The organism is Mariprofundus aestuarium, from assembly GCF_002795805.1.
GTDB lineage: Bacteria > Pseudomonadota > Zetaproteobacteria > Mariprofundales > Mariprofundaceae > Mariprofundus > Mariprofundus aestuarium.
The window spans coordinates 1,976,495-2,091,837 of the sequence record NZ_CP018799.1; the positions used below are offsets into that span (position 1 = coordinate 1,976,495).

At 53.3% G+C, this 115,343-nt stretch carries 111 protein-coding genes, 1 other RNA gene and 1 riboswitch (2 of these 113 running past the window's edge); of the genes, 47 read left to right on the plus strand and 65 right to left on the minus strand.

What is annotated here, in order from left to right:
• From ychF to Ga0123461_RS09585, 4 genes are all read left to right on the plus strand, one after another.
• Positions 1-63, plus strand: the end of a protein-coding gene (gene ychF / locus Ga0123461_RS09570; RefSeq protein ID WP_100278127.1) for a redox-regulated ATPase YchF. The gene continues 1,032 nt to the left of window position 1, outside the view; the window shows 63 of its 1,095 coding nt (coding positions 1,033-1,095); its start codon lies beyond the left edge, outside the window; it ends in the stop codon at positions 61-63.
• Positions 64-131: 68 nt separating this feature from the next.
• A complete protein-coding gene (gene ppa, locus Ga0123461_RS09575; protein WP_100278128.1) occupies positions 132-665 on the plus strand; it encodes an inorganic diphosphatase in 534 nt (177 codons plus the stop codon).
• Positions 666-765: 100 nt separating this feature from the next.
• Positions 766-2,757 carry a sodium-translocating pyrophosphatase gene (locus Ga0123461_RS09580; protein WP_100278777.1) on the plus strand — a complete coding sequence of 664 codons (1,992 nt, stop codon included), beginning with the start codon at positions 766-768 and terminating at the stop codon, positions 2,755-2,757.
• 46 nt (positions 2,758-2,803) lie between these two features.
• Positions 2,804-3,310: a DUF4389 domain-containing protein gene (locus Ga0123461_RS09585; RefSeq protein WP_100278129.1), complete on the plus strand. Its 507-nt coding sequence runs from the start codon at positions 2,804-2,806 to the stop codon at positions 3,308-3,310.
• Between the two features lie 136 nt (positions 3,311-3,446).
• Here the strand turns inward: Ga0123461_RS09585 and Ga0123461_RS09590 are convergent, their stop codons facing one another.
• The 7 genes from Ga0123461_RS09590 to mgtE all read right to left on the minus strand — a co-directional run bounded on the left by Ga0123461_RS09590 (position 3,447) and on the right by mgtE (position 10,863).
• Positions 3,447-3,767, minus strand: a complete 321-nt coding sequence (locus Ga0123461_RS09590) for a hypothetical protein (protein ID WP_100278130.1) — start codon at positions 3,765-3,767, stop codon at positions 3,447-3,449.
• 123 nt (positions 3,768-3,890) lie between these two features.
• Entirely contained in the window at positions 3,891-4,607 is a 717-nt protein-coding gene (locus tag Ga0123461_RS09595; RefSeq protein ID WP_100278131.1) for a lysophospholipid acyltransferase family protein, read from the minus strand.
• Positions 4,608-4,609: 2 nt separating this feature from the next.
• The gene (locus Ga0123461_RS09600; RefSeq protein WP_232710126.1) at positions 4,610-5,188 is read right to left on the minus strand and encodes a D-glycero-alpha-D-manno-heptose-1,7-bisphosphate 7-phosphatase; all 579 of its coding nucleotides are present in this window, start codon (positions 5,186-5,188) and stop codon (positions 4,610-4,612) included.
• An 83-nt stretch (positions 5,189-5,271) separates the two neighbouring features.
• Positions 5,272-7,806: a hybrid sensor histidine kinase/response regulator gene (locus Ga0123461_RS09605; RefSeq protein WP_100278132.1), complete on the minus strand. Its 2,535-nt coding sequence runs from the start codon at positions 7,804-7,806 to the stop codon at positions 5,272-5,274.
• A gap of 242 nt (positions 7,807-8,048) precedes the next feature.
• The gene (locus Ga0123461_RS09610) at positions 8,049-8,276 is read right to left on the minus strand and encodes a hypothetical protein (protein ID WP_100278133.1); all 228 of its coding nucleotides are present in this window, start codon (positions 8,274-8,276) and stop codon (positions 8,049-8,051) included.
• Between the two features lie 225 nt (positions 8,277-8,501).
• Positions 8,502-9,443 (minus strand): thioredoxin-disulfide reductase, encoded by a 942-nt coding sequence (gene trxB / locus Ga0123461_RS09615; protein WP_100278134.1) that lies wholly within the window; start codon positions 9,441-9,443, stop codon positions 8,502-8,504.
• A gap of 58 nt (positions 9,444-9,501) precedes the next feature.
• The gene (gene mgtE / locus Ga0123461_RS09620) at positions 9,502-10,863 is read right to left on the minus strand and encodes a magnesium transporter (RefSeq protein ID WP_100278135.1); all 1,362 of its coding nucleotides are present in this window, start codon (positions 10,861-10,863) and stop codon (positions 9,502-9,504) included.
• A 257-nt stretch (positions 10,864-11,120) separates the two neighbouring features.
• On the opposite strand from mgtE, the gene mfd reads away from it, so the two are divergent.
• From mfd to Ga0123461_RS12615, 4 genes are all read left to right on the plus strand, one after another.
• Positions 11,121-14,486, plus strand: coding sequence for a transcription-repair coupling factor (gene mfd, locus Ga0123461_RS09625; protein WP_100278136.1), 3,366 nt, complete (start codon positions 11,121-11,123; stop codon positions 14,484-14,486).
• A gap of 33 nt (positions 14,487-14,519) precedes the next feature.
• Positions 14,520-15,608 (plus strand): phosphoserine phosphatase SerB, encoded by a 1,089-nt coding sequence (serB, locus tag Ga0123461_RS12605; protein WP_232710128.1) that lies wholly within the window; start codon positions 14,520-14,522, stop codon positions 15,606-15,608.
• 192 nt (positions 15,609-15,800) lie between these two features.
• Entirely contained in the window at positions 15,801-15,944 is a 144-nt protein-coding gene (locus Ga0123461_RS12610; protein WP_232710132.1) for a hypothetical protein, read from the plus strand.
• Positions 15,945-16,010: 66 nt separating this feature from the next.
• On the plus strand, positions 16,011-16,520 hold the full coding sequence (locus tag Ga0123461_RS12615) for an outer membrane protein (RefSeq protein WP_232710134.1): 510 nt from the start codon (positions 16,011-16,013) through the stop codon (positions 16,518-16,520).
• Positions 16,521-16,611: 91 nt separating this feature from the next.
• Here Ga0123461_RS12615 and Ga0123461_RS09640 read toward each other — a convergent pair whose 3' ends face one another.
• Both Ga0123461_RS09640 and Ga0123461_RS09645 read right to left on the minus strand, forming a co-directional pair.
• Positions 16,612-17,970 carry a YihY/virulence factor BrkB family protein gene (locus Ga0123461_RS09640; RefSeq protein ID WP_100278780.1) on the minus strand — a complete coding sequence of 453 codons (1,359 nt, stop codon included), beginning with the start codon at positions 17,968-17,970 and terminating at the stop codon, positions 16,612-16,614.
• Positions 17,971-18,063: 93 nt separating this feature from the next.
• Positions 18,064-19,305, minus strand: coding sequence for a DUF1015 domain-containing protein (locus Ga0123461_RS09645; RefSeq protein ID WP_100278137.1), 1,242 nt, complete (start codon positions 19,303-19,305; stop codon positions 18,064-18,066).
• Positions 19,306-19,486: 181 nt separating this feature from the next.
• Here Ga0123461_RS09645 and Ga0123461_RS09650 point away from each other — a divergent pair, with 181 nt between their 5' ends.
• The gene (locus Ga0123461_RS09650) at positions 19,487-22,492 is read left to right on the plus strand and encodes a PAS domain S-box protein (protein ID WP_100278138.1); all 3,006 of its coding nucleotides are present in this window, start codon (positions 19,487-19,489) and stop codon (positions 22,490-22,492) included.
• A 3-nt stretch (positions 22,493-22,495) separates the two neighbouring features.
• Here the strand turns inward: Ga0123461_RS09650 and Ga0123461_RS09655 are convergent, their stop codons facing one another.
• On the minus strand, positions 22,496-23,293 hold the full coding sequence (locus Ga0123461_RS09655; RefSeq protein ID WP_100278139.1) for a ferritin-like domain-containing protein: 798 nt from the start codon (positions 23,291-23,293) through the stop codon (positions 22,496-22,498).
• A gap of 40 nt (positions 23,294-23,333) precedes the next feature.
• On the opposite strand from Ga0123461_RS09655, the gene hflD reads away from it, so the two are divergent.
• The 4 genes from hflD to Ga0123461_RS09675 all read left to right on the plus strand — a co-directional run bounded on the left by hflD (position 23,334) and on the right by Ga0123461_RS09675 (position 26,619).
• A complete protein-coding gene (hflD, locus tag Ga0123461_RS09660) occupies positions 23,334-23,993 on the plus strand; it encodes a high frequency lysogenization protein HflD (protein WP_100278140.1) in 660 nt (219 codons plus the stop codon).
• Positions 23,994-24,078: 85 nt separating this feature from the next.
• The gene (locus Ga0123461_RS09665) at positions 24,079-24,330 is read left to right on the plus strand and encodes a hypothetical protein (RefSeq protein ID WP_100278141.1); all 252 of its coding nucleotides are present in this window, start codon (positions 24,079-24,081) and stop codon (positions 24,328-24,330) included.
• Positions 24,327-24,989: an OmpA family protein gene (locus Ga0123461_RS09670; protein WP_100278142.1), complete on the plus strand. Its 663-nt coding sequence runs from the start codon at positions 24,327-24,329 to the stop codon at positions 24,987-24,989. The genes Ga0123461_RS09665 and Ga0123461_RS09670 overlap by 4 nt, the downstream gene beginning before the upstream one ends.
• Positions 24,990-25,101: 112 nt before the next feature.
• Positions 25,102-26,619, plus strand: coding sequence for a SulP family inorganic anion transporter (locus tag Ga0123461_RS09675; RefSeq protein WP_100278143.1), 1,518 nt, complete (start codon positions 25,102-25,104; stop codon positions 26,617-26,619).
• Positions 26,620-26,732: 113 nt separating this feature from the next.
• Here the strand turns inward: Ga0123461_RS09675 and Ga0123461_RS09680 are convergent, their stop codons facing one another.
• Positions 26,733-28,661 carry a penicillin-binding protein activator gene (locus Ga0123461_RS09680; RefSeq protein ID WP_100278144.1) on the minus strand — a complete coding sequence of 643 codons (1,929 nt, stop codon included), beginning with the start codon at positions 28,659-28,661 and terminating at the stop codon, positions 26,733-26,735.
• Positions 28,662-28,698: 37 nt separating this feature from the next.
• Between Ga0123461_RS09680 and rsmI the strand changes: the two genes are divergently transcribed.
• From rsmI to Ga0123461_RS09730, 10 genes are all read left to right on the plus strand, one after another.
• Positions 28,699-29,556 carry a 16S rRNA (cytidine(1402)-2'-O)-methyltransferase gene (gene rsmI, locus Ga0123461_RS09685; protein WP_100278145.1) on the plus strand — a complete coding sequence of 286 codons (858 nt, stop codon included), beginning with the start codon at positions 28,699-28,701 and terminating at the stop codon, positions 29,554-29,556.
• Positions 29,553-29,915 (plus strand): YraN family protein, encoded by a 363-nt coding sequence (locus Ga0123461_RS09690; protein ID WP_100278146.1) that lies wholly within the window; start codon positions 29,553-29,555, stop codon positions 29,913-29,915. The genes rsmI and Ga0123461_RS09690 overlap by 4 nt, the downstream gene beginning before the upstream one ends.
• A 23-nt stretch (positions 29,916-29,938) precedes the next feature.
• The gene (locus Ga0123461_RS09695) at positions 29,939-30,499 is read left to right on the plus strand and encodes a D-sedoheptulose-7-phosphate isomerase (protein WP_100278781.1); all 561 of its coding nucleotides are present in this window, start codon (positions 29,939-29,941) and stop codon (positions 30,497-30,499) included.
• Entirely contained in the window at positions 30,496-31,449 is a 954-nt protein-coding gene (locus tag Ga0123461_RS09700) for a GSU2086 family protein (protein ID WP_100278147.1), read from the plus strand. Before Ga0123461_RS09695 ends, Ga0123461_RS09700 begins: the two co-directional genes overlap by 4 nt.
• 109 nt (positions 31,450-31,558) lie before the next feature.
• Positions 31,559-32,131, plus strand: a complete 573-nt coding sequence (locus tag Ga0123461_RS09705; protein WP_100278148.1) for a BON domain-containing protein — start codon at positions 31,559-31,561, stop codon at positions 32,129-32,131.
• Entirely contained in the window at positions 32,128-32,601 is a 474-nt protein-coding gene (rfaE2, locus tag Ga0123461_RS09710) for a D-glycero-beta-D-manno-heptose 1-phosphate adenylyltransferase (protein ID WP_100278149.1), read from the plus strand. Before Ga0123461_RS09705 ends, rfaE2 begins: the two co-directional genes overlap by 4 nt.
• 76 nt (positions 32,602-32,677) lie before the next feature.
• The gene (locus Ga0123461_RS09715) at positions 32,678-33,847 is read left to right on the plus strand and encodes a 4-phosphoerythronate dehydrogenase (RefSeq protein WP_100278150.1); all 1,170 of its coding nucleotides are present in this window, start codon (positions 32,678-32,680) and stop codon (positions 33,845-33,847) included.
• A gap of 12 nt (positions 33,848-33,859) precedes the next feature.
• Positions 33,860-34,399 (plus strand): oligoribonuclease, encoded by a 540-nt coding sequence (gene orn / locus Ga0123461_RS09720; RefSeq protein ID WP_100278151.1) that lies wholly within the window; start codon positions 33,860-33,862, stop codon positions 34,397-34,399.
• 92 nt (positions 34,400-34,491) lie between these two features.
• Positions 34,492-35,925 carry an OmpA family protein gene (locus Ga0123461_RS12735; protein ID WP_100278152.1) on the plus strand — a complete coding sequence of 478 codons (1,434 nt, stop codon included), beginning with the start codon at positions 34,492-34,494 and terminating at the stop codon, positions 35,923-35,925.
• A gap of 86 nt (positions 35,926-36,011) precedes the next feature.
• Positions 36,012-36,224: an acetyltransferase gene (locus Ga0123461_RS09730; protein ID WP_100278153.1), complete on the plus strand. Its 213-nt coding sequence runs from the start codon at positions 36,012-36,014 to the stop codon at positions 36,222-36,224.
• 116 nt (positions 36,225-36,340) lie between these two features.
• Here the strand turns inward: Ga0123461_RS09730 and cysS are convergent, their stop codons facing one another.
• The 7 genes from cysS to purL all read right to left on the minus strand — a co-directional run bounded on the left by cysS (position 36,341) and on the right by purL (position 47,229).
• Positions 36,341-37,708, minus strand: coding sequence for a cysteine--tRNA ligase (gene cysS / locus Ga0123461_RS09735; RefSeq protein WP_100278154.1), 1,368 nt, complete (start codon positions 37,706-37,708; stop codon positions 36,341-36,343).
• Complete coding sequence (gene gltX / locus Ga0123461_RS09740; RefSeq protein ID WP_100278155.1) at positions 37,705-39,090, minus strand: glutamate--tRNA ligase; 1,386 nt, start codon at positions 39,088-39,090, stop codon at positions 37,705-37,707. The genes cysS and gltX overlap by 4 nt, the downstream gene beginning before the upstream one ends.
• Positions 39,087-39,398, minus strand: coding sequence for an FtsB family cell division protein (locus Ga0123461_RS09745; RefSeq protein WP_232710141.1), 312 nt, complete (start codon positions 39,396-39,398; stop codon positions 39,087-39,089). The genes gltX and Ga0123461_RS09745 overlap by 4 nt, the downstream gene beginning before the upstream one ends.
• A gap of 49 nt (positions 39,399-39,447) precedes the next feature.
• Positions 39,448-40,731 (minus strand): phosphopyruvate hydratase, encoded by a 1,284-nt coding sequence (gene eno, locus Ga0123461_RS09750; RefSeq protein WP_100278157.1) that lies wholly within the window; start codon positions 40,729-40,731, stop codon positions 39,448-39,450.
• Between the two features lie 82 nt (positions 40,732-40,813).
• A complete protein-coding gene (kdsA, locus tag Ga0123461_RS09755; protein ID WP_198507054.1) occupies positions 40,814-41,638 on the minus strand; it encodes a 3-deoxy-8-phosphooctulonate synthase in 825 nt (274 codons plus the stop codon).
• A complete protein-coding gene (locus tag Ga0123461_RS09760; RefSeq protein WP_100278159.1) occupies positions 41,638-43,272 on the minus strand; it encodes a CTP synthase in 1,635 nt (544 codons plus the stop codon). Before Ga0123461_RS09760 ends, kdsA begins: the two co-directional genes overlap by 1 nt.
• A 66-nt stretch (positions 43,273-43,338) precedes the next feature.
• The gene (gene purL, locus Ga0123461_RS09765; RefSeq protein WP_100278782.1) at positions 43,339-47,229 is read right to left on the minus strand and encodes a phosphoribosylformylglycinamidine synthase; all 3,891 of its coding nucleotides are present in this window, start codon (positions 47,227-47,229) and stop codon (positions 43,339-43,341) included.
• A gap of 137 nt (positions 47,230-47,366) precedes the next feature.
• On the opposite strand from purL, the gene Ga0123461_RS09770 reads away from it, so the two are divergent.
• Positions 47,367-48,437, plus strand: a complete 1,071-nt coding sequence (locus Ga0123461_RS09770; protein WP_100278160.1) for a two-component system sensor histidine kinase NtrB — start codon at positions 47,367-47,369, stop codon at positions 48,435-48,437.
• 74 nt (positions 48,438-48,511) lie between these two features.
• Here the strand turns inward: Ga0123461_RS09770 and rplS are convergent, their stop codons facing one another.
• Both rplS and Ga0123461_RS09780 read right to left on the minus strand, forming a co-directional pair.
• Positions 48,512-48,880: a 50S ribosomal protein L19 gene (rplS, locus tag Ga0123461_RS09775; RefSeq protein ID WP_100278161.1), complete on the minus strand. Its 369-nt coding sequence runs from the start codon at positions 48,878-48,880 to the stop codon at positions 48,512-48,514.
• Between the two features lie 43 nt (positions 48,881-48,923).
• Positions 48,924-49,466, minus strand: a complete 543-nt coding sequence (locus tag Ga0123461_RS09780; RefSeq protein ID WP_100278162.1) for an RNA methyltransferase — start codon at positions 49,464-49,466, stop codon at positions 48,924-48,926.
• Positions 49,467-49,631: 165 nt separating this feature from the next.
• Here Ga0123461_RS09780 and Ga0123461_RS09785 point away from each other — a divergent pair, with 165 nt between their 5' ends.
• Together Ga0123461_RS09785 and Ga0123461_RS09790 are read left to right on the plus strand one after the other, a co-directional pair.
• Positions 49,632-50,489 (plus strand): CvfB family protein, encoded by an 858-nt coding sequence (locus Ga0123461_RS09785; RefSeq protein ID WP_100278783.1) that lies wholly within the window; start codon positions 49,632-49,634, stop codon positions 50,487-50,489.
• 93 nt (positions 50,490-50,582) lie between these two features.
• Positions 50,583-51,410, plus strand: a complete 828-nt coding sequence (locus Ga0123461_RS09790; protein WP_100278163.1) for an NYN domain-containing protein — start codon at positions 50,583-50,585, stop codon at positions 51,408-51,410.
• A 211-nt stretch (positions 51,411-51,621) separates the two neighbouring features.
• Here Ga0123461_RS09790 and Ga0123461_RS09795 read toward each other — a convergent pair whose 3' ends face one another.
• A complete protein-coding gene (locus Ga0123461_RS09795; protein ID WP_100278164.1) occupies positions 51,622-53,988 on the minus strand; it encodes a Tex family protein in 2,367 nt (788 codons plus the stop codon).
• 751 nt (positions 53,989-54,739) lie between these two features.
• Between Ga0123461_RS09795 and Ga0123461_RS09800 the strand changes: the two genes are divergently transcribed.
• Positions 54,740-55,633 carry a DMT family transporter gene (locus Ga0123461_RS09800; protein WP_100278165.1) on the plus strand — a complete coding sequence of 298 codons (894 nt, stop codon included), beginning with the start codon at positions 54,740-54,742 and terminating at the stop codon, positions 55,631-55,633.
• 38 nt (positions 55,634-55,671) lie between these two features.
• Here Ga0123461_RS09800 and Ga0123461_RS09805 read toward each other — a convergent pair whose 3' ends face one another.
• From Ga0123461_RS09805 to Ga0123461_RS09820, 4 genes are all read right to left on the minus strand, one after another.
• Complete coding sequence (locus Ga0123461_RS09805; protein WP_100278166.1) at positions 55,672-56,088, minus strand: hypothetical protein; 417 nt, start codon at positions 56,086-56,088, stop codon at positions 55,672-55,674.
• A gap of 5 nt (positions 56,089-56,093) precedes the next feature.
• A complete protein-coding gene (locus Ga0123461_RS09810; RefSeq protein WP_100278167.1) occupies positions 56,094-56,327 on the minus strand; it encodes a YgaP family membrane protein in 234 nt (77 codons plus the stop codon).
• A gap of 68 nt (positions 56,328-56,395) precedes the next feature.
• On the minus strand, positions 56,396-56,869 hold the full coding sequence (locus Ga0123461_RS09815; RefSeq protein ID WP_100278168.1) for a hypothetical protein: 474 nt from the start codon (positions 56,867-56,869) through the stop codon (positions 56,396-56,398).
• A gap of 11 nt (positions 56,870-56,880) precedes the next feature.
• The gene (locus tag Ga0123461_RS09820) at positions 56,881-57,336 is read right to left on the minus strand and encodes a MarR family winged helix-turn-helix transcriptional regulator (RefSeq protein WP_100278169.1); all 456 of its coding nucleotides are present in this window, start codon (positions 57,334-57,336) and stop codon (positions 56,881-56,883) included.
• Positions 57,337-57,455: 119 nt separating this feature from the next.
• On the opposite strand from Ga0123461_RS09820, the gene Ga0123461_RS09825 reads away from it, so the two are divergent.
• Positions 57,456-58,301, plus strand: a complete 846-nt coding sequence (locus Ga0123461_RS09825) for a 23S rRNA (adenine(2030)-N(6))-methyltransferase RlmJ (protein WP_100278170.1) — start codon at positions 57,456-57,458, stop codon at positions 58,299-58,301.
• A gap of 33 nt (positions 58,302-58,334) precedes the next feature.
• Here the strand turns inward: Ga0123461_RS09825 and ppnP are convergent, their stop codons facing one another.
• Together ppnP and speB are read right to left on the minus strand one after the other, a co-directional pair.
• Positions 58,335-58,616, minus strand: a complete 282-nt coding sequence (gene ppnP / locus Ga0123461_RS09830) for a pyrimidine/purine nucleoside phosphorylase (protein WP_100278171.1) — start codon at positions 58,614-58,616, stop codon at positions 58,335-58,337.
• A gap of 38 nt (positions 58,617-58,654) precedes the next feature.
• Complete coding sequence (gene speB, locus Ga0123461_RS09835; protein WP_100278172.1) at positions 58,655-59,488, minus strand: agmatinase; 834 nt, start codon at positions 59,486-59,488, stop codon at positions 58,655-58,657.
• A 167-nt stretch (positions 59,489-59,655) separates the two neighbouring features.
• Here speB and Ga0123461_RS09840 point away from each other — a divergent pair, with 167 nt between their 5' ends.
• From Ga0123461_RS09840 to pgl, 7 genes are all read left to right on the plus strand, one after another.
• Positions 59,656-60,870, plus strand: a complete 1,215-nt coding sequence (locus Ga0123461_RS09840) for a saccharopine dehydrogenase family protein (protein WP_100278173.1) — start codon at positions 59,656-59,658, stop codon at positions 60,868-60,870.
• 3 nt (positions 60,871-60,873) lie between these two features.
• Entirely contained in the window at positions 60,874-62,007 is a 1,134-nt protein-coding gene (gene nspC, locus Ga0123461_RS09845; RefSeq protein ID WP_100278174.1) for a carboxynorspermidine decarboxylase, read from the plus strand.
• An 81-nt stretch (positions 62,008-62,088) separates the two neighbouring features.
• Positions 62,089-63,126, plus strand: coding sequence for a coproporphyrinogen III oxidase (locus Ga0123461_RS09850; RefSeq protein WP_100278175.1), 1,038 nt, complete (start codon positions 62,089-62,091; stop codon positions 63,124-63,126).
• 103 nt (positions 63,127-63,229) lie between these two features.
• Positions 63,230-64,732, plus strand: coding sequence for a helicase HerA-like domain-containing protein (locus Ga0123461_RS09855; protein WP_100278176.1), 1,503 nt, complete (start codon positions 63,230-63,232; stop codon positions 64,730-64,732).
• A gap of 192 nt (positions 64,733-64,924) precedes the next feature.
• Entirely contained in the window at positions 64,925-65,845 is a 921-nt protein-coding gene (gene gnd, locus Ga0123461_RS09860) for a phosphogluconate dehydrogenase (NAD(+)-dependent, decarboxylating) (RefSeq protein WP_100278177.1), read from the plus strand.
• The gene (gene zwf / locus Ga0123461_RS09865) at positions 65,842-67,362 is read left to right on the plus strand and encodes a glucose-6-phosphate dehydrogenase (protein ID WP_100278178.1); all 1,521 of its coding nucleotides are present in this window, start codon (positions 65,842-65,844) and stop codon (positions 67,360-67,362) included. The genes gnd and zwf overlap by 4 nt, the downstream gene beginning before the upstream one ends.
• Positions 67,340-68,047, plus strand: a complete 708-nt coding sequence (gene pgl / locus Ga0123461_RS09870) for a 6-phosphogluconolactonase (protein ID WP_100278179.1) — start codon at positions 67,340-67,342, stop codon at positions 68,045-68,047. The genes zwf and pgl overlap by 23 nt, the downstream gene beginning before the upstream one ends.
• A gap of 507 nt (positions 68,048-68,554) precedes the next feature.
• Here the strand turns inward: pgl and tal are convergent.
• Positions 68,555-69,505, minus strand: a complete 951-nt coding sequence (tal, locus tag Ga0123461_RS09875) for a transaldolase (RefSeq protein ID WP_100278180.1) — start codon at positions 69,503-69,505, stop codon at positions 68,555-68,557.
• Between the two features lie 251 nt (positions 69,506-69,756).
• Here tal and Ga0123461_RS09880 point away from each other — a divergent pair, with 251 nt between their 5' ends.
• From Ga0123461_RS09880 to Ga0123461_RS09890, 3 genes are read left to right on the plus strand one after another with little or no spacing between them, the layout of a single operon-like run.
• On the plus strand, positions 69,757-71,475 hold the full coding sequence (locus tag Ga0123461_RS09880; protein ID WP_100278181.1) for a CHASE2 domain-containing protein: 1,719 nt from the start codon (positions 69,757-69,759) through the stop codon (positions 71,473-71,475).
• The gene (locus Ga0123461_RS09885; protein ID WP_198507055.1) at positions 71,472-72,149 is read left to right on the plus strand and encodes an SH3 domain-containing protein; all 678 of its coding nucleotides are present in this window, start codon (positions 71,472-71,474) and stop codon (positions 72,147-72,149) included. The genes Ga0123461_RS09880 and Ga0123461_RS09885 overlap by 4 nt, the downstream gene beginning before the upstream one ends.
• A gap of 11 nt (positions 72,150-72,160) precedes the next feature.
• A complete protein-coding gene (locus Ga0123461_RS09890; RefSeq protein ID WP_198507056.1) occupies positions 72,161-72,994 on the plus strand; it encodes a M48 family metalloprotease in 834 nt (277 codons plus the stop codon).
• 200 nt (positions 72,995-73,194) lie between these two features.
• Here the strand turns inward: Ga0123461_RS09890 and Ga0123461_RS12415 are convergent, their stop codons facing one another.
• Positions 73,195-73,341 carry a hypothetical protein gene (locus Ga0123461_RS12415; protein ID WP_157819308.1) on the minus strand — a complete coding sequence of 49 codons (147 nt, stop codon included), beginning with the start codon at positions 73,339-73,341 and terminating at the stop codon, positions 73,195-73,197.
• Between the two features lie 52 nt (positions 73,342-73,393).
• Between Ga0123461_RS12415 and ssrS the strand changes: the two genes are divergently transcribed.
• Positions 73,394-73,553, plus strand: a non-coding RNA gene (gene ssrS / locus Ga0123461_RS12825) — 6S RNA.
• A 206-nt stretch (positions 73,554-73,759) separates the two neighbouring features.
• On the opposite strand, the gene Ga0123461_RS09900 is transcribed toward ssrS, so the two are convergent.
• The 4 genes from Ga0123461_RS09900 to rsgA form a co-directional block, all read right to left on the minus strand.
• Positions 73,760-74,410, minus strand: coding sequence for a hypothetical protein (locus tag Ga0123461_RS09900; RefSeq protein WP_100278184.1), 651 nt, complete (start codon positions 74,408-74,410; stop codon positions 73,760-73,762).
• A gap of 173 nt (positions 74,411-74,583) precedes the next feature.
• On the minus strand, positions 74,584-74,739 hold the full coding sequence (locus Ga0123461_RS12420) for a hypothetical protein (RefSeq protein WP_157819309.1): 156 nt from the start codon (positions 74,737-74,739) through the stop codon (positions 74,584-74,586).
• Between the two features lie 102 nt (positions 74,740-74,841).
• Positions 74,842-75,723 carry a radical SAM protein gene (locus Ga0123461_RS09905; protein ID WP_100278185.1) on the minus strand — a complete coding sequence of 294 codons (882 nt, stop codon included), beginning with the start codon at positions 75,721-75,723 and terminating at the stop codon, positions 74,842-74,844.
• Between the two features lie 277 nt (positions 75,724-76,000).
• Positions 76,001-77,062, minus strand: coding sequence for a ribosome small subunit-dependent GTPase A (rsgA, locus tag Ga0123461_RS09910; protein ID WP_100278186.1), 1,062 nt, complete (start codon positions 77,060-77,062; stop codon positions 76,001-76,003).
• A 229-nt stretch (positions 77,063-77,291) separates the two neighbouring features.
• Here rsgA and Ga0123461_RS09915 point away from each other — a divergent pair, with 229 nt between their 5' ends.
• The 3 genes from Ga0123461_RS09915 (at position 77,292) to Ga0123461_RS09925 (ending at position 78,544) form a co-directional block, all read left to right on the plus strand.
• The gene (locus Ga0123461_RS09915) at positions 77,292-77,819 is read left to right on the plus strand and encodes a YgjP-like metallopeptidase domain-containing protein (RefSeq protein ID WP_100278187.1); all 528 of its coding nucleotides are present in this window, start codon (positions 77,292-77,294) and stop codon (positions 77,817-77,819) included.
• Between the two features lie 105 nt (positions 77,820-77,924).
• Positions 77,925-78,161 (plus strand): hypothetical protein, encoded by a 237-nt coding sequence (locus Ga0123461_RS09920; RefSeq protein WP_100278188.1) that lies wholly within the window; start codon positions 77,925-77,927, stop codon positions 78,159-78,161.
• 95 nt (positions 78,162-78,256) lie between these two features.
• Positions 78,257-78,544, plus strand: coding sequence for a DUF3817 domain-containing protein (locus Ga0123461_RS09925; RefSeq protein WP_100278189.1), 288 nt, complete (start codon positions 78,257-78,259; stop codon positions 78,542-78,544).
• A 113-nt stretch (positions 78,545-78,657) separates the two neighbouring features.
• Here Ga0123461_RS09925 and Ga0123461_RS09930 read toward each other — a convergent pair whose 3' ends face one another.
• The 6 genes from Ga0123461_RS09930 to Ga0123461_RS09955 all read right to left on the minus strand — a co-directional run bounded on the left by Ga0123461_RS09930 (position 78,658) and on the right by Ga0123461_RS09955 (position 83,136).
• The gene (locus Ga0123461_RS09930; protein WP_232710146.1) at positions 78,658-79,233 is read right to left on the minus strand and encodes a DinB family protein; all 576 of its coding nucleotides are present in this window, start codon (positions 79,231-79,233) and stop codon (positions 78,658-78,660) included.
• Positions 79,234-79,315: 82 nt separating this feature from the next.
• A complete protein-coding gene (locus Ga0123461_RS09935) occupies positions 79,316-79,930 on the minus strand; it encodes a hypothetical protein (RefSeq protein ID WP_100278190.1) in 615 nt (204 codons plus the stop codon).
• 17 nt (positions 79,931-79,947) lie between these two features.
• Entirely contained in the window at positions 79,948-80,538 is a 591-nt protein-coding gene (locus tag Ga0123461_RS09940) for a hypothetical protein (RefSeq protein WP_100278191.1), read from the minus strand.
• 124 nt (positions 80,539-80,662) lie between these two features.
• On the minus strand, positions 80,663-81,244 hold the full coding sequence (locus Ga0123461_RS09945; RefSeq protein ID WP_100278192.1) for a glycine zipper domain-containing protein: 582 nt from the start codon (positions 81,242-81,244) through the stop codon (positions 80,663-80,665).
• Between the two features lie 58 nt (positions 81,245-81,302).
• Positions 81,303-82,385, minus strand: coding sequence for an adenylate/guanylate cyclase domain-containing protein (locus tag Ga0123461_RS09950; RefSeq protein ID WP_100278193.1), 1,083 nt, complete (start codon positions 82,383-82,385; stop codon positions 81,303-81,305).
• Positions 82,386-82,551: 166 nt separating this feature from the next.
• Positions 82,552-83,136, minus strand: a complete 585-nt coding sequence (locus Ga0123461_RS09955) for a hypothetical protein (RefSeq protein ID WP_100278194.1) — start codon at positions 83,134-83,136, stop codon at positions 82,552-82,554.
• A gap of 428 nt (positions 83,137-83,564) precedes the next feature.
• Here Ga0123461_RS09955 and Ga0123461_RS09960 point away from each other — a divergent pair, with 428 nt between their 5' ends.
• A complete protein-coding gene (locus Ga0123461_RS09960; protein WP_157819310.1) occupies positions 83,565-84,095 on the plus strand; it encodes a hypothetical protein in 531 nt (176 codons plus the stop codon).
• A gap of 544 nt (positions 84,096-84,639) precedes the next feature.
• Here Ga0123461_RS09960 and Ga0123461_RS09965 read toward each other — a convergent pair.
• The 18 genes from Ga0123461_RS09965 to thrC all read right to left on the minus strand — a co-directional run bounded on the left by Ga0123461_RS09965 (position 84,640) and on the right by thrC (position 105,651).
• Positions 84,640-84,849, minus strand: a complete 210-nt coding sequence (locus tag Ga0123461_RS09965) for a thioredoxin domain-containing protein (protein ID WP_100278196.1) — start codon at positions 84,847-84,849, stop codon at positions 84,640-84,642.
• Positions 84,850-84,858: 9 nt separating this feature from the next.
• Positions 84,859-86,133: a DEAD/DEAH box helicase gene (locus tag Ga0123461_RS09970; protein ID WP_100278197.1), complete on the minus strand. Its 1,275-nt coding sequence runs from the start codon at positions 86,131-86,133 to the stop codon at positions 84,859-84,861.
• A 171-nt stretch (positions 86,134-86,304) separates the two neighbouring features.
• A complete protein-coding gene (locus Ga0123461_RS09975) occupies positions 86,305-88,224 on the minus strand; it encodes a putative bifunctional diguanylate cyclase/phosphodiesterase (protein ID WP_100278198.1) in 1,920 nt (639 codons plus the stop codon).
• Between the two features lie 149 nt (positions 88,225-88,373).
• Positions 88,374-90,362, minus strand: coding sequence for a biosynthetic arginine decarboxylase (gene speA, locus Ga0123461_RS09980; RefSeq protein ID WP_232710149.1), 1,989 nt, complete (start codon positions 90,360-90,362; stop codon positions 88,374-88,376).
• Positions 90,283-90,963, minus strand: a complete 681-nt coding sequence (gene trmD / locus Ga0123461_RS09985) for a tRNA (guanosine(37)-N1)-methyltransferase TrmD (RefSeq protein ID WP_100278200.1) — start codon at positions 90,961-90,963, stop codon at positions 90,283-90,285. The genes speA and trmD overlap by 80 nt, the downstream gene beginning before the upstream one ends.
• Positions 90,942-91,493, minus strand: coding sequence for a ribosome maturation factor RimM (rimM, locus tag Ga0123461_RS09990; RefSeq protein ID WP_100278201.1), 552 nt, complete (start codon positions 91,491-91,493; stop codon positions 90,942-90,944). Before rimM ends, trmD begins: the two co-directional genes overlap by 22 nt.
• Before the next feature lie 38 nt (positions 91,494-91,531).
• Positions 91,532-91,771 carry a 30S ribosomal protein S16 gene (gene rpsP, locus Ga0123461_RS09995; RefSeq protein WP_100278202.1) on the minus strand — a complete coding sequence of 80 codons (240 nt, stop codon included), beginning with the start codon at positions 91,769-91,771 and terminating at the stop codon, positions 91,532-91,534.
• A 206-nt stretch (positions 91,772-91,977) separates the two neighbouring features.
• A complete protein-coding gene (ffh, locus tag Ga0123461_RS10000; protein WP_100278203.1) occupies positions 91,978-93,348 on the minus strand; it encodes a signal recognition particle protein in 1,371 nt (456 codons plus the stop codon).
• A gap of 175 nt (positions 93,349-93,523) precedes the next feature.
• Positions 93,524-94,810, minus strand: a complete 1,287-nt coding sequence (locus Ga0123461_RS10005) for a sulfate adenylyltransferase subunit 1 (protein ID WP_100278204.1) — start codon at positions 94,808-94,810, stop codon at positions 93,524-93,526.
• A 164-nt stretch (positions 94,811-94,974) separates the two neighbouring features.
• Entirely contained in the window at positions 94,975-95,898 is a 924-nt protein-coding gene (cysD, locus tag Ga0123461_RS10010; protein WP_198507057.1) for a sulfate adenylyltransferase subunit CysD, read from the minus strand.
• Between the two features lie 24 nt (positions 95,899-95,922).
• Positions 95,923-96,645, minus strand: coding sequence for a phosphoadenylyl-sulfate reductase (locus Ga0123461_RS10015; RefSeq protein ID WP_100278205.1), 723 nt, complete (start codon positions 96,643-96,645; stop codon positions 95,923-95,925).
• Between the two features lie 3 nt (positions 96,646-96,648).
• Entirely contained in the window at positions 96,649-99,273 is a 2,625-nt protein-coding gene (locus Ga0123461_RS10020; RefSeq protein WP_100278787.1) for a DASS family sodium-coupled anion symporter, read from the minus strand.
• Between the two features lie 23 nt (positions 99,274-99,296).
• Positions 99,297-101,645: a sulfurtransferase TusA family protein gene (locus Ga0123461_RS10025; protein ID WP_100278206.1), complete on the minus strand. Its 2,349-nt coding sequence runs from the start codon at positions 101,643-101,645 to the stop codon at positions 99,297-99,299.
• 118 nt (positions 101,646-101,763) lie between these two features.
• Positions 101,764-102,585, minus strand: a complete 822-nt coding sequence (moeB, locus tag Ga0123461_RS10030; RefSeq protein ID WP_100278788.1) for a molybdopterin-synthase adenylyltransferase MoeB — start codon at positions 102,583-102,585, stop codon at positions 101,764-101,766.
• Positions 102,586-102,723: 138 nt separating this feature from the next.
• Positions 102,724-103,656, minus strand: coding sequence for a cysteine synthase A (cysK, locus tag Ga0123461_RS10035; protein WP_100278207.1), 933 nt, complete (start codon positions 103,654-103,656; stop codon positions 102,724-102,726).
• A gap of 190 nt (positions 103,657-103,846) precedes the next feature.
• Positions 103,847-104,086: an NIL domain-containing protein gene (locus Ga0123461_RS10040; protein WP_100278208.1), complete on the minus strand. Its 240-nt coding sequence runs from the start codon at positions 104,084-104,086 to the stop codon at positions 103,847-103,849.
• Positions 104,087-104,365, minus strand: a complete 279-nt coding sequence (locus Ga0123461_RS10045; RefSeq protein WP_100278209.1) for a ubiquitin-like small modifier protein 1 — start codon at positions 104,363-104,365, stop codon at positions 104,087-104,089.
• Positions 104,366-104,400: 35 nt separating this feature from the next.
• The gene (gene thrC, locus Ga0123461_RS10050; protein ID WP_100278210.1) at positions 104,401-105,651 is read right to left on the minus strand and encodes a threonine synthase; all 1,251 of its coding nucleotides are present in this window, start codon (positions 105,649-105,651) and stop codon (positions 104,401-104,403) included.
• A gap of 108 nt (positions 105,652-105,759) precedes the next feature.
• A riboswitch (SAM riboswitch) is annotated at positions 105,760-105,893 on the minus strand.
• A gap of 298 nt (positions 105,894-106,191) precedes the next feature.
• On the opposite strand from thrC, the gene apbC reads away from it, so the two are divergent.
• The 4 genes from apbC to Ga0123461_RS10070 all read left to right on the plus strand — a co-directional run bounded on the left by apbC (position 106,192) and on the right by Ga0123461_RS10070 (position 108,648).
• Positions 106,192-107,265, plus strand: a complete 1,074-nt coding sequence (gene apbC / locus Ga0123461_RS10055; protein WP_100278211.1) for an iron-sulfur cluster carrier protein ApbC — start codon at positions 106,192-106,194, stop codon at positions 107,263-107,265.
• A gap of 72 nt (positions 107,266-107,337) precedes the next feature.
• Positions 107,338-107,826 carry a DsrE/DsrF/DrsH-like family protein gene (locus Ga0123461_RS10060; RefSeq protein WP_100278212.1) on the plus strand — a complete coding sequence of 163 codons (489 nt, stop codon included), beginning with the start codon at positions 107,338-107,340 and terminating at the stop codon, positions 107,824-107,826.
• Between the two features lie 27 nt (positions 107,827-107,853).
• Positions 107,854-108,078, plus strand: coding sequence for a sulfurtransferase TusA family protein (locus Ga0123461_RS10065; RefSeq protein WP_100278213.1), 225 nt, complete (start codon positions 107,854-107,856; stop codon positions 108,076-108,078).
• Entirely contained in the window at positions 108,079-108,648 is a 570-nt protein-coding gene (locus Ga0123461_RS10070; RefSeq protein WP_100278214.1) for a methyltransferase domain-containing protein, read from the plus strand.
• 100 nt (positions 108,649-108,748) lie between these two features.
• Here the strand turns inward: Ga0123461_RS10070 and Ga0123461_RS12740 are convergent, their stop codons facing one another.
• From Ga0123461_RS12740 to mutS, 8 genes are all read right to left on the minus strand, one after another.
• Positions 108,749-109,462, minus strand: coding sequence for a response regulator (locus Ga0123461_RS12740; RefSeq protein ID WP_198507059.1), 714 nt, complete (start codon positions 109,460-109,462; stop codon positions 108,749-108,751).
• A 121-nt stretch (positions 109,463-109,583) separates the two neighbouring features.
• Entirely contained in the window at positions 109,584-109,982 is a 399-nt protein-coding gene (locus Ga0123461_RS10080; protein WP_100278216.1) for an HIT family protein, read from the minus strand.
• Positions 109,979-110,437: a YaiI/YqxD family protein gene (locus Ga0123461_RS10085; RefSeq protein WP_100278217.1), complete on the minus strand. Its 459-nt coding sequence runs from the start codon at positions 110,435-110,437 to the stop codon at positions 109,979-109,981. Before Ga0123461_RS10085 ends, Ga0123461_RS10080 begins: the two co-directional genes overlap by 4 nt.
• Entirely contained in the window at positions 110,437-111,114 is a 678-nt protein-coding gene (locus Ga0123461_RS10090) for a nucleotidyltransferase family protein (RefSeq protein WP_100278218.1), read from the minus strand. The genes Ga0123461_RS10085 and Ga0123461_RS10090 overlap by 1 nt, the downstream gene beginning before the upstream one ends.
• Positions 111,114-112,037 carry a patatin-like phospholipase family protein gene (locus tag Ga0123461_RS10095; protein ID WP_198507060.1) on the minus strand — a complete coding sequence of 308 codons (924 nt, stop codon included), beginning with the start codon at positions 112,035-112,037 and terminating at the stop codon, positions 111,114-111,116. Before Ga0123461_RS10095 ends, Ga0123461_RS10090 begins: the two co-directional genes overlap by 1 nt.
• A 119-nt stretch (positions 112,038-112,156) precedes the next feature.
• The gene (gene glnD, locus Ga0123461_RS10100) at positions 112,157-114,724 is read right to left on the minus strand and encodes a [protein-PII] uridylyltransferase (RefSeq protein ID WP_100278220.1); all 2,568 of its coding nucleotides are present in this window, start codon (positions 114,722-114,724) and stop codon (positions 112,157-112,159) included.
• A 2-nt stretch (positions 114,725-114,726) separates the two neighbouring features.
• Positions 114,727-115,050: a DUF4156 domain-containing protein gene (locus tag Ga0123461_RS10105; RefSeq protein WP_100278221.1), complete on the minus strand. Its 324-nt coding sequence runs from the start codon at positions 115,048-115,050 to the stop codon at positions 114,727-114,729.
• Positions 115,047-115,343, minus strand: the 3' portion of a protein-coding gene (gene mutS, locus Ga0123461_RS10110; RefSeq protein WP_232710153.1) for a DNA mismatch repair protein MutS. Its footprint extends 2,298 nt past the window's final position; the window shows 297 of its 2,595 coding nt (coding positions 2,299-2,595); its start codon lies beyond the right edge, outside the window; it ends in the stop codon at positions 115,047-115,049. Before mutS ends, Ga0123461_RS10105 begins: the two co-directional genes overlap by 4 nt.

Genomic DNA, 115,343 nt, shown 5'->3' on the forward strand with positions numbered 1-115,343 from the left:
CTGGAAGGCAAGGAGTACGTGGTCAAAGACGGCGATGTGATGCACTTCAGGTTTAATGTATAAAGAAAAAGTTACTGGAGAAAACCAGTCAAACACCTACACTAGCGAAAACAGATCAAGGGGAGAAAATTGTGGATATTACAAAAATTCCTGTAGGGGCTGATGCGCCCAATGATATCAATGTCGTGATCGAAGTACCGCAGCACGCCGATCCGATCAAGTACGAACTGGACAAAACCTCCGGTGCAGTTTTTGTGGACCGTTTTATGCACACCGCCATGCACTATCCGTGCAACTACGGCTTTGTGCCGAATACACTCTCTGATGATGGTGACCCGGTAGATGTGCTTGTCGTAAGTCAGTACCCGCTGATTCCAGGCTGTGTTATCCCCTGCCGTCCGGTTGGCGTTTTGCAGATGGAAGATGAAGCGGGCATGGATGCCAAGATTCTGGCTGTACCTGCTTCAAGGCTTAAACCTTACTACTGCGATGTGAAGGGCCCTGAAGATCTTCCTGCATTCCTTATCGACCAGATCAAACACTTCTTCGAGCACTACAAGGATCTCGAGAAGAACAAGTGGGTGAAAGTGACCGGTTGGGGTGATGCAGAAGAGGCCAAAAAAGAGATCATGGATTCAGCAGCGCGTTATCAGGCTGAAGCTTGACGACTCCGCTTTAAAACCTCATAAAGGTGGTTGAGCAATCAACCACCTTTTTTTATGGCTATTTTTTGTGCCGACTTGGGGAGGATATGTGATCACAAATATGATTCCGGTCATCTTGGGTATTCTGGGCCTGGCATGCGCCTGGTACATCTATCAAACCATAAAAAAATACCCTACTGGCAAAGGTAAAGTCACTGAAATCGCTGCAGCCATCCACCTTGGCGCCATGGTATTCATGCGTCGTGAATATACGATCCTCGCCCTCTTTGTAGCTATCGTTGCATTTGCCCTCGGCGTAAGTCTTGGCCTTAACACCACAATCTCATTTCTGGTCGGCGCCGTCTGCTCTGCCATGGCCGGTTACTTCGGCATGTTTGCTGCCACCAAAGCCAACGTAAGAACTGCGATAGCAGCTCAGAACGAAGGTGCATCTGCAGCTTTGACCATCGCTTTTTTCGGAGGCTCGGTCATGGGGCTGACTGTTGCAGCACTTGGCCTGCTGGGCCTAGGTACCCTCTACCTCTTTTTTGGCGGCGATCCGGAAACCGCCCACGCTATCCACGGCTTTGGCATGGGAGCCTCTTCGGTAGCCCTGTTCTCACGTGTTGGTGGCGGAATCTTTACCAAGAGTGCCGATGTAGGGGCCGATCTGGTTGGCAAAATTGAGGCGGGTATCCCAGAGGATGATCCACGCAACCCGGGTGTGATTGCCGATAATGTCGGTGACAATGTCGGTGATGTGGCAGGCATGGGATCTGATATCTTTGAATCCTACTGTGGCGCAATCATTGCAACGATCGCCATGGCATCAACACTTGCAGCAGATATCCTTGACCCGCTAGGAGCGCAGCAATCACTGATGTTCCTGCCGCTGGCGCTGGCCTCAACCGGCCTGGTCTGCTCCATTATCGGCATAGGGCTGGTTAAGATGCTCTCAGGCCGTCAGGCAGAGGCGGCACTGCGTACAGGTACCATCGGTGCTTCACTGCTGTTTATCGTCGCGGCCTATTTCGTTATTCAGCTTAGTGACATCTCAACCCATGTCTGGGGTGCAGTGCTAAGCGGCGCCATCGGCGGCATCATTATCGGACTTATTACAGAGTACTATACCGGCGACCAGCCTGTACGTGATATTGCCAAAGCAGGTGAAACAGGCCCTGCTACTGTGATCATTTCAGGACTCGCGATCGGCATGCAGTCGGTTATCATTCCCGTTCTCACCATTGCCGCCATCATCTTTATCTCCACCAAGCTGTGCGGGCTCTATGGGGTTGGCATTGCTGCGGTTGGAATGCTGGCTACCGTCGGCATGACCATGGCGATTGATGCCTATGGTCCAGTTGCGGATAATGCCGGCGGCATTGCCGAAATGGCCGGGCTGGGCAAGGAAACACGCACCATTACCGACAAGCTCGATGAGTTGGGTAACACCACTGCCGCAATCGGCAAAGGCTTTGCCATAGGTGCGGCCGCACTCGCTGCACTGGCCATCATCACCGCCTATGTGCAGACCGTTTCTGCCAATGTCCCCAACTTCAGCCTGGAACTGTCCCACCCCATCGTGCTTGTCGGCATGTTTATCGGTGCCCTCTTCCCCTTCTGGGTTGCATCACTGACCATGACGGCAGTTGGTGACGCTGCATTTGAGATGATCAAAGAGATTCGGCGCCAGTTCAAAGAGATCCCCGGCCTGATGGAAGGGACGGCCGAACCGGACCACGCCCGCTGCATCAGTATCGCCACCAACGCTGCCCTGAAAAAGATGGTTCTGCCCGGTATTCTGGCTGTTGCGGCACCTGTGCTTGTCGGTTTCGGTTTGGGTCCTGAAGCGCTTGGCGGCATGCTCGGCGGTGCGCTGGTCTGCTGTGTTCTGCTGGCGCTTACCATGGCCAATGCAGGCGGTGCATGGGACAATGCCAAGAAGTATGTTGAGAAAGGCAATCTGGGTGGTAAAGGCTCGGATGTGCATAAGGCGACGGTTGTCGGTGATACCGTGGGTGACCCATTCAAGGATACCTCCGGCCCATCAATGAATATCCTGATTAATGTGATGGCTATCGTTTCTCTGGTGATCGCCCCTCTGCTAGGATAGCCCCATACGGGCCTCTAACCAGGCCATAAAATATTAGGAGTTTATCATGAGTGATGATCTGAAAGAAAATGTCATGGATACTAATATCTGGATACGGCTGGTATTCATGCTGCTGTTCGCAGTTATTTTCGCCGCTACGCGCGTGATTCTGGTGGCTGTCATTGCCATTCAGTTTCTCTGGGTGCTTTTCACCAGTAATAAAAATGAGCAACTGCTCTCATTCGGCAGTCAACTGGCTACCTTTCTCTACCAGATCTACCGTTACCTGAGCTTCAATACCGAGAAACGCCCGTTTCCATTCGATGAGTTCCCATCCTCCGCTGCACTGCTTGATGATGCCGTAGCTGAAGATGAGGCTCCTGCCCCGGAAGAAACTTCGGTTCAGCCGACTGAAAAGGTCGAGCCTGAAGTGGCCGCAGAATCTCCAGCATCTCAATCTGAAGAGAGGAAGGAGCCCGAGATCGCCATGCCTGCGGAAGATGCGCCAGAAGCTGATGAGCCTGTTGATACGGCTTCAGAAAGCGGCATCGAAAGCGAAGTGAAAAAGGACTAAAATCTCCTTCGCTTAAAATAACAAGGGCGGCCCGGTTTCGGTGCCGCCCTTTTTTATATCTTCTTTCGGCCAAATAGCGGACATTCTGAATAACCAGCACTTAATGGCTAATTTATTTGTTAAATTGGAGTTTTAGTTATTTTATTCTTAACCACTGCATTGCCTCATCCTTTGAGTTAAATGCTTCGAGTTTTCTTGAAGTGCCAGGAGTCATCAATTTTGCTGACTTGTAAAATTCTGTTAATTCTCTTTGCTTGCCTTCCAATACCACCCAAGCCAACTTTGACTTAATATCAATAGTACGCAGTTGAGAGGCATTCTTTGCTACCTCAATCAGATATGAAAAATTAAACTCACTCCAATCAGCTTGTGTGACATCAAACAACTCATTGAAACCATAATATTTATCATGGCTCCATATCTCTTTCACATATTCAACAAAATCATCCTGTTTCATTATCCCTACACATGTGGAATAAATAATTCGCTCTTTCAGGTCTACAGAATTTCGTATTGGCATGATGAATACTTTATCGGAAATAAAACTGATTGCATGAATGTCTTCTTTTGCCGGAAACGATCATCCGCCCAGTTCACGGGTGGCTGACTCTATGTCCCGCTCCAGCCTTTTAAGCAGTTCAGTTCGGTGGACGGAATTAACCTCCTCCGCAGTGATATAGGGCAGGAAACGGAATGTGATCGTGCCGGGTTTCTTAATAAAACCGCGTTTTGGCCACAACGCACCGGCATTGTGTGCCATAGGCAGGATGCCGGACTCCGCCTTGTGGGCGAGGATCACGCCGCCGGGCTGGTATTTACCCGTACTGCCGGCTTCCGAACGCGTCCCTTCGGGGAAAATAACCACCCAGCGCCCCTTCTCCAGCATATCCCTGCCATCGTGAATCACCTGTTTAATCGCTTCACGCGGGGATCCGCGACGGATGCCGATAGTCCCCATCAGTGCCAGCGCCCAGCCGAAGAAGGGAATGTTGAACAGTTCACGCTTCAGGATCCAGGTATAGGGTGGCACAAGAATCGGCATCGCCACGGTTTCCGCAGCCGACTGATGTTTGGCCATCACCACGCAAGGCTCATCGGGCATAAACTCTTTACCCTCGATTATAATGCGAATGCCGCAAAGCAGCCTTAGCAGCAGGAATATGGTGTTCGACCACATTTTTGCCCACAGCCATGATGCTGAAAAGCCAAACGGACGAAACAGGATAACCAGCAGCGAGAAGAGCGGCGTAAGAATCATAAAACAGGCGTTAAACAGGGCTGATCGTATGGCCAGCATCACTATTCTCCCATGATGAAATCAACTGCAGCTGCAAGATCGGCAAAGGCCATGATATCCGGCATCAGAAGACGTGATTTCTGCAGAATCGCATCACTATCACCATAACCACTCTGCACCAACATCGCTGGCACACCGGCTGCAGATGCAGCCTCCACATCGCGAATGGAGTCACCGATAAACAGCGCCTGTTCAGGCGAGTCGGAAAGCTCCAGGGCAACAAGCGAATCATGCACCATACCAGGCAACGGTTTCCGGCAGAGGCAGGCATCCTCAGGCCCATGCGGACAGTAAGCGACATGCGTAATGAAACCGCCGGCCTGCTCAATAGCTAGCATCATCTTGGCATGGATCGCACTGAAGGTCTCCTGCCCCATCATGCCGCGCCCAAGCGCTGACTGATTACTGACAATGGTTACGCTGATGCCTGTCTGCGTTAACCGGGCAATAGCTTCAAGGCTACCGGGAATCGGAATCCACTGCTCAGGCGTAAGGATATAGTCGGGTGAATCGAAATTGATAACACCATCACGATCCAGAAGTACGGCTTTGGGTATAAAAAACACAGGCTGATTCGACATGGATGAACCATACGCAGCATGCATTACAATGAAAAGATGGAGCAGAATAAAATCTACGGGAGCGCTGGTATCTCAGCGCACCCTCACTCGATCAGCTTACGGATGGAGTGACTGAGGCCGTCAATATTAAAAGGCTTACTCAACAACATGCTCCTGTCAGAACCCTCGCTGTCGGCAGCAAGGGTCTGATGCCTGTCGTAACCGGTAATAAAGATGACCGGGATACCCCCGCGCAATTTGCGCACCTCTTCAGCCAGTTCGACCCCGCCCATCTTCGGCATCACGATATCGGTGATAAGTATCGATATCTCGTCCACATTCTCGCTGAACACCTGCAGCGCCTCTTGCCCATCAGCCGCCTCTAGCACCCTGTAACCAAGATTTTTCAACAACTCAGATGTTGTTTCTCGCAACATTTCTTCGTCATCAACGAGGAGAACTGTTTCATTTTGACCAATGGCGATATTACTGCTGTGCTCAGCAATATCTTCGGTAGCCTCAGTCACCAGCGGCAGATAAATCCTGAACTCGGTTCCAGAGTCCTTGCCACTTTCCAACTCAATGACACCGCCGTGCCTTTTGACAGCCCCGAACACCATGGCAAGCCCAAGTCCTGTCCCCTTGCCAACCCCTTTGGTGGTAAAGAATGGTTCAAATACCTTATCCTGGTTAGCTTCTGAGATACCGCAACCGTTATCAGCGATGGTTAATAGCGCCATGGTATCACTGGATATTTCAGGATGGTCACGCCTGAATTGTTCATTCAAAACAAACAGGCTGAGTTGAACCGTGATCTTCGGCTCAGCAACGCCCGAGAGTGCATCGCGTGCGTTGTTGAGTAGGTTCATCACCAACTGCTGAATCTGTGTGCTCTCCCCTTGGATATGAAGTTCATCGTCACAAAGGTCGGGGACAATCTCGATATTTTCCGGGATTGCACTTCTGGAAAGCTTAAGCGCCTCTTTCAGGTAAGGTTTAAGTGGCAAGTTAGTCATTGAGACTGAGTCCCTACGGGCAAAGGTGAGAAGCTGTTTCACCATCTCGGCCGCCGAGAGACTGATCTTCTCAATATTCTCAATTTTACTGAACACCTTATCTGGCTCATTCTTTGTCAATTTCATCTTGGCCAGATAGAGGTTCCCCTCGATAGCCGCCAGCATATTATTGAAATCGTGGGCAATGCCGCCAACCAGTGTACCAATCGATTCCATCTTTTGAGCCTGCAGGAACTGCTCCTCCATCCTTTTGTATTCAGTCATATCCTGCTGGAGGGATACGTAATGGGTGATTTCTCCGAGCTCGTCATGGATAGGAGAGATGGTCATCATGGCCGGGTAGTAACTACCATCCTTGCGCCGGTCGATGAGCGCTCCACTCCATACCTCGCCTCTGCTGATTGTACTCCAGAGATTCTCGTAATGTTTCGGGTCCTGCGCCTCGCTTTTAAGGATTGAGGGGTTTTTGCCGACCACCTCCTCCAGCGAATATCCTGTGTTTGTGCAGAAGGCCGGATTCACATACTCAATCACTGCATTGCAATCGGTGATCATAATAGCCTCACCCGCCTCCTCGACTGCCTTGGAAACCTTGCGCAACAGCTCCTGTGATTTCAGCTGCTCGGAGATATCACGAAAGATGATCGTCATTTCAACTGAATCTCCGAGTTTCTGGCTGGAAATTGATCCATCAATGGGGAATTCCTCACCATTTTTGCGCAGTCCAGTCAGTCCTCGACAAGACTTAATCATATGATCGGCTGAATTGCTCTGGAATCCTTCAACATGCTTATGGTGTCCAACCCGGAAGCGCTCCGGCAACAACAGCTCGAGCCGCTGCCCGATAACCTCTTGTTGAGAGTAACCAAAGGTCCTCTCAGCCGAGCTGTTGAAGAGCACAATCTTCTGATCACTGTTGATCGTAACAATGGCATCTTCGGCCTGGTCGATAATGCCGGAGAAGCGCGCATGACTCTCCTCAATCCCTTTCTGCACGCGTTTGAACTCAGTGATATCGTGCACGGTGCCAATGGATCGCAATGGCTTACCGTCTTCGCCATAATAGGTATTACAGCGTTCGCGCACCCACTTGATCGAGCCATCAGGCAGCAGCAGGCGGTGTTCTATATCGTAATTGGTTCTGTTTTCAACAGAGATCAGATACGAGCTGTTTACATACTCCAGGTCATCAGGATGTACTGTTTCCAGAAATGTGTCATAGGTATTAACACTGCCGGGTTCCACGCCGAATATGCGATGATTCTCATCCGACCACGTCAGTTCACTGGTGATAAGGTCAAGTTCCCAGTGGCCCAGGTGAGCCAACATCTGAACCTCGTCATATTTCGCCTGAGTATCCATAAGCCGCGCTTCCGATTGCTTCAAAACAACTCGAGCCTGCTCACTCTCCTGCCAGCGCCGCCAGGAGAGCCAGGATGCACCGATTGATAGAGATAGTATGGCCATCAGCAGCTCATCAAGCTGGAATTGCTCGAAGGCGTGAAGGTAGGTGTGAATGACCTCGAAGAGATCTAAATAGATGCCCGCCAGCCATACAGTAGCGATTGCAACAGCGACAGCGAGAAAATCGCTGCGATAGGCGCTATCCGTTATTCTATCCACACCGTCTCCCTGTCAAACCCTGCATACCCTCTCCAACTTCTGTCATTCCACTGTTGCAACGTATCGCCCAAGCAATAAAGAGGCCAGTGGTTTGCACCGCGGCCAAATTCGTCCTGCTGCGCGGAGGCATAAAAAAGGACACCCTTCAAAAAGTCGACATTTCTATAAGATTATTCTTGTTCGAGGCAAAGAAAAAGGCACCCCTGAACAGGGGCGCCCTTCTATCTCATCAACCCAATGAATCAGTGGCCATGCTTCTTAGAGTCACCATCGTCGTGCTTCTTAGAATCGTCATTATCGTGTTTTTTAGAGTCATCATCGTCATGTTTTTTCTTTTCGTGGTCATTTTTATCATGCTGTGATGATTTATGGTTACTCTCATGCTTGTCGGAACTGGCCATTGCCGGAGTCATGCTAAAGCCAAATAAAAAAGCCAGCGCCATCAGTTTAATCAGAAGGTTACGAAACATATTTATTCCCCTTATTTAAGTAATACGCTTGTTGCGCAGCTGAGACATTATCTTCATTACGGCAACAGGGCAGGTGAAATAATTGCCCCCTGGTCAATCGACCTGCGGATACAAGCCTGTAGATCAAATATTTAGCCTGCATACAATCGAAAACCATTAGATGGATATCCGATAAAAGGGCGCTCTATCAAGAACGCCCTTTTATATGCCTGATGCTACTGCTCTCTAAGGTTGTTTCTGCGAGGCATGCCAGCGTTCGACATCCAGTGCCGCTTTACACCCTTCGCCGGCACTGGTGACTGCCTGACGGTAAACCGGATCAGCCACATCACCTGCGGCAAATACGCCCTCGACCGAAGTGGCTGTACTCTTGCCCTTGGTAATCAGGTAACCGGTTTCATCCATCTCCAGTTGGCCGCCCAGGAAGCCGGTGTTCGGCTTGTGGCCAATAGCGATAAATACACCATGCACATCCAATTCGCGTGTAGAGCCATCAATAGTGGATTTCAAACGGATACCGGTCACGCCCATGTCATCACCGAGGATCTCGTCAGTAGTGCTGCACCAGGCCACATCAATGTTTTCAGTCGCCAGAAGCTTGTCCTGCATGATCTTCTCGGCACGCAGCTCATCGCGGCGGTGGATCAGGGTCACCTTGTTGCAGAGGTTGGCCAGATAGAGTGCCTCTTCCACGGCAGTATCACCACCGCCGACCACCGCCACATCCTTGCCGCGATAGAAGAAACCATCACAGGTTGCACAGGCGGAAACACCACGCCCTGAGAATGCCTCTTCACTTGGCAGACCCAGATATTGGGCGGAAGCACCTGTGGCGATAATCAGTGCATCACAGGTGTAGCTGCCATCGTCACCGAAGAGTTTGAACGGGCGGGAAGAGAGATCGGTCTCGTTGATATGGTCCCATATGATTTCGGTGCCGAAGCGCTCGGCCTGAGCTTTGAAATCTTCCATCATCTCAGGACCCTGCACACCATCCTTATAGCCCGGATAGTTATCAACATCGGTCGTGGTCGTCAGCTGGCCACCAGCCTGCTGACCCTGAATCACAACCGGATTGAGGTTGGCGCGGGCTGCATAAATCGCGGCGCTGTAACCGGCAGGTCCGGAACCGAGAATAATGAGAGGGTGATGAACAGCTTCAGACATTGAGAACTCCATAAGAAAAAAGTGATAGTAAACCTAGCGCCACGCCTTTGAATGGCAATCAGATGAGGAACAGTGTCGCCAGGCCAAGAAACGAGAAGAAACCGACCACATCAGTGACCGTAGTCAGAATCGTTCCGGATGCCAAAGCAGGGTCGATATTCAGCCGCTTCAGGGTTAGTGGAATCATGGCTCCGGCAAGGGCAGCCGCAAACAGGTTAAGCAGCATCGCTGCGGCAATAATCCAGCCCAACCGAATGCCCAGTTCAGGGAACCAGAATGATGCAATAGTACCAATCACCACTGCAAAACTGACCCCGGAAACCAAACCAACCGACACCTCCTTGATAAGCGTGCGGCGGGCATTGTCAAAGGTAACCCTGCCAAGTGCAATGCCGCGCACAATCACCGTCAGTGTCTGAGTACCTGCAATACCACCCATACTGGCGACAATCGGCATCAAAACCGCCAACGCCACCACCTGAGCAATCGTCGCCTCAAACTGGGCAATCACAACCGAAGCGGCAATGGCCGTTAGCAGATTCACAGCCAGCCATACGCCACGTCTGCGTGCAGTAACACCGACCGGTTCTGCCAGGTCGTCATCATCCGACAAAGCAGCCAGTCGGTACATATCCTCGGTTGCCTCTTCCTGAATCACATCGATCACGTCATCGGCGGTGATGCGCCCGATCAGTACGCCCTGCTCATCAACAACCGGCAGTGCCAACACATCGTACTTTTCAAAGATATGCGCAACATCCTCCTGATCCTGCCCGGCAAGAGCACGCGGAAAATCGGCTTTTGCAAGCTGGCTAACAACCACATCAGCCTCGGAAAACAGCAACGCATGCAGGGAGATAACGCCAACCAGAAGATCATCACTATCAACAACATAAACATAGTTGAGGTTTTCGATCTCTTTGCCGAAACGACGCAGCACCTGCAGCACCTTCTCAACACTCCAATCCTGACGCACCTTGAAGAGCTCCGCCTGCATCATGCCACCGGCAGACTCCTCATCATGATAGAGCAGCGACTCAATCTCGCGGCGCTCTGCAGGCTCCAGCCGCTCAATCACCTCATCGGCAACGCCCTTGTCGACAGCCTGAAGAATGTCGGCCGCATCGTCGGAATCAAGGTGCTCTACAACATCCTCGACCTCGCTGGAATTAAAGTCAGCCAGCATATCTTCCTGCATGCCTTCCGGCAGTTCCAGCAGGGCATCACCGAGCAACTCATCGGGAATATATTCAATCAGAGTCTGGCGCTCACTGTCCTTGCGGCAGGAGAGCAGCAGTTCACCCAGCTCCGAGCCGTGCATCTCTGACAGCAGTTCTTCAAGGCGTGCCTCGTCCCATTTGGCGAGATGGAGGGCCTCTTTGCTGCTTAGCAGTGCCTGGCTGTCATCGTGATTATGCACTGCACCCTCCTTTTAAAATATCGAACGCTGCAACTCTACACGACAGGCCACGGGCATGAAATGGTCAACCACTCCGGGTTAAATCCACGCCGCAGCAGAGGTATATTCAGATGAACAGCAGCACAAATTTGAACAGATTATTCTTGATATCGTAACATCCGACAGATACCACGCTGGTCAAGTAAAGCCGCTCCGGAATCTTATTCGGACCAAGCAAGTAGCTGCCTGAAGCGCTTTCCGGCAGGATGCGGCGCCCGATGAAAACGACCAGTACAATAGAGAAGCCAGACAACCCCTCTCCGATGACAGGCCTTGCCTGGCAACTGGCCGGGCTTGCCCGCACCGACAGACTCTCCGTATGGATCTGTCCCGATCTGCGCAGCTACCGTCAACTGATCGAGGAGCTCGCTTTTTTCCTGCAGGAGGAACCGGATATTCTTTGGCGATTCCCTGCCTGGGAGGTGCTTCCATATGACCGCGTATCACCGCATCACGGTATTGTCGGTCAACGATTCGCAACCCTCGGCCGTCTGCTGAATACACCCGCGCCCAAAGGCCTACTCCTTACCGCTCTTCCAGCCTGGCTGCAGCGTATCGCACCACCTGAAACGGTGGCCTCGCATGTATGGCAGCTTGAGCGCAATGCCACATTTGATATCAGCACGCTTAAATCGCGCCTGAGCGAGGCGGGTATGATCGCTTCCGAGCGCGTGCTCGCACCGGGTGAATTTGCTGCCCGTGGCGGCCTGTTCGATGTCTGGCCTGCCACCGAAGTCACCCCGCTGCGCATCGATCTGTTTGGTGATGAAATTGAATCAATCCGCCGCTTTGACCCTGAAACCCAGCGTAGTGGCGAAGAGCTTGATCGCTTCACCTCGGTGCCTGTTCGCGAAGTAATCCTCGATAAAGCAGGTCAGGAGACTTTTGCATCCGCCTTCCGAGCACGGTTCCCGCAACTGCGCAAGCATCCGATGCTAGCTGCTGCCATGGCCGGCCGTCCGCATCCCGGCATCGAGGCGCTGCTGCCTCTGGCCTATCAAAACACGGCTCGCCTGCTTGATTACCTTCCTGAAGAGACGGCCATCTATTCACTAAAGGGGCTGGCAGAACAGCAGTCTGTTTTTTCCGGGCAGGTACGCGCCCAGTTTGAAATGGTGAAGGCAAGTTCCGAGCCCAGCATCAGCCCGCAGGAGCTCTTTGCCGTTGATACCCCGAGCCCCTGCCAGTCACTAAGCGCCACCCCTGTCGAGTCAGCACCATCAATCACCGATTTCGGCAGCAGAAAGCCGCTGCACGCGCTGCAGGAAGCACTCCAGCAGCGGCTAGATGCGGGCTGGAGCATCAGCCTGATCGCCCACGGTCTTGGCCAGCAGGAGCGCATGCTTGAGGCCTGTGGCGGACTCGCTGACTCAATTCCGGAACTGCACCCGCAGAACATCGGCAGCGGCCAGAAACTGAGCAGCTGTATCGGATATCTTGATGCCGGCTTTGCCCTTCCAGAAGAGAAGCTGCTGCTACTCACTGGACGCGAACTGCTTGGTCAGCGACTGCCGCGCAAACGCAGCAGTCGCGGCACCACTGTATTGCATGCCGATATCTTCAACAGCCTTGCTGAACTGAAGGTGGGTGATCCCGTTGTGCATGAGGACCACGGCGTCGGTCGCTACCACGGCCTTGAAACGATGGGCGATGAAGAAGATCTGGCTGACTTCATCAAGATCGAATATGCCTCCGGTGCCCATGTCTTCGTACCGGTTGAAGAGTTAAGCCGACTGCATCGCTATACGGGCGATGATTCACCAAAACTCAACACTCTAGGCTCCGAAAAGTGGAAGCGCACCCGAGAACGTGTACAGCGCGATCTTCTGGCCATGGCGCATGAACTGATAGAGGTAGAGGCTGAACGCACCGGCGTACAACGCCAGCCATGCAAGCTTGAAGGGGAGCTTTTTGATGCCTACGAGGAGTTCGTGGCCCGCTTCCCGTTTGAGGAGACCGATGATCAAGCTGATGCGATTGATGCAGTCCTGGCTGACCTGACACGCGATCAGCCAATGGACCGTGTGATCTGCGGTGATGTCGGCTTTGGTAAAACAGAAGTGGCGATGCGTGCGGCATTTGTTGTTGCCCAGTCTGGGCGTCAGGTGGCGATCCTCGCCCCAACCACTGTGCTGGCCAACCAGCACTTTGCCAGCTTCTCCGAACGTTTTTCCGGTACCGGACTGAAGGTTGAGATGATCTCCAGACTACAAGGGGTAAAAGAGACCGCACGTATCGGGCGCGAACTTGCCGGTGGTGAAATCCGCCTGCTAGTCGGTACCCATCGCCTGCTTTCCGAACAGTTTGAATTTGCTGATCTCGGCATGGTGATCGTCGATGAGGAGCAGCGCTTTGGCGTAAAACACAAGCAGAAACTCAAGGCCTTGAATGTCGGTGTTGATCTACTCACACTCACCGCCACCCCGATTCCACGTACCCTGCACCAGACCCTTTCAGGCTTAAGGTCTGTATCGATTATCAGCACTCCGCCTGCTGAGCGTGAGGCGATTCGCACCATGGTATCAAGCTTTGATACCCATATCGCCAATGAAGCGATCCGGCGTGAGCTCTATCGCGGCGGTCAGGTCTACTACCTGCACAACCATGTTAAAAGTATCGAGCGCATTGCAGCCCGACTGAGGGAGGATCTGCCTGAGGCGGAAATTGGTATTGCCCATGGGCAGATGAGTCCGGCCGAACTGGACCGGCAGATGGTGGCATTCTATGAGGGGCGCCTGCACATCCTTGTCTGTACCACCATTGTCGAGTCGGGGCTGGACGTGCCCAATGCCAATACGCTGATTATTGAACGCGCCGACCTTCTGGGGCTCTCGCAGCTGCACCAGATTCGAGGACGTGTTGGCCGCAGCCATCGTCAGGCCTACGCCTACCTCTTCACCCCCGATGCACGTGCCATGACTGCAGATGCACGTGAGCGACTGCAGGCGATTGCCGAACATAGTGAGCTTGGTGCCGGATTCCTGCTGGCCCGCCAGGACATGGAAATTCGTGGCGCGGGCAACCTGCTGGGAGCGGAGCAAAGCGGCAAGATTGAGGAGATCGGACTGGACATGTACATGGAGATGCTGACTGAAGCGGTCTCCGAAGCACGTGGCCAGCCCAAGAAGCCTGTGCAGCAGACCGATATGCACCTCGCCATCAATGCCATTCTGCCACCGAATTATGTGCCGCAACCGGGTGAGCGACTGAATCTCTATCGGCGCATCTATCGTGCCAGTGATGACAGTCAGGTTACGCTGCTGTTTGAGGAGATGACCGATCGCTTCGGGCGCATGCCGGATGAGGCGAAATACTGCCTCGAATCGGCCCGTATCCGCTGGCGTGCCCAGGCTCTGGCACTGGCATCGGTTCGTGTCTCGACTCAGGGTGTACGCCTGAATTTCACCGCCGATTCTCCGATTGAACCGGTCAATCTACTGATGCGCGTACAGCGTGAACCGAACCGCTTCAGGCTTACGCCGGACGGCAACCTCACCCTGTTGCAAAGCGAAACCGATAGTCGCGAACGACTGAAAGGCTGCATTGCCTTTCTTGACTCGCTGTTGGATAGTTCTTCACTGTAAGCCCAGAGCTTTCACACCTTAGGAGCCGTAATAATGCTGAGTAACTTCCTGCTGCCGCCAAACTATGCGCTGCCGATTTCTGTTAACTCGCCGCTGTTCAATGTCCCCGGTGGCGGGCAACTGCTTCTCTGCAGCACGCATGATGCTTACCGGCTGCGCGAACATTATGGCTGCGCCACGCTGGAAGCGGTGCAGATGCAGATCAGCCTGCAGGAAGGAAAGCGTCTCGATATCTGGCAGTCTGAACTGGAAGCGGCACACATGAACGCCCATATCTTCGGCTGTGATGATTTCGACTCTTTCAAGGAGATCTGTGAATCGCTGATACTCGAGCGCATTGGCATCCTTCAGGTTAGTACGCAGCCCGGCCACTGCCGCATGCTTCTGGCAGGAAATTCTGATACCGCAACAATGACCATGCGCCTGCGTCCGCTATCTGAGCGACTTGGGGTGGATATCGCGGTCACCGCGCTTAAACCCTCTCCGAATCTTGCCGAACCCGGCCTGCTGCTGATGGATATGGACTCCACCCTGATCCAGTGCGAGTGCATCGATGAGATCGCCGACTTCATGGGCATCAAGGAGCAGGTAGCCGTCATCACCCAACTCTCCATGGAGGGGAAACTCGATTTCGCCGCCTCCTTTACCGAGCGCGTTAAGCTGCTCAAAGGGCTTGATGCCTCTGTGCTGCAGCGCGTACTTGATGAGCGCATAAGGCTCACCGATGGTGCCGAGGCCTTGATCCGAGGTTTGCAGGCGCACGGCTGGAAAACCGGGCTCGTCTCCGGGGGCTTCACCTTCTTCACCAGCCACTTCGAAAAGAAGCTGGGGCTGGATTTCTCCATGGGCAATGAACTGGAGATTGTCGATGGCAAACTGACTGGTGGCTTTATCGGCGATATCGTTGATGCCAACAGCAAACGCACAGCCCTGCTTTCCAAGGCCAAGGAGTGGGCCATCCCGATGTCACAGACCATCGCCATTGGTGACGGTGCCAACGACCTACCAATGATCGAAGTTGCAGGCATGGGCATCGCCTTCCACGCCAAACCGCGTGTGCGCGAACTGGCCCCCTACGCCCTCTCCTACGGCGGCCTGGATCGCGCCCTCGACCTTCTATGATTGCCTCCATCTTCAGGATCTGCTCATAAAGGAACCCTGTAATAGCCACTGAATTCGGATAACAGCACATAAGCCGAAGTTGCGCAGTGACGCAATTGCGCACACCCAGTCTATCAATTCAGAATCGTTTTGTACGTTGCCGCCATCAAAATCGCGGCGTCACTTCTCAGTCGTATCAAGGAGACAATTCAGATGAAAAAAATGATCGCAACTGCAGTAGTTGGCATGGGTATTGTCGGCGCTGTTACAACCGCGCAGGCAGAGAATCTTAACTTCTACACAGGCCTCGGACTTGGCGCCATCAGCGTCGACTACAAGGCTGTTGGCATTGACTAGAAAAAAGCCTCATTTGGTGGTTACGGTAAGTTTGGCGCGGACTTCAGTGAGTTCTTTGCTGCTGAAATGCGTATCGGCCTGACAGGCAAGGATAAGCAGACCTATGCAGGGGATACGGAACTCACATTTTCCAGCCCAACATTCGTCTCCTACCTAGCCAAGATCAAATACCCAGTTGCTTCCAACTTCGACGCTTTCATGCTTGTTGGCGGCACCACCGCCAAGATTAAAGGTAAATCAGTAAGTGCCGCCAGTTCGCTCACCCAGAGCAAGATAAAAACCGGAGCTAGCTTTGGCGCTGGCGTTGATTACAAGATCGATGACCAGATCTCCGTTGGTGCCGAATGGGTACAGGTGCAGGCAGCGTCTTCGCAGCCAACTCCGAGGCAAGAATGTGGGGGATTACTGGCACAGCGACCTACCACTTCTAAAAGAGGGGTAAAGCCACGAGCTGCTGCTCTAGAGACTCAGCGGCAAGAGCGCTGTTTAAAAGGTGCGGGGAGGCATAACGCCTCCCCGTTTTCATTTGCCCGTCGGTCGCCATCGCCCAGCTCGCCCTCCCTCAATTCTCTCTGATCACCTGGTTGCAAACATGAAAAAGGCAGCCGGATGGCTGCCTTTGCTAATTCACTGTTATCTTCTCGGAACGCCCGCTCCTGAGCAGAGGTTACAGTTCTGGATCAACCTTGCCGCTCTCAGCTGCTTCACCTTCAATACCGGCAAGCACCATCTGCTTTAGCGTCTGTTGATGCATGGCGCGATCAACGGCCTCATCCGCCCCCTGCACGATCCCTTCCACTACCGGCTCCAGCGGCAATCGCCAGGCGATCATGTCACTCACCTCATTACCTGCACGAACGGCATCGAGAATCTGTTTAACCTGCAGCGTCTCCATATCATGGGCAGGCACATAAGGTGCCGATGCTTCACTGGTGCTGAGAATGAGCTGACGATCATGCAGTTTACTCAACACCACTTCGAGCACATTCAAAGGCACACCCAGCCAGCGTGCCAGATCATCGAGATGCCAGCCTTTTTCGTTACGGTAGTAATGGCGGCCTATAAAGAACATCACCAGCAGAGAGAGCTTCTCTGTCACCTGAGCGCTTAACTCCAGCTGACCGCGGCGGCTTCCCAGATGTTCGGGATGCTGGCAGTAGAAGGCGATACTGGAGCCGAGCAGCAACACCAGCCAGCTGACAAACAGCCAGATCATAAACATGATCAGAATGGCAAAGCCGGAGTAGACAGCTGTGTAGTTGGCAGAATTAACAACAAAGCTTCCGAACACCCAGCCCGAAGCTTCCCAGGCAATACCTGCAACGGCTCCTCCAATCAGTGCAGGTCCCACCCGCACTTTGGTATTGGGCATAAAGATATAAACAAATGTAAAAGCAATGATCACCAGCACGAAGGGAACCAGGTTGCCGATGGTAGCCACAAACCAGCCGAGAACAGGTATCTCGGAGAGTCTCTGGATGATGGTGGAGCTCATCAGCGATGCCGTCATGCCGAGAGCGGAAAAAATAAGCAGTGGCCCGACCAGCACCACGCTCAGGTATTCACTGAAACGTTGCCCCATCGGTCTGGGCTGGGTTATATGCCATGTATAATTGAAGGATTTCTCGATCTTGTAGAGCAGTGACACAACGGTAAAAATCAGCATACCCAGCCCCAGAGATCCCAGCACGCCCACTTTGATATTTTCAACGAAACTGACAATCTGCCTGGCTATCTCAATACCCTTGTCACCGAGAGCCGACATGGTGTTCAGCAGAACCGGCTCAAGCTGGTTATGAACACCAAAACCTTTGAGTACGGAGAAAGTCAGTGCCAGAAGAGGCACCAGCGAGAGCAGTGTCGTGTAAACCAGACTCATCGCACGCAGGGTGAGCTGCCCATCGAGAAAGTCTCGCACTACGGCAAAGGTGACCTGCAGGGTACGGGCAAGCAGCACCTTCCAACCGGGGAACGACTCGATATCTTCCGGCCAGAGCATCTGCATGACGGCTGCTTTCAATTTCATCAGTTGATCGTAGATAACATCCACCTCGTTCTGTTTTCATCGTCTAAAATAATTATAGCCCATTATTGCATCAATTCCTGCCGACAGAGCTAATCAGTCGAGAAGATGAGAAACCACGCCATCGGCAAGCTTCGGCTCGAACCAAGTCGATTTCGGCGGCATCACTTCACCGGAGTCAGCTACGGCCATCAGATCATCCATTGAGGTCGGGAACATTGAAAAGGCAACGGCCATCTCGCCAGAGTCCACCCGCTTCTCAAGTTCTGAAAGACCACGAATACCACCAACAAAATCGATGCGCGGATCACGACGCGGATCGGAGATACCCAACAGAGGTTCGATCAGGTTGGCCGCCAGTAGCGATACATCCAGGCGTGCCACCGGATCATCCTGTGGAACCAGCTCTTCCCGGATGGTCAATGCATACCAAGAGCCATCCAGATACATGCCAAAACTAGCCGCACACTCAGGGTGAACCGGTTCATCGGCCATTTCGACATCGAAAGACTCCCCGATACGGGCGATCAGGCTGTTGGCATCCAGACCATTAAGGTCACGAACTACACGGTTGTAGTCTAGGATATACATCTGATCGTGCGGAAAAATAACACTGAGGAAGTAGTTGTACGCCTCATTCCCCGTGTGAGCAGGATTGGATGCTTTGCGGGCCGCGGCCACGCGTGAGGCAGCAGCTGAACGATGGTGACCATCAGCCACATAGAGTGCATCCATGGCTTCGAATGCGCTGGTGATGGCTGTAATCTGATCGGAATCGCGAATCACCCATAGGGTATGCTGAACGCCACTATCGGCAGTGACGTCCATGTCAGGGCTATTAGCCGCAACCTCGACAAGGATAGCGTCCACAACTGCATTGGCCCGGTAAACCAGAAACACAGGGCCGGTCTGCGCACTCAGGGCATCAATCTGGCGTACCCGGTCATCCTCTTTGACAGGACGGGTAAACTCATGCTTTTTGATGCGGCCTGCATCGTAAGCATCCACCGATGCGACGGCGGCAATGCCTGTCTGCACATGCTTACCCATTTTCAGCCGGTAGACGTAATAACACGGGGCTTCGCCCTGAACGAGCACATGCTCAGCCAGCATGCGGTTGAAGTTCTCGGCCGACTTCGTATAGACAGAAGCATCAAAGGGATCGGTATCCTCTGGCAGGTCGATCTCCGCCTTGGATACATGAAGAAAGCTCCAGGGTTTACCCACAGTTTGTGCCCTCGCCTCACTGCTGTTCAGTACATCATAGGGCGGCGCAATCACTGCATCGGCAAATTTGGCGGTAGGCCTCAGGCCTGCAAACGGGCGGATCAGGGACATGGGAAACTCCAGATTAATGTTGCAGGCATCAGCATAACGCCCGTACGGAAATCCTGATCCGAATGACCCGCAACGGCAAGCAGACAACCGCCACTCGTCTGGCTGTTGCAGTGAACGACTTCTGTTATCCATCGTGGAAAAACATTCCCCATATGGTATAAAACATGCTAATTTCTCAATCATGTCCGATTCACCGGTTGCCGCTCAGGAGAGCAACGCCTTTTCTACTCGCCATTGGGGAGTAACTTCCTATTTTCTCGCCACATTTCTGCCTGTTGCTCTGCTTATTACCGCCGCTGCTTACTCGATCTATACCATAGAGAAAAAGAGCCGCATTGATCTCCTGATAGAGCAGAACCAGAGCATGATTAAATTGCAGAAAGAGGTGATCGCTCAGGACTTTCGGCTGATCATTTCCGATATTCTCTTCCTCGCAAGCGAAACCGAGCTGCAGGAGGGGGTGAATGATTCTGACAACGAGCAGGTGCTCGACGCTACCCTCGAGCTACAGAGTTTCGTTCAGGCAAAAAAAATCTACGACCAGATCCGCCTGATCGACAACAACGGTATGGAGCGGATACGCATCAACTTTGATGGCACCAATGCGACCGTCGTACCGCAGGAGAAACTGCAATCAAAAGCGGACCGCTACTATTTCAGGGAAGCGTTAAAGCTGAAGAAGGGAGAGGTTTATATCTCTCCGCTTGATCTCAATATCGAGCTTGGAGAGATTGAGGTTCCCCATAAACCGATGATCCGTTTCGCAACACCACTGATGAATTCAGAAGGGCGGCGACTTGGTGTAATCATCGCCAACTATCTGGGACAGCAGATGCTCGACCACTTTATCAATATCCATGCCGAAAAGCCGGAGCTCTCCCATCTGCTCAACCGCGATGGATACTGGCTGCACAGCAACCCTCACGGACTTGAGTGGGGTTTCATGTTTGAAGGAAAAAAAGAGGTGCGTTTCCAGAGCAATCATGGCGAAGCTTGGCAGCAACTCGCTCTTAAGCAGAGCGGATATCTGAAGCTAGACAAAGGCATCTACTGTTTCACGAGCCTCAACCCTCTGCAGAAAATTATGCCGCATTACGATATCAGCAACAGTTTGGCGCTTGGTGAGTGGAAGATCGTCGCCTTTAATTCGGCCGCCGATCTCGACCTCATACTTGCCGAAACCAGATCCAAAATGCTTTTCTGGAGCCTGCTGTCATTGCCGTTCATCGCATTGATCTTCTGGTTTCTTGCCAGGGCTATCGTCAGCAAGAGAGTGGCTGAGGCATCTGCCCGCATGGCAGAGGCAAGGATGCACGAAGCGGTACGCATAGCGCTGGACAGCGTGATCACCATTGATCACCAAGGCCTTATCATTGAGTTCAACAAAATGGCGGAGCAGACCTTCGGCTACAGCGAAGCTGAGATCCTTGGCCAGTCCATTGCCGACACCATCATTCCGCTCCTACACCGTGAAGAACACCTGCGGGGCATGGAGAAACATCTACCAGGTGATCAGGCACCGATGCTTGGAAAACGGCTTGAAACTCTGGCTCTTCACAAGAATGGCCATGAGATCCCAATTGAACTCTCGATCACACCTGTTAAAACCGGCGAGAGCACCGTGTTCACTGCTTTCATTCGAGACCTGAGTGAGAGAAAGCAGAGTGAAGAGAAAATCCATAAGCTCTCACAGGCGATCGAACAGGCTGGGGAATCGATTATCATCACCGACCTAGAGGGAAGCATCGAGTATGTGAACCCTGCCTTCTGCTCCATTACCGGCTACAAACAGGAAGAGGTAGTTGGCAAGAACCCGAGAATCCTGAACAGCGGCCAACAGAACCTCCGCTTTTATCAGGAGATGTGGAAAACCATCAAAAATGGCGAGACATGGCAGGGAAGAATTATCGACAAACGCAAGGATGGCAGCCAGTTTCCTGCAATCCTGACTATCTCACCGATCACTTGCGAGTCCGGTGAAATCACCCATTTCATCGGCCTGCAGCAGAATCTTCAGGAGTACGAGGCGCTGGAGGAGCGCTTCCATCAGGCTCAGAAGATGGAGGCGCTCGGAACACTGGTGGGAGGCATCGCCCACGACTTCAACAATACGCTGGCAGGCATCACCGGCAACCTCTATCTCATCAAAAAACAGCTGGCCGACCGGCCGGAAATCCTTAAGAAATTAAACATAGTCGAAACTCTCTCTTTTCAGGCATCCGAGATGATCCGGCAGCTCATGGCATTCTCTCGCCGCAGCGTCATCAACATGGAGCAACTCTACCTCCCCTCTTTTCTCAAGGAGACAAGCAAAATTCACAAGGTATCCATTCCCGAGAACATCCATCTCAGCTACATTATCAGCAACGAATCGATGTATATCCAGGCCGATGTCAACCAGCTGCAACAGATGATGCTCAACCTCATCAATAATGCACGGGATGCCCTGGAAGGGGTTGAAAAGCCTGCAATCAGCATCGAACTGAAACGATTCACTGCTGACCCCTCATTCCTTGACCACCACCCGGGAACGGATGCAGTCGACTTTGCGCAGATATCTGTAAGCGACAACGGACATGGTATTGCCCAGGAGGATATCGACCACATATTCGAACCCTTTTTCACCACCAAGGAGGTGGGCAAAGGGACCGGACTTGGTCTCTCCATGGTCTATGGTTGCGTGCACTCCCATAAGGGCTTTATCGAAGCCAGCAGCAACAAACCCAATGGCACCCGTTTCGACATCTATATTCCACTGCTGGAGCCAGAAGTAGGTGCGCAGCATTTGCTGGGTGAACAAAGTATCTTGGTTGAAACCGGCGATGGCGAGACAGTCCTGCTGGTTGATGACGATCTGTCGCTGATCAGTACGGTGAGCGAGATTCTTGAAGGTCTTAACTACAATGTGCTCACGGCCAGCAACGGCCAGGAAGCCGTAGAAACCTTTATGATTCACCATCATGCGATAAAACTTCTTATTCTCGATGTCGTGATGCCAATCATGGGTGGCTACGATGCATTGCTGGAGATGCGCAAAATCAATCCTGCCATCAAATGCATATTCACGACCGGTTACGACAAAATGAAAGTGCTGCAAAGTCAGGATATGAGTGACAAGGAGACCGTGCTCGCCAAGCCTTATGAGGTGTCTGAACTAAGTCGCCTGATCCATGACAGGCTGAAGTAGTAACTAAAGCGTAGCTGTCAGTAGTTTTATCTCGCTCTCTGTAAAACCGGCCTGCTCTCTTGCATCGATATTAAACGGGCCGAACAGCCCCTTCGGATAGTGTTTATCGAGCAGCTCCAGAAAGAAAGGCACCGGCTCCAGCCCCCTCTGTTTGCAGAGGTAGTGGTACCAGCGATTGCCGATGGCCACATGACCAATTTCATCATGCAAAATGACATCAAGAATCGTGGCGGCATTCTCATCACCGGCCTGCCTGAGTTTCTCCTGAATACCCGGTGTGACATCGAGCCCCCGCGCTTCAAGCACACGCGGCACCAGCGCCATGCGAACCAGCACATCGTAGGCTGTTTTCTCGCACATCTCCCACAAACCACCGTGGGCAACATAATCACCGTAATCCGCCCCCAGATGGCGCAGGTGGGCGCGAATCAGATCGAAGTGATAAGCCTCTTCGGCGGCAACGCCAAGCCAGTCGGTGTAATACGCCTCAGGCATGCCGGAAAAGCGTTGCACGGCATCAAGCGCAAGATTAATCGCGTTGAACTCGATATGGGCGATCGCGTGCATCATGATCGCCCGCCCCTCTATAGTACCAAAACCGCGTCGCTTCACACGGCTTGCCTTTATTAGCTCGGGGTGCTCAGGCCTGCCCGGCTGGTCAACAGGTTCCGGATCACTCTCCCTGTCCAGTTTCAGGGCTCCTGCCTGCCACGAACGACTCAGATCCCGGACCCGAGCAAGCTTTTCATCCACATCGGCAAGCAGCAAACAGCAACGCGCACCATCCCTCAATTCATTCATCTCTTGAGCAACTCCGTTTCACACTCCAGCATATCGGCCTATGTCAGCATCATCACTCCACACAACGCCTCTGAACCGACGAGTCATCGCACTTGCTGCCCTGACGCAGGCGGTCTATCTGGTCGACTCTATTGCCCGCAAAGGACTGGCCGATGCCGAGGATAGCAGAGCATTAATCGAAAGTATTTTTATCGACAGCATGGAACATAAATCTCCGGCTGATCTGTACGGCGGCTTAAACCATCTGCGCACCGGCATCCGAATCAGCATTGAAGTCCTGCAGGGAAAACCCCTGCCTCAGGGTAAAGCGCTGTTGAGCTACAGTGCGGGCCTTCTCAGCATCGAACAGCGTCTGAGCAGAAATGCTGATATGCGCCGAAAACTGGCCGATGGCATGGCCCGCATCGATAAACAGAAACACTATTTCGGAAGCGCCACACATCCCAGCGTGATTGCTGCGATTGCCGATCTCTACGGGGAAACAATAAGCACCATGAAGCAACGGATCATCGTGCGCGGAAAATCGGAGTTTCTCAGCCAGAGCGATAATACGCATCGCGTACGAGTCCTTCTGATGGCTGGCCTGCGTGCAGCACATCTATGGCGCACCCATGGCGGTGGTCACATGACCCTGTTGTTCAGAAGAAAAGCCCTGCTGCGTGAACTGGAACTATTACAAAAGGCCATAACCCTGGATTAGCCCCTTTCGCATCCTGACTGCCCCCTTCCGATGGTAAGAATTCCTGCTATGATAGGACTTATAGATTCAAACAAGGGGGTCTTTTATGAAAAAAATACTTTTTTTATTTTCACTGCTTGCTTTCAGCCTGCCAGCCCATGCAGGACTTACAAGCGTTGAAGATAGAGCTCAGGAAGTCAGGGCACAGGTTGAAGGTAATAACAACTACCACGCAGAGCTTGCACGCCAGTTTGCAACTATCGCTGTGACAGAAAAAGGTGAACACGACACACAAACTGCACAGGAGTTCATTAAGATGGCTGAAGAGCATGCCGCTCAGGCTGGAGGTGCACAATGATGAAACGCGTTATGATTCTGACAGCATCTATGTCACTTGCTGCATGTGCATCCCATACCAATATCGAAATTGATCAGCTAACAGAGGCTCGAGCAGCCGTTGCTGCATCCAAGGCTGCAGGTGCCGAGCGCTGTGCACCCAAACTGCAGGCTGAGGCTGTAGCTTCACTCTACTGGGCAGCTCACGAATACTCAGAGCACGGCATTCATCCCGATGAGAACTCCTCACTGGCTGCAAAGGCAATTGCAAAAGCCAATGAAGCACGCACACAGGGTTCCAAAAACTGTGCGCCAGCTCCAAAACCAGCACCTAAAGTGGTTGAAGTCATTAAACTCGATGGCATCAACTTCGAGCTTAACAGCGCTGATTTGACTGCCACATCCACCGCCCGCCTTGATAAAGCCGTTGCCACACTAAACCGTCGCTCTGAGATCAATGTTGAAGTTGCCGCTCATACCGACAGCTCCGGCAGTGACAAGTACAATCAGGTACTCTCTGAGCGCCGTGCTGCCAGCGTGATGGACTATCTGGTATCTCATGGCATCAAGGCCGACAGGGTAAACTCTAAAGGCTATGGCGAATCGCAACCAATCGCTGACAACAGCAGCAGTGAAGGGCGCGCACAAAACCGTCGCGTTGAACTTCGCGTCATGAAATAAGCCACCCTTAACGGATCCGGTCTTTTAGTACGGGTCGCCATTGGCGGCCCGTATTTTTTTGCACTCCTATCATTACGGGCTAGAGTGCCACGCCCCAACAGGAGTCCCCCCAATGTTTCAGCTCTATTACGATCATGCCGCCAAAGCCAAGGACGATATTCTCTCCGGTCTTACCGTAGCCCTTGCGCTGGTTCCGGAAGCAGTTGCCTTTGCATTCGTTGCCGGCGTGCACCCGCTGGTTGGCCTTTATGCTGCATTCATGGTCGGCCTGATTACCTCATTGATCGGCGGACGCCCGGGCATGATCTCCGGTGCAACTGGAGCCCTTGCTGTGGTGATGGTGGCACTGGTTGCGCAGCACGGCATTGAATACCTTTTCGCCACCGTCGTGCTGATGGGTCTTATTCAGGTCGGTGCGGGACTGCTAAAGCTCGGAAAGTTCATCCGAATGGTGCCTTATCCGGTACTGCTCGGCTTCGTCAATGGCCTGGCCATCGTAATCTTCCTCGCCCAGCTCAAACAGTTCCAGTCTACTGACGGTTCATGGATGAGTGGCACCCCGCTTTATATTATGGGTGGCCTGATCCTGCTGACCATGCTGATCATGCACTTCCTGCCAAAACTCACCCGCGCCATTCCGTCAGGACTTGCCGCTATTATTGTCATTTCGATGATCGTGATCTTCATGGGGCTCGACACCAAATCTGTCGGTGACATTGCCAGCATCGGTGGCGGTTTCCCGCCATTCCATATCCCTGAGATTCCGTTTAACCTCGAAACCCTGCAGGTCATCCTCCCCTATGCCTTCATCCTCGCTGCCATCGGCCTGATCGAATCCCTGCTAACCATGAGTGTGATTGATGAGATGACCGACACCCGTGGCAAGGGCAACCGCGTCTGCATCGGTCAGGGCAGTGCCAACATCGTTACCGGTTTCTTCGGTGGCATGGGTGGCTGTGCGATGATCGGGCAGAGTATGATCAACATCTCCTCCGGTGGCCTGCGCAACCTCTCCGGCATTGCCGCAGCCCTCTTCCTGCTCAGCTTCATCCTCTTCGGCTCACCTCTGATTGAGATGATTCCTGTGGCAGCGCTTGTCGGCATCATGTTTATGGTGGTGATTGGAACATTTGAGTGGGGAACATTCAACATGCTCAACAAGGTCCCCCGCGAGGACTCCTTTATTACGATACTGGTTGCAGGTGTAACGGTGGCCACAGAGCTTGCGACTGCCGTGATCGTTGGTGTGATTGCCACCGCCCTGATCTTTGCCTGGAAGCAGGCGCGTCATGTTTACGCCGATGTAAAAATTGATGAACATGGCAGCAAGATCTATGTGATCCATGGCCCGCTCTTCTTCGCCTCGATTCATCGTTTCAATGAGCTCTTCGATATCAAAAATGACCCGGAAGATGTGATTGTCGATTTTGCCCACTCACGTGTGGCTGACCATTCTGCCATTGAGACAATTGATAACCTGGCTGAGAAATATATGAAAGAGGGTAAAACCCTGCATCTGCGTCACCTGAGTATCGAGTGTAAAGCACTGCTGGAAAATGCCGGTGATCTGGTTGAGATCAATATCAAGGAAGACCCGCACTACCACGTCGCCGACGATAAGCTGGCTTAGCCATAAGCTAAGGTGCTCAGACAATCATTGAGTGTCACTGTTCCTTTAGTCGTATATCTTCCTGATCAATCACGGATGCCTTACCGAAAAAGCACGATTAAAGACAAATCAGCTTAACCTGCAGGAACGATCTTCCCCTTTTTAATCCTGAAAATATCGAGCTGTTTCTGGCCAATGCCGGAATCATCAAAGCGCACATGCCCCGTGATGGCGGGAAACCCTTCGCTGTCGTGCAGCTCACGACTCAGCTCAGTATTTGAGAGCCCCAGACGACTGGTCATCACCGTGGCAATACGCATCGTATCATAGGCCAGCGCCATCAACTCCGATGTCCTGTCATTACCCCACACCTCACGATGCACAAAACGGAAACGGTGAAGCACCGCATCGTCCAGATCGCCCTGCAGATCAACGGATGTATTTGAAGCTGCAAAGCGAGCCCTTGAAAGGTAGCGGCCGCGGTCATCCATCAGGTGACCATCCTGCCAGCGACTACTGCCGTAAATCGGAATGTCGGAGATATCTGCATAAGCAAGCTGGCCTGCCAGCAGAGAGACCTGCTTTCCATCCAGTGCTAGATAGAGTGCATCAAAGCCGGCAGGCATGTGCATCTCCATATCCATTTTCGGCAGGAACAGGTGCAGGTCTTCATCCAGTTCGGCCAGAAGTTCTTCATCATCAGTCTCATGGCGAAGCTCTCTTAGCCTGCTGCGCTGATCCATCACGCGCCTATCTAGCTGCAGGGTATGCATCACCTCGCCACCAAGCGCCTCAAAGGATGAGGTAAACATCTCAGATTCCGTCTGATTTGCAGAGGTATCAGTAATCACCACCATGCGTCGGGCGTCATGCTGCCATGCGTAATCAGCCATCACATAAACCTGAGCCAATGGAGAAAGCGTATGTACAAAAAGCGCCTTCGACTGCTGCGCCAGGTCAATACGGCCGGTCAAACTAACCACGGGCAATCCCTGCTTAAGGTGCGGAATCAGTGCCTCGGTAGTTTCTGAGAGCAATGGTCCGATAATCAGATTTACCGACTCGTCAGCAAGCCGTTTATAGGCGATCACCGCCCTCTCACTGCTGGATTGCGTATCCTCCACGCGCAGGGTGATATAGGCGCCGCTGCCAACATCGGCAAGCGCAATACGAAGGCCATTAAGCGCCTCCTGCCCGTAACGTGCGTAACGGCCAGTCAGCGGCAACATGACACCGATCGTTGCAGCCCTTAACTCGCCGGATGCCCAAGCATTGAGTTGCGCTGCATTGGCATGATTTGGCATCGCCAGCGAAAGCAGTTCGGCAATACGACGCACTGCCTCGCGATCACCTGTCATAAGGCGGGCACGCCCAGCATGCAGGTCGAACAGCGGCATAAGCTCCGGTGATAGCGAACCATCGCGGTGAATCTGTTCGATTGTCTCCATTGAGGCACGACGGGCAGCCAATCGAAGCCAGCTGTCCCGACTGCCTGCATTGACCTCTGCCGCAACCAGGAACCAGCTCACTGCATCCCGCTCGGGAACATCCTGAGCTATCGGAGGTGCAAGATCGAAGATGGCATCAGCAAGCTCTCGGGTCAGGCGCTTGTCCTGCAGGGCCCACTTCATCCGTTCCAGTGCTCGTCCTGGCTCATCCTGAGCAAGCCACCATTTGGCTACCCAGTATGAGGCATAGGGAACCAGCGCATGGTTGGGATACTTATTCATCACCGCGTGCAGGGCCTCTGCAGAACCGGGCCGCTGGTTCTCAAGCATCAGCTGCACCTTGCGAAAGGATGCCTCTTCGCTAATCGGTGCTGCACCATCGCGGATCAGGCGGTCGAATTCGGCCAGTATGCGCTCAAGGTCTTCCCCGGCTCTAGCTTGCTGCATCAGCAGTTGGATTTCTGCAGCACTCTGAGGCGCATCAAGCAGCACCCTGGCAGAGAGTCTCTCCTTAACCAGGGATCCCGGCTGCTTCGGCTGACAACCACTCAGCAGCAGCAACGCACAGACCGTAGCCACTACTATTTTTATCCAACCAATAGGTGATGCCGCCATTGCAGCGTGAGGGTGAGAACGATAACGTATCCAATACATGGAATCGCAGCCTAAACATCAAACCCCCACTGGCCAACTTTTCGTCGTTGCCACACCGATCGGAAATCTTGGTGATATTACCTACCGTGCAGTAGAAACGCTGAAAAACGTTGATCTTATTGCCGCCGAGGACACCCGTACCAGCCGCAAACTGCTGCAACACTGCGGCATCAGCACACCGATGATAGCCGTTCACGAACACAACGAAGAGTACGCAGCCGGGAAATTGCTGCAGCGGCTGCAGCAGGGAGAGAGCATTGCACTGATCTCTGATGCAGGCACACCTCTGATCAGTGATCCGGGCTACCGACTGGTTCGCAAACTTCGCAGCGAAGGCATCCGCATCACCCCGATACCCGGGGCAAGTAGTGTTTTAACCGCACTATGCGCTGCGGGATTGCCTACCGACCACTTCCGTTTTGAAGGTTTTCTTCCCCGTAGTGGCGCATCCCGCTCAACAGCGATGCAGAGGGTGGCAGAATCTTCTGAAACCAATGTCATCCTCGAATCGCCACGTCGCCTGCTGAGTAGCCTGAAAAATCTTCAACCGTTGCTGGAAGAGGTGCGTGAGCTTGTTGTTGCACGCGAACTGACCAAGCTGCACGAGGAGTTTATATCTGGCACGGTGGCAGAACTGATTGCCCACTTCTCCGAGCATGCACCGCGTGGTGAGATCGTGCTGATTGTCGCCCCTTGCCTGCCGAAGGTGAGGGGGGAGATCCACGATGAGGATATCCATGCCCTGCTTGAAACTGCCGTGATGCAAGCCCTGCCACCCTCGGCCAGAGCCAAAAGTGTGGCCAAAGAGCTGGGCGTTTCCAAATCACGGGTTTATGACCTGATCACGGGGCAATGAGTACATCACAAGGGCGCAGCGGTGAAGAGATCGCAGCCCGATACCTCAGCCGCAGGGGCTTTAATATCATCGCTCGCAACATTCGCCTTGGTCGTGGAGAGCTCGATATCATCACCAGCTCCGATGAGCTCCTGCTGTTTGTCGAAGTCAAAGCGCACAAAACAAGAGGCTCGGGCCTGCTTGCTGTGAACGCGGATAAATGCGCCCGGCTCTACTCTGCTGCTGAAGCGTGGCTGGTCAAATACCCGCGATATGCAGGTTTGCAATGCCGCTTTGATTTAATCATCGTCACCCCTAGAATGGGCTTACCCAGCTGGGTGCCTGCGCGCATCGAGCATATGAAGGATATAATCAATTGAATAGAGATCTGATCAATCAGGCCATGACCGATGGCATCGAACTTCGCAAGCAGTGCATGGAAACATTGTCGCAGCCGCTGCTGGATGCGGCACAAGCGATTGTCGATTGCCTGCAGGGCGGCGGAAAAATTCTCGCCTGTGGCAATGGTGGTTCAGCGGCCGATGCCCAGCATTTTGCTGCCGAACTGGTCAACCGGTTTGAGATCAACCGGCGAGGGCTTGCAGCTATCGCTCTGACCCATGACGCCTCAGTGATCACCAGTATCGCCAATGACTTCTCGTTTGACCGTGTATTCTCCAGACAGGTGGAAGCACTGGGAAGACCCGGGGACCTTCTTCTTGCCATTTCCACCAGCGGCACCTCGAATAATGTCACAGCAGCAGCTGAAGCTGCCACCTCAGCCGGCATGCATACCATCGCCCTGACTGGTCGTGATGGCGGCGATCTGGGCCACAACAACAACATTAAAGTTCACATCAACATCCCTCACAACTCCACCCCTCGCATCCAGGAGATGCATATCACCTGCCTGCATATCATCTGCTCCCTTGTAGATCAGCACATGTTTGGAGAAACGCCATGACCATTAAACCTCTCTCATTCGCAAAAATGAAAACCACCCCCATCTCCAAGCGTGAAGTGGACAGTGAAGGTATGGATTTCGCAGCCCCTTATCAGGCTGGAAGCGGCTTTGAAAACTTTCTTTGCAGCCTTCCGAATCTGGGCTGTGCAGCAGACCTGTTTCACCTGCGTGATGCCATCGTCACCGCCTACCGCCACAAACATCAGGTCATCCTTGCATGCGGTGGCCATGTTCTTGATTCAGGCTTGGGGCCGCTGATCTGCCGACTGATTGAACAGCGTATTATCAGTGGGTTGGCGCTGACAGGCGCGGCACTGGAGCTCGATGTCGAGATAGCGATCATGGGGCAGACTGTGACTTCCAGAGAGCGTGAGTTGAACGACGGCCACTACTGCCTGACTGAGGAAACGGGTTGCCTGATCAACGATGCGATTAATTATGGTGCAACTGAAAACTGGGGTATCGGGAAAAGTGTCGGCAAGCGGCTCCTAGAGTCCGAATTCGAACACCTGAATCACTCTATTGTAGCTACGGCAGAGCGTTACGGTATACCTGTATCGGTGCATCCGGCAATCGGTGCCGATGCATTTGGCATGCACCCTGCTGCACACGGCGAGTCACTGGGCGCCTCCAGCTTTAGGGACTTCCGCTTGCTGGCTGGTATGCTGGCGGAATCCAGCCATGGTGTGATCCTCAATATTGCATCCAGTGTAATTATGCCACGCGTGCTACTGCAGGGACTCGATGCGGCACGTAATGTTGGCAAAACCATCGAGGGTCTTACAACAGCCGTAATCGATCCCGCCGCCTCGACTGCTGCGATTACCGATGTGGTAGAACGCCTGTCGCAACCGGATGGGCAGGGCTACTGGCTATCCGGTCCGGATGATATCCTTGTACCTCTTCTTTTCGCCTCCGTGATTGAAGCGCTGGGTGACGAGGTCATCTGACCAGACAACAACTCTCGCATGGACGAATCACCATGTTCCGGCAAGGTTACGCACATTAATTTGCATCCCTTCCAAGGCAGTGACTATCTTTTTCCAAGGAGTACTACTCATGTTCTACCTAAGATTTTTTATCATTATTTCGGCAATGCTTTCACTCTCAGGCTGTTTTGCAGCTGTTGTCGGTGGTACTGCGGCCGTTAGCAACTCAGCCCATGACGAGCGCAGCCTCGGCATCCAGATGGATGATGCCGCGCTGACAACCAAGATTGATGCGCGTTTGATTGCTGAGAAGGATATGCCATCACGATGGGTCAGCGTGCAGGTTATTGATGGAAATGCCACGCTGACCGGCCACCTTCCCAGCCAGCAGCATATTGACCGGGCTATCTATATTACTAGGTCAATCGAGGGGGTTCGCTCGGTGCATTCAGAATTACTGGAAGGTGAACCGGAGATCCGTTCTATCATGACAGACAGCTGGATCACCACCAAGGTGAAAACCAAATTGTGGAACGATGAAGATGTGTCCGGCTTTGCCATCAAGGTGGAAACCGTAAGTGGAAGAGTTTACCTGCAGGGCATTGTGGATACATTTGTTCAGCGCCAGCACGCCAAGGATTTGACCAAATCTGTTGAAGGTGTGACCGCCGTAATTGACCTGATGCGAATCGCACAGAAGTGAACCATTCTACCGAATGGGAGGCTGCCCGCAGGCAGGTTGAACAGTGGCGCGAAAGCGGCAAAAAAATTATATTCACCAACGGTTGTTTTGACCTTCTCCACCCGGGCCATATCGACTACCTGACAAAAGCGAGAGCGCTGGGTGATGTTCTTATCGTCGGCCTGAATGATGATGACTCAATCAGGCGCCTGAAAGGGCAGAGCCGCCCCATCACTCCGCTTCAGGACAGGCAGGTCATGCTTTCTGCACTGAAGTCAGTCACGCTGGTCGTGCCGTTTGAAGAGGATACGCCGCTTGGGCTGATCAAAACCCTGCTACCGGACATTCTGGTCAAAGGTGGCGATTATGAGCCGGACAATATCGTCGGGGCAGTGGAAGTCAGAGAAAATGGCGGCCACGTCTCTGTTATCACCTTCGTCGATGGCCACTCCACTACAGCGCTGATCAAACGCATTCAGGAGATCGGGTAACAGCCGGTCACATAATAATCACGAACATTCAGAACAAATGACTTGCTGTCGAAACTCGATTCGTCATCTTTAGGGGATGAGTCGCAATCTGACCATCGTAGCCGATGCACACATCTGGGGCGTGGAATCTGCCTTCTCCAGGCTCAAAGGGCTAAACACCAGGCTCCGGATTCTGGAAAACCGGGATATCAATCGCGAAATGCTGATGGATACCGACATTCTTCTTACCCGCTCATCCACCAAAGTGAATGCGGAACTTCTGCAGGGCACACCCGTTCGCTTTGCCGCGACCGCCACCATTGGTGACGATCATTATGATAAGGCATGGCTGGATGCCAATGGCATCGCTTGGGCCAATGCTGCCGGCTCCTCTACCGGCTCAGTCATCGAATACATGATTGCTTCGCTTCTCCAGCTGCATGCCAACGGAGTGATCTCCATTCCCGACACCGCCATCGGTATTATTGGTGTCGGACGGATCGGAAGCGCACTGGCACAGGTATGCAAAGCCGTTGGAATCAAGGTGCTTCTCAATGATCCTCCCCGACAGCGCCGCGAAGGAAGCGGTGCTTTTGTATCACTCGATGAGGTGCTGGAGCAGGCTGATATCATCACCCTGCATACGCCGATGATTCGCGACAAAGAAGATTGCACCCACCACCTGATCAACGAAGAGCGGTTGAGCCGATTCCAGGGAAGAGGTATTTTCAACGCTGCCCGTGGCGGCTGCCTGGATAATCTTGCACTGATTGACTGGCTGGAGGATGACCGTTCACGCTTTGCTGCTCTGGACTGCTGGGAGAATGAACCAGCACCGCTGCAAAAGTTGCTCCAGCACCCGCAAATGGTTATCGCCACACCCCATGTCGCTGGCCACTCCCTTGATGGCAAGGCCGCCAACACGCAATACGTCTACAATGCACTCTGCCAGTTTCTTGGAATTGAGCAGGAGTGGAACATGCAGCAGCATCTTCCGGCGCCACCAGCACCGATCATCATCGAGGATTCGGGTGATCCCTGGATCACAATTTATGCTGCGGCCAGGCAGCTCTACCCGATCGACAAAGACCATGCGACCATGAAATCGTGGGGGGGGATCTGCGAAAATGAACTGCCGACTGCCTTTGCCAGCTATCGCCGCCACTATCCTGCAAGACGAGCCTGGATGCACTCACCGGTCCACTTTAATTCGAAAGTTGCATCAGTGACGCAACTGGCACATGCTTTTGGCATAAAAGTTATTTAGGATCTAAGTATTATGACAGTGAATCGAAACAATTTAGTCTGGATGGATCTTGAGATGAGCGGTCTTGATCCGGAGCGTGAAACCATTCTTGAGATCGCTACCATCATTACCGATGGTGAACTGAATGTACTCGCCGAAGGCCCAAATATTGTCATCCACCAGCCGGATGAGGTGCTTGATAGCATGGATGAGTGGTGCACCCAGCATCACGCCCAGTCGGGGCTGACCGCCCGAGTGCGCAACTCATTGGTAAGCATGCGCAAAGCCGAAACTCAGACGCTCAATTTCATCAAAAAATATGTGCCGGAACGCTGCTCGCCACTTTGCGGCAACTCCATCCATCAGGATCGCATCTTCCTCTCCCGCTATATGCAGGAGCTTGAGGGCTATGTTCACTACCGTAATATTGATGTCAGCACGATCAAGGAGCTGGGGCGTCGCTGGTATCCGAATATGAAGGCCCCTATAAAACAGTCCGAGCACCTGGCACTATCAGATATCCGCGAATCCATTAATGAGCTGGCTTTCTACCGCAAAAACTTTTTTCGATAATTTGTGTGAGTGGTCACATTAAGTCAAAATGAGGTAAAGATAATCCCAGCTTCAATCCGGTATTATGATATACCGAAAGAGAGGAGTTTCAGATGTTCTTACGTACATGCCTTGTAGTTTTCCTATCACTTTCATTCCTAACACTGAGCAGCCCCGCACAGGCAGGGCCTATGGATGAGGCAAAAACCGCGATAACTGAGGCTGAAGCGTTACGTGCTTCGGAATTTGCGCCAGAACACTTCAGTGCCGCGACAAGCAAACTTGCCGAAGCAGAAAAACTACTGCGTTCCCAGAGTGATAGCAGCAGCGTAGTACGCCTTCTCAATGAAGCCACAATCGATGCCAGACAGGCATCGGAACTTTCACAGAAATTCACCCGCAACTTCTCCGGCCTCGTGGAATCCCGCGACCGCCTTAAAATGGCCGGTGCCGAATATGTTCGAGACGATCTTGGGGAACGTTCAGAGAAAGAGTTCAGCAACGTAGTTGCTGCTGCTGAAAGCGGCAATGAGAGCAAAGCCTTGCGTGAGCAGAAAACTGCACTGGTAACCTTACATGCAGCACAGGTCGTGGCAGCACGCGAACAGTTTGTACGTCCAATCTCGAAAAATGTTGCCACAGCACGCAAATTAAAGGCTCCTGATTACGCCCCAAACGCACTAAAGAACGCTATTAATACACAGAACCAGATTGACAAGCTGATTAAGGATAATCCAAATGCTCAGAGCGAAGCCTACAGTCTCTCTCAGAAAGGGCAGGCATCTGCATTACAAGCGATACGTGTGTCCGAGCTCGGTTCAAAGTTTGATCGCAATCCTGCCACTGTAGAGTCATGGGTGAATGCCAATGATGCCCGTATGGCAATCCTCGCAGAGGCTCTTGGCCTGCAGCTGGATCGTTCCCAGAGCCCTGAAGTTCAGCTGGCATTGCTCAAGCAGGCGATTGAAGATATGAAAGCGGAACACAGTGCTCAGATTGTGGATGCTGACAAACAGGTTCGTGAGCTGAGTGAAAAACTGGCCAAGTATGAAGGGGAACTTTCCGATATGGCTGATGTTCGACGCAAGCTACAACTCAAACGTGAAGCCGAAGCCAAAATCAAGCAGCTGACCAAGCTGTTTGATCCGGAGAAGGTGGAGATTCTTCTTACCCCGGATGCCGATGTGATTCTGCGCATGAAAAAGCTGAACTTCCTGAGTGGTAGTGCGGTCATTCCACCAGAGGGTTATGCCCTCTTGGACAGTGCAATCAAATCCATTGAGATATTCCCAAGCCGAAGTGTTCGCGTTGAGGGTCATACTGACTTCATGGGTGCCAACGAATACAACCAGGAGCTCTCCGAGCGGCGCGCCAATGCGGTTCGTGAGTACCTGCTGCTACAGATGCCAAATAGCGACTCCCGCTTCTCTGCTATCGGTCATGGCGAAGAGAAACCGATTGCCAACAATGAAACAGCTGCAGGACGCACCAAAAACCGTCGTATCGATATTATCCTGATCGCTCCGACCGCGACTGAGGTGAAATAGCCCGGAGGGGCTACTGGCAGAACGGATAAGCGTGGCCTATACTAGTAGTACAGTCAGGTGACTGAAGATATCCACAGGAGGCTGATATGTTTGTAAGGAATGTTAGCAATGGCGATCTGGCTCAGGTGGTAAAACAGGGCGAATTGACTGATCCCAACTCAACTTCAGTCACTGTTCGCTATCATGCCGGCGAAGAAGCTGGCGACCCTGTCAGTGTCGAAAAATCCGGATTGGTTTTTCCATCCGGTGAAGCACTGCCGAAATGCTGGCTCGACCCGCACTACAGGGTCAGCTTCTGAACAGCCGAGAAGGGTTCTCCAGATCAAAACAGCAGCCGTGTTAGCGGCTGCTGTTTTTTTATGTACTCTGGAGTGTCTGATTCTTCAGCCGGAGAGAAGGCTGGCCACCTCAGCAGCTAGCCTTTCTTCCATGTTGTGCCGGTGGCTGTGTCTTCAAGTACGATGCCCTGTGCAGCCAGATCATTACGGATCGCATCAGCACGCGAGAAATCACGGGCTTTCTTGGCCTCGGCACGCTCGGAGATCAGGGCATCAATCTGGTCGGTATCCGCATCACCACCCTGGAACCATTCGTTCACATCGTGCTGGGCAATACCGAGCAGCGCAGTCATCGCACTGAACTGGCCAGCCAGCAAAGTGAAGTCTTCACCATCATTAATCGCTTTATTCAGTGTGCGGCAAGCATCAAACAGGACAGCCAACGCTTCCGGTGTATTGAAGTCATCATTCATAACATCGACAAACTTCTCAGGCAGTGGCGTTGTCTCATCCCGTTTATCAGAGAGTCGTTTTTTCGTCTCATAAAGCCTATCGAGTGCCGACTTGGCCTCATCAAGTGCCTTATCCGAGAAATCCAGTGCCGAACGGTAGTGCGTGCCGAGCATAAACATACGCAGCACCTCGGGATGATAAGACTTCAAAACCTCACGGATGGTGAAGAAGTTACCCAGCGATTTGGACATCTTCTCTGCATTAATATTCACAAAGCCGTTATGCAGCCAGTAGCGGGCAAAGCCGCCATCGTTGGCAGCACGCGCCTGAGCAATCTCATTCTCATGGTGTGGAAACTTCAGATCCATACCGCCACCATGAATATCGAAGGTGGTTCCCAGATGTGAACAACTCATCGCCGAACACTCAATATGCCAGCCCGGACGCCCAGGACCCCACGGTGAATCCCAGCCGGGTTCATCCGCTTTGGCCATTTTCCAGAGTACAAAATCAAGCGGGTCGCGTTTGGTGTTATCAACATCGACGCGGCTTCCCGATTCCAGTTCATCAATATTCTTTCCCGAGAGCAGGCCATAATCAGGAAACTTACGCACAGCATAGAGCACATCACCGGAAGCGGAAACATAGGCATGCCCCTTTTCCACGAGTGCTGAGATCATCTCGATCATCTCATCCATATGAGCAGTAGCACGAGGTTCGTGTGTGGGCCTGTCACAACCCAAGATATCGGCATCCTCGTGAAAGGCTGCAATCATCTCGGTGGTGAGGTGGGATATCGAAATGCCGCGCTCATTGGCACGGTTTATGATTTTATCATCTACATCGGTGAAGTTACGCACATAATCCACATCATAGCCAAGCTGTTGCAGCCAACGGTTGATAATATCGAAGACCACCATTACACGTGCATGTCCGACGTGACAGTAGTCATAAACGGTTACACCGCAGACATACATCCCCACCTTGCCTTCAACCAGAGGCTTGAACAGCTCCTTCTTGCGGGTGATTGTATTATAAACGTGTAACGTCATGATTCTGCCTGCCTTTTTGCATACTCAAGTCTGGCTACAATCGCATCACTGCCAAGGAATGCCACAACTTCGGACATCTCAGGCCCGTGCAGTGCTCCGGAAAGTGCCACGCGTAGCGGCATAAACAGTGCTTTGCCCTTGCAATCGGTTTTTTCTTTGACGATAGCCGTCAGGTTTTGCCAGCTATGGTCTTCAAGGGCAAGCCAGGCATCAATTGCATGCTGGTAAAATTCTGCCCCCGCTTCTTTCACAACTGGCAGCGCTTCGGCCTCCAGAGGCGCATTCACATCCAGCAGCCGCTGGAATAGAGCCGCGTCACTGGCACGCTCAATATTCTTGCCAATCAGCGCTGCAAACGCAGTCAGCCGCTCTGTTTTCACATCCGGAACATAGGGCTGAATCAAGAGGGTTAAACAGTCATTATCGAGCTCATGCAACAGGCGGCTATGCCAGCGCCACATCTCCTGGTCCGACCAGCGAACTGAGCTGGTTGAAACGTGCTCTGCATCAAAGTGGGTCGCCAGCGCTGCATGGTCATGCAGTTCATCCGGCAGATTCGGATGCCCGAGCCGGGTCATTGCCTGCACCAGCGCTTCGGGAATCAACCCCTCATCGCGCAGCTCCGCCACAGAGTGGCTGCCTGCACGTTTGGAAAGTTTCGCACCATCCTGACCCAGCAGAAGGCCGTGATGAAGGTAAACCGGTGGTGTGAAGCCCAGGCCATTCAACAGCCACACCTGATAGGCTGAATTGGTCAGATGGTCATCACCACGCAGCACGTGGGTAATGCCATCAAGTGCATCATCAACAGCATTGGGCAGCAGGAAGGTAAAGGTGCCGTCGGAACGCACCACCACAGGATCATCAAGATCACGCAGCGCGAAGGTAACATCACCATGCAGTGCATCGGCAACAGTGACCTCACCCTGATGCGCATGTACGGCCAGGCGCCAGACAAACGGTTCCTGCTCTGCCCTCTCCGCTGCTTCATCGGCAGAGAGTGCTTTGCAGTGTCCCGCATAACGCGGCGGCAGGCCACGTGATGTGGCCAGTTTGCGATCCAGACTCAGCTTTGTTTCACTGCAGAAGCAGCGGTAGGCCAAACCACCCGCTGCCAGCTTTTCAAGTGCATCACCGTGATTGCCAGCATGCTCAGACTGGAAATGAGGTTCACCATCCCAGTTCAGCCCCAACCACTGCAGATCTGTCTGGATGGCATTGATATATTCCAGTTCAGAACGGCCCTGGTCTGTATCCTCGAAACGGAGCATGAATGAACCACCATGCTTACGGGCATAGAGCCAGTTAAGCAGCGCAGTACGTACATTGCCCAGGTGCAGCAGGCCGGTCGGTGATGGCGCGAATCGGGTAACAACACTCATGGACTACTCACCTTCTCTTCCTCTTCACCCGCATGCTCCGGCATGACCAGAATGATCTCATCAGGATAAACATATCCCAGTTCCCGGTGAACCAGCTCTTCCAACGCATCAGGATCGTTTCTCAGCCGAAGAACCTCTTGAGCCAATCGCTCCCGCTCCACCTGTAACTCTTTAAGCTCACCCCTGAGTTCCGCGGTCTGCATGGCTTCCTGGCGATAGACCAGATACCCATGATCTGAAAAGACCATGCTCCAGACCATGTAACAAAGGCCGACTGCCGAAAGTCCCCAGAAGAGCCAGCGACCCACTACCCTCACCACCTCAGATACCCATTAGGGCGCGGCGAACCCTTCCCGATCAGCGAGAAAGACCAAACGCAGCATGTCCGGCGTAACGTGCGGCACTGCCAAGCTCCTCTTCGATACGAAGCAGCTGGTTATATTTCGCCATACGGTCTGAACGCGATGCGGAACCCGTCTTGATCTGGCCAGTAGAGAGTGCCACAGCAAGATCGGCAATGGTTGCATCTTCGGTTTCACCTGAACGATGGCTCATCATGCAACGGTAACCGGCATCATGCGCCATATTCACAGCGGCAATGGTCTCAGTGAGCGTGCCGATCTGGTTGACCTTCACCAGCAGCGCATTGGCGACACCCTTATCAATTCCCTCTTTCAGAATCGCAGGATTGGTCACAAACAGGTCATCTCCAACCAGCTGAACGCGATCACCAACACGGTCGGTCAAAATCTTCCAGCCATCCCAGTCATTCTCATCAAGACCATCTTCAATCGAGACGATCGGATACTGCCTGCAAAGTGATTCAATCAGATCAACCATGCCAACTGAATCGAGCTTGCGATTGCCTTCACCAGCCAGCACATAGGAACCGCCACGATAGAATTCAGATGCAGCCATATCGGAGCAGATAACAATATCGGAACCGGCCTTCAGGCCAGCTTTCTCAATCGCTTCAAGAATGACGGTGATGCCCTCTTCATTGGAACCGAGGTTAGGGGCAAAACCACCCTCATCACCCACAGCAGTAATATGACCACCGGCTTTAAGCACAGATTTCAGCGCATGGAATACTTCTGCACCCATATCCATCGATTCAGCAAATGATGATGCACCGGCCGGTGCAATCATGTACTCCTGAAAATCGATGCTGTTATCAGCGTGGGAACCGCCGTTGATCACGTTCATGCATGGAACCGGCATCAGATTGGCATCAGCACCACCAAGATAACGGAACAGAGACTCGCCATTTTCAGATGCCTGCGCCTTGGCTACAGCCATCGATACGCCGAGAATAGCATTCGCACCCAAGCGACCTTTGTTTGGCGTGCCATCAAGTTCGATCAGTCTGTTATCCAGCGCTGCAAGATCGGCTGCATTCATACCCTTAACGGCAGCGGCAATCTCACTATTCACATTGGCAACGGCATTTTTCACGCCTTTACCATCTAGGCGGGAACCGCCATCACGCAACTCTACTGCTTCGCGAGAACCGGTAGAGGCACCGCTTGGAACGGCGGCACGGGCAAAGGCACCGCTTGCCAGCTTCACATCAACCTCAACGGTTGGGTTACCACGCGAATCAAAAATCTCGCGGCCATGGACTGTTACAATTTCACTCATCTCTACTCCTGTGTTCGACCCTGTGCCGAACATCTGCTTTTCATTTTCATTATTTTCAGGCCGGCCGTCATGGCCGCACCCATTAACTCTCTTTAGCTATGACATCCAGCCGCTTCAATCGATCCAGCAGCTTTGCAAGGTCACCCAATGGCAACGAATTAGGCCCGTCGGAGAGTGCCTTGTCCGGATCTGGATGCACCTCCATAAACAGTGCAGCGATGCCCGTAGCAACTGCTGCCTGCGAAAGCCCTGGCACAAACTCACGATTGCCGCCGGTTGCACCACCAAGCCCACCAGGCTGCTGCACAGAGTGGGTGGCATCAAAGACGACCGGTGCACCGAACTCCTTCATCACCAGCAGTGACCGCATATCCGACACCAGATTATTGTAACCGAAACTGGCACCGCGTTCGCAGAGCATGATCTGATCGTTGCCGGTCGCCAGTGCCTTATCGAGCACATGTTTCATGTCCCAGGGCGCCAGAAACTGCCCCTTCTTGATGTTCACAGGTTTACCGGTTGCCGCAACGGCCTGAATAAAATCGGTCTGGCGACATAGAAACGCAGGTGTCTGTAAAATATCGGCGACCTCGGCAACAGCTATTGCCTGCTCCGGGGTATGCACGTCGGTTATGATCGGCAATCCCAGCTCATCCTTGACCCGCTGCAGGATTCTCAGCCCCTCATCCAGACCAGGGCCACGAAAGCCATCCTTACTGGTACGGTTGGCCTTATCAAAGCTGGACTTGAAGACCAGCGGCACACCAACCCCTTTAGCAATCGTTGCAATCGCCTCGGCTGCTTTCAGTGTAAAGGATTCACCCTCAATGACACACGGCCCTGCAAACAGAACCAACGGCAGGTCATTGGCGACCTTGATCTCGCCAACAGAGACAACTGATCCCATCAGACTGTCGCCTTCTCTTTACTGGCGCTCACAAAGGCTGCGAACAGGGGATGTGGCGCATACGGACGCGACAGAAACTCCGGATGGAACTGACAGGCGACAAACCACGGATGGTCGCCTACCTCCACCATCTCCACCAGCGAGTTATCCGGCAGGGTGCCTGATACAATCAGGCCAGCCTCTTCCAGCTGTGCACGGTAGGTGTTGTTGAACTCATAGCGATGACGGTGACGCTCGCGGATTTCACTCTGACCGTAAGCAGCAAAAGCGCGCGTGCCTTCAATGACCGTACAAGGATAACCACCGAGCCTCATCGTGCCACCCAGATCGCTGTCAAAATCACGCTGAACACGGCTGCCTTCCTGATCCCACTCAGTCATCAGTGCAATCACAGGCTGCTCGGCACGCTCATCAAATTCACTGCTGATCGCCTTGGTAAGGCCTGCAACATTGCGGGCAAACTCTACAACCGCCAGCTGCATGCCGAGGCAGATACCCAGAAATGGCACCTTGTTCTCGCGCGCATAGCGGATCGCGGCAATCTTGCCCTCGGTTCCACGCTCACCAAAACCACCCGGCACAAGGATACCGTCCATGCCTTCAAGGCATTCTGTCCCCTGTTTTTCCAGTGATTCAGCATCGAAATATTTAATTTTTACGCGCACGCCGTTGCTCATGCCACCGTGAATCAGTGACTCATTCACTGACTTGTAGGCATCAGCAAGCTCAACATATTTGCCGACCATGGCAATGCTGATCTCCTGCTCCGGCTCACGAATCTCGCGACAGATATTCATCCAAACGGAAAGATCCGGTTCAGGTGCATCTATACCGAAGTGATCAAGAACCACGTTGCTGAGGCCGCCTTCACGCAGCTTCAGAGGGACACCATAGATCGTATCCACATCAGGGGCATCAATCACAGCATCCCGATCAACATTACAGAACAGAGCAATCTTATCCTTCTGCCCCTTTGGAATCGGGTGCTCGGAACGGCACAGCAGAACATCCGGTTGAATACCGATTTCACGCAACTTCTGCACTGAATGCTGTGTTGGCTTGGATTTGATTTCACCGGCTGATTTGATGTAAGGCAAGAGTGTCAAATGGATATAAGCGGTGTTTTTACGCCCCAGATCAAAACGCAGCTGACGAATTGCCTCAAGGAACGGTTGTGATTCAATATCACCCACCGTACCGCCAATCTCGACGAGCGCGATATCCACATCTTCAGACCTAAGGGAGAGAATTGCATTTTTGATCGCATCGGTAATATGCGGGATCACCTGCACGGTTGCGCCCAGATAATCACCTCGGCGCTCACGACGAATCACTGACTCGTAGATGCGTCCGCTGGTAAAGTTGGAACGTTTGGACATCACGGCATGGGTAAAGCGTTCATAGTGGCCGAGATCAAGATCGGTTTCAGCACCATCATCGGTGACATAAACCTCACCGTGCTGGAACGGGCTCATGGTTCCGGGGTCTACATTGATATAAGGGTCGAGCTTCTGCATCGTGACCTTCAGGCCACGTGCTTCAAAGAGGGCTGCAAGACTTGCAGCAGCGATACCTTTGCCGAGTGATGAGACCACCCCGCCGGTTACAAAAACGAATCGAGTATTATTATTCATGACGGGGCGGCAAGTTAGCAGAAGCCACCAACCTCCGCCAGTTAAAAACGTTTAATACTAGGGCTATTAACACCATTTCCTGGCATTGCGGAACATACGCATCCAAGGACCATCCTCACCCCACCCTTCCGGTTTCCATGAATACTGCGCAGAACGGAAAAGGCGCTCCGGATGCGGCATCATGATGGTGAAACGGCCATCTGCCGTAGTGAAGCCGGTCAGACCATCAGGAGAGCCGTTTGGATTATGCGGATAACTGTTTGCTGCAGCCCCATCAGGTCCTAGGAAGCGCAATGCCGAGAGTGCATTTGCACGCTGTTCATCAGAGCCGAACTCAACCCTCCCCTCACCATGCGCCACCACCAGCGGCAACCTAGAGCCCGCCATGCCATTCAGGAAGATCGATGGTGACTCGAGCACCTCCACCTGCAATAGGCGCGCTTCAAACTGCTCGGAGCGGTTGCGTTCAAAACTTGGCCAGTTCTCAGCGCCGGGTATAATCGATTTCAGGCCACTCATCATCTGGCAACCATTACAGACACCAAGGGCGAAGCTGTCACTGCGATGGAAAAAGCCATCAAACTGATCCCGGGCCCGGGTATTGAACATTACCGTATTGGCCCAGCCGCGACCTGCACCCAACACATCACCAAAGGAGAAACCGCCACAGGCAACCAGCCCCTGAAACTCTTCAAGACCGATGCGCCCTTCAATAATATCGGACATGTGCAGATCTACACAGTCGAATCCGGCGCGATCAAATGCAGCCGCCATCTCGATCTGGCCATTGACCCCCTGCTCCCTGAGCACTGCCATCTTCGGCTTAATAGCGCCGATATACTGTGCACAGATATCATCCGCAGGGGCGAAACTAAGCTCTGCAAACAAACCACTATCATCCGGATTGGCAATGGCATCGAAAGCCTCCTGTGCACAGGCCGGGTTATCGCGAAGTGACTGCATGCGATAGCTGGTCTCTGCCCATACCTGCTGCAGGAGCTGAACATTTTCATCAAAAACCACATGCTCGTGGCATGCCATAACGACACGACCGTCGGTGCGCGGGTGGCCAATTACATGTGCCACATGTGCAAGCCCAATGCCGGCCAGAGTCGCAAGCACCTTTTCACGATCGGAGCGACGAATCTGTATTACCGCGCCCAACTCTTCGGAAAAGAGGATGCGCACCTCGTCACCGCTGCAGTCCCCCATCAAGGTTTCAAGGTGGATCTTCAGCCCAGCGCGTGCGGCAAAGGCCATCTCAGCCAGTGTTGCAAAAAGGCCACCGTCGGAGCGATCATGATAGGCCAGCAGCAGCCCTTCACTGTTCAACTTCTGGATGCCATTGAAGAAGCTCTTCAGCAGTCCCGCATCATCAACATCGGGAACCGCTTCGCCGGTTTTACCATAGACCTGTGCAAGCGCAGATCCGCCGAGGCGATGTTTGCCACCACCCAGATCAAGCAGAATCAGATCGGAATCACCCTGATCAAGCTTCAGCTCCGGAGTTAGCGTTTTACGGATATCGGAAACCGGTGCAAAAGCAGAGACAATCAAAGAGAGCGGCGAGAACATTTCGCGCTTTTCTCCACCCTCTTGCCAGACTGACTTCATCGAGAGCGAGTCCTTGCCTACCGGGATCGAAATCCCGAGTTCGGGACAGAGCTCCATACCAACCGCCTTCACGGTATCAAACAGACGGGCATCCTCACCCTCGTGACCGCAAGCCGCCATCCAGTTGGCAGATAGCTTTATATCGCCGATTTTTTCAATTGCAGCTGCCGCCACATTGGTCAGTGCCTCACCAATCGCCATGCGCCCTGAGGCCGCAGCATCAAGCACCGCAATCGGGGTTCGCTCACCCATGCACATCGCCTCACCAGTGTAGTGGGTATAATCAGTTGCAGTTACTGCCACATCAGCCACAGGCACCTGCCACGGGCCAACCATCTGATCGCGGGCTACAAGACCTGTAATGGAGCGGTCACCAATAGTGATCAAAAATTCCTTGCTGGCGACTGCAGGCAGGCGCAGCACACGTTTAACCGCCTCATTCAGGTCGATCTCATTCAGGTTCAGATCTTCGTATTTCGATGTGCTATGGGTGACATCCCGCACCATCTTCGGCGGTTTACCAAGCAACACATTCAGAGAAATATCTACCGGATTATTACCGAACTCCGGATCATGGACCGTGAGGTCACGCTCCTCTTTTGCTTCACCAAGCACTGCAAACAGACAACGCTCGCGCTCGCAGAGTTCAGTGAACAACTCACGAGATCCAGGTGCAATCGCCAGCATGTAACGCTCCTGCGCTTCATTACACCAGATCTGCATCGGGCTCATGCCCGGCTCCATATTGTGTACAGCGCGAAGGTCCACCCAGCCGCCGCGGCCGGCATCATCAATCAGTTCCGGCACTGCGTTGGAAAGGCCACCGGCACCGATATCGTGAATAAAGAGGATCGGGTTGCTATCACCCATCTGCCAGCAACGGTCGAGAACCTCCTGGCAGCGACGCTCCATCTCGGGGTTGCCTCGCTGTACTGAATCGAAATCGAGGGACTCAGCATTGGCACCGGTATCCATACTTGATGCCGCACCACCACCAAGCCCGATCAGCATAGCCGGGCCACCGAGCTGGATAATCAGACTGCCAACCGGCACCTCTTTCTTGTACACATGACGAGCATCAATGTTGCCGACACCACCAGCGATCATAATTGGCTTGTGATAACCGCGCAGCTCTCCCTGCACCTCCTGTTCATAGGTGCGGAAGTATCCGGCAAGGTTCGGACGCCCAAATTCGTTATTAAAAGCGGCCGCTCCAATCGGGCCATCGATCATAATATCAAGCGCGGAGACAATACGATCAGGCTTGCCGAAATCGACTTCCCAAGGCTGCTCAAAACCGGGGATGCGCAGGTTGGAAACTGAAAATCCGCACAGCCCTGCCTTGGGCTTGGAGCCAATGCCGGTTGCACCCTCATCGCGAATCTCACCACCGGAGCCGGTAGCAGCACCTGCAAATGGAGAGATAGCCGTCGGATGGTTGTGTGTCTCGACCTTCATCAGAATGTGGAGGTCATCATCATGTGCCTTGTAGTGGCCGTCACTATCAGGGTAGAAGCGTTTGGATTTACCACCCTCAATCACTGAGGAGTTATCGCTGTAGGCGACCAATGTCCCTTCCGGATTGAGCTGGTGGGTATTGCGGATCATCGAAAAGAGCGAACGATCCATCTTCTCGCCATCGATAATCCAGTCGGCATTGAAAATCTTATGGCGGCAATGCTCGGAGTTGGCCTGAGCAAACATCATCAGCTCCGCATCGGAAGGATTACGTTCAAGCCTGATGAAATTCTCAAGCAGGTAGTCGATCTCATCATCAGCCAGCGCCAGCCCCAATTCGCGGTTGGCCCCCTCCAGTGCTGTACGTCCACCATCCAACACATCAATGGTCACCAGTGGTGCTGGTGCATGATGGGCAAACAAGCGATCAAGCTCATTAACATCCGAGAGTACCGATTCGGTCATGCGATCATGAATCAGCGCTGCCGCAGCCGCATGTTTCTCGTGTGGAATACCACTGATGTGGTAGACAGCGCCACGCTCCAGACGAACCAGTGATCCCATACCACAGAGACCTGCAATATCAGTCGCCTTAGATGACCATGGGCTGATCGTGCCTATACGTGGCACCACAATGAAGAGGTTATCGGCGGCATGATCATCAAACAGCACCGGCACATCACCCAGCAACTCGGCCAGACGATTGGTATCCCCGACACCCCACCCCAGCTTCACTTCAGCGATATGAATATAATCAGCCTGAAGCTCAACCTCAGACAACCCAATCGCCCTGAAAGTTTCAAGCAGCTTATCGCGCCGGAAATCGGAGAGCGCACTTTTGCCTTTAAGTGTGATGATATTGGTTGTGGAAATCAGATCGGTCATGCCCTGCATTCTATGGCCTGAAAGCATGAAACCAAGCACGAATATCCACCCTCCACTCTACCTGTGATCAAGTTCACATTTACCACTAAACATTCTACTATATTGCAATGCAATAACTCACCAGAGGAAATGGGGAAATGCCTTTAGAAACATTCAACTTGTCGGGGCTTCTGCCTGTGCTCGGAAAGTTACATGATGGAGCCATGCTGGTAGACCACAATATGACCATCTCTTTTGCTAATCAGGCTGCACATCAGATATTCGACTATAAAACACCCGAACTTATTGGCGCCAACATTTCAGTCTTGATACCTGAGCAGCACAGAAAGCAACATAAAAAACATTCAACTGACTACATTAACAATCCAGCACCCAGAATAATGAATTCCTCCATGCGCCTGGAAGGGATTGATAAAAACAACAATCCAATCCCTCTGCTGGTCAGCTTAGATCCCATCGAAACCGAAAATGAAAAAATGACCCTAGTCTCCATTCGCGACATACGGGTCATTGTAAAGATGGAGACAGAACTCTTTCATGCCCGAAAACTGGAAACAATCGGCAAAACTGCCAGCGGCATAATCCATGACCTCAACAACGTCCTTCAGGTCATTTACAGCTCAAGCCACCAGGCTCGAAAGTGCCCGGAAGGAAACGCACATAAATATCTGGATGATATCGATGCACAAGCGACTCTTGCCACCAGCATACTAAGAAGTCTGCTCTCTTATCTTCAACAAGGGGCTCCCGAAGCTGCCCGATTAAATTTGAATGAAACGGTCGGAAACTTTCAGCCGATTTTGAATTCGATACTACCAAAGGAGATCCAGCTTTCGCTGAACATTGATAAAGAGGAACATTTCATCCACTCCACTTCCACGGTGATAGATCAGATTCTTTTAAACCTAGTGATCAATTCAAACGATGCTGTTACCGGAGTGGAAACCCCGGAGATCACCCTCTCACTAGCAGCTGCTGAAACGGAAGGCGAAGCAGTATTGAGCGTAAGGGACAATGGCTGCGGCATGAGTGAAGAGGTCAAACAGAATGCCTTCAAAACCTTTTTCACCACCAAGACTGACAAAGGGACAGGGCTAGGGCTAGCCAACATTTACGGTGCGGTCATAGACCTCGATGGTCGGATCGACATAGATAGCTGCCCCGGAAAAGGAACCACCTTTAAAATCACACTTCCCACACTGCCATAAAAAGAGCGTAAAAAGAAAAAGGGGAGCCGAAGCTCCCCTTTAAATATTTCTGCCTCACGACAACCTGTCCGGTCTTAGTAACGACGCTCGCGAATACGTGCAGCCTTACCACGCAGGTCGCGCAGGTAGTAGAGCTTGGCACGACGAACACGGCCGTGACGAACCACTGTAATACTCTCCAACATTGGGGAGTGCAGCGGGAACACACGCTCAACACCAACATTGTTGGAAATTTTACGAACGGTGAAGCTGCTGGAGATTCCGTTGTTGTGACGTGCGATCACAACACCTTCATACGCCTGCAGACGCTCGGTTTTTACCACGCCATTCTTGGTGTCTTTGAAATCGATAAGACGTACGTTTACGCGGACGGTATCGCCCTCACGGAAAGACGGAATATCATCACGCAGCTGATCCTTAGTTATATCATCCAGTGCACGCATCTTGTTTTGCCTCCAAACTTAACCTCTGTCAGGCCCATATTTTTCAACCTATTTTCAAGCGATCCAGATAAATCGCCAAGGCGGCCCGTACAGAAAGGTGGCGCACTTTACCGACACCTTCTATCGGTGACAACCATCCATTTGCATCTGGCATGTTTTTGGCATCCAGACCCCAGCCCGTTCCAAACACAATCAGGTGCTTTCCATCCAGTTTAGGGATTTCTGACGGGTCAATAACCATCCCTTCCGGTGGCGTCGCTGAGGTATACCAGAGCTTGTACTGATCCAGCCCCGGAATCTCCTCAAATGATTTAACACATTTGATCGCCTGCAACACCTCGCGGCGATTGGGATTGCGCTCACCTCCCGCACCATTCAAGTAGTAGTCAGTCATATCATGGATCAGCGCATGCATGCCGTCTGCGGGGTGCACAAGGTAAACCGGCGCCACACTATAAAAAGCGCAGCTGCGGGCAAAGTCATGAACATCAATAGAGGTGATGGCGGTAGTGCCCGTCTCCCCCGTGCGGGTCAGGACCGGGTGATGCACCAGCGCGACGGCGACTTCATTCTTGGAGAGAGGCATGGCGGCAGCTTAAACGCTCACCCCTCTCGCGAAAAGCAGATTAATAGCAACAAGCGCAGGAGAATGATATGTGAGTGGCAAGCATTGGCTGGGATGTGGAACTCTTCGATGCAGCATCCTCACTTTCAGTGTACCTTCGCCCTATTCTTCAACAGGGATGTGTTTATGACAGATATCGGTCGCCTGAACAGGCTAAAAGTTGTCAAAGAGTTGGATTTCGGTGTCTATCTCGACGGTGGAGAGCTGGGCGAGATTCTGATGCCGATCCGTTATGTACCGGTCCCGTGCAATATCGGCGATGAGCTTGAGGTATTCATCTATCGCGATTCAGAGGATCGCCTGATTGCCACCACCGAGAGGCCGATTGCCATGGTCGGTGAGTTCGCGATGCTGAAGGTTGTCTCTGTTAACAACATGGGTGCATTCCTGAACTGGGGACTAATGAAGGATCTGCTGGTGCCATTCGGCGAACAGAAACCACGCATGGAGGAGGATAAGTCCTACGTGGTACGCATATATATTGATGAGGATAGTGATCGCATCGTTGGCTCCGCCCGTCTGGACGATTTCCTCTACCGGGAATCGGAGGGTGAGTTAAAGGAGGGCGAAGCGGTTACGATCTTTATCGCCAACAGAAGTGAGCTCGGTTATCAGGTCATCGTCAACGATACCTACTGGGGCCTTCTCCATCACAACGAGGTAGCTCGCCCGCTCAGCCGGGGTCAGCGCATGCCCGGCTTTATCAAGAAGATTCGCGACGATGGTCGCATCGACATCTGCCTGCACCTGCAAGCCAGCGAAAAAACCGATGATATCTCACAGCTGATCATGCGCTCACTGCGCAAAAACGACGGCTTCATCCCCACTACTGACAAGAGTTCGCCGGAAGAGATTCAGCAACGTTTCGGCATCAGCAAAAAGATGTACAAAAAGGCAGTTGGTTCACTCTATAGAAAGAAGCAAATCAGCATCGACACTGACGGCATCCGCCTGCAGGAAGATACCTGGGCGATGAAAAAGTAAGCCCCGCAACAAAGTCGTTACTCATTGGACCACCATTATTATCACAACCCTTTACTGCTATAATAAGGACAGCAACCCCCCTTCGGAGGCTTTATGAGTGACAAAAACAATACCCGTAGCATGGCGCTGTTCTGCGACTTTGAGAATGTCGCACTCGGCGTACAGGATGCAAAATATGCCGCATTCGATATTCAGAAGGTGCTGGAGCGACTGCTGCTTAAAGGCAACATTGTCGTAAAAAAGGCTTATTGTGACTGGGAACGTTACAAGAAATTCAAAGCCCCTATGCATGAGGCCTCCTTCGAACTGATTGAGATCCCGCATGTTCGTCAGAGTGGCAAGAACTCTGCCGACATTCGTATGGTCGTTGATGCGCTCGACCTCTGCTACACCAAGGCACATGTCGATATCTTCGTCATCATCTCCGGTGATTCCGATTTCTCACCACTGGTCTCCAAGCTGCGTGAAAACGACAAGGTGGTTATTGGCGTCGGCGTTAAAAACTCCACCTCCGACCTGCTCACCTCCAACTGCGACGAGTTCATCTACTATGATGATCTGGTGCGCGATTCCGAAACAAAAGGCAAGGCCAAGCGCAAACGTTCCTCCGCCAAGCCAAAGAGCAAAGCTGCAAACGAGGGTACAGGTGAAGATGCCGATGCACTGAAACAGGAGGGGATCGATCTGGTGATGGCTACACTGGAGGACCTTTTCAAGGAGCGCGGTGAGGAGGAGAAGGTATGGGGCTCAATGGTCAAGCAGACACTGAAGCGGAGACAGCCCGGCTTCTCGGAGAGCTACCACGGCTTTCGCAGCTTCGGCCAGCTACTGGATGAGGCGCAGAAGCGCGGCCTGCTTGAACTGGAACTGGATGAAAAATCCGGCGGTTACATCATCAAGAGCTTCTCGCAGGACGAGTAATCCTTAAGGGCATAAAAAAGGCCCCGGGAGGAACCGGGGCCACATTTGCACATCTTTACACGAGGAAAACTTATATCCGGAGGAATTAGGAGGGAGGGGTTGGAAAATTCACTCCGGACAACACGTAATTTATGGCGGCCCCATGACCCCCCAATGAATCAACCATGAAAATAACTTCATGCTTACTGCTGCAGCCAATCCCCCTACAGCACTACTTGCCGCCCATCGCTTTGGCAAAGGCTGCTGCCAGAGCATTTTGCGGCTGCTTCTTCTGCTTCTCCATCTGCCGCTTCACCTGATCCTTGGCTGTTTTCGGCCTGCTCGGACGGACCTTGTTAGGCCGCGATGGATCACGCTTCTTCTCTCCACGCCCTGCTTCTGAACGGACTGTTTTTTCAGGCTTGGTGCCCGGCTGGTCATCCATGCGCATGGTCAGGGAGATGCGTTTACGCTTGGCATCCACCTCCAGCACCTTCACCTGCACCACATCGCCAGTTTTCACCACCTTGCGTGGGTCATCAATAAATTGATTGGTAAGGGCTGATATATGTACCAGCCCATCCTGGTGTACGCCGATGTCAACGAATGCACCAAAATTAGCCACATTGGTCACCACACCCTCAAGAATCATCCCCTCACGCAGGTCGCGCACCTCTTTTACACCCGACTTGAACTTCGCCGTTTTAAACTCCGGACGCGGATCACGACCCGGCTTCTCGAACTCCAGAAGGATATCGGAAACGGTGATCTCACCGAACCCGTCACCCGCAAAATCGGCAGCATTGAGCTTCTGCAGAAACTCGCGATTACCCATCAACTCAGCCACAGGCTTGCCGGTTTTAGCAACAATCTTTTCGACCACAGGATAGGCCTCAGGATGCACGGCCGAAGCATCCAGCGGATTATCTCCGTTCATAATGCGTAGAAATCCCGCTGCCTGTTCATAACTCTTCGGCCCGATGCCCTGCACCTTGAGGACCTGCTTGCGATTGCTGAATGCCCCCCGCTCATCGCGGAAGCTGACAATATTTTCAGCCATCGAACGACTTAAGCCCGCCACATGCGTCAGCAGCGGCACAGAGGCAGTGTTGATATCGACGCCGACACGATTCACGCAATCCTCCACCACGCCATCAAGGGTTCGGGCAAGGAAACTCTGGCTGACATCGTGCTGATACTGGCCGACACCAATCGACTTCGGCTCAATCTTCACAAGCTCCGCCAGCGGATCCTGCAGTCGACGGGCAATCGAGACCGCACCGCGCAGCGAAACATCAAGATTCGGAAACTCTTTGGCTGCCAGCGCAGAGGCCGAGTAGACCGATGCACCCGCTTCGGAGACCATTATCTGAGTGAGGTGCAGCTGCGCAAAGCGTTCGCGCAACTCCTTCACCAGCGCCTCGGTCTCACGGGATCCCGTACCGTTGCCGATAGAGACCAGATCAACGTGATGTTTGTCGGCCAGTACAGCCAGAGCCGCGATCGCCTCATCCCAACGCCTGGCCGGGGCATGCGGGTAGATGGTGGTGGTATCGAGCACCTTGCCGGTCGGATCAACCACAGCCACCTTCACACCGGTACGCAGCCCGGGATCAAGCCCCATGGTGGCTCGCGGCCCGGCAGGTGCGGCCAGCAGAAGGTCGCGCAGGTTGTTCGCGAACACCTTGATCGCCTCCTCTTCCGCCTTCTGGCGCAATTCAACAAACAGATCGAGCTCTAGGCGCATGAAAATTTTCACCTTCCACGCCCAGCGCACCGTCTCCAGCAACCAGCCATCGGCAGCCCGACCCTGCTCTCTAATCCTGAAGTGACTGGCGATAGCCGACTCGCAGTGGCCAGCGCATGACACATGCTCTGCAGCATCTTCCATCATCTTCACACTTAAAATACCCTCATTGCGGCCACGGAACAGTGCCAGTGCACGATGCGATGGAATCCGTTTCAATGGCTCATGGTAGTCAAAGTAGTCGGTAAACTTGACCCCCTCCTCCTCTTTACCAGCAATCACGGAGCTGACCATTACCGCATGCTTGCTCAGGTAGTCACGCAGACGACCAATCAGATCGGCATCTTCACCGAACTCCTCCATCAGAATCTGACGCGCCCCATCAAGGGCTGCCTCAGCACTGTCGATGCCGTGCTCTTCATTGATAAATGTTTCTGCCAACACTGCAGGATCCTGTTTCGGATCGGCCAGAAGTGTGTGGGCCAGTGGCTCAAGTCCTGCCTCACGGGCAATCTGCGCCTTGGTGCGACGTTTTGGCTTGTAGGGGAGGTAGAGGTCTTCCAGACGCGCCATCGTTGCAGCCGCCTTGACCGCCTTCTCCAGTTCGGGGGTCAGCTTCTCCTGCTCTGCGATTGATTTAAGGATCGTGGTACGGCGCGCTTCAAGGTCGCGCAGGTAACGCAACCGCTCCTCTAGATAACGCAACTGCGTATCGTCGAGTCCGTCGGTCACCTCTTTACGGTAGCGGGCGATAAACGGCACGGTTGCCCCGCCATCAAGAAGCCCGATAGCGGCCACAATCTGCAGCTCGTTCACGCCCAGTTCTTTAGCGATACGCAGCTCAATTCGCATGGTTTCTCCTGAAACAAAATAGTGTGGAAACTTTTTTCTCGGCGGCCCCGAAGTTGGCGGCAGTTTATAGCCAGATTTTCAGAATGAAATGGGGCAGCAAAGAAAAAGACCCCGGCGTTAACCGGGGCCTCACAATTCTCTAGGAGGAGAATTTATATCCGGAGGAATCGGGAGGGGAGGGAGGGTGATCCGCTCCGGACAAAGCGGACAATGCAACCTGCGTGTTAGCTCCCCATGAACCGACCATGAAGATTATTTTATATTGTGATCGTGCCGGGTAACTCTGGCCATTCGCACACTGTCAGGATGCAATACCACACTATCGACAGGTGTAATTTGCTTCTAGGCGATGTCACGACTATACTACTATCAACAACTTAACGAAGGCCTGCCACCCCTCCCCTCCCCGGCAGGCCTTTTCGTTTCTACTCACGAATTATCTCCATTGGCATGCCCTCTATGAATCATTTCGCCACACAGGGACTCCATCCTGTTGACGGAAACATATCGCCTCCCATTCTACCACTCTATGAATAGGCACTTTGCACAGAAGAAGATTGCACCGATTGGTTGGCTAGTCGCCCGCCGAATTGAATCCCTGTGCCCGGACCGTTCTGACTAACTAAAGAAAGTTACTACTGCTGCAACGGCCACGGGTTTTGAATCATCCGTGGCCGTTTTTTTTATCAACACGTGGTCACGGACACCCCCTTAAACCTGACAGAGTAGATATCATAGAGAGGAGAGTGTCATGTCTGTGCCATCGGCATATATAGGCGTCATTATAATCTGGAGTACCACCCCGCTGGCTATTCTGTGGAGCAGCGAAGAGGTCGGATTTGTATTCGGTGTTACCAGCCGAATGCTTGTCGGTGCCGTGCTGGCACTGATTGTTGCCGCCCTGCTCGGCTCCGGACTTGTATGGCATCGTCGTGCCAAGCTCGCCTATGTTGCCAGTGCCATCGGTATCTATGGCGGTATGATCAGCGCCTACTGGGCTGTACAGTTCATACCGACCGGCTGGATCTCGGTGATCTTCGGGCTCTCCCCGCTTTTCACTGCCCTGATGGCGCAGTTGTGGCTGGAGGAAGAGAAGCTTACCCGCTCTAGGCTGTTTGGCATGCTGACCGGCTTACTGGGACTGGCAATCATCTTCGGTTCCAGCTTCAGCCTCAATAATCAGGCATCACTCGGTGTGCTCGGCATGCTGGTCTCGGTGAGTATTCACTGCGCCAGTGCGGTATGGATTAAACGTATTGATGCAAACGTACCTGCCATCGTCATGACCAGTGGTGGACTGCTGTTTGCGGCTCCACTGTTCCTGCTGACCTGGTTTTTTGCCGGAGCAGAGCTGCCGGATGAGCTCTCGATGCGTACGCTTGGCGCAATAGGTTATCTTGCCCTGCTTGGATCAGTACTGGGGTTTGCACTCTATTACTATGTATTGAGCAGGGTGGAGGCGACAAAGGTGGCGCTGTTGACACTGATCACACCACTGGTTGCGCTGGGGATTGGCCACTTTTTCAATAACGAGCCGCTGACCCTAAATATCGTGGCTGGATCACTGCTGATTCTCTCTGGGCTTGCCGTGTTTGAATTCAGCAGTCAGACCGGAAGGATCAGAGCTCGTTTCCTGCGTTATTAATGTAATAAAGGCCCTGCATATGATGCAGGGCCTTTATTCTACTGGATATCCCAACGACGAATCAGCTGCCGGTAGGTCAAAACGAATATCACTGTCCAAATCGTTGAACGCAGTGTCATCGCTGCAACAGTGCGCATCTCATATGCACCCTCTGCAAATATATACAGACCAAAGGCTGCGAATACCAGCAGTGTTGAGATAGCAATCAACAACGCGACCCCGGCAGCCCACGGCTTACGCAAAGCAATGCCAATGCCGGCAATCATATAGATGAAACCGGCAGTGAAATTAAACCAGAGTACGAACGGTACATAATTTCCCGCTGCCAGCCTGTAGCTCTCATCGCCAAAGAGCACCTGACCACCGGATTTGATGGTTAAGATTCCAAACAGTACAGCTACAGTTGCAGCAAGCCAGGTGATTACTTTATTGGTCACTGATGGACTCTGATTCATATGATTTAGCTTTCGCAACTGCCGCAGGCACCGCCGGGTTTAACACCCAGCTTGATGAGGATCTTCTCCATCAAACACCAGCGGGTAAAACCGGACTGGAACAGATTGGCCCCTACAAACAGTGTAAACCAGAGCCATGTCGGTTCATTCAACACGGTGCCGTTATACACCGAGCTCAGGAACACCGAGAGCATGATAAAAAAGCCTGCAATAATTCGAATTACTCTTTCTGTAGTCATTAGGAAATCTCCCTTCTTTTAGTTTTATGGCCACTGGCCAGTTGTGCTTTTTATCTTTATCGCTGCGATCAATTGGGTTTTGCTACCGGAAGCTGGAAGCTTGCATGGCAGGCGATACAGTTGTTCATCGTCTCGACCAACTTCAGCTGAATCGCTTTGGCTGGCTCTCCTGCTTTTGCCATATCGGCAATATCATCAAATGCGTAGTGGGTTCCGAATCCAAGCTTCTTGAACTCCAGCGGTAACTTGGCACGCAACCTGAAATCCACCGTGGCAATCGCTGCGCTGCCTATTGGACGTGCCGCAGCCTCTACTGCTGCCAGGTCATCATTTGCCAGCGCCTCAACCACAGTCTGTGTGGTCTCCAGCAACAAACGCATCTCTTCCAGTACAGCCTGTCGCTCGGCTGGCTCAAGAATCACAGCCGTTCGGCCATCATCTCCTTTCTCAGTACTTCCAAGCACTACAAATTTAAATATGCCGCCAGCTAGGACTGCAACCAGCAGGCCGATTGCGATCCAGTGTGGTGTTGTTTTTTTCATGTGTATCTCCATTATCTGATTTTAAGCAGTCGTTCTGAAATTGATTTCAGTGTTCTGATGGTAATTGCCTTCTCGTCGTCAGGAATATCGCTGAGCACCTCCTGCTGGAAGTCACGCACCAGCGGGATCATCACCTCCAGCGCCAGCTCCCCTTCTGTGGTTAGAGCAACACGGAAACAGCGCCGGTCTTCCTGACAGGGCTTACGTTCAACCAGCCCCTTCTTCACCAGCCCGTCGATACGGCGGGTAATGGTGGTTTTATCACGCATCAATAACTGAACGATCTCCACCTGTGTCATCGCCCCCTGTTTCATCAAACGAAACAGAATGCCGAAGTCCTGGGCCGAAAGTGGATAGCCGCTGGCTGCAAACCTGCGGGATATCTCTTCAGTCATCAGAAATGCCGTACGATTCACATTCAGGCCGATGGCCTGCTCAAGTTGAAAATCCAGTATCGATTCACCCATCTTGTTCTCCTGTTTGCCGCATACTAGGCATTTGGTTGTATATTGCAACTGTTGTTGTTTGCACTTAATGTGAAGCAACATCTCTTTCCAATAGCCCCGCCGCTATTCAGTATACTGCCATGCTCAGTTACCAGCACTCCTACCATGCCGGCAATCATGCCGACGTTCTGAAACATGTGATTCTCGGCGATCTCGTCGCAGGCATGCAGAAAAAAGAGACGCCACTCTTTCTCCTGGATGCCTTTGCCAGCCGCGGCATCTACGACCTGGATTCACCAGAGGCATTGAAAAACAGGGAGTTTGACACCGGCGTCGGCAAGCTCTGGCCACTGCGCCACTACAAGACACCGGAAGGTGTAGCACGCTGGTTCGCATTGATTACATCGGAAAATGTGGATGGCGGCTTTGTACGTTTTCCCGGCTCCACCGCCATGCTTCACGCCATGACACGTGAGTTTGACCGCCTTGCTGCATGCGATCTGCACCCGCAGGAGTTCGAAGGACTGCGACAGAGCTTTAACAGCAGTCGCAGGTTCAGCCTGCATAAACGCGATGCCTTTGAAGCCATTAAAGGACTGTTGCCGCCAAAAGAAAAACGCGGCCTGATCTTTCTTGACCCCTCCTACGAGGTCAAGGATGAGTATCGTGATATTGCCAAAGCCGTTACTGAGGCGCACCGCCGTTTTGCTAGCGGCGTCTACGTGATCTGGTACCCGTTACTTCCAGCTGAACGCCACAACGATCTATTCAAAGAGCTCAAGCGTTCCGGTATCCGCAAGATTCTCAGGGTAGAGCTGGATTGCGGAGGGTGCTTTCCCGAGATGCAGATGTCCGGTTCAGGCTTGTTAATCGTAAATGCACCCTGGCATGCGCAACAGGCCATGCAGGAGTCACTCAACTGGATCTGTGATCACCTGACCGAAGGCAAAGGCAATAAACATTTCGGATGGCTCGTTCCCGAATAGCGTTTAAAGTCCCCTGCTTTCAAAGCCTTTCATTTATTTATAGAGGCAGAGGTATGCGATCTGGCCAATGGCGCGCACGCTGAAGAAAGTATCCTTCTCAACCACGAACTCATCGCCCGCATGGCATGCAACCCAGTCAACAGACCCAGGCAGCTTCACATCAAGCCTTCCTGAGGTGACCGACATGATCTCTTTAGTCGAGGTGCCGAACTCATATTCACCGGCAGCCATCACACCGACGGTAGCCGGGCCCTCTGCTGTTTCGAACGCGATCGATTTCACTTTACCGTCAAAGTATTCATTAGTTTTAAACATGGTATTTCCTTTTGTGAGATAGATTTAAGAGCGTTATATCAGCCTTTCAGAATCAGCAGCATCTCGCGCACAACCTTGGCTGCAAGCACGGATGAACAGCCGGATGAGTCAAGTTGTGGCGCAAGCTCAACCGCATCAAGCCCTACAATATCGCAGCCCTGCATCACCTTGATAAAGCGCTGGAAGGTCCACCAGTCGATACCACCGGGCTCAGGGGTGCCTGTGCCGGGGAAACATGCCGGGTCGAAGACATCGAGATCAACGGTCAGGTAAACAGGTCGCTCACCGATCCACTCAACCAGCTCATCTAGATCATCATCGCGAAAGGTGCTCAACGTGCCGAAACCGCGCATCAGCTCATATTCACGCTGTGTGCCGGAACGAATACCCAGCTGACGCACATTGCCATCGCCGATCAACTCCGAAACCCTGCGCATCACGCAGGCATGTGACAGCTTTACACCGAGGTAGTCGTCGCGCTGGTCAGCATGAGCATCGAGCTGCACCACCACCAGGTCGGGATACTTTTCAAAAACAGCCTCGATGGCAGGCAGGCTGACCAGATGTTCGCCACCAAGCAGGAACGGTGTCACATCATCTGCCAGGCACTCTTCAACCGCCTCGCGGATAATTGAAAGCACAGCGCCAACATCACCCATTGGCAACTCCAGGTCGCCAATGTCGCTGTAGTGGACACCTTCAAGGTCGATATCGAGAAAAGGCGAATAGGTTTCCACACCATCAGAGGCATCACGAATCGCGGCCGGGCCGAAACGGGCCCCGGGACGAAATGAGACAGTACCGTCGAACGGCGCTCCAATGATGCGGATGTCGTGGGGCTCTTTCAGATCCCGGTCAGTAAAATCGAACATGGCGCGAGTTTAGACCGAACAGGGGCCAGCGAAAAGATGATTCATATAATCAGGGTGCCGGCTGTGAATTTTATGTTAACAAGTTCTAGTCGTAACTCTAATCCGGCATTAGCTTTCCCATCCGCCCGGAAAGGGGTAAGTTGTAAGTTCGGACAGAGGAGCCTACCATGAAAAGAGTTCTGATTATCGGCGCTGGTGGCGTCGGACGCGTAGTGGCACACAAGTGCGCCCAGAATGAGGATGTCTTCTCCGATATCTGGCTGGCCAGCCGCACCAAAAGCAAGTGCGACCAGATTGCGCTGGAAGTGCGTGAGAAAACCGGTCGCAAGATTGAAACTGCAGCTGTTGATGCCGATAACGTTCCCGAACTGGTTGAACTGATCAAGCAGGTAAAACCTTTCATGATCATTAATGTCGCACTCCCCTACCAGGACCTGACCATCATGGATGCCTGCCTAGAGACCGGTGTCCACTATCTCGATACCGCCAACTATGAACCGCTGGATGAGGCGAAGTTCGAGTACAGCTGGCAGTGGGCTTACCGTGAACGCTTTGAGAAAGCGGGACTGATGGCACTGCTTGGTTCCGGCTTTGATCCGGGCGTAACCAATGTCTTCTCCGCCTATATGCAGAAGCACCACTTCGACAGCATGGATTATGTCGACATCCTTGACTGCAACGGTGGCGACCACGGCTATGCCTTTGCCACCAACTTCAACCCTGAGATCAACATTCGTGAGGTAACCAGCAACGGTCGCTATTTCGAGAATGGCGAATGGGTCGAAACCGCCCCGATGCAGTTCAAAAAGCAATTTGATTTTGAACAGGTAGGGCCAAAGAACATGTACCTTCTCTACCATGAGGAGATGGAATCACTCTCCGTCAACCTCAAAGGCGTCAAACGCATGCGTTTCTGGATGACCTTCGGCGATGCCTATCTGAAACACCTCGAGGTATTCCGCAATATCGGGCTGGATTCGATTGAGCCTATTATGTTCGGGGATCGCGAGATCGTGCCGATTCAGTTCCTCAAAGCACTGCTGCCCGATCCAGCAAGCCTAGGGCCGCGCACTGTCGGTAAAACCAATATCGGCGTTATCGTCAAAGGTTTCAAGGATGGTAAGCCACTCTCCCGTTACATCTACAACATCTGTGATCATCAGGAGTGTTATAAGGAGACCAACGCACAGGGCGTCTCCTACACCACCGGCGTGCCAGCCATGATCGGCGCAATGATGATGATTCAGGGTCACTGGATGAAGGCGGGCGTCTACAACATGGAGGAGTTCGATCCCGATCCATTCATGGCAGCATTGAATACACACGGCCTGCCGTGGACCGATATTGAAACCGACATCGACGTCGATGCCCTTCCTGAGTAACCGTTGTCATTTGACCTGAACCAGATCCCATCCCCCTGCTACCTGCTGGAGGAGGAGAGGCTGATTGGCAACCTCGAACTGCTCAAACGCGTGCAGGAGGAGTCCGGCTGCAAGATCATCCTGGCACTCAAAGGGTTTTCCATGTGGTCCACCTTCGACCTGGTCAGGAAATACCTGCCGGGCTGCACGGCCAGCTCCCTCTACGAACTAAAACTCTCCGATGAGAAGTTCGGCGGCGAAAGCCATATTTACTCTGCCGCCTATCGTGAAGATGAGTTTGATGAGGTCTGTTCGCTGGCCGGGCATATCGTTTTCAACTCGGTGAATCAGTGGCAGCGGTTCAGCAAGCAGGCGATAAAGGCCGGTGTCTCCTGCGGCCTGCGAGTCAATCCGGGCATATCAGAGGTTGATACCGATCTCTACAACCCCTGCTTTACTGGTTCACGTCTGGGTGTGCGTCCCGAACACCTTAAAGGGGCCAAGCTTTCAGGTATCGAGGGACTGCATGCGCACGCGCTGTGTGAGAACCTGGCCGACTCCTCTGTTGCCTTGATTGATGCCTTTGAAGAGAAGTTTGCCGACTACATCCCATGGCTGAAGTGGGTTAATTTCGGTGGTGGCCACCTGATGACCCATGCCGGTTACGATGTCGACAAACTCATCGCACGCATCAAAGCATTCAGGGAGCGCTGGAAGGTGAAGGTCTATCTGGAACCAGGCGGTGCCGTCGCCTGGCGCACTGGCCCGCTGATTACATCGGTTCTCGATATCGTGCCTACCGACGGACTGGATGTGGCCATTCTCGATATTTCAGCAACCGCGCATATGCCTGACGTACTGGAGATGCCCTATCGTCCAACCATCACCGATGCTGGCAAGGCCGGTGATAAGGGGCACACCTACCGCCTCGGCGGCACCTCATGCCTTGCTGGCGATGTAATCGGCGACTACTCGTTCGACAGGCCACTGGAGATTGGGTCGCGCCTGGTTTTCGAGGATATGATCCACTATACGATGGTGAAAACGACAATGTTCAACGGCGTGCGTCATCCCGATATCGGCATCTGGCACACCGATAACAGCTTTGAACTGGTACGCCGCTTCACCTACGAGGATTTCCGCGACCGATTGTCGTAAACCACAGAACCTTCGTAGTTGAACGTGGCGTCACCGCACTCCATAGTTCCCCTTCACTTAATGAATCAAGGATGCCAAGAGATGAAACGTATAGCCGCCAAGTCTGACAATGCCACCCGTGCACACGAACTGGTCTCATCGTTGCAAGCCCGCTTTGTAGCAGGGCTTGAGAAGCTGGCTGCCGATCTGGGCAGCGAACAACGCTTCTCGCCTGTCGAATGGTTCCGCGATGAGGGTAGTCACGGCGGCGGCATCCGCTTTGAAACCGCCGATGGCGATCTCTTCGGACGCGGCTCGGTAAATGTGTCGCAGGTGCATTATGATGATAATCCGGAGAAGAAGCTGGGTTCAGCCTCAGCCATCTCTACAATCATCCACCCGTGCAATCCGCTGGCACCTTCGGTGCATATTCATATCAGCTGGACCGAGATGAAGAGCGGTGCAGGTTACTGGCGCATGATGGCGGATCTTAACCCATCCAATGAGAACAAGGCACATACTGCACAGTTCTTCGACGCCATGAAAAAGGCCGCTCCGGCTTTATATGAAGAAGGCATCGCCCAGGGTGAACGCTACTTCTATATCCCGACACTCGGACGCCATCGCGGTGTTGCCCACTTCTATCTGGAGAACTACGCCACAGATGATGCCGCAGCCGATTACGCGCTGGCCAGAACCGTTGGTGAGGCATCAATTGACAGCTACCTCGATATCCTGACTCAGGCACTGAGCAGCAGCGACAAGGCCAGTGACGAGCAGCAGGCTGCACAACTTGCCTACCACACCCTCTATTTCTTCCAAGTCCTGACACTTGATCGCGGCACCACCACCGGCCTGCTGGTTCACAATCAGAACGATGTCGGCATCATGGGTTCACTGCCTGCCTATGTGGATCGTCAGCTGTTACGTTCCTGGATTGATCGCATGCAGCCACCCCAGCATCAGCTTCTTAATGCGCTGGTTGCTGCCCTGCCGGAGAGCAAACCAGCACTTGTGGATGAAGCTGTGAAAAAGAGGCTGGCAGCGGTGGTGCGTAACCACTACCGCACCTATCCCGAAGCGATCGAGATGCAGGCCTCCGGCAATACGATCCCATCCACGGTGAAAAATCACAGCTGATTCAGAATCCAGCAGAATGATGTAATCACCAGCCCTCTTCACGATGCAGCACTTATAGACTACGCTACATTCTTTCTGCTGACTATTGAGAAGGAGGGATATCATGAGCAACGCACCCCACATTCTGATTGGCGGAGCCAATCAGCATCAGGTCACACTCGATGCCAGCATGGCCAACCGCCATGGCCTTATCGCAGGAGCAACCGGTACAGGTAAGACCGTGACACTGCAATCGGTTGCCGAAGGATTCTCTCGTATCGGCGTTCCGGTATTCATGGCCGACATCAAAGGCGATCTTTCAGGCATTTCACAGGCGGGTAGACCACACAAGGAGATTGACCGCCGTATCGGTGAGATTGCCATTGATGGTTATAGCCAGCGCGGCAATCCGGTGCTGTTCTGGGATATCTTCGGACGCACAGGCCATCCGGTGCGCACAACGATCTCCGACATGGGGCCATTGCTGCTTTCAAACCTTCTGGATCTGAACGATACACAGAGCGGCGTACTCTATGCGACCTTCCGCATCGCCGATGATCAGGGGCTGCTGCTGCTCGACCTGAAGGATCTGCGCTCAATGCTCTCGTGGATGAACGAGCACGCTAAAGAGCTGAAGTCGGACTATGGTAATATCTCATCTGCCAGCATTGGTGCCATCCAGCGCGGCCTACTGGTTCTTGAAGAACAGGGTGCCGAAAACTTCTTTGGCGAGCCCGCGCTGAGGCTATCCGACCTGATGATGGTGGATTTCTCCGGCATGGGGGTGATCAGCCTGCTGGATGTCACTGAACTGATCTCCAAATCGCCCAAGCTCTATGCAACCTTCCTGCTATGGCTGCTGGCTGAACTGTTTGAAAACCTGCCGGAGGTCGGGGATGCCGACAAACCGAAGATGGTGCTCTTTTTCGATGAAGCGCACCTGCTTTTCGACGGCGCACCGGAGGTACTTCTCGACAAGGTGGAGCAGGTTGTACGCCTGATCCGCTCTAAGGGGGTCGGCGTCTACTTTGTGACCCAGAGTCCGCTTGATATCCCCGAAAGTGTGCTCGGCCAGCTGGGCATGCGCGTACAGCATGCATTAAGAGCATTTACGCCGAAGGACAAAAAAGCAGTGAAAACAGTTGCCGAAACATTCCGTCCGAACCCTGAACTCGACACCGCCACGGTGATTACTGAACTTGGGATTGGTGAAGCGCTGGTCTCCACGCTTGATGGCACAGGTGCACCCACGCAGGTGGAACGTATTCTCATCGCACCGCCGCAATCGCGTATCGGCCCTGCCTGCAGCGAGGAGCGGGCAACCATGATATCACGCTCGCCGGTAGGCGGCCGTTATGAGGAGTCCATCGATCGGGAATCAGCGCACGAGTTACTCAAAGCACGGGCCAAAGAGGTCTCGCGTCGCGAAATGGCTGCCAAAGCGGAACAACAGCAACAGACCATGCGTGAACCTTCTGCACCCAAGCGGCCTCCCGGACGACCTCGCGATACGATGGCTGAAACCATCATGAAGTCGGCAGCGCGTTCGGTTACCACAGCCATTAGTGGTGCCATAGGCCGCAGGCTTGTGCGCGGTCTGCTCGGCTCGCTGCTCGGCGGCAAGTAAAGGAAACCCTGCAGCCATGATTTAAGTCTCTGAATCCAACGCACACGCAGTTGTCCTGAAACGATCAGGCCGCCCATGGCCTGCACGGACACCCTGACCTTTTCTGAGTACCCTTAACCATCACAGCCTCTGGCATAGGCGCTCAAAAAGGCAGATGATATCGCTGCAAAGAACAAGTAAAAGAGGTGGCATATGCAACTGGCAATGGTGGGAATGGGTCGAATGGGTGGCAATATGGCAACACGGCTGGCACTGGCCGGACATTCCGTGACTGCATTCGATATTGATTTCAATACAGCACAGGCCGTTGCAGCCGGCCACCATGAGATTACCCCGGTAGTCAACTTCACAACACTGATCTCCACGCTGCCTGCGCCGCGCAGTATCTGGCTGATGGTGCCGCATCAGGTTGTCGACTCAACGATTACGGCGCTTCTGGAGGCTGGCCTTGAGTCCGGTGACCTGATTATTGATGGCGGCAACTCCAACTACAAAGAGGGCCAAGAACGTGCCCTCAAACTTGAAAGTCACGGTATCCACTTCGCCGACTGTGGCACCTCCGGTGGCATCTGGGGCCTGAAGAACGGCTATAGCCTGATGATCGGCGGCAGCGATGTAGCCATTGATCGCATATCACCTGCATTGACTGCTCTTGCCGCCAATAGTGGCAAAGGCTGGGCGCATGTCGGCCCTGTTGGAGCAGGTCACTTCGTCAAGATGGTCCACAACGGCATCGAGTACGGCATGATGCAGGCCTTCGCTGAAGGTTTCGAGCTGATGCAGGCAAAATCAGAATTTAACCTTGATTTGCAGCAGATCGCTCAGGTCTGGCAGAAGGGATCGGTGGTGAGCTCATGGCTGCTTGACCTGACAGCCGATGCACTGCAGCAGGATGGTGATCTAACCAGCCTATCCGACTGGATGGATGACTCCGGTGAAGGACGCTGGACCATCAATGAATCGATAGATCTCGGTATTCCAACACCGGTGCTGACGCTGGCGCTGCAGATGCGCTTTCGCAGCAGGCAGAAGAACGCCTTTGCAGGAAAAGTCGTCAATGCCATGCGCGCCGGTTTCGGTGGCCACCCTATCAAACCGGCAGAGAAACCATGAACAGCACGTCAGTTCCGCAACCTGAACCCTGTAACATTGTCATCTTCGGTGCTTCCGGAGACCTGACCAAACGCAAACTGCTGCCTGCACTGGCACGCATGCACCACTGGAACCTGATTGCCCCGAACTCACGCATCACAGGTATTGTGCGTAATCATGAATGGGATATTGATCACTGGCGCAGCTATGTGCATGACGCACTGCAGCAGTTTCGCCCCGACTGCCTGAGTGATACGGCCGCATGGCAATCAATCAGCGACATGCTGGCACTGACAGTTGGTGATCTCTCCGATGCTCAGACCTATACGCGGCTGCAGGAAACATTGATCAGCGCCGATGGTAAAACCAATGTCCTGTTCTATCTGGCCATTCCTCCTGAGTGGTATGAACGAGTTGCCTCCAACCTCAATGCAGCAGGGCTGCTGAATGAGAGCAGTGGCTTTCGCCGTATCGTCATCGAGAAACCATTCGGCAGTGATCTCGCCTCGGCCAGAGAACTCAATCGTACCCTGCGCGAACATATGAAGGAGCGGCAGATCTACCGTATCGACCACTACCTCGGTAAAGAGGGTGTACAGAACCTGATGGTATTCCGCTTTGCCAATACCGTGTTTGAACCGCTATGGAACCGCAACTATATCGATCATGTACAGATATCCGTATCCGAGAGTCTGGGGGTAGAGTACAGGGCTGGTTATTATGAAAAAGCCGGCGCACTGATTGATATGATTCAGAGCCACCTGATTCAGGTGATGACACTGGTAGCCATGGAGTCACCGGTCTCCCTTGATGGTGATGCCGTGCGTGATGAAAAGGTAAAGGTGCTCAAAGCTGTACGTCCGATTCCGGCTGACCGGGTCAGTGAATTTGCCGTTCGTGCCCAGTACGCTGGTGGTACAGTTGAAGGCAAACGCATTCCGGCCTACCGCGATGAACCCGGAGTTGATCCGGACTCCACGATTGAAACCTTTGCCGCTATCAAACTCTATATCGATAACTGGCGCTGGCAGGATGTACCGTTCCTGCTACGTACCGGCAAGCGACTGCCCAATCGTGTCTCTGAAATCGCTATCCGTTTTAAACGGCCACCGATGAATCTTTTCTCCGAGAGTAGTAGCCAACTGCCGCAAAATGAGCTGATCTTCCGCCTGCATCCCGACGAGGGAATGGTCTACCTGCTCAATGCCAAATTGCCGGGATTGAACGACCAGCTGCGTGAGCTGGCACTGGATGCGCCCTATGCCGTGGCAGGCGCGGACTCTCCGGAGGCCTATGAGACACTGCTTCACGATGCCCTGCTCGGCCAGAACGCGCTCTTCTCCCGCGCCGATGAAGTTGAGGAGTCATGGCGCATCGTCACCCCAGTGATGGATGCCTGGAAGCAGAAACAGAGCATCCGATTCTATGAGGCGGGCAGTTGGGATATCCCTGAAATTGAAACCATGATGCAGGGGTGTGTGGGCTGCTGGCGTGACCTCTCGGAGCATCACCAGCATGGATATTCGAAAAGCACCTGATCCACACGCGCTTGCCCGGCAGGCTGCTGAATATATTGCCGAGCGTATCGCGGCGGTATTAAGTCAGCGTGAGCACTGTCATCTGGCACTGGCTGGCGGCAACACCCCCAGAGCCCTCTATGCACTGCTGCGCGGCATGGATCTGTCGTGGTCACGCCTGCACTTCTGGTTTAGCGATGAGCGCTGCCTGCCGGCAGGTGATGCGCAGCGTAACGACACAATGGTCAAAGAGGTGCTGCTGGCAGGTTTGCCTCTCCCGCAGGCACAACTGCATAGCATTACTGCAGAGCTCGGCCCGGAAGCAGCTGCCCAACAGTACACTAAAGAACTGAGCCACATTGAACGACTGGATATTGTGCTGCTGGGGCTTGGTGAGGATGGTCATACAGCCAGCCTTTTTCCTGACAATTCAGCTCTGGCTATGCAAAACCGGGCAGTGCCTGTTCATCATGCCCCGAAACCACCTGCACAACGGGTATCTCTGAGCCTGAACTGCATCAGAGAAGCTGATGAACGCGTTGTCATAGCCGCAGGTAAGGAGAAACGAGAGGCTCTGGCTCGTATTCTTGCCGGCGAGGAGGTGCCAGCGGCCATGATTGGTGAGGCAGTATGGTTCGTTGATGAGGCAGCCATTGCCGGCCTATGCGGCGAAGCTCCCACACAGTGTCAGCAAATAAGAGCGTGAGTGCAGTGCAACGGCTTGCTTCGCATATAATGAGTTCGTTGTACTGGCCTTGTGACTTATAAAGTTAGGTCGATGTATGCTAAATGGGGACTTTTAAACTAGGTTTGTATGAACCCCTAAACCGAAGTGCCTGATACCGGGACGCCCCCCTTTACTATTAAATGATTCACTATTTATAGGTCACAAAACCAGTGCAATGACACGTTTGGCACTAAATATGCTTATAGATTTGCGACAGCTCGCTGCTCTAGTTTTGTGACTTATAAAGCTGGGCCGATGTATGCTGAATGGGAGCTTATATACCCAGGTTGTGTGAATCCCTGAACTGGGATACCTGATACCGGGATGCGGCGCCCCCCTTACTTGAAAGGGTTCAGTATTTATAGGTTACAAAACCAGAGCAGCGACACGACGGCAAAGGCCTGCCAGCCCCTCCTCCCTTTCTGGCAGGCCTTTTCTTTTCTATTTTTCCAGTCCCTATAGGAGAGAGTCATTCGCAGCATCTTTTCAGGCTCTGGCTGAAAGCATGGCCTCCAGCTTGAGCTGGTCTGCAGTGAAGCTGCGGATGCCTTCGGCCAGCTTTTCACCGGCCATGGCATCCTCGTTGAGCTGCCAGCGAAACTCCCCCTCACTGAGAGGCTCTTCTCGCTCAGTCCGTGTGCCATCATCGAGGAGTTTGCGTTCCACCGCATCGCAGGAGATCTCCAGTTCCTGCATCAACGCCGGGCTGATCGTCAATCGGTCGCAGCCTGCAAGCTCAAGTATTTCGCCGATATTGCGGAAACTCGCCCCCATCACCTCTGTCGGGTAATTGCATCGCTTGTAGTAGCGGTAGATCTTCTGCACCGACTGCACACCCGGATCCTCCGCGGCGGTGTAATCAAGGCCTCTTTTTGCCTTGTACCAGTCGAAGATCCGGCCAACGAAGGGGGAGATTAGGAACACCCCTGCATCTGCACTGGCACGCGCCTGTGCCATCGAGAAGAGCAGTGTCAGGTTGCAGTTGATGCCATCGCGCTGCAGCTGCTCGGCGGCGCGTATCCCCTCCCAGGTGGAGGCGATCTTGATCAGGACACGCTCAGTTCCTACGCCGTGAGCGGCATAGAGATCGATCAGCTTGTGCACACGGCTTACGGTGGCATCGCAGTCAAAGGAGAGACGGGCATCAACCTCGGTAGAGATACGGCCGGGAATTATATCCAGCACCTCGCGACCGATCATCACTGCCAGCATATCACCCGCATCCTCGATCAGCCCTGCATGGTCACCTCCCTGCCCCCTGGCCCAGACCAGTGCCTCATCGATAAAGTGGGCGTACTCCGGCTGGCTTACCGCCTTGAGCAGCAGGGAGGGGTTGGTGGTGGCATCAACGGGGCGCCATTTACGGATCGCCTCGATATCACCGGTATCGGCAACAACCGTTGTCATCCGGCGAAGCTGTTCAAGTCTTGTCTCCATAGCACCTCTCCTTCACGTTCAACAGACGCATTCGAGGGTAACGTACCCGCTGTCCGTTGCTTTATTATAGCAGAGTGGAAGAGCCGCGGCAGGCTTCACTAGCAGAGATGCAGCCATTCTCAACGCTGCTGGTTTAAGCTATAGTACAAATATCACTGGAGGAGAAGGTGATGCCCCATACAGAAGCTATCGCTAAAGCCGGCATCGTCTGCCAGCCTGTAACATAACTAAGAGAGGGGTCGGAACCGCCCATGCAATTGAAACGTCTTATCGGTCAACTTCTCAACATGCGCACCCATCTCGCCGAGCGCATCGCACAACTGTTGAAGTACAGCTTTTACCTCTACCTTGCCGGCCTGTTCAGCATCTTCGCTGTGCTTGATGCCACCGTACTGCATGTGACCAGCGAGATGCGCCAGACGGCGTTCGATACCATGGTGCGCTACCGTATTGTGGTGCCGAAACCCGACCCCGCCATCATCATCGTAGACATCAATGAGGCTAGTCTGGCAGCTATGGCCGCAGATTATGGGCGCTGGCCATGGCCGCGCCAGGTGCTCGGGGAGTTCCTCGAGCAGGTTGAGAAGCAACAACCCAAAGCAGTGGTCTTCGATATCCTGTTCAGTGATGCGGATATCTATAACCCCGACAGCGACGCCTATTTCGAGGCCGCCATTGCAGCCAGCAGCAACACCTTCTTTCCGATGCTGCGCCTTGATCCCGCCAGCGACCATCTGAGCCAGATTAAGCCGACCATGATTCCCGGCGTCACAGCGCTGCCGGACACACAGCCGGATGGGGATGCAACAATGGCAATAGTGCTGCCACACTTCCAGTCCGCCATCGATGGAGGCCGTCTTGGACTGCACAACATCTACCCGGATGTAGATGGCGTGGCACGCCGTTACAATGTCTATCGCAAGGATTATGGCTGGAGGCTGCCGACACTGCCGTCACGCATCGCATCCGAATTTGGCTGGAATAAGCCGGATGCACAGCAGGTGCTGCTCAACTGGCGCGGCAAGCCGTTCACCTACCACTATGTAAGTTTCAGCGACATTTTTACGGACATGAGCAGGAAAGAGAAAACACGGCCCCAGGATGAGTTCAGAGACAAGATTGTCATCATCGGATCGACAGCCCCCAGCCTGTTCGATATCAAGGCAACGCCGATGAGCCGCATGTTCCCCGGCGTGGAGATCCTCGCCACGGCGATCGACAACTTCAAACATGACGATGCACTGCGCTTTCCGGAGGGCCGTATCTGGTACCTGCTGATCACCCTGCTAATCATCTGGTTAACGGCATGGGGCTTTTACCGCAATACCGGCCGCGACAAGATCGACCGCCTCTTCGGTCTGTCACAGCTGATCCTGATCACCATCACCTACGCCAGCATCAACCTGACCAACACCTACATCAATCTCACCGGCCCTGTAACGGTCGGGCTGGCATTTTTCACACTCGCCCGCCTCTACGCCATGGCAACCGGCAAGGCGCTACTGCAGAACATGGTACGTGCGGCCACTGCGTGCAGTGGAGAGCTGCAGGCCACGCTGCTGCTGATCCGGCTTGATAACGTGCGCCATGTGATCCGCCATAGCGACCTAGAGAAGGTCCGTAACGAACTGGAAAAGGTGGGCAGGCAACCCAAGAGTGTAGAGGCGATCAACGGCGAGCAGAGAGGGATATGGGAACTCTTCGAGCATACACTGGCCATCTCATGGATTGCACAGGTGCAGGACCAGGATGCACTAGCCGCCATTCAGCGGGATATTGATGCGCTTCTGGCTGCCATGCCAGTGGCATTGCAGCGGCACCTTGACCTGCCCGATAATGCGGCGAGGCACTTCATCCATCGCGGCCTCATTGCAGGTGGCAAGGCGGCTCCGGCAGGCTGGCGCCTGATGTTCGCTGAGGCACTACTGGAGTGGGACGGGCAGGAGAAAGCAGGTGAGAGGATTCAATGAGAAATAATATGCATATTCCAACTATTCTTATGATTGCGTTGCTGGCCACCCTGCTGGGCTGCCAGGCCGAAGCGCCACCGCAGCCGACAGCTATACAACCAGTGGCTGAAAATCAGCCGTTCATACCTGTTGCAGGGCCAGCCGCAAAGGTGGCGAACTCTACCATGGCGGTGAAGAAGGATCCGCTATCCCCTACTCCACAACCTCTAGCCAAAGCCTTTGCCAGCAGCACCCCAGCCACCAGTGAAAGTGGTGCAGCGATCAAGGCCGACGACATCAGGGCAGAGCCATTCGGCGATGCAAATGTCGTGGGTCGACTGGCAACCGACGACAAAGTGGATATCCTCAAGAGGGATGGTGGCTGGTTTCAGATTAACAGCCAGAAGGGTAACGGCTGGGTTCGCATGCTCAGCATCCGCAAGGGTGAAGCATCCAAAGGCAGTAGCGCCTATGGAGTGCTGGGGCTGGCTTCAGGGCGCGCCGGAACCGGCAAAGTGGTCGCCACCACCGGCATCCGGGGACTGAACGAGGAGGAGCTTCAGGCGGCCCGGTTCAATGAGGCGGAGGTCAAGCTGGCCGAGTCCTACGCCAGCAGCAAACCCGAGGCGGCTTCTTTCGCAGCCCAGGGCAAGCTTGTTTCGCGCCCGTTCAATTACCTGGCGGTTCCGAAATGAGAGGGTTCAGCATGAGTAAAAGATCATTTTCCGCATTGTTACTGGCATCACTGTTCATTGCCGCTCCGGCCTGGAGTGGCGGCCTGCTGGACAAGGAGCTGGCCAAGACCCTCAGGCAGGGTGTCGAGGAGAAGATTACCGGCAAATCATCCACCCCGATGGAGGAGGAGGTCGCCATCGGGCGGCAGATCGCCGGCAACCTGCTTGGCGCAGCCCCGCTAGTCAGGGATGCGAAGCTGCAGAAGTATGTTAACAGTGTCGGCCGCTGGGTCGCCGACCAAAGCGAGCGGCCCGATCTGCCCTGGCACTTCGGCGTCATCGCCTCGAACGACATTAATGCCTTCGCTGCACCCGGCGGCTATATCTTTGTTACCCACGGCCTCTACAACCTACTGCAGAACGAGGCCGAACTGGCCGGGGTCCTGGCACATGAAGTCGGCCATGTCATCCGCCAGCATCATCTGAAGATCTTGCAGCAGAGCAAGCTGCTTGATCTTGGCAGTCAGGTGGTTACCCAGAAGGTGGGCGGCAACGACAGGGTGCAGGGGTTAATCGGCAGCGGCGCTGAGATCATGGCGCGCTCACTCGACAAGAGTGCCGAGTTCGAGGCGGATCGCATCGCCGTCGTACTGACCACCCGTGCCGGTTACGATGCATTTGCGCTGCCGGGCGTACTGCAGCAGATCGGCCACTTCGCCAGGGACGATGGTGATGTCGCCCTGCTGTTCAAGACCCATCCCCATCCTGATGCCCGGCTCGACAGGCTGGGTGCGGCGATGGGCAGTCATTTTGATGGCATCGAAGGCAGGACGCTGGAGGCAAGGCTCTATCACATCGCCCCCTAGCCGGTAATCGATCATATTCCGGATAAAAAAACGCTTGCAGAGATTGACTTTCAAGGGTTGTTTCTATAGTGTAAATACACGTTCGTTGCACTGGTTGTGTGGCTTGTAAACTTTAGCCGATGCGTACTGAACGGGAGCTTGGCTATGCTGGCTGTGTGAATCCCTCACGGGATACCTGATGCCGGCATGCGGCGCCCACCTTACATAAAGGGTTCAGCCTTTACAGGCCATCGTGCCTGTGCAACGACAAGGATTTCAGAAAAGGCCTGCCACTCCTCCCCCTCTTGGCAGGCCTTTTTCGTTTCTGCTCGCCAGTCGCATATTGTGCCACTGTGACTCTCAATCACTTGATTTACCCTTGCCCAAAGAGGGGGTTGGTAGTAAAGTGGATACAGTTTCGTTGCACTGGTTTGTGGCTTGTAAACTTGGGCCGATGCGTACTGAACGGGAGCTTGGCTATGCTGGCTGTGTGAATCCCTCACGGGATACCTGATGCCGGCATGCGGCGCCCACCTTACATAAAGGGTTCAGTCTTTACAGGCCGCAGATCAGTGTTTCGGAATAACTATTCATGAAAGGCCTGCCGGCTCCCTCTCCTTCCCGGCAGGTCTTTTTTTGTTCATCGCTGAATAACGCGAAACACCTAGATGGGAATCATTTGTAAGTCATTACAGGTAGTTTTTAAGTGTATGGATTCACTTGTTCTTTCTTGTTGCCCAAGAAAGAACCAAAGAAGGGCGCCCGGGAAACAGCATCAGGTCAGGTTCAGTCGTACCCCCTGTTCTCCTCCGCTCGCTTCTTCTGTTTATCATCCCACCGTTTGCGCCTCTCCAGGTAGTCGCTCTTATCCTCCGTATGTCGGATCACCGGATGGCGTACCTGGCGCGCTTTGTTACTGCTTCTGATAACAGCGTGTTTGCCACCCTTCTCAGCTTTTTCTGCCTGATTTTTATTATCTTCTGGAGACGACTCATAGGGTATGCGGCTCATATTGATCCGGGCCGGGTTGTAATCGGGGTCAAGCTGCAGTGACTCATTAAAGTGTGTGCGCGCAGCAGGCAGGTCACCCCAAAGCATCTGGGCTAGGCCGAGGTCATTGTGGGCAGCCGGGTTATCGGGGCAGAATTTGATACCCTTTTCCATCAGGGCGATTCTCTCATCCACGTACTCTGCTTTAGTTGCCTTGCGAAAGTACTTATCACCCTTGTTGCAGGACTTGCGGTGATAACGCGCCGCCGATGCATGGATGCGGTCACCCTTCTCCATATCCAGGAAGCCACCAACCAGACCACCGAGCACGCCGCCATGAATCCCGTCTTCGAACACCTGATCTGGAGCGGTACCGCCCTCTGCCCCATGAGCCGTTGCACAGGGCAACAGAAACAGCGTCGCAGCAATAAAAACAAATCGTTTCATCGTCACCTCTAGAGCAGCTTCACTTCAAGCGCATCAACCGCTGCATCTCTGGCCGCCATCTGCGACACCAGAACAATACTATAGCACATTTTCTATACTCCGCTTGGTTGCCTGCCCTGCCCTCGGAACCGATCGTTATCGAGTTTCCTTACCTAAATAGAGATACGGGGCACTCACCCTTCGGTGTTGGCATCATCTCCATGGTTCTCATAATCATCGGCATCATAATCATTTGCGGGGATGTGGAACTCTATTCCCAGAATCTTAGTCGGTGTTGATCCACAAGCAGAAAGCAGGGTCAGAAGCGTAACAAGAAGAATCATTTTCATATGGCACCTCTCATTTAGCGATAGATAGATTTGCACATAACAGTGCAACTGTCCAACAGAACCCTGTTCACTGTCAACTGATGCGCGCTTTAACCACCCCTTTTACATGCCACGCAGGCACCATGGCCTAAGCGGCTCCTGCCCTGCCAGTGCGGCCTGTAGTTGGGCCAGGATCTTTCCCCTGTCGCGGGGAAGATTACCGGCCAGGGCCAGCGCATTGGAGGCGTGATTGGAGCGGAAGATCACTGGTCTGGGAGGATTAATGCCGCTGATCAGGCGCTGCTGTTCGAGAAGGATGGCGTGATCCTCCTGGAACTCGAAGGGCTCCGCGAACTTATCCCGGAATTCAGCAGTAATCTCATCCTCAAGGTAGATCTGCAGCATGGAGAAGTAGGTGACTGGCGCCCTGTTAAGCAGTTCAATGGTGCCATCGATATGCTCCTGCCAGCGGCTTTTACCACCCAGACCAAGGATGACGGTCGCGGAGACCTTCAAACCTGCATCAGATGCCTTCTGCATCGCCTCAGCGATACCCCGCTGGCTGGCCCCCTTGGTGATCTTCTTCAGAATTAGGTTGGAGCCGGACTCAATGCCGAGGTAGAGCAGCTTTAGACCACGCTGCTTCAGCAGGGTCAGCTCATCTGCCCCCTTGCCCAGAAGGTTCGCAGGTGTGGCATAACAGGAGACTCGGTTCAGCATGGGAAATACCGCATGCAGTGCATCGAGAATCGCTACAAGTTGCTCTGTCGACAGGCTGAGCGCATCGCCATCGGCGAGGAATACCCGCCGCGCATCAGGTGCGCTGCGGGCAGCACGGCCGATATCTTCAATTACATCCTCAAGCGGCCGCTGGCTGTACTGCTTACTCCGATACATCGAGCAGAAGCTGCAGCGGTTGAAACTACAGCCGAGTGTCACCTGGATGATCAGATTCTCCGCCTCGCTCGGTGGCCGGTAGAGCGGCATGTGATAGTTCAGTGGCATAATCACAAACTAGGGAGTTTAGAAAAAACCGCATCCTGCAATTTTTGGTATCAGGGCTTGCTTCTCCCTTCTTGCGAACAATCGGAATAGCGGGGCTTTTAGTTTGAGACCTGATTACTAAAGCTGTGCGGGCCAAAACGCCCATTTGGCTCTAAGCCTATCGCGCGACGAGACAGCGTCGCTTGCTTCCCGTTAGCAGATTGCCGAGACCAACATTTTCAATCGCCCCTATGCATGATCTGAGCCGATGCCTTTGACTGCCGAAAGCATCGGCCATTCAATACTTATCTCTATGCTTCATTACTGATTTGATATGTCGCCCGAATGCCTTGTCCTTTTTACGTTTCTCGTGATGTGACATCTGATAAAAATCCGACTCTTTATTGAGCTTCAGGTAATTCTGAAAGTGATCTTCACTCAGCTCGCCATTCTCGATTGCCATCAAAATCGCGCAACCGGGTTCATTGCTGTGGCTGCAATCAGCAAAGCGACAATTTGCTATAAGTTCTACAACGTCACTGAAACTCTCATCTATCCCTTCACTGTCACCTACCATGCCCAGCTCTCGCATTCCGGGCATATCAATCAACATTGCTCCATCTTCAAGCATAATCAGTTGGCGGCGCGTCGTGGTATGTCGACCTTCGCCTGTTGCGCTAACAGACTTGGTTTCCAATTCAGCTTTGCCGACAAGTCGATTGATCAATGTGGTTTTACCTACACCGGAAGAGCCAAGAAGGCAGTACGTTTTTCCGGCCGCCATGAGCGCTCTGACCTGCTCAATCCCGCTCCCGGTCACATTGCTTAGCGCAATGATTTGAGTGTTAATGCCTGCGCTGCGAATGTTCGCCATCAATAGCTCCAGTTCATCTGGGCTTATCAGGTCTGTCTTGGTAAGAAGAATCAATGGCTCAATCTGACCTTCATTTACCATGACCAGGTATCGCTCAAGTCTGCGAATATTAAAATCGAAGCGGCATGACTGGACAATGAATGCTGTATCAATATTGGCAGCAATCATTTGAAACTCTATCTCCCTTCCCGCAGTTTTCCGGCGTAAGAGCGTTTTTCTTTGAAGGATTGCGTGAATGCTCGCAAAAGCGTCGCTGTCATGGTGCTCTACAGAAACCCAGTCCCCAACACATGGAAAGTCCGCAGGTGATTCAATCTCATGCAAATACTTCCCCAGCAGAACTGCTGAAATTTCTCTGAACCCATCATTTACAATGCACCTGCCTCTGTCTACTGCAATGACTCGAGCAATGCTCTGCTCCGGCTTAACCAGCTCTTTAGCGTGATCTTCAAACCAACTGTCAAAGCCAAGTGCAATCAATTCCATGGGGTGATCTCCATTTGAATCTCTAAATGAAATCCACATCTAACTATATCCCGGAATTTAAATTCTAACAGCCGGCAAATGATGCATTTTGTGAAAGCAGACATTTGCGCCCCCAAAAAGGGCTCCTTAACTACACAAGCAAGGCTAGCAAAACATTTGTCTCGGGCGGAGGATCGGCAGCCTTCAGCCCACCATTCCTGCAACCACCATAAACAACTAAGCTGCGGGCATGCGCCCAAAACCACCACCGAACTACCTTGCCGGTTATCCCGCCAATCTGGTAGAGAGAGTCCAACAGCTGATCGAGCAAAACAGTTTGGCTGAGTGGCTACTGAAAAAGTATCCGCACAGCCATTCGGTGCGCAGTGACAAGGCGCTTTATGCGTACGTGATGGAACTCAAAGAGACCTATCTGCGCAAGGCGGGGCCGCTCAACAAAGTGGCTTTCGACAGCATGCTGCACCTCACCCGCAATGCGCTCGGCATGCACTCCAGCAAGTCGCGGGTGCACGGAGCAAAGCTCAAGGCCAAACGCGAGATCCATGTGGCGACGATGTTCAAGGATATGCCGCCCGAATTCCTGCGCATGATTGTGGTTCACGAACTTTCCCACATGAAGGTGGCCGAGCATGACAAGTCGTTTTATAAACTCTGCTGCAACATGGAGGCGGATTACCATCAGCTGGAGTTCGATCTTCGCGCCTACCTCACCTACCTCGAATCAGGTGGTGAGCCGCTCTGGAAGGTCACAGCGTAAAGGCATCCGTATTCCTCCGGATACCCAGTTCATAAAGCAGCCGTAGCATTGCAGCTGCCACCACTCCTCTCCTCTCCCTCCCCTCCCGCGGAAGGAGTGTTGGTAATGATAACTGCAGGAGGCGAGTCCCATGAATCCATTCCGGGCCAAGAGAATCGCCGACTATTTTTCTCGTCTACCTTCCATACAGAAAACAGCCTCTACGGCGTAACCATTCGCTATATGGGTATTAAGATTCATTTTGAAGATGAGCACGGTCTCTGGGAGCTCCTTCACAGCCTCTGCAAGCACACCCAACAGCAGGATCTCATCAAGGAAGCGGCAGCAAAACTCATCGCCTGACCTAGGCCACTTGTAAATAATGGGTTGCCCTGGCCGCAAGAAAGCAGTTGCATGTCTCCCGTTTTTACCTGCCACTAGGAAGGAGACAGATCATCATGTTTAAAGCATTCAGAATTATGAGCTTCATCGAAGGAATATCGTTCATCGCCCTGCTCTTTATTGCCATGCCTGCCAAATATCAGTTCGATCTTGATCTTGTGGCTATTGCCGGCCCGGTTCACGGATACCTCTGGATAGCTTATCTCGTGATGCTTGAGATCGTAAGCCGCAAACACAACTGGGACAAACCGCTGTGGAACTACGCCTTTATCACCTCGATCCTGCCCTTCGGCTGCTTTTTCCTCGAAAAAAGGCTCAGGAGCATCGCCCAGACTTCTGCTTAACCAGCCAGCATAAAATCAATAGTTACTGACTTCACTGAAGTTAGACTACTCCCAGTCATTCGTTCGAGTCCTGCACGGCTCCCCATGCAGGACTCGAACGAATAACAGATAACTCAGCCCTCCTCCATCATCATGACCAGCAGATCAGTGGGACCGGGATCAACACCTGCCTGAAAGAGCAGGGTCGTGGTCTGGCCGCGGTGGTGGGTCTGGTGGTTGAAGAAGTGCTGTAACAACTGACCCAGCAGACGCTCCTGTTTCTCGCCTGCCATGTTGCGGTAGCGAATCGACTGGGCCAGAAGCTCAGACGTCAATGTTTCGGAAAAATCGAGAATCAAGCCATCAATGCTTCTGCGGGTTTCGGTCAGTTCGGCAAAGTCATCGAAGAGGATTTCACGCGACGAGGCGGGGGTGGGGTACTCGGTAAGCGGATGCGCCAGTGCTTCGCGGCAACCGGGACTGGTGGCAAAGCGGTGCAGCCAGAAGAGATCGGCAATCAGGATATGGTTGAGGGTGCCAAGAATCGAGCCGAAGAAGGCATCGCGATCCTCTGCAATCGCATCGGCAGGCAGCTCACTTACCTTCGCAAACAATTTGCGGTTCATCCAGCGGTTGTAGCGCGCCATGCGTTGCAGATATTCAGTCATCCCCTCGCCCTCGCCCTCGCCCTCGCCCTCGCCCTCGCCCAAACGAGTATAGCAGGGAATCTAAACTTTGCTGGTTTAAGGTGCCCCCGCTTTTGGGGGCACTCAAAACCTGGCTTTTATGATCTTACTGCAGCGTTGTGAAACCGAGGCTATCGATCAGCTGCCTGGCTTTACTCGCTATGTTTTCATTGCGGTTTTCAGGGTAATAACGCTGAGAGTAACTAAAGCTGATGGCGGCATTCCGGTTCTGGGGGTGCCTGCAAACCAACGCATAAACATCAAGGATCATGAGACCGGGTGTATCTGTCCGTTTCTTTGCGCCATGGTCTTCAGTCACGATATGGGAAAAGGCGCACGGCTCACCGCGATGTTCGTACAGCGCGACAACATGGGTGAGCGTCCTGTATCTATCCGGATTGGCAATATCCGTATCATTGGCCTGCCCCTTCTTTACGGCTCGCACAAAAGCTTCATCTGATGCGAACGTCGGAAACTTGAAAAGCTTCCCCTGGATAGCATGCGTCTCATCCGTGGAAGTGCCCTCTCTCGCCAGAGCAACCGCATGAGGCATCCGCCCGAGAATATACCACCCCTTCTCATCCAGTGGCAGAAAGGAGAATCCATTCTGAACAATGGTTTTGGGCGGGCTATCTACCGGCTGTAGATTATGGCGCTTGGGTGCGCATCCCGCGAAAACGGCGCTGATCACAACAGCAATGAGAATCCGTGATAATTTCATTTTAATATCCCCCCGGTTTATGAATCAATCAGTTCCAGCTTCTTTTCAGCATCGGATTCAAGAGCGCCCTCACTATCTTTCGCTGTACTCTTGAAGCGCATAAACCGTGTTGCAACCTTCTGGTTTGGATAGATGCGATACCTTTTAATATACTCAAAAAGGATATCGCCAAGCTCGATCTTTTTGCCCGCGGTTACGTGAAAGGAGACAAGCCCATCACCGCCAGCCTGTACCTGCGAGGGGAATCCATTGACGGAGACCATGACCATCTCAAACATATAGTCACCCTCGGGTAGAATAAGCTGAACCTGTTGCGGCCACTGATTTTCGTAAAGCTGCCAGATGAGCGCATCCGGCCCGGCCATAATCTCGCCCCAGCCTGCCCCCTTTTTGAAAACGCGGATAAGTTCAATACCAAAGTTACCCGGTGCACTCCGCTCACTGACGTTTTTACCATCATCCTCGATCTGAGTGTACTGCCGCCATATATTTATGGAGACCGCGCCATGCGTAGCATCCACAACCGCAGCTTTTTTTGCCGCCGGCGAGGCACATCCAGCAAGCCCGAACAGACAGAGCAGTGCCGCTGCAATAAGCCATCTGTTCACTTCCCCTCTCCCCTGCATATCCACCCTCCGATAAACTTACCCCAGTATAGCAAAGAATATGAACTTTGCAGGGCAAAAAAAGGCCCGCAGTGATTGGCTGCGGGCTCTGGTTATCCAAGCCTGATCAGTCGTCGTGCCGCTCATCGCGATGGTCACCGTAATAACCGCGATCCTGATAATTGCGCTGCTGGCCAACACCCCTTTTCGGCGCCTTGTAACGGCTCATGCGATTGATGTTGCGCTGGGCCGGATAGTAGTGCCGATCAAGCCTGAGGGCTTGATTGAAGTGAATGCGCGCACCCACACGGTCACCCCAGATCATCAGTGCCACGCCGAGATCATTGTGTGCCGCCGGATTGTTCGGGCAGTAACCGATGCCCTGACGCATCAGTGAAATTCTGCCGCCCAGATCGCGGGCATTCCTAGCCCTGCTGAAGTAGACATCACCCCTGCCGCAATTGCTGCGGTGATAACGCGGTGCGGATGCCTGAATACGATCATCCCTGTCATCGGCCAGCATCGCCCCTGCCAGGCCGCCCAGTATGGCGCCGATGATGGCCCCTTCGACAATCTGATCGCTCTGGGCCCCGATGATTGCGCCGGCTGTCGCCCCGACTGCGGCCCCCTGCGTAGCAGACTGCTGCTGATGTGTGGTGGCACAGCTGGCGAGAATCAGGATCGCTGCAATAAGTGTGAATCGTTTCATGATTACCCTCCGTTCAACAGGTTATAGCAGAGTCTCTGAAGCGTGGCTATTGGGCAAATCAATAGCCGCGGTTTGCCTCAACGATGCCGTCAACGAACTCCTTGATCACCTGCTGCGCATGCGGCTCGAGGAAGGTGAATTCGGCGCGGCACTCATAGCTGCCATTCACCTCGGAGACGCGCAGAACCTTGGCATAGATATCGGTCAATTCAGCGGACATCAGCGAGACGGCCATGGAGATCTTGATATCACAGAAGGGTTCAATGGATACCGGGCTCTCTATGTACATGCCACCGTAGCTCAGGTCGACGATGCTGCCATGGTACTGCTTCGGTAACACCTGCTTGCCATCGAGAAGCTGAAAGACCACAGGCATATCGGCTTCGACGCGCGGGGAGTTGCGTATTTCCCGAGCCGGTGCGACCAGAACCCTGGGGCGTGATACCGACAGCAGCTCATACATACGGACCGCCCCCTTCTTACCCTTAACCTTAACCTCGTTGATGTGGCCGACCTCGATATAGTCACGGGCAAGCCGGTAGGTGTTTTCGCTGAGCAGGATCTGCCCGCGCAGGCTGTGGGCCTCGACGCGGGAGGTCAGGTTCACCTGGTCACCGATTACGGTATATTCGCTGTGCAAGGCGGAGCCAAGGTAGCCGGCAACGACCTCACCGGTATTGATGCCGATGCCCATATGCAGCGGTGCGAAACCGGCCTCACTGTTTGCCCTATTGATCTCGCCCATAGCCACCTGCATCTCGATAGCGCAGGCCAGCGCCGCCTCGATGTCGTCTTCAGCCTCGATCGGCGCACCGAACAGGGCCATGATGGAGTCGCCCATAAATTTATCGATGGTGCCACCGTGACGGATAATGATCTCGTTCATGCAGGCAAAATAGCGATTGAGAACCGCCACCATCTCAAGCGAGGTGTACTGCTCTGCGATTGAGGTGAAGCCGCGCAGGTCTGAGAGCAGGATCGTTACCTCCCGGCTATCGACTTCCTGGGTATTGACCAGCGATCTGTCGATGGCACTTTCGATCTGCTGCTGCAGTGAGGCAGCCTCGATTGCAACCGCCTGTTTCGACGCAAACAGCTCCAGAAGAGAGGTTACAAGCTGGGCTTTGTTGATCTTCTGCATGGCAGTCAGAACTCAGGAGATGTTCACGGGATGCTGGACGCGATGACTTCCGGGCTGAGTGAACTCCGATGTACCTGATTCAAAACATAGTTGACCCATCTGACCTCCTGTTAATTGAACAGAGTATAGCAGAAAGATCGCTCTTTTGAGTCTTGATGGAAAGCAGTCAGGGAAGTTGGCGAACCTCGATCGGCATGGCCCTAATCTTTTCATAGATCCGGCGCACACGGCGGATCGGCCACCAGTCGTAGAGATAGATCTGGATCGGTCGCCACATCGCGACCCAGCCACAAATCATCAGGCCCTCTTCGGCAATATCGCGCATCAATCCTTCCTGCAGTGCTGTAATAAGAAGTTCGCGCGCAAACAGGCAGCCGAACAAAAATAACAAACCTATCATCAGCGAGGTACGCCCCTGCAATAACATGAAGCGCAGGTTCATATCAGCATGGTGGGCACGGTAATCGAAATAATTTCGAACGGCTTCGGGAATTGACGCTGCATCCTCACTTTCGCACGCCTTGGCAGGCAGATAGATCAACAGCTTCAGCGGTCTGGCCAGCGGGAAATCTTTCACGGTATTGATGATGTAGTTCTCAGCATCGTCATCCAGATCCTTTTCGATAAAGGGAGCCGGATCGAGTGAATTGAAAAGCCCCCTGACCTCGCGTAGACGAAGCTCGATAAGATAATGACCATCCTCGCTGCTGTAGTGCGCTGCAAGGCGAGACGCTGTTGAAAAGAGATGCACGCCTTACCTTTAAAGGCGCCGCTGTGAGCAGATAGCGTGAACGAGAAGAACCGGCATGACATTAACCTCGACCTGAATCATTACCTCGTAGAATACGCTACAGCTATGTGGCCTGCCAAGTCTTGAGGATTTCAGAGCTCCCCGACTGTCGCGGGACAGGATTTTTCTAAACCAAGTGAGTGGCAATACCCAACTGTACAACTCGGGTATTGTCTGCTATAAGGATATACATCCGAGCGAGTGAAATATGATGCGCTGATTGAGGTTGTCATATGGGGTATTCAGGCATGGCCACCAGAAGAGTTGAAAAAAGAATCGCGAAAGAAATCGTAAAAGATATCAATAAGTTAAGACTCCTTCACATCGGCCGAAAAACAGATTTGAAGATGATATTTTCTACAGGCTTCATCGCATATTTTTTTGAATTAATGGAAAAAAGAAAACATAGCAGGGTGTTCCAGAACCTGCTGGATGGCTACCTGAAAAGTGGCAGGTATCCGGTCTCGTTAAAGAAAGCAATGGAGGGGAAAGAGGAGGTTGATGAGAGTGAGGTTCATAAGTTTTCCGAGAAAATTGATAAGGAACATGTGATTAAACAGTTCGTCTCTTTTGCACTGTTTAAGAAGCTCTACATCGTAAAGGACCTCGCCAAGGCCACCACTATTGATGAGATCCGGCTGGAAGAGATGAGGGCCTCTATTGTCTTCTTTGATAAGGTGCTCTCGGACCTGAAAGGGCACGCAGAGGGGGAAACCGGACGGGTCATTGGCCATGCCCTGACCATTGGTGCCGATATCACCACCCTTATCCAGAGTAAGGAGAGCCACCGCCGCAATCACCTTAAACCCCTGTTTGCAGCTGTTGCCCTCTTTATAGCGACCTACCTGCTGGCATTTACATTGATTGACCTTGACGCTTCATACAATGCCCTGCTTGGGTTTATTATGTTTGATTACTAAGCCGATCTGTTCGCAGAGAGCAAAGAAAACCTGGTAAGGGGGATATCATGAAGGGCCGTACTTTTCGCATATTCGCAATTTCTTCGTGTATAGCGTTTATAATTCTAACACTGATTATCATGGAGGTTGTCCTCTGATCATCAGCTTCCTCGATAAACAAAATAGAGGCATCGCGGAAGCCACGGGAAACAGTCTTAGTAAATAAGAACTGAAGGCGCTTCCTGAATTGCTATTGATGTAGAGGTATTTGTTCATTCTTTGGCCATACAAAGAACGAACCAATAAAAACGCCCCGGAGACCAGATGGCCCTTCGGCTATATGCATATGAAGGCACCCGCAGGGCAAAGATGTCGTGGGCGGCTTTCTTTACCGCTAAAGAAAGCGGGATGCTCTGCTCTAGCAGAGTAGTAACTTTGAATACATCTATCTAACGGGGAGCAAGCGGTGCGGCCCACCGCCTTCAGCGAAGTTTTAATACGGGTGAACCAAAAAAAGGCCCGCAGTGGTTAGCTGCGAGCCTTTTTGATTTAAGCAATAGAAGCCTTACAGCTTCTCTTTTACCCTCTCGATGGTAGCACGATGCACAAACCGCCCATTCACACGAATAGCCGGTGCATGCGGGCAGAGGCTCTGGCAATCCAGATTCTCCACTTCATGGCCCATCTCCCGTAACGCTTCGGCCATATCCCTGCCACCGAAGTCACTACAGCGAGGGCCGTAGCAGACACCGATAACCTTCTTGTTGGAACACATAAGAGAGACCTACTTTGCAGCAGCGCGCGCACCTTTTCCTGGGCGGCGAGAGCGATTGCTGTGTGGTTTGCGCGGTGAGCTTGGATCGTGCCTGCGATGATCGGGCTTTCTGCGTTGCTGCTGTTTTGGCAATTCTGTCGGCTCATTCTCTCCCGGTTCAAAACCAGGGATAACCACCTTCGGAATCGCCTTTTTGATCAGCCTCTCGATATCGGCCAGCAACTTCTTCTCATCCGCAGAAACCAGTGATAACGATTCGCCTGTGTTACCTGCGCGGCCGGTACGGCCGATGCGGTGCACATAATCCTCGGAAACATTAGGCAGCTCAAAGTTCACCACATGCGGCAGCTGATCGATATCAAGGCCACGGGCGGCAATATCGGTTGCCACCAGCACACGGACATCGCCGGCTTTAAAAGCAGCAAGTGCCTTGGTGCGCGCTGTCTGACTCTTGTTGCCATGAATCGCGGCAGCCTGAATACCATCACTCTCCAGCTGTGTGGTCAGTCGGTTGGCACCATGTTTGGTTTTGGTGAATACCAGCACCTGCTTCCAGTCACCCTCTTTAATCAGGTGGGAGAGCAGATCCCGTTTTCTGGACTTGGTGACCGGATGCACAACCTGTGTCACCTGATGCGCAGTCTCGTTGCGTGCCACCTCAACAAACACAGGTGAGCGCAGGAAACCGCTGGCCAGCTGTTTGATCTCCTCTGAGAAGGTGGCGGAGAAAAGCAGGTTCTGACGCTTTTGCGGCAACAGCTTCAGCACCTTGCGGATATCATGGATAAATCCCATGTCGAGCATGCGGTCAGCCTCATCAAGCACAAAGAACTCAACATGGCTAAGGTCACACTTACGCTGGCCGATCAGGTCGAGCAGGCGACCCGGTGTTGCAACGAGGATATCAACGCCGCGATTCAGTTTCTGAATCTGCGGGTTGATGCCCACGCCACCGAATACCACGGTGGAGCGTATAGGAAGGTATTTGCCGTAAGTGGCAATGCTCTCACCTACCTGTGCAGCCAGCTCACGCGTCGGTGTCAGCACCAGGGCGCGAATGACGCACTTTCTGTGACGCTCCGGATGTGTTTTCTGCATCAGCTGCAGCATTGGCAGGGTAAAACCTGCTGTTTTTCCTGTTCCGGTTTGAGCGCCGGCAAGCACATCGTGTCCTGCAATTACGACCGGGATAGATTTTTCCTGTACAGGCGTCGGGGTGGTATAGCCCTGATCGCTCACAGCACGAAGCAGTTCGGCTGAAAGGCCGAGATCATCAAATGTCATCAGTTATATTTTCCGTTGCGCCCGGACTAAAGACTCACTGAACGTGTTGGGTGCATGATTTATTTTCCGAATCGCCGGACATCAGTGATTGGCCGGGCAGACGAAGTGAAGCAGGGCTTCTCTTCAGGAGAGGCGCACCCTGTCTGTTTTCTCAAAAAGCACAACCTTATTTTATTTTCCGTTAGATTGCTTTGCGCCATCAAGCTGATCCGCTGCTATCCAGAAGCAGAAGTCATCAAAAGGCATCGGCCTGGCGTAATGGAAGCCCTGCACCTTGTGGACACCGATCTCCTTGAGGATTTTCCCTGTAGCCCCATCCTCAACACCTTCGGCAATGACCTCAAAGCCAAGGCTTGTTCCCAACTCAACAATCGCGTGGACAATCATCCGGTCCTTCTTGCTCTTGGCCATCGGAAAGATAAACGACTGGTCGATTTTCAGCTCATCAACCGGTAATTTTTTCAGGTAACTGAGCGAGGAGTAGCCGGTTCCGAAATCATCAATGGAGACAAGCACGCCCGTCTCGCGAAGCCGGGTAAGGGCATCAATCACCTGCTCGGACTGCTCCATAAACAGGCTCTCTGTCACCTCGACTGTCAGCTGCCTCGCCTCTAGGCCACTGCTGTTGAGAAGTTCGACGATGCGATCAATCATGTCTGATTCAGTCAGGCAGTGGCAGGAGAGATTAACCGACACCCCCACACTGTGTCCCGCAAGCTGCCACCGGGCACACTGGTCTATCGCCTCTTTCAGGGCCCATCTGCTGAGTTCTGTGATCAGTCCCGTCTTCTCAGCAAGGGGGATAAATTCACCCGGAGAGATAAAGCCTTCGTCTGGATGGGTCCAGCGCATCAACGCCTCGCAGCTGACAGCTTTACCCGTTTCAAGGTTGATCTGTGGCTGGTAATAGAGCTGCAGCTCACCCTCAGCCACCGCCTTTTTCAGGTCGCGATAGAGCTCCAGATGCCTGAGCTTAAATGGATTCAGCGATGCCTCATAAACCCTGAAGTTTCCCTGTTCCTTCTTGGCCAGCCGCATCGCCGAATCCGCATGCTGCAGCAATTCATTGGCGTCACTTCCATGCTCCGGAAAGAACGAAAAGCCGGTCGCAGCACTGATCTCCAGTGAGGTCTCCGCAACCTCCACCGGACGATTGAATACCTTCATGACCCGTCCTATGGCAATATCAACTAGGTTGGCATCAACCGTCGGCATAATGATGGCAAACTCATCGGCCCCGATATGGGCAACACTATCCATGTCACGCAGCGCGTTTTGCAATGCTTTGGCTGTATGTTTCAGTACTTCATCACCCGCCTTGTGGCCGAGCACGTTATTAATCTCAGTCAGGCGATCGATATTGACGACTGCAACAGCAATCGCTGTGTTGTTACGCCGTGCGATATTCAGAGCCTGTTCAAGGCGATCCAGCAACAGCCCCCGGTTCGGAAGTCCGGTCAGCTGGGAGTGCATCATCCGGTGCTTGAGCTCCTCCAGATATACTTGGGCGGTAGCGGTCCGCTCACGCACCTGCTCAGTCAGCTTCTGCTCAAAATTGTTACGCAGCATGTTGAAGATCGAAGCAATCAGTGCATAAAAGATAAACGCCGTGAAGAAGAACGTAAGCCGGTCTTCCTGGTAAGGCAGGGTAATTTCATCATAGGCGTGCAGGCCGGCACAGAGCAGCAGCGCAGCCCCGAACACAGAGATCCACAACCAGCCCCGATTCTGGCCCATGATGTAAAAGGCAACGAACGGGTAGACATAGATCCAGTACATTCCCGTTTCAGAGATGCCGCCATCAATAAACAGCGCACCGAAATTCAGTACGGCACCGAACATCAGCAGGTATTCGGCCAGAGTAATATAGCACGTTGAGGCTGAAAGCAGGATGCTGGGAAGCAGCAGTAGCAGGGTTGTCGAAAAGAGTACAGAGGCCAACCAGTAGTGAACCGCGAAATAGTTAATGACAGTGAACAGCAGGCAAACCGGGATGGAAGCGAACAGCGCCAGACGAACACCCTTACGGCGCTCCTCTACATCACGAGTCTCAGCTTCAGCCCTGAACCGCTCTTCCAGATCAGCGGACATGGGCCATCACAGCTTCAGGTTCAGATAACATGCTCACTCCGTGTGCTTTTCAGGTCACCTGAAAAATTGAGATTATTGCCAGTATAGCACAATAATCGACAAGCGGAATTCAAGCCTCATCAGAGGAGCATGCTGTTATTTGAAAGGTATCAGCTGCCAGGAACCGAAGGGGGAAGCTGCTCCTCCAGATAGGTGTAGCCGGCCAGCCCCTCTTTATAGAAGCGCAGGAACACGCTCGACTCAGCTGCAGTGAGGCGACCTTCCGCTTTGGCATGAGTCAGCTGACGGCGCATGCGGTCAATCAGAACCTTCTCGTTGAACTGCACATAATCGAGCACCTCAGCCACACTCTCGCCCTCGACAATCTGCTCCAGCTCATAGTGGTCACCATCCATACGCACATGAACCGCATGCGTATCACCAAAGAGATTATGCAGGTCTCCGAGTATCTCCTGGTATGCACCGGTCAGGAAGACGCCGATCAGATAATCATCGCCGTTGTTCATCGGATGCAGCGGCAAGGTCTCGGAGTGGCCGGATTCAAGCGCGAAATTCTGGATCTTGCCATCGGAGTCACAGGTAATATCCACCAGAATAGCCTGACGCTCAGGCTCCTCGTTTAACCTGTGGATTGGCACTACCGGGAAGAGCTGATCAATCGCCCAGGAGTCGGGCAGTGACTGGAAGAGCGAGAAGTTGCAGAAGTAGCGGTCAGCCATCTGGGTGCGGATACCCGGTATCAGCTCTTCGACCTCAGCCTCGTCCAGCCTCTCAATCAACACGGTCAGCATATGCCAGTAGAGCTCGTCAGCCTGTGCCCTCTCAGCCAGTGAACAGTGGCCAAGCACGAAGAGCCTGTTCACATCCTCGCGCAGGGAGACCACATCGTGCAGCGCTTCACGCGCTTCAATCTTGTCGAAGTCGGCATAGGTATTCCAGAGCTGGCGCAGCTGCATCGGCGCCTCTTCATCCGGCTCATCAACGGGAGGTTGGCTCGTCCGCTTGGTCACACCGAGCACATCAATCACCATCACGGAGTGATGGGCCACCAGTGCCCGCCCCGATTCGGAGATGATGTTCGGGTGCGGCAGTTCCTCATCGTCACAGACCGCCTTCAGCGACCAGACAATATCGTTGGCATACTCCTGCAACGAGTAGTCCACCGAGGTGTGGGTGCCGGAGATTGAACCGTCGTAATTAACACCCAGGCCACCACCGACATCCATGTATTCGATCGGAGCGCCTAGTTTGCGCAGCTCAACATAGAAACGCGCCGCCTCCTGCATCGCCTGTTTGATGCGGCGAATGCGCGGCACCTGCGAACCGATATGAAAATGCAGCAGGCGCAGGCTATCAAGCATCTCCGCGTCCCTGAGTTTACGAACCACGTCCACCAGTTCCGAAGCCGCCAGCCCGAACTTGGAGCGGTCACCACCGGAGTCTTCCCACTTACCCTGACTGGTTGCGGCAAGACGGCAGCGCAAACCGATCAGCGGCTCAACATTCAGGCGCCTGGATGCTTCGAGTATCATATCCAGTTCGTTCGCCTTCTCGACCACGATAAATACGCGTTTGCCCATCTTGCGCCCAATCATGGCAAGCTCAATAAACTCACGATCCTTATAACCGTTACAGACGATCAGTCCTTCAACATCTTCAAGCATCGCCAGCGTGGCATGCAGCTCAGGCTTGGATCCAGCCTCAAGACCCCAGTTGAACTCAGCACCGAACTCAATAATCTCTTCGACGACCTGGCGCTGCTGATTCACTTTGATCGGATAGACGCCGTAATAACGGCCTTCGTAGCCCGCCTCCTGGCGGGCAATAGAAAAACGCTGGTGAATCTGCGACATCCGCTGCTTCAGGATATCGGAAAAACGGAGCAGCAGTGGCGGATAGAGGCCTCGTCCGGCCAGCTCATCACAAAGTTTCTTCAGATCAATCTGATGTTCACCATCGGGAATGGCCACCATATTGCCGGCCTCATTGATCCCGAAAAAACCGTTACCCCAGCCCTCAACCTGATAGAGTTCGGCTGCAGATTCTGTTGACCACACCTTATTCGTCATCGCTTTCACTGCTCCGTTTGCGGCTGCGCAGGGCTGCCTGATCATCTCGCCACTTCTCGATTTTAGCATGGTTGCCAGATAACAGCACACCGGGAACCCGTTTACCCTCGAACTCCTCGGGACGGGTGTAGTGTGGCCAGTCGAGAATTCCCTCCTCGCTGAAAGAGTCGAGAGCAGCTGATTCAGGACTTCCAAGCACTTCTGGCAACAGCCGGATCACTGCATCAAGCAGGCACATTGCAGCAGGCTCGCCACCGGAGAGCACATAGTCACCGAGCGAAATCTCCTCATCGACATAATCACAGATGCGTTCGTCAAAACCTTCGTAACGGCCACAGAGCAGTGTAATGCCTGGTTTCTCCGTGAACTCCAATGCCTTGGCCTGACTGAAACGGGTGCCGGATGGGGTAAGCATCACAACATGCGTAGCGGGATCAATCTGACGCGCCTTGCGGATTGCAGCCACTACAGGCCCCGGCTTCATCAACATGCCGGGCCCACCACCATAGGGGCTATCATCTACCTTGTTATGTTTGTCAGTCGCAAAGTCGCGGATTTGAATGGTATCGACCTTCACGATACCGGCCGCTATCGCCCGTTTCGGAATCGAACAGGAGAGCGGTGAATCAAAGAATTCGGGGAAGAGCGTCAGGATCTGGGCGTGAAACATACGTCCATTCCTTCCGGAAGATCGACAACGATAATGCCCTCATCAAGATCAACCTCGACGATCGTCTCCTCAATGAACGGAATCAGCCATTCACCCTGCACTTCGGCATCCTCAGGTGAGCATACAACCAGATTATCCTGCGCACCGTACTCCTCAAGGGCCGTCACGCTACCGAGCAGCTCATCACTACCCTCTCGCAACACCTCGCAGCCGATCAGCTCCTCCCAGAGGTACTCGTCATCATCGACCTCAACCTCGGAAGCAGGCACCCAGATTTTCAGTTTCTTAAACTGTTCAGCGCTGTTGCAGTCGGTGATGCCATCGAGATCAGCAAGCATACGTTTACCATGCTGCCAGCAGCGTTTGACCTTATGGGGCTTGGCCGCCTCGGCAGTTTTACCCACCCACCAACAAGAATACCCGGCGACCGCGTTAGCGGGCCGGGTATGCGAGTATACTATCAGCGTGCCCTTGAGACCGTGGGCCCCAAGAATGTCGCCTATATGTAGATACGATGTATCGAGCGCCATCAACCAAAGCCTCAGTCAGGCTTCGTTGATCGGATCAATTAAGCGGACGCTTTGGCGATCAGGCTGGCGACACGGTCAGAAACCTGTGCACCCTGATCGGTCCACGCTTTCACGCGGTCCAAGTCCAGCTCAATTACTTCCGGGTCAGTACATGGGTCGAAGTAGCCAAGCTTCTCGATGAATGCTCCATCGCGACGCTTACGCTCGTCCATGACGACTACAGAATAAAATGGACGCTTCTTGCGACCACCACGGCTCAAACGAATCACTGTTGCCATATTTGAAAAACCTCCGAAAAACAGGCGGCGCACTATAGAGAGATAAAGTGTCGCTCGCAAGGAACTAAATATTCTAATTTTGTATTCTCTAAAAAAATTCAAAGCACCCAGGTAACCCTTGAATACTTCGAATCACAAATCTACAGGATTGTAGATTTGGACGAGCTTCAGCTCGCCCGCAGGGTGAGGCACATGGATGTGCCGAATCACATCTTCGGCATGCCCGGCGGCATACCGCCACCCATGCCACCACCAAACTTGCCCATCATCTGAGTCAGCATGCGTTTGCCTTTGCCGCCCTTCATTTTTTTCATCATCCGCTGCATCTGCAGAAACTGTTTAAGCATGCGATTGAGCTCAGGTACGGATGTGCCGGAGCCCATGGCAATACGGCGCTTGCGACTGCCATTCATCAGCTTGGGATACTTGCGCTCTTTCGGCGTCATCGAGTAGACCATCGCCTGCATGCGCTTGACCGGCTTGTCATCGATCTGATCCAGCGCCTCCTGCGGAAGTTTCATGCCGGGCATCATCTTCAGCATACTCGCCATGCCGCCCATGTTCTGCATCTGGCCCAGCTGCTCGGCAAAATCACCAAGGTCGAACTGCCCCTTCTTGAGCCTGTCGGCTGCCTTCTCCGCCTGCTGCTGATCGACACCGGCCTGAATCTTCTCCACCAGGCCGACCACATCGCCCTGTCCGAGAATACGGCCCGCCATACGCTGCGGATCAAACAGCTCAAAGGCATCGACCTTCTCACCCGTACCGACATAACGAATCGGAACGCCGGTGCTGTGCGCCACAGAAAGGGCCGCACCACCACGCACATCCGCATCGGTCTTGGTCAGGATACAACCGGACATATTCACTGCGGAGTGGAACTGCTCGGCAATCTGCAGTGCCGTCTGGCCGGTCATTGCATCAAGCACCAGCAACCGTTCGGTAGCGCCAACCGCAGTGGCAACATCCCTGATCTCATTCATCAGTTCATCATCAACGACCTGACGGCCGGCGGTATCGAGAATCAATACATGGTGACCATCACGACCGGCCTGTTTGACGGCTGACCTGGCCATGGCAGCGGCACTGCCGCCCTCACCTGCGATGTAGGGCACATCAACCTGTCCAGCGAGTACCTGCAGCTGCTCTCGTGCAGCAGGGCGCGTCGCATCCACAGAGGTAAGCGCCACTTTCTTGCCCTGACTGACCAGCAAGCGGGCAAGCTTGCCTGCCGTGGTTGTTTTACCGGCACCCTGCAGACCGCAGAGCAGGATGACCGAAGGAATCTTGGAGAGATCAAGATCACGACGCTGACCACCTAGCAGGTCGGCAAGAGCATCGTTAAGGATTTTAATGATCACCTGACCAGGCTGCAGGCTCTTGGCCACCTCCGCACCAAGGGCACGTTCACGCACCTCGTTCATCAGGTGACGTGTTACAGGCAGCGCAACATCAGCCTCAAGCAGCGCCATGCGCATCTCGCGCAGCGTTGCATCCAGGTCGGCCTCGGAAACGCGCGCGGCTCCGCGCAGTTTGTGGGCGATATCGCCGAGCTTTTCACTTAAACGGTTGAACATCTTTCTCTCCTGCTACCCCTTCACAACAGCATCAAACGGGCTCGCCATTCTGTGACAGCCGCACGGCGGGTCAATGCTCGGTTTCGCCTGTTATATGGAAGGCCAGAACATGCGCCTGCAAAAACAGAAAGAGGAGGCAGCGCCTCCTCTTTCACCATCAGCTCCGAAAAAACGCTTAGACGATCATACCTGCGCCAACAGTGTTGTTAGTGAATGTATCAATCATAATAAAGCTGCCGGTAATACGATTATCCACATAACGATCGTAGTGCAGCGGTTTCATCAGCTTCAGGGTAATCTGGCCGATCTCGTTCATGGCCAGCTCGTCTGCATCCTGCTGATGATCCAGCGTATGGATATCTGTCTTGAAATCGATACTGGCCACCATCGCCTTCACGCTATTGGTCGTGTGCTTAACGATGTATTTCTGACGTTCTGTAAGTGGCTCATCGCCAATCCAGCAGACATTGGCTGTCAGTTCCTTGGCATCCATCGCCTTGTCGCCAACGTGGGTGAGCATGTCCCCGCGTGACACATCAATCTCATCATTGAGCGTCAGCGTCACACTCTGCGGTGCAAATGCTTCATCAAGGTTGCCATCGAAGGTGACAATCTCTTTGACTGTAGAGCTGTTGCCGCTCGGTACGGATACGATTTTATCGCCGACTTTAACGGTACCTGAAGCAATCGTGCCCATGAAGCCACGGTAATCAGGAAGGTCGACGGTCTGCGGACGGTTCACCAGCTGAACAGGCATACGGAATGGCAGGCTGTCGATATCGCCCAGTGTGGAGAGCGTCTCCAGGGTTTCCAGCAATGTTTTGCCTTCATACCAGTTCAGGTTATCACCGCGTACGGCAACCATGTCACCATCAAGTGCCGACATTGGCAGGCAGATCAGATTCTTCACGCCCTGCTTGTCGCAGTAGGCCTGCATCTCTTCGCGAATATTCTCATAGATCGCCTGATCAAAACCAACCAGATCCATCTTGTTCACCGCCACAATCAGGTGGGTAATGTTCAACAGTGCCAGAATATGGGTATGACGCTTGGTCTGCGGCATCACACCGTTGCGTGCATCGATCAGGATAATCGCAGCACTAGCGGTCGAGGCACCAGTCACCATGTTGCGGGTATATTGCTCGTGGCCCGGACAGTCGGCCATGATGAACTTGCGTTTCGGGGTGGCGAAGTAGCGGTAAGCTACATCAATGGTGATACCCTGCTCGCGCTCAGCGGAGAGGCCATCAGTCAGCATTGCCAGATCAATCTCGGATGCCGAAGCGATATGATGCTCCTGCCCCTTCTTCTTGCGTACGGCCAGAAGCTGATCCTCGAACGCACCCTTGGTGTCCACCAGAAGGCGGCCAATCAGCGTCGATTTACCATCGTCCACACTGCCTACCGTCACCAGTCGCAGCAGTTCGATCTCTTCAGTCATCTTAATATTCAGTTCAGTCATCTGTTAAACCCCATAAAACCTTTCGCGAGCCCCTTTAAAGAAGCTCCCCCTCCGCTCAGGACGGGTGGCGAATCAGCCCCGCTGATTCGTGAGGCGGGCAAAACCACGCTTTTGCTCGCCGATAAAAGCCAAAGTCCATGGACGGACTTTGGCGCATCAATAAATCAGAAGTAACCCTCTTTCTTTTTGTCTTCCATACTGTTGGAGCCGTGATCGATGATACGCGTTTCACGCTCCGAGCGGCGTGCTGCTGCTGCCTCGATGACAATCTCATCCATGTTCGTTGCATCCGAACGCACGGCACCGGTACACGGACTGCAACCCAGCGTACGGAAACGGCTCATCACCATCTTCGGCTCCTCGCCTTCAAGCAGCTGATCCTTCATCTCTTCATAGTAGGGAATCAGCAAATTCTTGCGCTCCACCATCAAGCGCTCCTTGGCAAAGTAGAGCGGTACAATCGGAATCTTCTCCTCGCGGATATAGAGCCAGACATCCATCTCGGTCCAGTTGGAGATCGGAAATACACGTACGCTCTCACCTTCATGAATACGACCATTGTAGAGGCTCCACAACTCAGGACGCTGGTTCTTCGGATCCCACTGGCCGAACTCATCTCGCATCGAGAAGACACGCTCTTTGGCCCGGCTTCGCTCCTCATCGCGACGTGCACCACCAAAGGCAGCGTCATACTCACCCTCTTCCAGCGCATCGAGCAGCCCCTGAGTTTTCAGTGCGCCGCAGCAGCGGGCCACACCGTGATCCTTCGGATTCATGCCCTTGGCAATCGCATCCTCGTTTTTTCGCACGATCAGATCGGCGCCCACCTCTTTGCAGTAGTCATCGCGAAACTGATACATCTCTTTGAACTTGAAACCGGTATCCACATGCAGCAGCGGAAACGGCAGCGGTGCAGGATAGAAAGCCTTGCGTGCCAGATGCAGCAGCACGCTTGAATCCTTACCCACCGAATAGAGCATCACAGGGTTGCGGAACTCCGCCACCACTTCACGGATGATATGAATCGACTCCGCCTCCAGCGCTTTAAGCTGTGTCAGTTTATGTTCTGATATTTCACGTTCAGACATCATCTTCTCCTACTGCCTGTTACCTTAAATTCCTTCACCATCTTCGATATCGCCAGTTACCTGCTTGATACTCATCACATGCAGGCCGCACTCTGCCACACCGTCATCATTTTCCCACCACCAGCGACCGGCACGTTCATCCTCGCCCACCGTGATGGCACGCGTACAGCATTCGCAACCGATGGACTGATAGTGGGCATCATGAAGCCTGTTGTATGGCACACCGTTGGTGCGCACATACTCCTCCACATCGTTCAGGCTCCACTCCAGCAACGGGTTGTACTTTTTCAAACCGTACACCACATCAGTTTCAATCAATTGAAGATCGGCACGCCCCTTCGACTGCTGGCGGCGCCTGCCGGTAATCCACGCCTCTTTACCTTCCAGTGCCCGCATCAGCGGCCGAACCTTGCGAATTTCACAGCAGTCCTTGCGCAGTTCTACCGACTTCCTGAACAGGTTTACCCCATGCTCACGAACCATCGCTTCAACTTCATGGCAGTCGGGAAAAAGAACCCTGACCCGTATCCCGTAGCGTTCCTCAAAGGCAGAAACTACATCATAGGTTGCCTGCGGCAGACGCCCGGTATCAAGTGTCATAATAGGGATATCGAGGCCATTTCTGCAGATCAGGTCCACCATCACCGAGCCTTCCAGCCCCATGGAGCACGGGTAGACCAGAGCATCGCCATGGGTCTCCTTGGCCACTCTCAGCAGCTTCACTGCCTGTTCAATTAAAGCACTCATCTGTTACCCGATCCTTCCCAGTAGCGGCCACCAGACCGATACGGTTATCATAAATACTACAAATGCGGTCAGGGAGAGAACAGCCCCATAACGCAGCATATGCGAAGCTCGCACGTAGCCTGTTCCGAATATCATGGCATTCGGCGGTGTTCCCATCGGCAGCATAAAGGCAAAACCGGAAACGATACCGACAGTCAGTGCCGCCGTGACCGGGTCGATATTTGATGCTACGGCAAGTGGAACGGCAACCGGCAATACAATGGCAACAGCAGCAGCATTGCTCACCCCTTCGGTAAACAGCAATGTAATCAGTGCCAGCATCGCCAGCAGTGCCAGCCCGGCAATACTCTCAGGGAAGAGCAGGTGGGCGAGCCACAGGCCCGCTCCGGTAACAGTCAGCGCCTTGCCAATGGCAATGGCACCGCCATACATCAGTACGACACCCCAGTTCACATGCTCTTCAACCGCTCGCCAGCTCACAAGGCGCAGCGCAAACATCACCACCACGCTGATCAACGCAATGCCTGCTAGGGAACTGGCATGGCCAGCCAGTATCCAGGCGAGCATGGTCACCAGCAGCAGCAAAGCCATCGCTTTTGCCTTCAGGTCAAAGTCACCCAACTCAAGGCGGCGAAGGGAGATGCGTTCACGGGCCGAAGAGATATCCAGCCCTCCCATCGGTGTAACACGGATCAGCACAATGGCAGAGACTGCCAGTACAGAGAGTGCGATTGGTGCTGCAGCAAGCGTCCAGTCGGCAAAGGAGAAGGAGCGACCTGTCAGCTCCTCACTCAGCGCCATAGCCAGTGGCCCGCGCGCACCACCCAAAAGGGTGATCACACCGCCGGTAATCGCACCCCACGAGAGAGCAAAAAAGATCGACTGCGCATATCGGCTTCCCGCCTTAAGCCCCAGGCTTCGCACAATTTCCCATGCGATCGGCAGAAACAGCGCGGCCACAGCATGCTCGGGCATGAAACATGCCATGACAGCGGGCAATAGAAGCATGGTCAGCAGCAGGCGAGTCGGACTGGTTCCAAAACGGTCAATGGTCAATAGCGCCATGCGCTCGGAGAGGCCGCTCTGCATCGCACCAGCGGCCAGCATGAAAGCACCCAGAATGAAGAACACCGCAGGATTGCCGAACAGTGCAAACACATCGGTAGCCGGTAATACGCCAAGCAGAGGCAGCAGCGCCAGCCCTAACAGTGACGTCACCGCCAACGGCAGCAGCTGTGTTACCCAGAGAACCAGGCAGAGCATAAAGACGATAAGCGAGCTCCAACCATTCTGGCTCAACCCTTGCGGCGCATCCATGGTTCCGGCAGAAATCGCCAGCAAAGAAATCACCACCAACGCTGCAAAAGGCAAAGCCTCTCCCGCCAGCAGCACATGCATTGGCCGGCGATCCAACTGCGTTCCATTCTCTCCATCATTGCTTGCCCGCAGATGGCGGCGCAAGCCATCCACCCATCCATCCAAGCGGCGCCCCATCGAAGATGATACCCAGCGCTCCGCCAGTGCAGGTTCACCGCCATCAAGCACACGACTCTCCATCGGCGTCATTACGCGCCCCATATGGCGCAGTCGATGCGTGGGGAACTCCTTCTGTTTCAATGCCGCGTAGAGGTGGAGAAACAACTCCTCCATCTCTTCCAATGACGGTAGCTCATGTTTCTCCAGCGGCGTTCCCGGCAGCGGCCTGAAAGGCTGCAGCAGCGGCACAACTCCGTGTGCAATCAGCGCATCGATGCCCTTCTTGCTTGAGTCGATATCCTCAAGGCCAACGATGAGGTTGCTGACCACAGCTCCGGTGCGAAACACCTCGCGGGCATGGTCCAGTGCTTTCCAGATGGCCTTCTGACCACCAGAGGAGGCCTTTCCGGGACACACTTCTGCAAAACGATCAGCATCGTGCAGCTCAAGGTTACAGACAAACACATCAAGCCCTGCCGCATAGAGTGCATCGATAACAGCTGTATCCTTGGGTGCAACGGTTTCAAGCGCGATCTGACGATGACCAAGGTGCCTCCTGAGCAGGGCAATGACCGGCACAAGTCGACCGAGTCCCGCATCATCACCGGGAGCAAAACTGTTGTAGAGGTAGACAGTATCAACCTCACGCTCGGAGAGTGCGGCACGCACCACTTCAACCAGCTCAAGCGGATCTCGCAGTGGCGGCTCACTCTCATTGAGCATCGAATCGTACTGGCAGTATTGACATGCCTTGCCACGCTCGGCAAAGAAGCCGCAACCCATCAGCGGGTTAAGCATCAGCAGGTTTTCATGCAGGGAAGAGAAACTACCCATGCGGGCACCGGAACGGGTCCTGTTACGATAGAAGCGTGGTGCAGGAAGCAGTTGAACCTCAAGCGATTCATCCTGCCAGGTCAGGCGAGCGGAACCTTCACCGTCCTCCTGAGTCAAGCGGATCGGACTCTGCTCGGTATAGGGCTGTGCTACGGGAACCGTTGCAAAGTGGCCACTGGGCAGCCTGATATCCACAACAGATTCGGTCGCATTGGCCTGTGCAACCCAGCGTGACGCATCGGACAGCCCGTCCGGCAGCGTCACACCGTGGTTCACCAGCGCCAGCTTGCAGCGCCCCGGATTCTCGAATGGATTCATGGCTCCCATAGCTTCAGTGCGCTTTAGATATCGCCACTCTTCTCAACCCGGATTTTCCACTGGGTCTCGGAGATCTGCTCTTTGGAGAGCACCTTCTGCCCCTGCTCAATAAGTGAGAGCGGCACATTCTCAATCGGCGCACCGTCATCAAGGATCACATCCAGCTGTGAGCCGACAGGCATCATGGTGAGTTTGATCTTCGTCTTCACAAAGTTCATCGGGCATGCGACACCGGAGAGGTCGAGAAGAACAACATCGGCAGCTGCTTCAGTGGTCTCCGCAGCAGCTTCAACCACCCCTTCAACCGCTTCAGGTACAGCAGAAAAACGTTTGGCCGCCAAGGCCAGCCAGTCACTCTGCACCTCTTTCAGCCTGGTAACACCCGCCCCCGGATCCGCCAAGTCGATACTCATCAGAGCCGACTGCACTGCAGTCAGACCTGCAATCACATCTGCATCAGCTGCAGCATTGGAGGCCAACAGCGCGAACACGGTTGCATCATCTTCCGGCGCTTCACCATAAGGAACCAGATAGGCGCGTGCTGCTGAGATAGCCGAACGGCGTAGTGCTGTCAGTGCTTCTGCCCAGAACATCGCATCAAGATGCGCACGTGCAATCAGCATCTCATACTCAGCTTCAGAGATCAGTGCATCCGACATTGAAAGCACCGCACCTGCACACTCACCCTTTTTGTTGCCCTTGGTATTGAATGCCTCGTTCTCGCTCCAGTCGTAGATCAGCCCTTCAACCTCGCCGGCATCAGCGGCAAATGGCGCCAGAATCTCTGAGATGCCCTCTTTGCCCAATCGCGTTGCCCAATCGTGCATGGACTCATTTTCGTTGCGCCCTTCTTTATAAGCATTGAGCACTGCAATGCCCGCCTCCGGCGCATACTTGGCAGGAACAGGATCAGTCGCGAATGCCAGTGGGGAACCGGCAACACCGGAACCACCGACATGCAGCTGATAGTGCGGCACAGCCTGACCGGCCACCTTCTTGGCCATGCCATGGAACCCGAGATCGGCAATGTGGTGGCGACCACAGGAGTGCTGACAGCCGGATGCTTTAACCGTAATACCGGCCAGCGTGCCATCCTTTTTCAGGTCGGCCATCAACGGCTGCAGAGCAGCTGCAAGACCGCGACTTGAGGTGATACCCAGACGGCAGGTCTCCGTGCCAGGACACGCCACGACATCGGAAATGCCACGTGCATATTCAGTCTGCAAACCTGCAGCGTTCAGGATCGCCAGAGCGGCATCAACCTTTTCAGCATCAACATCACAGATCACCATACCCTGCTCGGTCGTGACACGCAGCTCATCCGTTCCGGCAGCACGCGCAGCATTGGCCACTGCACGGCACTGATCCGGGGTCATATCACCACGGAACAGGTTCAACAGAATCGCGGATTTGCCATTGTGCTGATCCACCACACCGGAATCGGCAAAAGGAAGCGTGCCGGTTGGCGTACGCCAGTTCGCTTCACCGTAACCTGAATCATCGGCATGGGTCTTCTCGATCACTGCACGCTGTTTTCTGTACTCTTCGATAAACCCTTCGGCACCAAGCCTCTGCGCCACATACTTCATACGGGCGCGGGCACGGCGTTTGCGATCGGAGTATTTGAAATGCATACGCATCAGCGCTTCACCGACAACAAACAGTTCAGACTCCTGGATAAACTCTTCCAGCAACAGTGCGCCCATAGGCTGGGATGAGAGGCCACCGGCCGCCCACACCTGGAATCCGGGCTTGCCATCTTTGTGGGTCGCGATGAAACCGGCATCGTGCATGCCTGAAAGGCCGCAATCGGTAGCACAACCGGAGAAGGTCACCTTGAACTTGCGTGGAAACTGCTGTCCCAGCGGATGGCGCAGATAAAACTCTGCGAATTTACGCGCGTGAATGGTCACATCTGCATGCTCAGCGGGGCAACGACCAGCCAGAAAACAGGTGGTTACATTACGAACCGTGTTACCGCACGCTTCACGCGTAGTCAGGCCAACTGCATCGAGTTTGCGCAGAAACTCCGGCACATCATCGAGAGAGACAAAGTTGGCCTGGATATCCTGCCGCGTCGTTACATGTGCTACCTTCTCAGGTGCTTCGGTCAGCGTACCATCAGTCGGCAAACATCCGGCATAGAGCTCAACGCACTCAGCCAGCACATCCATCTGATCCGCAGTGACACAACCACCGGGCAGCTTGGCGCGCACCATCTGCACCCCCTCCTGCCGCTGGCCGTAGACGCCCATCTGCAGACGGAACGGCGTAAACCGCTCTTCGGACATGCGTCCCTCTTTAAACGCCTTGTAACCCGCCTCGAACTCATCGACATCGGATGTGTGTGCAAAATCAAATTCAGTTGCCATAACTAACCCCATACTTTAACTCTTTGCGGGCAATGCCCGCATATAACCAACGTCCCCGCCCTGTTGCGCATACACCCCCCCGGATGCTGATAGCGCAACGTCAATGCGAGGTCTGTAATCAGTCGCCGAACTTCAACTCACAGGCCTGTTCATAGGTGACCAGCTCGGTAATGGTTGGATTCTCTCCGCACAATGGGCAGCCAGGGTCCTTGCGCAGTTTCAGCTTCTTCCACTCCATACGCAGTGCATCAAAGACCATCAGCTTACCGGCCAGAGAATCACCGATACCGAGCAACTCCTTCACCGCTTCAACAGCTTGGATGGTTCCCACAGCTCCGGCCAGTGCGCCGAGAATGCCCGCTTCCGAGCATGATGGAACCAGGCCTGCCGGTGGTGGCTCCGGATAGAGACAGCGGTAACATGGCGCTCCCTTCACCTGATGCGGCTTGAATGTCGCCACCTGCCCTTCAAAACGGAACATCGCACCGGAAATCAGCGGTATCTTCTCCATATAACAGGCATCATTGACCAGGAAGCGGGTCGGGAAATTATCACAACCATCAATCACCAAGTCATAATCGCGGATAATGTCGCGAATATTCTCTTCGGTAACAAAGTAGTTGTAGGTGTTGACCTTCACATCCGGATTCAGCGCCTGAATCGTCTCGCGCGCACTTTCCACCTTGGGCATGCCGATGCGATCCTGGTTGTGGATGATCTGGCGCTGCAGGTTGGATGAGTCCACCACATCCGCATCAGCGATACCGATGGTTCCCACACCGGCGGCAGCCAGATAATAGGCAACAGGTGAGCCGAGCCCTCCTGCGCCGATCATGAACACCTTGGACTCAAGCAGTTTGCTCTGCCCCTCGGCACCGACTTCCGGCAATATAATATGGCGCGAATAGCGCTCGATCTGTGCTTCTGTAAAATCAATCAATTCAAACTCCAATCAAAAAACGTTTAGCGGGTTCAGGTTTGTGCTCCAGCAAGGCAAGAGGAGCACAAAACCACAGCATATGTATCTATGTGAGGATTTGAGCACCCGCTGCTGGGGCGCAAAGGTGGACTAGCGCCCCTAGACTTCGATGCCTTTGAACAGGTCGGTAGACATATAGCGCTCAGCCATTGATGGTAGAATCACGACAATGCGCTTGCCCTTCATCTCAGGTCGGCATGCGATACGAACAGCCGCTGCCACGGCCGCACCTGATGAGATTCCACCAGGAATACCCTCTTCATCGGCAAGGCGACGCGCCATGGAAAAAGCTTCGTCATTGGTCACCTTCTCGACGCCATCGAGAATATCCACATTCAGATTCTTCGGAATAAAGCCTGCACCGATACCCTGAATTTTATGCGGCCCTGGCGCTTCACCGGAAATCACAGGTGAATCTGCAGGTTCAACGGCAAATGCCTTAAATTCAGGATTACGCTGCTTGAGAACCTCGGTTATTCCGGTAATCGTGCCGCCTGTACCAACACCGGCAACAATCGCATCAACCTTTCCATCGCAGTCAGACCAGATCTCCTGAGCGGTGGTTTGGCGATGAACCTCTGGGTTGGCGGGATTCTCGAACTGCTGTGGCAGGAACGCCCCTTCAGTCGAACTGGCGATCTCTTCAGCCTTGGCAATCGCACCCTTCATGCCCTTCTCTGCAGGTGTGAGCACCAACTCGGCACCGAGCAGCTTAAGAAGCTTGCGACGCTCCAGACTCATCGATTCAGGCATGGTCAGGATACAGCGGTAACCCTTGGCGCGGGCAACGAAGGCCAGTGCAATACCGGTATTGCCACTGGTCGGTTCAACAATAAGCCCACCAGGTTTCAGTCGCCCATCCGCCTCGGCCGCTTCGACCATCGCCTTACCAATACGATCCTTTACCGAATTCAGCGGATTAAAGAACTCCAGCTTGGCAACGATTTCAGCACCACAGTCAGCGCCGATCCGGTTCAGACGAACCAGCGGGGTATTTCCAATCGTTTCAGCAGCATTGTTATAAATCGCCATATTAAACTCCTTTTCTAACCACGGAGAACACAGAAAACAACACTATCTGCGCTCAGCAAAGCCTCAGTGCGACCCACGGACGGGGCGCCAAAATCGGGGAGATCTTCCCGATTTTGCAAGCAGAGAGAAAACCACGCTTTTCTTCCTGCATCCAAGTAAAAAGCCATGGACGACTTTTTACGTGTCCAAATCACCCTTCGATGATGTTCTGCTCGATAGGCTCAACGTGAACGCCCTGCTCACCCAGCCACTTCACTGCCGCATCAATAACATCTTCACCGCCTTCAAGTTCAAGCCCGACAAGTCCCATGCCGTCCTTTACCTCAGCCATGCGAATGTTGGTTACAAGGTCGAATTCTCTGCCAAGCTTCCAGATAATCGGATCGCGAACTGTGGCCTCGTTAAAGGTCAGATAAACACGAAACTTCATTTAGCAGCCGCCTGCAATTGCCGGAACGATGGAGAGCTCATCACCATCTTTCAGTGCGGTAGCGCGACCCTCAAGGAAGCGGACGTCTTCATCGTTCACATAGACGTTCACGAAACGGCGAATTTCGCCGGCATCGTCACACAGGCGCTCTTTCAGACCTGGATGTGCAGCCTCAAGAGCCTCAATCACATCACCGACGGTTGCACCGTCTACGGATACTTCGTCAGATCCACCAGTCAGCTTACGCAGTGGGGTAGGAATACGTACAGTTACACTCATTTCTCTCTCCTCTTGCTAATCAAATCTAATTAAAATTATGCGTCGGCCACGCCGTCGGCTTCGGCCAGCAGATCAAACTCTTTCAGGCTGGCGTTGATAATACGCGGTTTGGTGATCGCATCCACTATCGCTTCCTGCGTCTTCAGGCCGTTACCGGTAATGCAGAGCACAATCGACTCATCGCGAGGCAGCTTGCCGGACTCAATCATCTTCATGGCACAACCCAGTGTTACTCCGCCAGCAGTCTCAGCGAAGATACCCTCGGTCTCGGCCAGAAGCTTCATGGCTGCCACCACCTCTTCATCAGAGATGTCTTCTGCCCAGCCGCCGGATTCATTAATCACGCGGTTGGCGTAGTAACCATCAGCAGGATTACCAATGGCCAGTGACTTGGCGATGGTATCTGCATGAACAGGGTGAATCATATCGGTTCCGTCTTTCACAGATTTAGCAATCGGTGAACAGCCGGTCGCCTGCGCACCGTACACAGCAGTACCATTGTCTTCGATCAGGCCGAGTTTGATAAACTCCTTGATCGCCTTGTCCACCTTGGTGCAGAGCGAACCGGAAGCCATAGGGACAACCACATGTTTCGGTGCTTTCCAGCCCAGCTGCTCCATCACCTCATAAGCCAGTGACTTGGAGCCTTCAGCATAAAACGGACGTACATTCACGTTCACAAAAGCCCAGCCATATTTGCCAGCCACTTCAGAACAGAGGCGATTCACATCGTCATATTTACCTTTAATGCCAATGATATTGGTACCGAAGATACCAGCGCCGAGCACCTTGCCCTGCTCCAGATCGTGTGGAATGAACACGTAGGATTCCAGGCCTGCAGCAGCCGCATTGGCGGCAACGGAACCCGCCAGATTGCCTGTAGAGGCACAGGCCACAGTGGTAAAGCCAAACTCAACGGCCTTGGAAAGAGCCACGGAGACCACGCGATCTTTAAAAGAGAGGGTCGGATAGCAGACCGAGTCATTCTTGATATAGAGCTCTTTAACACCAAGCACCTTCTCAAGACGCTTTGCACGCACCAGCGGTGTAAAGCCGTTCTGTGCACCGACAGTTGGCTCGCCATCAATCGGCAGCAGCTCTTTATAGCGCCACATAGTCTGCGGGCGGGACTCGATCAGTTCACGGGTAAACTTACCCTCCAGCTTGTGATAATCGTAAGCCACCTCAAGCGGACCAAAGCAGAACTCGCATACATGCGTAGGCTCAATCGGATACTCCTGCCCGCATTCACGACACTTCAGCGCTCGAACGATACTTTCACTCATGATAGACACTCCGTTTTATCAGGCGCATCCAGAAACGAAAAAACCTCCGCGATAGATGCGAAGGTTGTCTATGAATAAAACACGGATGTGCTCTAAACGAACAACCCGCCATCATCGCTCCCTCCGTGATTACTCACTTTGGGCAGGCATTGGCACCATTCTCCAGAAATCATCAATGATGTTCTCTGGCCGGTTGCCGCAGTTTCACAGGGCCTGTAACCCTCCACCGCTCTGGATAAAGCCGGATCAAAAATATGTAGCGGCGAATTATCATGCCAGTTTTGGAAAAGGCAAGCGTTCTTGTTCCATGAAGCGCTTGACACTTACCCACACAAATACTAGGTATTTGCAAAGTGGTTTTGTCTTAAGCCGTGTCTTTCCCCTCCCTATACAAGGACACGGTGGCGCCCCGTCCGGTTTAACCGTGCGGGGCGCTAATTTTTTATACCCGCCTTTACCCCCAAAAGCGCTGTTCTTGACACTTCCAACAAGGATTCACACGATGCCGCCTGCAGCATCCTTAGCCACCCGGAGCCTTTCATGATTACCGAAGCCGATATCCTCAAAGCACTGTCCGTCATCATCGATCCAGATTTCAAAAAGGATATTGTCTCGCTTGGCTTTGTAAAAAACATCGCCATAGAAGGTAAGCAGGTAGCATTCACGATTGAACTGACCACGCCTGCCTGCCCGGTAAAAGAGGAGTTCCGCCGCCAGGCCGATGAAGCAGTAAGCGCCCTACCAGGCGTTGAGAAGGTTGAGGTCACCATGAGCTCGAAGACCACTGCAAGCACTAGCAAGGACCACATTCCGGGGGTTGCCAACATTGTTGCCATTGCATCGGGAAAGGGTGGTGTCGGCAAATCAACCACCGCGGTAAACCTTGCTGTTGCCATGGCACAAACCGGCGCCCGCGTAGGCCTGCTTGATGCCGACATCTATGGCCCCTCCATCCCACGCATGATGGGACTTGCCGGTTACAAGCCGGAGATCGATCATGAAGCCAAAACCATACAGCCACTAGAGAACTACGGCGTTAAAACCATCTCTATCGGCTACCTGGTTGAAGAAAACCAGGCCATGATCTGGCGCGGGCCGATGGTGGCCAGTGCCCTGAACCAGTTACTCACCGATGTTGCATGGGGTGAGCTGGACTATCTGTTTGTCGACATGCCTCCGGGAACCGGCGATGCGCAGCTTACACTGACCCAGAAGGTGCCGGTAACCGGCGCAGTGCTCGTAACCACGCCGCAGGACATCGCCCTGCTCGACTGCCGCAAAGGTATCGACATGTTCCGCAAAGCACGCGTTCCGGCTCTAGGTATTGTAGAAAACATGAGCCAGTTTATCTGCCCTCACTGTGGTAAATCCAGTGCCATTTTTGCTGAAGGCGGCGCTGAGCGGTTAAGCCAGGAATACAAAACCGAAGTCCTTGCCCATATCCCGCTGGATATCAAAATCCGTGAGAAGGCGGATGAAGGCACCCCTATCGTTGCTGCGTTCCCCGATTCCGAACAGGCAGCACATTACAAGCGACTGGCGGGAGAGGTTGCCCGCAGAGTCAGCATCCAGAACAACCGCAAGATTGATATCCCGGTGATGATTCAGGAGTAATCGGCAGGCCTGTTTGCCCTTTTTCCGGCAACGACTAGGTTTCGCCGTCCAATTTCACATGGAGGTGCAGTCATGACCCTGCCCGTTGATAAGAAAAAGATCTCCATCGTCTGCTTCTCCGGCGATTTCGATAAGATTGTAGCCGCCTTCACCATCGCTACAGGCGCCGCCGCCACCAACCGTGAAGTCACCATGTTCTTCACCTTCTGGGGACTTAACGCCCTGAAGAAGAAAAAGGGCCGTGTCGCCACAGGCAAGAGCATCATGGCCAAGGCATTCAACTTCCTGATGGGAGGGCTGAACAACCTGCCACTCTCGCGCCTTAACTTCTTCGGTGCTAGTCCAATACTGATGTCTGGTATGATGAAGAAGCACAACGTTGCATCGCTTCCGGAACTGGTTGAAGCAGCACACCTGCTCGGCGTTCGCATCGTAGCCTGCGAGATGGCGATGCACATCCTTGAGGTTGAGAAGAGTGACATGATTGAAGAGGTGAAGGATGTAGCTGGTGTAGCGACCTTCCTCAACGAATCCGAAGATGCGCACATCATCTTCATCTGACAGATTTAGATTAAGGATATTATTACCATGAAACATTTCCTCGATATTACACGCGAGACCTGCCCGATGACCTTTGTGAAAGTGAAGCTGAAACTGGCAAACATCAATAAAGGCGAGCAGCTGGAAGTGCTGCTCAATGCAGGCGAGCCGCTGGAGAATGTCCCCCGCTCATGCGAAGAGCAGGGCTTTAAAGTGCTCTCCAATGAGCCTACCGATGAGGAAGGCAAGTACATGCTGGTAATCGAGAAGTAGATGACAGACCGGGAGTTCTGGGAAGGCAAGTATAAGAATAAGGAGACAGGCTGGGATCGTGGCGATGCTAGCCCTGCCCTTCTTGACTGGCTTAAGGAACTGAACCCCTGTCGTATTCTGGTACCCGGCTGCGGCCGCGGTCATGAAGTAATCGAACTGGCCCGGCGCGGCTTTGACGTCACAGCTGTCGATATCGCCACCCCTGCCATCAAGCACATGCAGGCCATGCTGGAAAAGGAGGGGCTCACCGCCACCCTGATTCACGGCGACCTGTTCGATCTTGAGCTGGAACCCTTCGATGCCATCTACGAGCAGACCTGCCTCTGCGCCCTGCAGCCCGGACAGTGGTCCGATTACGAACAGTGGCTACACAATCACCTAAAACCGGGCGGCCAACTGCTTGCCCTCTTCATGCAGACAGGCGTTACCGGTGGCCCACCATTCCACTGCGACCTCTCCGAGATGAAACCACTGTTTGATGCTTCCCGCTGGCAGTGGCCGGACAATGGCAACGAAGTCCCCCACCCTTCCGGCCGTCACGAATTGGCCCACCTACTTAGACGCATCTAATACAATTAGTAGACGAACCTCTAAATCTCATCTTTAAATAATGATTGGCTGCTTTCGGCTGCGGATTCAACCCGGTCATTTAAAAGCGCAACACTAAAGTTTAAGAGTCCAGTTTTTTTCTGATCGCCCTGCTAAGACTCTCAATGCTGTAGGGCTTACTCAGAACAGCATAGTTCTCTGAATAACCTTCATCCTTCATTGCTTCATCTTTATCATATCCAGTTACAAATATGACTTTCACATCAGAACGAACTTTTTCCATCTGCTTTATTGCCTCAAAACCGCCTAGCTTTGGCATTACCAAGTCTGAAATAATAAGCATGACTTCGTTTTGATGTCTGATAAAGACATCAACAGCCTCCAGTCCATTCGAAGCCTCAAGCACGTTATAATTAAGACTGGTTAAAATTGCCTTGTAATTCTCTCGTACTGTATCATTGTCATCAACGGTCAAAATAGTTTCACCAAGCCCCTCTTCTGCCTCCCCGCTTGATGACTCTGGATTAGCTTCATTTGCCTCTATCAATGGTAAATAAACATGAAACCCTGTGCCTTTTCCTTCCTCGCTTTCTACTTTAATGATGCCCTTATGGCTTGTAATGGCACCAAAGACCATTGCAAGTCCAAGGCCGGTTCCCTTGCCAACCTCTTTTGTCGTGTAAAAGGGTTCAAATAGATGCTCGAGATTGGCTCGGGGAATACCGCATCCATTATCTTTAACTATCAAATGGGAATAAGACCCAGGAACAAAATCTTCGTGACTTTGAACAAATGAATCATCCGCATTAAACTTCTCTAGGGTAAGGTTTATCACTAGTTGAATCGCCAATGATTATATAGATAGCGCGAGTGTCCAAAAGCGGCCGTTTAGATTCTTTCAGGTATTTGCATTTAAATCCCCAGCACCATAATCAACCGTAAAAACCCAAAAGTCACTAAATCAGCTGCATGCCTATGTCTTTACAGATAAGTCTTACTTTTTCATCGTCATAAGGAGATGACGGAAACTTACCCCAGACAGGCGCAGGCCAAGCGGGGTCGGTTTTGTAGCGGACAATGTGGTGGATGTGCAATTGGGGGACCATATTGCCGAGAGCAGCTATGTTGATCTTGTCGGCGTTGAACTCCTTTTCGATAACTGCAGCCAGCATGGATGATTCGCGCATCAACTGCTGCTGGTCTGCTTCCGATAGCTGATGAATCTCGGTGATCCCCTCGCGCTGCGGCACGAGGATAAACCACGGGTAGTTGGAGTCGTTCATCAAAAGGACACTACAGAGCGGCAACTGCCCCACCACGAAACAGTCCTTTTTCAGTTGAGGATGCAGGATCATTGTTGCCCCTTTAAATGTTTGGTAATAAACCTGTCCAGTTGATTGGCAAATGCTTGTCGGTCGCCGTGGTTGAAGGCAGGAGGTCCTCCTGTAATCACACCATTGCCGCGCATCTCATCCATCATGTTGCGAATGCTCAATGCCCTGCGCACATTATCCGGGGTGTAGAGCTCGCCTCTCGGGTTCAGGGCGAAGCCACCTTTCTCGATCATGCCTGCAGCAAGCGGAATATCGGCGGTAATCGCCAGATCACCCGGTTCGGAGTTATCAATGATATAGGCATCCGCCACATCAGCCCCGGCAGCCACATGAACGCTGTCGATATAATCTGATTTGGGGTGCTGGAGCCTCATATTAGCCACCAGCACCAATGGAATACGGGTTCGTTCTGCCACGCGATAAAGGATCTCCTTGATCACCTTCGGGCAGGCATCGGCATCGATCCAGATACGCATCAGCGGTCAAACAGCCTGTTGGCACGCATCAGATCAGACGGCCTGCCGATATCAAACCAGTAACCGTTATGCCGCATACCTGTACAATGGCCATCGGCAATCAATTTTCGCATCGGCTCAACAAGAGAAAAGATGGCACCCTCTTCATATTCTTCGAACGCATTTTCATGCCAGAGCGAAATGCCGGAGAAGGTGAGCCTGTTATTTCCTTCGGCCACTACACGACCACGGCTCAATGCGAAATCGCCGATAGGATGATGTCTCGGGTTTTCGACAAGCCCAATCGCAGCGCCGCCTTGCGGAACAATTTCACTTAAATGCCTGATATCGAAATCAGATAACACATCGGCATTACAAACTGCCACCGGACCACTGCCTGGAAGAAACCCGAGCGCCTGCTTTACGCCGCCACCGGAGTCGAGCAGCACCGGTTCATAACTGATGCGGATACGGCACCCGAAACGGGAACCATCACCAAGATACGCCTTAAGTGCTTCAGCATGGTGATGAGCATTGACTGCAATATCGGAGATACCCTGCGAAACCAGTGAACGTATCACATGTGCGATCACCGGCTCGCCACGAACCTGCATTAAAGCCTTGGGCCGCGAATCGGTGAGCCATTTCAGGCGGGTGCCCAGCCCGGCAGCCAGAACCACAGCGCGATCAATGGCCATTACTTGCCCTCCAGCATCTTGATCAGTTTCGGCATCTGCTCGTAGGCTGCCTGACGCCCACGGTCGATCTCCTGCTCGGGATTGCTGAAGTCGTGCCACTGCGTAAAAGAGACCAACGGCTCAATTACCACGTCAGCATACTCTTTCGAATAACGGCGCAGGTAGAGTGACTTGATCTCGCTGCTCCAGTCGAGCATGCCGTAAACATTCGCAGGCTCCACATCCGGCCTTGGTCGCGCACCAACATTGACTGCCACCACCAGTTGATCAGGCCTGGCGACCATTTTTGCCTCTTTCGATGGCAGTTCTGCAGCCACACCACCATCGACATATTTCTTATCTCCAATCGACACAGGGGTGAACACGCCGGGAATGGCCATGCTGGCAGCAATAGCGCAGGGGAGTTTCACATCCGAATCGATGGAGAAGAGCTCGCACTCCCCTCCGGGAAAATGAACAGCCGTAATAAACAGCGGGATTTTGGCATCGGCAAAGGATTCACCGCCGCAGAAGCCGTAGGCGATATCCACCAGGGCATTGGTATCGGCAAATGAGGTGTCGGTAGCGGCTTTGGTATAAAGAAGTGTCTGCTTGGCGGCAGCAGTCAAACGACTCAACCAGCTGTCATCTTCTTCATCATTCAGCACCGGCAACTCGATACTATTAAACAGATCGGAGGCAAGAATCTCCTCAGCATGCCGGATAACCATACGCGCATCAGGATTTACAGCATACATGGCACCAAACAGCGCCCCGATACTGGTGCCGACGATCACGTCGGGTTTCAGGTGATGCTCCTCAAGCACCTCGAGAACACCAAGGTGTGCCAACCCTCTTCCACCGCCACCACCCAGCGCCAGAACAAATCCTGTTTTCTGTTTCTGGTGGCCGGCAAATATACGGTTAAACAGAGTCATACTCATTACTCACTATTACCAATTTCTTCTTTCATGACAGGCCCTGCCAGAGCTGCCGCCGGATCAACAGCCATTGATCGATCCCATTTACAACTATCGCGCAGCATAGATCAACACCCATTGATCTAATCTGCTTGCTTCTCCGGAAGCGCCGCTACATCGGCCAGCTTCGCACACAGGTCGCCTATCTGCTCAGTCGATAACGGTCCTGAATCCTTATCCGCAATGAAGAACACATCGACAGCCCGCTCACCAAATGTCGAGACTGATGCTCCATGCAGCGAATGGCCTTCACGCGCTATCGCATCAGCAAGCCGCGCCAGCAGACGCGGCTGATCGGCGGTAGAAACCTCGATTGCTGTTGCCCGGAACGACGCCTTGGGCAACTCGCGTACACGCACCGGCACATTGCGCATCAATACATTCACCTTAAACCTACTATCGATCACAAGTTTCGGCATGCTTTCAGCTTCCAGCAGGTCACGAATCCTGATTTCAAGCCGTTCCAGATCGGTCCCCACATTAAATGGGGCTCCTTTCGGCCCTTGCAGGTGAAACACATCCAGCACCCGTCCATCGCTGAGCATATAGGCCTGTGCGGCCAGAATACTGGCATGGCCTGAGGTCAGCGCTGCTGCCAGCGCTGCAAACAGGCCCGTACGTGGGCGCGCCACGATATAAAAGAGCGTTTCGCTGCGATCATTATCCACCCAGTACTTCACCGCATTGCCATCGGAATCGGCAATCAGCGGCACAATATCCGTCAACTGGCGCGGAGGGAAATGCATAACGCACTGCCGCGACATACACTCCAGCGCTCCCCTTATAACAGCTTCGTCGCCATCCTTCACGCTATTGAGAACAGACTGAACTCGTGTCTGATAGAGCCGCTCGGCGGTTTCACTAACCGTCTCATCACTATCGAAATAACTGACTGTCAGGCGGTATAGCTCTGTCAGCAATGATCCCTTCCAATCATTCCAGACGGTGGGACCGACCGCCGCAATATCCGCAACAGTCAGAAGCAAAAGGTATTGCAACCTGCTCTGGTTACCTACCCGCTCGGCAAAAGCCCGCACCACCTCAGGGTCTGAGAGGTCGAAACGCTGACTCTTCACTGCCATCAACAGGTGCTCCCTGACCAGCCACTCCACCAAATCCACTGCATCCAGGTCGAGTTGCATCCTTTCGCAAAATTTACGCGCCAGTTTCGCCCCTTCTACAGAGTGATCCCCCGGCATACCTTTTGCAATATCGTGAAATATCAGTGCGATATAGAGCAACTCAGGGCGATTTATCTTATGACAGACTTCATGTGCCAGAGGGAGTCGGATATAGCGATCGCGATGGAAGAAGTTGCGCGCTTCACCTACTGCACGGAGCGTGTGCTCATCGACGGTAAAGGCGTGGTACTGGTTAAACTGCCCCAACCCCACCACCTCCCGGAATTCCGGGATAAAGCGGCCCAATACGCCGGTATCGTTCATCAGTTTCAGCGTCCAGTGCACATTGCGCTTGCTGCGAAGAATTTTCATGAAAACACGCTGTGCTGTCGGATCATCTCGCATCGCGTCATCGATCAGAAGCACGTCAGCACGAATCTGGCGAAGCGCACGACTGGAAAGGTGACGCTTACCCTTCTGTGACTCACGGAAAATTCGCAACAGCAGTAAAGGCTCCGCTCTAAAGACGCCATCATCGGCAATACTTAGCCGCTTACCCTCGAGGACAAATCCGTGACCGACAGCTTTGGTAAAAGAGAAACGTTTTGGATTGAGCTGCTCGGTAAAGTGCATGTAGAGCAGACCGGAGACACGAGATATGCGCCCGACATAACGAAAGTAATCCTTCATGAAAGCATCAACTGCCGGCCTGTGCGACGCCGCTTGATACCCCATTCGCTCGGCCAGAATGGCCTGTTGCTCATAGCCAAGACGATCGGATGGACGCCTCATTTCCAGATGCAGACCCGTACGGCAGCGCCAGAGAAAATCCTGACCACCTAACAGGTGGTCACGCTCTCGAGGCGAAATCGCTCCTTTCTCCACCAGCCCTGCAATATCATCGCAGCCGTACCAGGCCTTGGCGATCCAGAACACCGCCTGGACATCTCGCAGTCCGCCCTTCCCCTCTTTAATGTCGGGTTCCATCCAGAATGCTGTACCGCCAGTGCGCCGGTGCCGCTCCTCTACCTCGGCTAGTTTTGCCTCGACAAAGGCTTTGCGCCTCTTCTTGAAAAACTTTTCCAGCCCCTTCTGCAGATCTTCGTAGCGTTCTCCCGAACCGGTCAACAGGCGCGCCTCGGATGCTGCCGTGGCACTGTTCCAATCCTCTTTCACATGATCAAGGCACTCTTTTACGCTGCGCACAGCATGGCCGATTTTCGCACCCAGATCCCACAGCGCGAGAAGGAAGGCCTGAATCTCCGCCTCAACCTCCTGCGGACACTGCTCAGCGACCAGAAACCAGAGGTCCCAGTCCGATTTCGGAGCCAGTTCACCACGCCCATTACCCCCCACCAGCACCAGATCAACACAGCCGGCTGCCGTTGGTGCCTTCTGCTTCCAGAGGCGAATCAGCAACTCATCGACACCGCTGCACATCAGACGAGTCAGCTCTCTACCGCTCACCCCCGCATTAAATGCGGCGGCTACAGTCTCATTCAGCGCCTGAAGCTCTTTTCTTTCGTCCAAAGCTATTTACCGCAGCGATAGACATTAAAAGCCTGCTCGCCGTCGGTCACCTTGCTGACTGCAACAATCGTATCGCCGCTCATCTCGGCAGCACTGTTTTTTGCCATATTCTCAAGCTCACCGGACACCTGCTCCTCCGAGCGCGGGATAAATGCAACCTTATCCAGCACGGTAACGGTCACTTTACCAAGGTTCGCACATGCTTTTACCTGCTCGAAAGTTGCCACGGTAACCGTCGAACCCGCATCAGTCGCTTTCACCCATGGTGTGCAGCCACCCACCACCAACATAGCTACAGCAAAATATATCCACTCTGCTTTTCTCATGATTGCTCCACCTCTTTTTTCAATTGATCAAGCAGCAGTAGGGCATCTACAGGTCGCATTGATTCGACATCAGCATTGAGAAGGGTTTTCTCCAGCTCACGCAGTCGCTCCAGGTCACGCTCCTGCTGTTTTTTCTCGGCGACAGCAAATAGCCCCAACTGCGGCTTACCGCTCTCAGCCGCCAATTCTGATCCATGCTCAAGACGAAAAAGGTGCTCGCGCGCACGTTTAATCACCTCGCGAGGCAGCCCGGCAAGCTGGGCTACAGCGATACCATAGGACTGGTCTGCTGC

Coding starts and splice junctions, on each gene's coding strand:
- Ga0123461_RS09795 (WP_100278164.1), bottom strand. CDS start 53,988: ATGCGAATTGAGCTGCGTATCGCTAAAGAACTGGGCGTGAACGAGCTG.
- Ga0123461_RS09670 (WP_100278142.1), top strand. CDS start 24,327: ATGATGAAACGCGTTATGATTCTGACAGCATCTATGTCACTTGCTGCA.
- Ga0123461_RS12610 (WP_232710132.1), top strand. CDS start 15,801: ATGAAAAAAATGATCGCAACTGCAGTAGTTGGCATGGGTATTGTCGGC.
- Ga0123461_RS10045 (WP_100278209.1), bottom strand. CDS start 104,365: ATGAGTGTAACTGTACGTATTCCTACCCCACTGCGTAAGCTGACTGGT.
- ffh (WP_100278203.1), bottom strand. CDS start 93,348: ATGTTCAACCGTTTAAGTGAAAAGCTCGGCGATATCGCCCACAAACTG.
- Ga0123461_RS10060 (WP_100278212.1), top strand. CDS start 107,338: ATGACCCTGCCCGTTGATAAGAAAAAGATCTCCATCGTCTGCTTCTCC.
- Ga0123461_RS09965 (WP_100278196.1), bottom strand. CDS start 84,849: ATGTGTTCCAACAAGAAGGTTATCGGTGTCTGCTACGGCCCTCGCTGT.
- Ga0123461_RS09610 (WP_100278133.1), bottom strand. CDS start 8,276: ATGTTTCGTAACCTTCTGATTAAACTGATGGCGCTGGCTTTTTTATTT.
- speB (WP_100278172.1), bottom strand. CDS start 59,488: ATGTTCGATTTTACTGACCGGGATCTGAAAGAGCCCCACGACATCCGC.
- Ga0123461_RS09770 (WP_100278160.1), top strand. CDS start 47,367: ATGCCTTTAGAAACATTCAACTTGTCGGGGCTTCTGCCTGTGCTCGGA.
- Ga0123461_RS10105 (WP_100278221.1), bottom strand. CDS start 115,050: ATGAGAAAAGCAGAGTGGATATATTTTGCTGTAGCTATGTTGGTGGTG.
- Ga0123461_RS09970 (WP_100278197.1), bottom strand. CDS start 86,133: ATGACATTTGATGATCTCGGCCTTTCAGCCGAACTGCTTCGTGCTGTG.
- Ga0123461_RS09885 (WP_198507055.1), top strand. CDS start 71,472: ATGAGAAATAATATGCATATTCCAACTATTCTTATGATTGCGTTGCTG.
- pgl (WP_100278179.1), top strand. CDS start 67,340: ATGGATATTCGAAAAGCACCTGATCCACACGCGCTTGCCCGGCAGGCT.
- Ga0123461_RS09700 (WP_100278147.1), top strand. CDS start 30,496: ATGACCATTAAACCTCTCTCATTCGCAAAAATGAAAACCACCCCCATC.
- kdsA (WP_198507054.1), bottom strand. CDS start 41,638: ATGGGATCAGTTGTCTCTGTTGGCGAGATCAAGGTCGCCAATGACCTG.
- rsmI (WP_100278145.1), top strand. CDS start 28,699: ATGGAATCGCAGCCTAAACATCAAACCCCCACTGGCCAACTTTTCGTC.
- cysD (WP_198507057.1), bottom strand. CDS start 95,898: ATGTCTGAACGTGAAATATCAGAACATAAACTGACACAGCTTAAAGCG.
- Ga0123461_RS09925 (WP_100278189.1), top strand. CDS start 78,257: ATGTTTAAAGCATTCAGAATTATGAGCTTCATCGAAGGAATATCGTTC.
- Ga0123461_RS09815 (WP_100278168.1), bottom strand. CDS start 56,869: ATGAAAAAAACAACACCACACTGGATCGCAATCGGCCTGCTGGTTGCA.
- Ga0123461_RS10070 (WP_100278214.1), top strand. CDS start 108,079: ATGACAGACCGGGAGTTCTGGGAAGGCAAGTATAAGAATAAGGAGACA.
- cysK (WP_100278207.1), bottom strand. CDS start 103,656: ATGGCGATTTATAACAATGCTGCTGAAACGATTGGAAATACCCCGCTG.
- rimM (WP_100278201.1), bottom strand. CDS start 91,493: ATGGCGCTCGATACATCGTATCTACATATAGGCGACATTCTTGGGGCC.
- zwf (WP_100278178.1), top strand. CDS start 65,842: ATGAACAGCACGTCAGTTCCGCAACCTGAACCCTGTAACATTGTCATC.
- Ga0123461_RS10005 (WP_100278204.1), bottom strand. CDS start 94,810: ATGACTGAACTGAATATTAAGATGACTGAAGAGATCGAACTGCTGCGA.
- Ga0123461_RS09890 (WP_198507056.1), top strand. CDS start 72,161: ATGAGTAAAAGATCATTTTCCGCATTGTTACTGGCATCACTGTTCATT.
- Ga0123461_RS10040 (WP_100278208.1), bottom strand. CDS start 104,086: ATGAAGTTTCGTGTTTATCTGACCTTTAACGAGGCCACAGTTCGCGAT.
- Ga0123461_RS09950 (WP_100278193.1), bottom strand. CDS start 82,385: ATGCAGAAGATCAACAAAGCCCAGCTTGTAACCTCTCTTCTGGAGCTG.
- Ga0123461_RS09680 (WP_100278144.1), bottom strand. CDS start 28,661: ATGGCGGCATCACCTATTGGTTGGATAAAAATAGTAGTGGCTACGGTC.
- Ga0123461_RS09840 (WP_100278173.1), top strand. CDS start 59,656: ATGAAAAGAGTTCTGATTATCGGCGCTGGTGGCGTCGGACGCGTAGTG.
- gltX (WP_100278155.1), bottom strand. CDS start 39,090: ATGAGTGTTGTTACCCGATTCGCGCCATCACCGACCGGCCTGCTGCAC.
- Ga0123461_RS10080 (WP_100278216.1), bottom strand. CDS start 109,982: ATGATCCTGCATCCTCAACTGAAAAAGGACTGTTTCGTGGTGGGGCAG.
- purL (WP_100278782.1), bottom strand. CDS start 47,229: ATGACCGATCTGATTTCCACAACCAATATCATCACACTTAAAGGCAAA.
- rplS (WP_100278161.1), bottom strand. CDS start 48,880: ATGCGTGCACTGGATGATATAACTAAGGATCAGCTGCGTGATGATATT.
- Ga0123461_RS12615 (WP_232710134.1), top strand. CDS start 16,011: ATGCGTATCGGCCTGACAGGCAAGGATAAGCAGACCTATGCAGGGGAT.
- Ga0123461_RS09785 (WP_100278783.1), top strand. CDS start 49,632: ATGACAGATATCGGTCGCCTGAACAGGCTAAAAGTTGTCAAAGAGTTG.
- serB (WP_232710128.1), top strand. CDS start 14,520: ATGCTGAGTAACTTCCTGCTGCCGCCAAACTATGCGCTGCCGATTTCT.
- Ga0123461_RS09640 (WP_100278780.1), bottom strand. CDS start 17,970: ATGAAATTGAAAGCAGCCGTCATGCAGATGCTCTGGCCGGAAGATATC.
- trmD (WP_100278200.1), bottom strand. CDS start 90,963: ATGTTTCACGCCCAGATCCTGACGCTCTTCCCCGAATTCTTTGATTCA.
- Ga0123461_RS09585 (WP_100278129.1), top strand. CDS start 2,804: ATGAGTGATGATCTGAAAGAAAATGTCATGGATACTAATATCTGGATA.
- Ga0123461_RS10020 (WP_100278787.1), bottom strand. CDS start 99,273: ATGAATCCATTCGAGAATCCGGGGCGCTGCAAGCTGGCGCTGGTGAAC.
- thrC (WP_100278210.1), bottom strand. CDS start 105,651: ATGAGTGAAAGTATCGTTCGAGCGCTGAAGTGTCGTGAATGCGGGCAG.
- Ga0123461_RS09595 (WP_100278131.1), bottom strand. CDS start 4,607: ATGCTGGCCATACGATCAGCCCTGTTTAACGCCTGTTTTATGATTCTT.
- trxB (WP_100278134.1), bottom strand. CDS start 9,443: ATGTCTGAAGCTGTTCATCACCCTCTCATTATTCTCGGTTCCGGACCT.
- Ga0123461_RS09705 (WP_100278148.1), top strand. CDS start 31,559: ATGTTCTACCTAAGATTTTTTATCATTATTTCGGCAATGCTTTCACTC.
- rsgA (WP_100278186.1), bottom strand. CDS start 77,062: ATGGAATTGATTGCACTTGGCTTTGACAGTTGGTTTGAAGATCACGCT.
- eno (WP_100278157.1), bottom strand. CDS start 40,731: ATGAGTGAAATTGTAACAGTCCATGGCCGCGAGATTTTTGATTCGCGT.
- Ga0123461_RS10025 (WP_100278206.1), bottom strand. CDS start 101,645: ATGGCAACTGAATTTGATTTTGCACACACATCCGATGTCGATGAGTTC.
- Ga0123461_RS09935 (WP_100278190.1), bottom strand. CDS start 79,930: ATGAAATTATCACGGATTCTCATTGCTGTTGTGATCAGCGCCGTTTTC.
- Ga0123461_RS09900 (WP_100278184.1), bottom strand. CDS start 74,410: ATGAAACGATTTGTTTTTATTGCTGCGACGCTGTTTCTGTTGCCCTGT.
- Ga0123461_RS10095 (WP_198507060.1), bottom strand. CDS start 112,037: ATGAGTATGACTCTGTTTAACCGTATATTTGCCGGCCACCAGAAACAG.
- Ga0123461_RS09820 (WP_100278169.1), bottom strand. CDS start 57,336: ATGGGTGAATCGATACTGGATTTTCAACTTGAGCAGGCCATCGGCCTG.
- Ga0123461_RS09695 (WP_100278781.1), top strand. CDS start 29,939: ATGACCGATGGCATCGAACTTCGCAAGCAGTGCATGGAAACATTGTCG.
- Ga0123461_RS09855 (WP_100278176.1), top strand. CDS start 63,230: ATGAGCAACGCACCCCACATTCTGATTGGCGGAGCCAATCAGCATCAG.
- Ga0123461_RS10090 (WP_100278218.1), bottom strand. CDS start 111,114: ATGGCCATTGATCGCGCTGTGGTTCTGGCTGCCGGGCTGGGCACCCGC.
- gnd (WP_100278177.1), top strand. CDS start 64,925: ATGCAACTGGCAATGGTGGGAATGGGTCGAATGGGTGGCAATATGGCA.
- tal (WP_100278180.1), bottom strand. CDS start 69,505: ATGGAGACAAGACTTGAACAGCTTCGCCGGATGACAACGGTTGTTGCC.
- Ga0123461_RS10065 (WP_100278213.1), top strand. CDS start 107,854: ATGAAACATTTCCTCGATATTACACGCGAGACCTGCCCGATGACCTTT.
- Ga0123461_RS12735 (WP_100278152.1), top strand. CDS start 34,492: ATGTTCTTACGTACATGCCTTGTAGTTTTCCTATCACTTTCATTCCTA.
- Ga0123461_RS09825 (WP_100278170.1), top strand. CDS start 57,456: ATGCTCAGTTACCAGCACTCCTACCATGCCGGCAATCATGCCGACGTT.
- Ga0123461_RS09580 (WP_100278777.1), top strand. CDS start 766: ATGATTCCGGTCATCTTGGGTATTCTGGGCCTGGCATGCGCCTGGTAC.
- rpsP (WP_100278202.1), bottom strand. CDS start 91,771: ATGGCAACAGTGATTCGTTTGAGCCGTGGTGGTCGCAAGAAGCGTCCA.
- Ga0123461_RS09675 (WP_100278143.1), top strand. CDS start 25,102: ATGTTTCAGCTCTATTACGATCATGCCGCCAAAGCCAAGGACGATATT.
- Ga0123461_RS09810 (WP_100278167.1), bottom strand. CDS start 56,327: ATGACTACAGAAAGAGTAATTCGAATTATTGCAGGCTTTTTTATCATG.
- hflD (WP_100278140.1), top strand. CDS start 23,334: ATGTCAGCATCATCACTCCACACAACGCCTCTGAACCGACGAGTCATC.
- speA (WP_232710149.1), bottom strand. CDS start 90,362: ATGCTAAAATCGAGAAGTGGCGAGATGATCAGGCAGCCCTGCGCAGCC.
- Ga0123461_RS09690 (WP_100278146.1), top strand. CDS start 29,553: ATGAGTACATCACAAGGGCGCAGCGGTGAAGAGATCGCAGCCCGATAC.
- Ga0123461_RS09960 (WP_157819310.1), top strand. CDS start 83,565: ATGGAAAAAAGAAAACATAGCAGGGTGTTCCAGAACCTGCTGGATGGC.
- Ga0123461_RS09920 (WP_100278188.1), top strand. CDS start 77,925: ATGATAACTGCAGGAGGCGAGTCCCATGAATCCATTCCGGGCCAAGAG.
- Ga0123461_RS09850 (WP_100278175.1), top strand. CDS start 62,089: ATGAAACGTATAGCCGCCAAGTCTGACAATGCCACCCGTGCACACGAA.
- Ga0123461_RS09880 (WP_100278181.1), top strand. CDS start 69,757: ATGCAATTGAAACGTCTTATCGGTCAACTTCTCAACATGCGCACCCAT.
- cysS (WP_100278154.1), bottom strand. CDS start 37,708: ATGACGTTACACGTTTATAATACAATCACCCGCAAGAAGGAGCTGTTC.
- Ga0123461_RS12420 (WP_157819309.1), bottom strand. CDS start 74,739: ATGAAAATGATTCTTCTTGTTACGCTTCTGACCCTGCTTTCTGCTTGT.
- Ga0123461_RS09715 (WP_100278150.1), top strand. CDS start 32,678: ATGAGTCGCAATCTGACCATCGTAGCCGATGCACACATCTGGGGCGTG.
- Ga0123461_RS09665 (WP_100278141.1), top strand. CDS start 24,079: ATGAAAAAAATACTTTTTTTATTTTCACTGCTTGCTTTCAGCCTGCCA.
- Ga0123461_RS09600 (WP_232710126.1), bottom strand. CDS start 5,188: ATGTCGAATCAGCCTGTGTTTTTTATACCCAAAGCCGTACTTCTGGAT.
- Ga0123461_RS09650 (WP_100278138.1), top strand. CDS start 19,487: ATGTCCGATTCACCGGTTGCCGCTCAGGAGAGCAACGCCTTTTCTACT.
- ppnP (WP_100278171.1), bottom strand. CDS start 58,616: ATGTTTAAAACTAATGAATACTTTGACGGTAAAGTGAAATCGATCGCG.
- apbC (WP_100278211.1), top strand. CDS start 106,192: ATGATTACCGAAGCCGATATCCTCAAAGCACTGTCCGTCATCATCGAT.
- Ga0123461_RS09800 (WP_100278165.1), top strand. CDS start 54,740: ATGTCTGTGCCATCGGCATATATAGGCGTCATTATAATCTGGAGTACC.
- Ga0123461_RS09590 (WP_100278130.1), bottom strand. CDS start 3,767: ATGAAACAGGATGATTTTGTTGAATATGTGAAAGAGATATGGAGCCAT.
- Ga0123461_RS09730 (WP_100278153.1), top strand. CDS start 36,012: ATGTTTGTAAGGAATGTTAGCAATGGCGATCTGGCTCAGGTGGTAAAA.
- Ga0123461_RS09760 (WP_100278159.1), bottom strand. CDS start 43,272: ATGAATAATAATACTCGATTCGTTTTTGTAACCGGCGGGGTGGTCTCA.
- mfd (WP_100278136.1), top strand. CDS start 11,121: ATGAAAACGACCAGTACAATAGAGAAGCCAGACAACCCCTCTCCGATG.
- Ga0123461_RS09975 (WP_100278198.1), bottom strand. CDS start 88,224: ATGTCCGCTGATCTGGAAGAGCGGTTCAGGGCTGAAGCTGAGACTCGT.
- Ga0123461_RS09805 (WP_100278166.1), bottom strand. CDS start 56,088: ATGAATCAGAGTCCATCAGTGACCAATAAAGTAATCACCTGGCTTGCT.
- Ga0123461_RS09645 (WP_100278137.1), bottom strand. CDS start 19,305: ATGTCCCTGATCCGCCCGTTTGCAGGCCTGAGGCCTACCGCCAAATTT.
- Ga0123461_RS09790 (WP_100278163.1), top strand. CDS start 50,583: ATGAGTGACAAAAACAATACCCGTAGCATGGCGCTGTTCTGCGACTTT.
- Ga0123461_RS09655 (WP_100278139.1), bottom strand. CDS start 23,293: ATGAATGAATTGAGGGATGGTGCGCGTTGCTGTTTGCTGCTTGCCGAT.
- orn (WP_100278151.1), top strand. CDS start 33,860: ATGACAGTGAATCGAAACAATTTAGTCTGGATGGATCTTGAGATGAGC.
- Ga0123461_RS09915 (WP_100278187.1), top strand. CDS start 77,292: ATGCGCCCAAAACCACCACCGAACTACCTTGCCGGTTATCCCGCCAAT.
- Ga0123461_RS10015 (WP_100278205.1), bottom strand. CDS start 96,645: ATGAGTGCTTTAATTGAACAGGCAGTGAAGCTGCTGAGAGTGGCCAAG.
- Ga0123461_RS10085 (WP_100278217.1), bottom strand. CDS start 110,437: ATGCGTATCTGGATCGATGCCGATGCCTGCCCGAAGGTGATCAAGGAG.
- Ga0123461_RS09905 (WP_100278185.1), bottom strand. CDS start 75,723: ATGCCACTGAACTATCACATGCCGCTCTACCGGCCACCGAGCGAGGCG.
- Ga0123461_RS09780 (WP_100278162.1), bottom strand. CDS start 49,466: ATGCCTCTCTCCAAGAATGAAGTCGCCGTCGCGCTGGTGCATCACCCG.
- Ga0123461_RS09945 (WP_100278192.1), bottom strand. CDS start 81,244: ATGAAACGATTCACACTTATTGCAGCGATCCTGATTCTCGCCAGCTGT.